The organism is Pseudonocardia autotrophica (genome assembly GCF_003945385.1).
Lineage (GTDB): Bacteria > Actinomycetota > Actinomycetes > Mycobacteriales > Pseudonocardiaceae > Pseudonocardia > Pseudonocardia autotrophica.
The window spans coordinates 400,763-513,382 of record NZ_AP018920.1 but is presented as its reverse complement, the minus strand read 5'-3'; the positions used below and the strand labels follow the sequence as shown (position 1 = coordinate 513,382).

Annotated in this window: 110 protein-coding genes, 2 tRNA genes, 1 other RNA gene and 2 riboswitches (2 of these 115 only partly in view); of the genes, 42 read left to right on the top strand and 71 right to left on the bottom strand. The window is 72.8% G+C overall.

The window, feature by feature from the left end:
• From purL to purS, 3 genes are all read right to left on the bottom strand, one after another.
• Positions 1-515, bottom strand: the start of a protein-coding gene (gene purL, locus Pdca_RS02515; RefSeq protein ID WP_232021384.1) for a phosphoribosylformylglycinamidine synthase subunit PurL. The gene continues 1,816 nt to the left of window position 1, outside the view; 515 of the gene's 2,331 nt are visible here — the first part of the coding sequence; its start codon is at positions 513-515; the stop codon falls past the left edge of the window.
• A gap of 126 nt (positions 516-641) precedes the next feature.
• Positions 642-1,319 (bottom strand): phosphoribosylformylglycinamidine synthase subunit PurQ, encoded by a 678-nt coding sequence (purQ, locus tag Pdca_RS02510; RefSeq protein ID WP_085913590.1) that lies wholly within the window; start codon positions 1,317-1,319, stop codon positions 642-644.
• Positions 1,316-1,549: a phosphoribosylformylglycinamidine synthase subunit PurS gene (purS, locus tag Pdca_RS02505; protein WP_029239885.1), complete on the bottom strand. Its 234-nt coding sequence runs from the start codon at positions 1,547-1,549 to the stop codon at positions 1,316-1,318. The genes purQ and purS overlap by 4 nt, the downstream gene beginning before the upstream one ends.
• A gap of 90 nt (positions 1,550-1,639) precedes the next feature.
• Here purS and Pdca_RS02500 point away from each other — a divergent pair, with 90 nt between their 5' ends.
• The gene (locus Pdca_RS02500; protein ID WP_085913591.1) at positions 1,640-2,656 is read left to right on the top strand and encodes an NAD-dependent epimerase/dehydratase family protein; all 1,017 of its coding nucleotides are present in this window, start codon (positions 1,640-1,642) and stop codon (positions 2,654-2,656) included.
• Positions 2,657-2,669: 13 nt separating this feature from the next.
• On the opposite strand, the gene Pdca_RS02495 is transcribed toward Pdca_RS02500, so the two are convergent.
• Entirely contained in the window at positions 2,670-3,533 is an 864-nt protein-coding gene (locus Pdca_RS02495; RefSeq protein ID WP_085913592.1) for an alpha/beta fold hydrolase, read from the bottom strand.
• 210 nt (positions 3,534-3,743) lie between these two features.
• Here Pdca_RS02495 and Pdca_RS02490 point away from each other — a divergent pair, with 210 nt between their 5' ends.
• Positions 3,744-4,103: a VOC family protein gene (locus Pdca_RS02490; RefSeq protein ID WP_085913686.1), complete on the top strand. Its 360-nt coding sequence runs from the start codon at positions 3,744-3,746 to the stop codon at positions 4,101-4,103.
• 82 nt (positions 4,104-4,185) lie between these two features.
• On the opposite strand, the gene Pdca_RS02485 is transcribed toward Pdca_RS02490, so the two are convergent.
• The 6 genes from Pdca_RS02485 to Pdca_RS02460 form a co-directional block, all read right to left on the bottom strand.
• Positions 4,186-4,947 carry a DUF2334 domain-containing protein gene (locus Pdca_RS02485; protein WP_158092196.1) on the bottom strand — a complete coding sequence of 254 codons (762 nt, stop codon included), beginning with the start codon at positions 4,945-4,947 and terminating at the stop codon, positions 4,186-4,188.
• 225 nt (positions 4,948-5,172) lie between these two features.
• Positions 5,173-5,892, bottom strand: coding sequence for a GolD/DthD family dehydrogenase (locus Pdca_RS02480; protein WP_085913594.1), 720 nt, complete (start codon positions 5,890-5,892; stop codon positions 5,173-5,175).
• Positions 5,892-6,353: a ribose-5-phosphate isomerase gene (locus tag Pdca_RS02475; protein ID WP_085913595.1), complete on the bottom strand. Its 462-nt coding sequence runs from the start codon at positions 6,351-6,353 to the stop codon at positions 5,892-5,894. The genes Pdca_RS02480 and Pdca_RS02475 overlap by 1 nt, the downstream gene beginning before the upstream one ends.
• Positions 6,350-8,062 carry a dihydroxyacetone kinase family protein gene (locus tag Pdca_RS02470; protein WP_085913596.1) on the bottom strand — a complete coding sequence of 571 codons (1,713 nt, stop codon included), beginning with the start codon at positions 8,060-8,062 and terminating at the stop codon, positions 6,350-6,352. Before Pdca_RS02470 ends, Pdca_RS02475 begins: the two co-directional genes overlap by 4 nt.
• Positions 8,059-9,381 (bottom strand): RbtT/DalT/CsbX family MFS transporter, encoded by a 1,323-nt coding sequence (locus tag Pdca_RS02465; RefSeq protein WP_085913597.1) that lies wholly within the window; start codon positions 9,379-9,381, stop codon positions 8,059-8,061. Before Pdca_RS02465 ends, Pdca_RS02470 begins: the two co-directional genes overlap by 4 nt.
• Positions 9,378-10,478, bottom strand: a complete 1,101-nt coding sequence (locus tag Pdca_RS02460) for an alcohol dehydrogenase catalytic domain-containing protein (RefSeq protein WP_269462832.1) — start codon at positions 10,476-10,478, stop codon at positions 9,378-9,380. Before Pdca_RS02460 ends, Pdca_RS02465 begins: the two co-directional genes overlap by 4 nt.
• A gap of 158 nt (positions 10,479-10,636) precedes the next feature.
• On the opposite strand from Pdca_RS02460, the gene Pdca_RS02455 reads away from it, so the two are divergent.
• A complete protein-coding gene (locus Pdca_RS02455) occupies positions 10,637-11,587 on the top strand; it encodes a sugar-binding transcriptional regulator (RefSeq protein ID WP_085913599.1) in 951 nt (316 codons plus the stop codon).
• Between the two features lie 142 nt (positions 11,588-11,729).
• Entirely contained in the window at positions 11,730-12,299 is a 570-nt protein-coding gene (locus tag Pdca_RS02450) for a flavoprotein (RefSeq protein WP_174824301.1), read from the top strand.
• A 37-nt stretch (positions 12,300-12,336) separates the two neighbouring features.
• Here Pdca_RS02450 and Pdca_RS02445 read toward each other — a convergent pair whose 3' ends face one another.
• From Pdca_RS02445 to Pdca_RS02435, 3 genes are all read right to left on the bottom strand, one after another.
• On the bottom strand, positions 12,337-13,197 hold the full coding sequence (locus Pdca_RS02445; RefSeq protein WP_085913601.1) for a phosphoribosylaminoimidazolesuccinocarboxamide synthase: 861 nt from the start codon (positions 13,195-13,197) through the stop codon (positions 12,337-12,339).
• Complete coding sequence (gene purB, locus Pdca_RS02440; protein WP_174824300.1) at positions 13,194-14,621, bottom strand: adenylosuccinate lyase; 1,428 nt, start codon at positions 14,619-14,621, stop codon at positions 13,194-13,196. Before purB ends, Pdca_RS02445 begins: the two co-directional genes overlap by 4 nt.
• A 62-nt stretch (positions 14,622-14,683) precedes the next feature.
• A complete protein-coding gene (locus Pdca_RS02435; protein ID WP_125911209.1) occupies positions 14,684-15,259 on the bottom strand; it encodes a TetR/AcrR family transcriptional regulator in 576 nt (191 codons plus the stop codon).
• A gap of 133 nt (positions 15,260-15,392) precedes the next feature.
• Between Pdca_RS02435 and Pdca_RS02430 the strand changes: the two genes are divergently transcribed.
• The 3 genes from Pdca_RS02430 to Pdca_RS02420 all read left to right on the top strand — a co-directional run bounded on the left by Pdca_RS02430 (position 15,393) and on the right by Pdca_RS02420 (position 19,778).
• Positions 15,393-16,577 (top strand): threonine aldolase family protein, encoded by a 1,185-nt coding sequence (locus tag Pdca_RS02430; protein ID WP_085913604.1) that lies wholly within the window; start codon positions 15,393-15,395, stop codon positions 16,575-16,577.
• Positions 16,578-16,842: 265 nt separating this feature from the next.
• The gene (locus tag Pdca_RS02425; RefSeq protein WP_174824299.1) at positions 16,843-17,631 is read left to right on the top strand and encodes an ATP-binding cassette domain-containing protein; all 789 of its coding nucleotides are present in this window, start codon (positions 16,843-16,845) and stop codon (positions 17,629-17,631) included.
• A complete protein-coding gene (locus tag Pdca_RS02420) occupies positions 17,628-19,778 on the top strand; it encodes a YhgE/Pip domain-containing protein (protein ID WP_085913605.1) in 2,151 nt (716 codons plus the stop codon). The genes Pdca_RS02425 and Pdca_RS02420 overlap by 4 nt, the downstream gene beginning before the upstream one ends.
• A 7-nt stretch (positions 19,779-19,785) precedes the next feature.
• Here the strand turns inward: Pdca_RS02420 and Pdca_RS02415 are convergent, their stop codons facing one another.
• The 7 genes from Pdca_RS02415 to acs all read right to left on the bottom strand — a co-directional run bounded on the left by Pdca_RS02415 (position 19,786) and on the right by acs (position 27,101).
• Positions 19,786-20,970, bottom strand: coding sequence for a pyridoxal phosphate-dependent aminotransferase (locus Pdca_RS02415; RefSeq protein ID WP_197719897.1), 1,185 nt, complete (start codon positions 20,968-20,970; stop codon positions 19,786-19,788).
• A 151-nt stretch (positions 20,971-21,121) separates the two neighbouring features.
• Positions 21,122-21,334, bottom strand: coding sequence for a hypothetical protein (locus Pdca_RS02410; protein ID WP_085913606.1), 213 nt, complete (start codon positions 21,332-21,334; stop codon positions 21,122-21,124).
• A 232-nt stretch (positions 21,335-21,566) separates the two neighbouring features.
• Complete coding sequence (gene purD / locus Pdca_RS02405; RefSeq protein WP_085913607.1) at positions 21,567-22,826, bottom strand: phosphoribosylamine--glycine ligase; 1,260 nt, start codon at positions 22,824-22,826, stop codon at positions 21,567-21,569.
• A 157-nt stretch (positions 22,827-22,983) separates the two neighbouring features.
• The gene (locus tag Pdca_RS02400; protein WP_085913608.1) at positions 22,984-23,940 is read right to left on the bottom strand and encodes an alpha/beta fold hydrolase; all 957 of its coding nucleotides are present in this window, start codon (positions 23,938-23,940) and stop codon (positions 22,984-22,986) included.
• A 7-nt stretch (positions 23,941-23,947) separates the two neighbouring features.
• The gene (locus Pdca_RS02395; protein ID WP_085913609.1) at positions 23,948-24,469 is read right to left on the bottom strand and encodes a phage holin family protein; all 522 of its coding nucleotides are present in this window, start codon (positions 24,467-24,469) and stop codon (positions 23,948-23,950) included.
• Positions 24,470-24,556: 87 nt separating this feature from the next.
• Complete coding sequence (arfB, locus tag Pdca_RS02390) at positions 24,557-24,985, bottom strand: alternative ribosome rescue aminoacyl-tRNA hydrolase ArfB (protein ID WP_249044932.1); 429 nt, start codon at positions 24,983-24,985, stop codon at positions 24,557-24,559.
• Between the two features lie 133 nt (positions 24,986-25,118).
• Entirely contained in the window at positions 25,119-27,101 is a 1,983-nt protein-coding gene (gene acs / locus Pdca_RS02385) for an acetate--CoA ligase (protein WP_085913611.1), read from the bottom strand.
• A 333-nt stretch (positions 27,102-27,434) separates the two neighbouring features.
• Between acs and Pdca_RS02380 the strand changes: the two genes are divergently transcribed.
• Together Pdca_RS02380 and Pdca_RS02375 are read left to right on the top strand one after the other, a co-directional pair.
• Entirely contained in the window at positions 27,435-28,187 is a 753-nt protein-coding gene (locus Pdca_RS02380; RefSeq protein ID WP_085913612.1) for an oxidoreductase, read from the top strand.
• A 433-nt stretch (positions 28,188-28,620) separates the two neighbouring features.
• Positions 28,621-29,088 (top strand): GyrI-like domain-containing protein, encoded by a 468-nt coding sequence (locus Pdca_RS02375; protein ID WP_085913613.1) that lies wholly within the window; start codon positions 28,621-28,623, stop codon positions 29,086-29,088.
• Here the strand turns inward: Pdca_RS02375 and Pdca_RS02370 are convergent.
• Positions 29,069-29,968 (bottom strand): HAD family hydrolase, encoded by a 900-nt coding sequence (locus tag Pdca_RS02370; protein ID WP_218031420.1) that lies wholly within the window; start codon positions 29,966-29,968, stop codon positions 29,069-29,071. The genes Pdca_RS02375 and Pdca_RS02370 overlap by 20 nt on opposite strands.
• 496 nt (positions 29,969-30,464) lie before the next feature.
• Here Pdca_RS02370 and ssd point away from each other — a divergent pair, with 496 nt between their 5' ends.
• From ssd to Pdca_RS02335, 7 genes are all read left to right on the top strand, one after another.
• Positions 30,465-31,550 carry a septum site-determining protein Ssd gene (gene ssd, locus Pdca_RS02365; RefSeq protein WP_085913615.1) on the top strand — a complete coding sequence of 362 codons (1,086 nt, stop codon included), beginning with the start codon at positions 30,465-30,467 and terminating at the stop codon, positions 31,548-31,550.
• The gene (locus Pdca_RS02360; protein ID WP_197720011.1) at positions 31,544-32,707 is read left to right on the top strand and encodes a TadA family conjugal transfer-associated ATPase; all 1,164 of its coding nucleotides are present in this window, start codon (positions 31,544-31,546) and stop codon (positions 32,705-32,707) included. The genes ssd and Pdca_RS02360 overlap by 7 nt, the downstream gene beginning before the upstream one ends.
• A complete protein-coding gene (locus Pdca_RS02355) occupies positions 32,683-33,525 on the top strand; it encodes a type II secretion system F family protein (RefSeq protein ID WP_085913617.1) in 843 nt (280 codons plus the stop codon). The genes Pdca_RS02360 and Pdca_RS02355 overlap by 25 nt, the downstream gene beginning before the upstream one ends.
• On the top strand, positions 33,522-34,232 hold the full coding sequence (locus tag Pdca_RS02350; protein WP_232021383.1) for a type II secretion system F family protein: 711 nt from the start codon (positions 33,522-33,524) through the stop codon (positions 34,230-34,232). The genes Pdca_RS02355 and Pdca_RS02350 overlap by 4 nt, the downstream gene beginning before the upstream one ends.
• A 56-nt stretch (positions 34,233-34,288) precedes the next feature.
• Positions 34,289-34,483 (top strand): DUF4244 domain-containing protein, encoded by a 195-nt coding sequence (locus tag Pdca_RS02345; protein WP_085913619.1) that lies wholly within the window; start codon positions 34,289-34,291, stop codon positions 34,481-34,483.
• A gap of 28 nt (positions 34,484-34,511) precedes the next feature.
• Positions 34,512-35,198, top strand: a complete 687-nt coding sequence (locus tag Pdca_RS35970) for a TadE family type IV pilus minor pilin (RefSeq protein WP_174824298.1) — start codon at positions 34,512-34,514, stop codon at positions 35,196-35,198.
• Positions 35,199-35,368: 170 nt separating this feature from the next.
• On the top strand, positions 35,369-35,770 hold the full coding sequence (locus tag Pdca_RS02335; RefSeq protein ID WP_158092197.1) for an Rv3654c family TadE-like protein: 402 nt from the start codon (positions 35,369-35,371) through the stop codon (positions 35,768-35,770).
• A gap of 367 nt (positions 35,771-36,137) precedes the next feature.
• Here Pdca_RS02335 and Pdca_RS02330 read toward each other — a convergent pair whose 3' ends face one another.
• Entirely contained in the window at positions 36,138-38,498 is a 2,361-nt protein-coding gene (locus Pdca_RS02330; RefSeq protein WP_232021611.1) for a DEAD/DEAH box helicase, read from the bottom strand.
• 467 nt (positions 38,499-38,965) lie between these two features.
• Here Pdca_RS02330 and Pdca_RS02325 point away from each other — a divergent pair, with 467 nt between their 5' ends.
• From Pdca_RS02325 to topA, 5 genes are all read left to right on the top strand, one after another.
• Positions 38,966-41,266: a sodium-translocating pyrophosphatase gene (locus Pdca_RS02325; protein ID WP_085913621.1), complete on the top strand. Its 2,301-nt coding sequence runs from the start codon at positions 38,966-38,968 to the stop codon at positions 41,264-41,266.
• A gap of 123 nt (positions 41,267-41,389) precedes the next feature.
• Positions 41,390-41,977 carry a hypothetical protein gene (locus Pdca_RS02320; RefSeq protein ID WP_085913622.1) on the top strand — a complete coding sequence of 196 codons (588 nt, stop codon included), beginning with the start codon at positions 41,390-41,392 and terminating at the stop codon, positions 41,975-41,977.
• 80 nt (positions 41,978-42,057) lie between these two features.
• On the top strand, positions 42,058-42,660 hold the full coding sequence (locus tag Pdca_RS02315) for a hypothetical protein (protein ID WP_085913623.1): 603 nt from the start codon (positions 42,058-42,060) through the stop codon (positions 42,658-42,660).
• A 55-nt stretch (positions 42,661-42,715) separates the two neighbouring features.
• Positions 42,716-43,315: a hypothetical protein gene (locus Pdca_RS02310; RefSeq protein ID WP_085913624.1), complete on the top strand. Its 600-nt coding sequence runs from the start codon at positions 42,716-42,718 to the stop codon at positions 43,313-43,315.
• A gap of 240 nt (positions 43,316-43,555) precedes the next feature.
• Positions 43,556-46,420 carry a type I DNA topoisomerase gene (gene topA, locus Pdca_RS02305; RefSeq protein WP_085913625.1) on the top strand — a complete coding sequence of 955 codons (2,865 nt, stop codon included), beginning with the start codon at positions 43,556-43,558 and terminating at the stop codon, positions 46,418-46,420.
• Positions 46,421-46,498: 78 nt separating this feature from the next.
• On the opposite strand, the gene Pdca_RS02300 is transcribed toward topA, so the two are convergent.
• Complete coding sequence (locus tag Pdca_RS02300; RefSeq protein ID WP_085913626.1) at positions 46,499-46,972, bottom strand: GatB/YqeY domain-containing protein; 474 nt, start codon at positions 46,970-46,972, stop codon at positions 46,499-46,501.
• 38 nt (positions 46,973-47,010) lie between these two features.
• Between Pdca_RS02300 and Pdca_RS02295 the strand changes: the two genes are divergently transcribed.
• Both Pdca_RS02295 and Pdca_RS02290 read left to right on the top strand, forming a co-directional pair.
• On the top strand, positions 47,011-47,961 hold the full coding sequence (locus Pdca_RS02295) for a metallophosphoesterase (RefSeq protein ID WP_085913627.1): 951 nt from the start codon (positions 47,011-47,013) through the stop codon (positions 47,959-47,961).
• A gap of 38 nt (positions 47,962-47,999) precedes the next feature.
• Positions 48,000-48,073 (top strand) — tRNA-Pro (locus Pdca_RS02290).
• A gap of 190 nt (positions 48,074-48,263) precedes the next feature.
• On the opposite strand, the gene Pdca_RS02285 is transcribed toward Pdca_RS02290, so the two are convergent.
• From Pdca_RS02285 to Pdca_RS02275, 3 genes are read right to left on the bottom strand one after another with little or no spacing between them, the layout of a single operon-like run.
• Entirely contained in the window at positions 48,264-49,205 is a 942-nt protein-coding gene (locus Pdca_RS02285; protein ID WP_085913628.1) for an SDR family oxidoreductase, read from the bottom strand.
• Between the two features lie 52 nt (positions 49,206-49,257).
• Positions 49,258-50,448 carry an oxygenase MpaB family protein gene (locus tag Pdca_RS02280; RefSeq protein WP_085913629.1) on the bottom strand — a complete coding sequence of 397 codons (1,191 nt, stop codon included), beginning with the start codon at positions 50,446-50,448 and terminating at the stop codon, positions 49,258-49,260.
• A complete protein-coding gene (locus Pdca_RS02275) occupies positions 50,445-51,065 on the bottom strand; it encodes a TetR/AcrR family transcriptional regulator (RefSeq protein ID WP_158092198.1) in 621 nt (206 codons plus the stop codon). Before Pdca_RS02275 ends, Pdca_RS02280 begins: the two co-directional genes overlap by 4 nt.
• A gap of 326 nt (positions 51,066-51,391) precedes the next feature.
• Between Pdca_RS02275 and Pdca_RS02270 the strand changes: the two genes are divergently transcribed.
• On the top strand, positions 51,392-52,453 hold the full coding sequence (locus Pdca_RS02270) for a DNA polymerase III subunit beta family protein (RefSeq protein ID WP_085913631.1): 1,062 nt from the start codon (positions 51,392-51,394) through the stop codon (positions 52,451-52,453).
• Between the two features lie 94 nt (positions 52,454-52,547).
• Positions 52,548-53,057 (top strand): hypothetical protein, encoded by a 510-nt coding sequence (locus tag Pdca_RS02265; RefSeq protein WP_085913632.1) that lies wholly within the window; start codon positions 52,548-52,550, stop codon positions 53,055-53,057.
• Positions 53,058-53,217: 160 nt separating this feature from the next.
• On the opposite strand, the gene Pdca_RS02260 is transcribed toward Pdca_RS02265, so the two are convergent.
• The gene (locus Pdca_RS02260; protein ID WP_197719896.1) at positions 53,218-53,769 is read right to left on the bottom strand and encodes a DapH/DapD/GlmU-related protein; all 552 of its coding nucleotides are present in this window, start codon (positions 53,767-53,769) and stop codon (positions 53,218-53,220) included.
• Positions 53,770-53,858: 89 nt separating this feature from the next.
• On the opposite strand from Pdca_RS02260, the gene Pdca_RS02255 reads away from it, so the two are divergent.
• Complete coding sequence (locus tag Pdca_RS02255; RefSeq protein ID WP_085913633.1) at positions 53,859-54,788, top strand: LysR family transcriptional regulator; 930 nt, start codon at positions 53,859-53,861, stop codon at positions 54,786-54,788.
• A gap of 122 nt (positions 54,789-54,910) precedes the next feature.
• Here Pdca_RS02255 and Pdca_RS02250 read toward each other — a convergent pair whose 3' ends face one another.
• A complete protein-coding gene (locus tag Pdca_RS02250; protein ID WP_174824296.1) occupies positions 54,911-55,543 on the bottom strand; it encodes a DUF6518 family protein in 633 nt (210 codons plus the stop codon).
• Positions 55,544-55,550: 7 nt separating this feature from the next.
• On the bottom strand, positions 55,551-56,912 hold the full coding sequence (locus Pdca_RS02245) for an MFS transporter (protein ID WP_085913634.1): 1,362 nt from the start codon (positions 56,910-56,912) through the stop codon (positions 55,551-55,553).
• 316 nt (positions 56,913-57,228) lie between these two features.
• Between Pdca_RS02245 and Pdca_RS02240 the strand changes: the two genes are divergently transcribed.
• Positions 57,229-58,080 (top strand): phosphotransferase, encoded by an 852-nt coding sequence (locus tag Pdca_RS02240; RefSeq protein WP_085913635.1) that lies wholly within the window; start codon positions 57,229-57,231, stop codon positions 58,078-58,080.
• Here the strand turns inward: Pdca_RS02240 and Pdca_RS02235 are convergent.
• From Pdca_RS02235 to Pdca_RS02220, 5 genes are all read right to left on the bottom strand, one after another.
• Positions 58,067-60,085: a hypothetical protein gene (locus Pdca_RS02235; protein WP_085913636.1), complete on the bottom strand. Its 2,019-nt coding sequence runs from the start codon at positions 60,083-60,085 to the stop codon at positions 58,067-58,069. The genes Pdca_RS02240 and Pdca_RS02235 overlap by 14 nt on opposite strands.
• 46 nt (positions 60,086-60,131) lie before the next feature.
• Positions 60,132-61,373, bottom strand: a complete 1,242-nt coding sequence (locus Pdca_RS02230; protein ID WP_085913637.1) for an ATP-grasp domain-containing protein — start codon at positions 61,371-61,373, stop codon at positions 60,132-60,134.
• Positions 61,374-61,480: 107 nt separating this feature from the next.
• Complete coding sequence (whiA, locus tag Pdca_RS02225) at positions 61,481-62,434, bottom strand: DNA-binding protein WhiA (protein ID WP_158092199.1); 954 nt, start codon at positions 62,432-62,434, stop codon at positions 61,481-61,483.
• 110 nt (positions 62,435-62,544) lie between these two features.
• A complete protein-coding gene (locus Pdca_RS35255) occupies positions 62,545-62,745 on the bottom strand; it encodes a hypothetical protein (protein ID WP_158092200.1) in 201 nt (66 codons plus the stop codon).
• Positions 62,746-62,880: 135 nt separating this feature from the next.
• Positions 62,881-63,585, bottom strand: a complete 705-nt coding sequence (locus tag Pdca_RS02220; RefSeq protein ID WP_125911208.1) for a TetR/AcrR family transcriptional regulator — start codon at positions 63,583-63,585, stop codon at positions 62,881-62,883.
• Between the two features lie 151 nt (positions 63,586-63,736).
• Between Pdca_RS02220 and Pdca_RS02215 the strand changes: the two genes are divergently transcribed.
• The 3 genes from Pdca_RS02215 to Pdca_RS02205 all read left to right on the top strand — a co-directional run bounded on the left by Pdca_RS02215 (position 63,737) and on the right by Pdca_RS02205 (position 65,819).
• Positions 63,737-64,672, top strand: coding sequence for an NADPH:quinone oxidoreductase family protein (locus tag Pdca_RS02215; RefSeq protein WP_166665890.1), 936 nt, complete (start codon positions 63,737-63,739; stop codon positions 64,670-64,672).
• Positions 64,673-64,723: 51 nt separating this feature from the next.
• A complete protein-coding gene (locus Pdca_RS02210; RefSeq protein WP_158092201.1) occupies positions 64,724-65,152 on the top strand; it encodes a DUF1707 SHOCT-like domain-containing protein in 429 nt (142 codons plus the stop codon).
• Positions 65,153-65,225: 73 nt separating this feature from the next.
• Positions 65,226-65,819, top strand: a complete 594-nt coding sequence (locus Pdca_RS02205; protein WP_085913642.1) for a TetR/AcrR family transcriptional regulator — start codon at positions 65,226-65,228, stop codon at positions 65,817-65,819.
• 82 nt (positions 65,820-65,901) lie between these two features.
• Here the strand turns inward: Pdca_RS02205 and Pdca_RS02200 are convergent, their stop codons facing one another.
• Entirely contained in the window at positions 65,902-66,297 is a 396-nt protein-coding gene (locus Pdca_RS02200) for a hypothetical protein (protein ID WP_085913643.1), read from the bottom strand.
• A gap of 75 nt (positions 66,298-66,372) precedes the next feature.
• On the opposite strand from Pdca_RS02200, the gene Pdca_RS02195 reads away from it, so the two are divergent.
• Positions 66,373-68,334: a prolyl oligopeptidase family serine peptidase gene (locus Pdca_RS02195; RefSeq protein WP_232021381.1), complete on the top strand. Its 1,962-nt coding sequence runs from the start codon at positions 66,373-66,375 to the stop codon at positions 68,332-68,334.
• A gap of 57 nt (positions 68,335-68,391) precedes the next feature.
• Here the strand turns inward: Pdca_RS02195 and arsC are convergent, their stop codons facing one another.
• Both arsC and Pdca_RS02185 read right to left on the bottom strand, forming a co-directional pair.
• Positions 68,392-68,742: an arsenate reductase (glutaredoxin) gene (arsC, locus tag Pdca_RS02190; RefSeq protein ID WP_085913645.1), complete on the bottom strand. Its 351-nt coding sequence runs from the start codon at positions 68,740-68,742 to the stop codon at positions 68,392-68,394.
• Between the two features lie 9 nt (positions 68,743-68,751).
• Positions 68,752-70,203, bottom strand: a complete 1,452-nt coding sequence (locus Pdca_RS02185) for a catalase (RefSeq protein ID WP_085913646.1) — start codon at positions 70,201-70,203, stop codon at positions 68,752-68,754.
• Between the two features lie 120 nt (positions 70,204-70,323).
• On the opposite strand from Pdca_RS02185, the gene Pdca_RS02180 reads away from it, so the two are divergent.
• Both Pdca_RS02180 and Pdca_RS02175 read left to right on the top strand, forming a co-directional pair.
• A complete protein-coding gene (locus tag Pdca_RS02180; protein ID WP_085913647.1) occupies positions 70,324-71,562 on the top strand; it encodes an MFS transporter in 1,239 nt (412 codons plus the stop codon).
• A gap of 77 nt (positions 71,563-71,639) precedes the next feature.
• Positions 71,640-72,671: an endonuclease/exonuclease/phosphatase family protein gene (locus Pdca_RS02175; RefSeq protein ID WP_085913648.1), complete on the top strand. Its 1,032-nt coding sequence runs from the start codon at positions 71,640-71,642 to the stop codon at positions 72,669-72,671.
• 608 nt (positions 72,672-73,279) lie between these two features.
• Here the strand turns inward: Pdca_RS02175 and Pdca_RS02170 are convergent.
• The 4 genes from Pdca_RS02170 to Pdca_RS02150 form a co-directional block, all read right to left on the bottom strand.
• Positions 73,280-74,353, bottom strand: coding sequence for an aspartate-semialdehyde dehydrogenase (locus tag Pdca_RS02170; protein WP_085913649.1), 1,074 nt, complete (start codon positions 74,351-74,353; stop codon positions 73,280-73,282).
• A 6-nt stretch (positions 74,354-74,359) separates the two neighbouring features.
• Entirely contained in the window at positions 74,360-75,625 is a 1,266-nt protein-coding gene (locus tag Pdca_RS02165) for an aspartate kinase (RefSeq protein WP_085913650.1), read from the bottom strand.
• Between the two features lie 239 nt (positions 75,626-75,864).
• The gene (locus Pdca_RS02160) at positions 75,865-76,392 is read right to left on the bottom strand and encodes a CGNR zinc finger domain-containing protein (RefSeq protein ID WP_166665889.1); all 528 of its coding nucleotides are present in this window, start codon (positions 76,390-76,392) and stop codon (positions 75,865-75,867) included.
• Between the two features lie 169 nt (positions 76,393-76,561).
• A complete protein-coding gene (locus tag Pdca_RS02150) occupies positions 76,562-76,867 on the bottom strand; it encodes a hypothetical protein (protein ID WP_232021380.1) in 306 nt (101 codons plus the stop codon).
• A gap of 304 nt (positions 76,868-77,171) precedes the next feature.
• Here Pdca_RS02150 and leuA point away from each other — a divergent pair, with 304 nt between their 5' ends.
• Complete coding sequence (gene leuA / locus Pdca_RS02145; protein ID WP_085913652.1) at positions 77,172-78,968, top strand: 2-isopropylmalate synthase; 1,797 nt, start codon at positions 77,172-77,174, stop codon at positions 78,966-78,968.
• 121 nt (positions 78,969-79,089) lie between these two features.
• Here the strand turns inward: leuA and Pdca_RS02140 are convergent, their stop codons facing one another.
• The 7 genes from Pdca_RS02140 to Pdca_RS02110 form a co-directional block, all read right to left on the bottom strand.
• A complete protein-coding gene (locus tag Pdca_RS02140) occupies positions 79,090-80,184 on the bottom strand; it encodes an ABC transporter ATP-binding protein (RefSeq protein WP_085913653.1) in 1,095 nt (364 codons plus the stop codon).
• Complete coding sequence (locus tag Pdca_RS02135) at positions 80,181-81,179, bottom strand: ABC transporter ATP-binding protein (RefSeq protein ID WP_085913654.1); 999 nt, start codon at positions 81,177-81,179, stop codon at positions 80,181-80,183. The genes Pdca_RS02140 and Pdca_RS02135 overlap by 4 nt, the downstream gene beginning before the upstream one ends.
• Positions 81,176-82,099 carry an ABC transporter permease gene (locus Pdca_RS02130; RefSeq protein ID WP_085913655.1) on the bottom strand — a complete coding sequence of 308 codons (924 nt, stop codon included), beginning with the start codon at positions 82,097-82,099 and terminating at the stop codon, positions 81,176-81,178. The genes Pdca_RS02135 and Pdca_RS02130 overlap by 4 nt, the downstream gene beginning before the upstream one ends.
• Complete coding sequence (locus Pdca_RS02125) at positions 82,096-83,100, bottom strand: ABC transporter permease (protein ID WP_085913656.1); 1,005 nt, start codon at positions 83,098-83,100, stop codon at positions 82,096-82,098. Before Pdca_RS02125 ends, Pdca_RS02130 begins: the two co-directional genes overlap by 4 nt.
• A 73-nt stretch (positions 83,101-83,173) precedes the next feature.
• Positions 83,174-84,829 carry an ABC transporter substrate-binding protein gene (locus tag Pdca_RS02120; RefSeq protein ID WP_085913657.1) on the bottom strand — a complete coding sequence of 552 codons (1,656 nt, stop codon included), beginning with the start codon at positions 84,827-84,829 and terminating at the stop codon, positions 83,174-83,176.
• A gap of 119 nt (positions 84,830-84,948) precedes the next feature.
• Complete coding sequence (locus Pdca_RS02115) at positions 84,949-85,866, bottom strand: ABC transporter substrate-binding protein (protein WP_197719895.1); 918 nt, start codon at positions 85,864-85,866, stop codon at positions 84,949-84,951.
• Positions 85,867-85,934: 68 nt separating this feature from the next.
• Complete coding sequence (locus Pdca_RS02110; RefSeq protein ID WP_158092202.1) at positions 85,935-86,828, bottom strand: helix-turn-helix domain-containing protein; 894 nt, start codon at positions 86,826-86,828, stop codon at positions 85,935-85,937.
• Positions 86,829-87,108: 280 nt separating this feature from the next.
• Between Pdca_RS02110 and Pdca_RS02105 the strand changes: the two genes are divergently transcribed.
• Positions 87,109-87,312 (top strand): hypothetical protein, encoded by a 204-nt coding sequence (locus Pdca_RS02105; RefSeq protein WP_085913659.1) that lies wholly within the window; start codon positions 87,109-87,111, stop codon positions 87,310-87,312.
• A gap of 100 nt (positions 87,313-87,412) precedes the next feature.
• Here Pdca_RS02105 and recR read toward each other — a convergent pair whose 3' ends face one another.
• Together recR and Pdca_RS02095 are read right to left on the bottom strand one after the other, a co-directional pair.
• Positions 87,413-88,030 carry a recombination mediator RecR gene (gene recR / locus Pdca_RS02100; protein ID WP_085913660.1) on the bottom strand — a complete coding sequence of 206 codons (618 nt, stop codon included), beginning with the start codon at positions 88,028-88,030 and terminating at the stop codon, positions 87,413-87,415.
• Position 88,031: 1 nt separating this feature from the next.
• Positions 88,032-88,346: a YbaB/EbfC family nucleoid-associated protein gene (locus tag Pdca_RS02095; RefSeq protein WP_085913661.1), complete on the bottom strand. Its 315-nt coding sequence runs from the start codon at positions 88,344-88,346 to the stop codon at positions 88,032-88,034.
• A gap of 128 nt (positions 88,347-88,474) precedes the next feature.
• Here Pdca_RS02095 and Pdca_RS02090 point away from each other — a divergent pair, with 128 nt between their 5' ends.
• Positions 88,475-89,245: an N-acetylmuramoyl-L-alanine amidase gene (locus Pdca_RS02090; protein ID WP_085913662.1), complete on the top strand. Its 771-nt coding sequence runs from the start codon at positions 88,475-88,477 to the stop codon at positions 89,243-89,245.
• Positions 89,246-89,254: 9 nt separating this feature from the next.
• Here Pdca_RS02090 and Pdca_RS38155 read toward each other — a convergent pair whose 3' ends face one another.
• Positions 89,255-91,912: a DNA polymerase III subunit gamma and tau gene (locus tag Pdca_RS38155; protein ID WP_197719894.1), complete on the bottom strand. Its 2,658-nt coding sequence runs from the start codon at positions 91,910-91,912 to the stop codon at positions 89,255-89,257.
• 61 nt (positions 91,913-91,973) lie between these two features.
• An RNA gene (gene ffs, locus Pdca_RS02075) (signal recognition particle sRNA small type) lies at positions 91,974-92,068 on the bottom strand.
• Between the two features lie 80 nt (positions 92,069-92,148).
• On the opposite strand from ffs, the gene Pdca_RS02070 reads away from it, so the two are divergent.
• Both Pdca_RS02070 and Pdca_RS02065 read left to right on the top strand, forming a co-directional pair.
• A tRNA-Ser gene (locus Pdca_RS02070) sits at positions 92,149-92,236 on the top strand.
• A gap of 264 nt (positions 92,237-92,500) precedes the next feature.
• Positions 92,501-92,968, top strand: coding sequence for a DUF5946 family protein (locus tag Pdca_RS02065; RefSeq protein ID WP_085913663.1), 468 nt, complete (start codon positions 92,501-92,503; stop codon positions 92,966-92,968).
• Between the two features lie 61 nt (positions 92,969-93,029).
• Here Pdca_RS02065 and Pdca_RS02060 read toward each other — a convergent pair whose 3' ends face one another.
• From Pdca_RS02060 to Pdca_RS02035, 6 genes are all read right to left on the bottom strand, one after another.
• Complete coding sequence (locus Pdca_RS02060; protein WP_085913664.1) at positions 93,030-93,641, bottom strand: LysE family translocator; 612 nt, start codon at positions 93,639-93,641, stop codon at positions 93,030-93,032.
• Between the two features lie 182 nt (positions 93,642-93,823).
• A complete protein-coding gene (locus Pdca_RS02055; protein ID WP_085913665.1) occupies positions 93,824-95,110 on the bottom strand; it encodes a DUF6297 family protein in 1,287 nt (428 codons plus the stop codon).
• Positions 95,111-95,202: 92 nt separating this feature from the next.
• Positions 95,203-95,820, bottom strand: coding sequence for an ABC transporter ATP-binding protein (locus Pdca_RS02050; protein WP_085913666.1), 618 nt, complete (start codon positions 95,818-95,820; stop codon positions 95,203-95,205).
• A gap of 146 nt (positions 95,821-95,966) precedes the next feature.
• Positions 95,967-96,173, bottom strand: coding sequence for a hypothetical protein (locus tag Pdca_RS35250; protein ID WP_166665826.1), 207 nt, complete (start codon positions 96,171-96,173; stop codon positions 95,967-95,969).
• A gap of 428 nt (positions 96,174-96,601) precedes the next feature.
• Positions 96,602-96,919 (bottom strand): winged helix-turn-helix domain-containing protein, encoded by a 318-nt coding sequence (locus Pdca_RS02040; RefSeq protein WP_197719893.1) that lies wholly within the window; start codon positions 96,917-96,919, stop codon positions 96,602-96,604.
• A 32-nt stretch (positions 96,920-96,951) separates the two neighbouring features.
• Complete coding sequence (locus Pdca_RS02035; protein ID WP_085913668.1) at positions 96,952-97,416, bottom strand: hypothetical protein; 465 nt, start codon at positions 97,414-97,416, stop codon at positions 96,952-96,954.
• Positions 97,417-97,518: 102 nt separating this feature from the next.
• A riboswitch (ZMP/ZTP riboswitch) is annotated at positions 97,519-97,600 on the top strand.
• Positions 97,601-97,611: 11 nt separating this feature from the next.
• On the opposite strand from Pdca_RS02035, the gene Pdca_RS02030 reads away from it, so the two are divergent.
• Positions 97,612-98,490, top strand: a complete 879-nt coding sequence (locus Pdca_RS02030) for a bifunctional 5,10-methylenetetrahydrofolate dehydrogenase/5,10-methenyltetrahydrofolate cyclohydrolase (protein WP_085913669.1) — start codon at positions 97,612-97,614, stop codon at positions 98,488-98,490.
• An 18-nt stretch (positions 98,491-98,508) separates the two neighbouring features.
• Here the strand turns inward: Pdca_RS02030 and Pdca_RS02025 are convergent, their stop codons facing one another.
• Both Pdca_RS02025 and Pdca_RS02020 read right to left on the bottom strand, forming a co-directional pair.
• Positions 98,509-98,919, bottom strand: a complete 411-nt coding sequence (locus Pdca_RS02025; protein ID WP_085913670.1) for a VOC family protein — start codon at positions 98,917-98,919, stop codon at positions 98,509-98,511.
• A gap of 10 nt (positions 98,920-98,929) precedes the next feature.
• On the bottom strand, positions 98,930-99,385 hold the full coding sequence (locus Pdca_RS02020; RefSeq protein ID WP_085913671.1) for a helix-turn-helix transcriptional regulator: 456 nt from the start codon (positions 99,383-99,385) through the stop codon (positions 98,930-98,932).
• 319 nt (positions 99,386-99,704) lie between these two features.
• Here Pdca_RS02020 and Pdca_RS02015 point away from each other — a divergent pair, with 319 nt between their 5' ends.
• Together Pdca_RS02015 and Pdca_RS02010 are read left to right on the top strand one after the other, a co-directional pair.
• On the top strand, positions 99,705-100,052 hold the full coding sequence (locus tag Pdca_RS02015) for a hypothetical protein (protein WP_085913672.1): 348 nt from the start codon (positions 99,705-99,707) through the stop codon (positions 100,050-100,052).
• Between the two features lie 214 nt (positions 100,053-100,266).
• Positions 100,267-100,623 (top strand): STAS domain-containing protein, encoded by a 357-nt coding sequence (locus Pdca_RS02010; RefSeq protein WP_125911205.1) that lies wholly within the window; start codon positions 100,267-100,269, stop codon positions 100,621-100,623.
• A 6-nt stretch (positions 100,624-100,629) separates the two neighbouring features.
• Here the strand turns inward: Pdca_RS02010 and Pdca_RS02005 are convergent, their stop codons facing one another.
• The 5 genes from Pdca_RS02005 to Pdca_RS01985 are packed head-to-tail and all read right to left on the bottom strand — an operon-like array spanning position 100,630 to position 105,116.
• Positions 100,630-101,493, bottom strand: a complete 864-nt coding sequence (locus tag Pdca_RS02005) for a metal ABC transporter permease (RefSeq protein WP_085913674.1) — start codon at positions 101,491-101,493, stop codon at positions 100,630-100,632.
• Positions 101,490-102,227, bottom strand: a complete 738-nt coding sequence (locus tag Pdca_RS02000; RefSeq protein WP_085913675.1) for a metal ABC transporter ATP-binding protein — start codon at positions 102,225-102,227, stop codon at positions 101,490-101,492. The genes Pdca_RS02005 and Pdca_RS02000 overlap by 4 nt, the downstream gene beginning before the upstream one ends.
• Positions 102,224-103,168 carry a metal ABC transporter substrate-binding protein gene (locus tag Pdca_RS01995; protein WP_085913693.1) on the bottom strand — a complete coding sequence of 315 codons (945 nt, stop codon included), beginning with the start codon at positions 103,166-103,168 and terminating at the stop codon, positions 102,224-102,226. The genes Pdca_RS02000 and Pdca_RS01995 overlap by 4 nt, the downstream gene beginning before the upstream one ends.
• 50 nt (positions 103,169-103,218) lie before the next feature.
• The gene (locus tag Pdca_RS01990; RefSeq protein ID WP_085913676.1) at positions 103,219-104,241 is read right to left on the bottom strand and encodes an iron-siderophore ABC transporter substrate-binding protein; all 1,023 of its coding nucleotides are present in this window, start codon (positions 104,239-104,241) and stop codon (positions 103,219-103,221) included.
• Positions 104,242-104,264: 23 nt separating this feature from the next.
• Entirely contained in the window at positions 104,265-105,116 is an 852-nt protein-coding gene (locus Pdca_RS01985; RefSeq protein ID WP_085913677.1) for a hypothetical protein, read from the bottom strand.
• Between the two features lie 93 nt (positions 105,117-105,209).
• A riboswitch (guanidine-III (ykkC-III) riboswitch) is annotated at positions 105,210-105,276 on the top strand.
• Between the two features lie 20 nt (positions 105,277-105,296).
• Here Pdca_RS01985 and Pdca_RS01980 point away from each other — a divergent pair.
• Positions 105,297-105,611, top strand: a complete 315-nt coding sequence (locus Pdca_RS01980; protein WP_085913678.1) for a DMT family transporter — start codon at positions 105,297-105,299, stop codon at positions 105,609-105,611.
• Between the two features lie 66 nt (positions 105,612-105,677).
• Here the strand turns inward: Pdca_RS01980 and Pdca_RS01975 are convergent, their stop codons facing one another.
• The 6 genes from Pdca_RS01975 to Pdca_RS01950 form a co-directional block, all read right to left on the bottom strand.
• Positions 105,678-106,004 carry a hypothetical protein gene (locus Pdca_RS01975; protein ID WP_085913679.1) on the bottom strand — a complete coding sequence of 109 codons (327 nt, stop codon included), beginning with the start codon at positions 106,002-106,004 and terminating at the stop codon, positions 105,678-105,680.
• Positions 106,005-106,090: 86 nt separating this feature from the next.
• Entirely contained in the window at positions 106,091-106,561 is a 471-nt protein-coding gene (locus tag Pdca_RS01970) for a (2Fe-2S)-binding protein (protein ID WP_125911204.1), read from the bottom strand.
• 16 nt (positions 106,562-106,577) lie between these two features.
• Positions 106,578-108,932, bottom strand: coding sequence for a molybdopterin cofactor-binding domain-containing protein (locus Pdca_RS01965; protein ID WP_085916921.1), 2,355 nt, complete (start codon positions 108,930-108,932; stop codon positions 106,578-106,580).
• A gap of 386 nt (positions 108,933-109,318) precedes the next feature.
• Positions 109,319-109,789, bottom strand: coding sequence for a (2Fe-2S)-binding protein (locus tag Pdca_RS01960; protein ID WP_125911203.1), 471 nt, complete (start codon positions 109,787-109,789; stop codon positions 109,319-109,321).
• Between the two features lie 31 nt (positions 109,790-109,820).
• Entirely contained in the window at positions 109,821-112,145 is a 2,325-nt protein-coding gene (locus tag Pdca_RS01955; RefSeq protein ID WP_085911807.1) for a molybdopterin cofactor-binding domain-containing protein, read from the bottom strand.
• Positions 112,146-112,469: 324 nt separating this feature from the next.
• Positions 112,470-112,620, bottom strand: the end of a protein-coding gene (locus Pdca_RS01950; protein ID WP_085911808.1) for a hypothetical protein. Its footprint extends 218 nt past the window's final position; only the last 151 of its 369 coding nucleotides appear in the window; its start codon lies beyond the right edge, outside the window; it ends in the stop codon at positions 112,470-112,472.

The window sequence follows — 112,620 nt, the reverse complement described above, 5'->3', positions numbered from 1 at the left end:
CCGGGCAGCACCCGGGCGGTGTCGTCGGCGTCGAGCGGGCCGAAGCGCAGCGGATCGCCGACGGCGATCGGGCGGGCGCCCATCGCCATGATGTCGCGGACGATGCCACCGACACCGGTCGCCGCACCCTGGTAGGGCTCGACGTAGGACGGGTGGTTGTGCGACTCGACCTTGAAGGTGACGGCCCAGTCGTCGCCGATGCTCACCACCCCGGCGTTCTCCCCGATGCCGGCGAGCATCGCGGAGCGCATCTCCTCGGTGGTCGTCTCACCGAAGTAGCTCAGGTGGACCTTCGACGACTTGTACGAGCAGTGCTCGCTCCACATCACCGAGTACATGGCCAGCTCGGCATCGGTGGGCCGGCGACCGAGGATCTCCCGGATACGGGCGTACTCGTCGTCCTTGAGGCCCAGCTCACGGTAGGGCTGCGGCGCCTCCGGCGTCGCCTCGGCGTGGGAGACGGAATCGACCTGCACCTGGGACTGCGTCACGAGGCCAGGGTAATGGCGACACATCGGTACCGGATCGTGGCGGTGCCCGGAAGCACAAGCGGGGGCGGATCGACCGCGCGTCGTCCGGCCCGACGGGACGCCGTGCCGGCGTTCCGCCAGGTCGTCGGCACGTCGTTCGAGGGGTCCCGGTCAGCCGAGGCCGGCCGTCGCCTTCAGCACCGAGGTGAACAGGCCCGCACCGTCCTCGGACGGGCCGGTCAGTGCGCTGGTGGCGTGCTCCGGGTGCGGCATCAGCCCGACCACGTTCCCGGCCGGGTTGGTGATCCCGGCGATGTCGCGGGCCGAGCCGTTCGGGGCGCCGTCGCGGTAGCGGAACACCACCCGGCCCTCGCCCTCCAGCTCGTCGAGGGTCGCGGCGTCGGCGACGTAGCGACCCTCCTGCGACTTCAGTGGGACGAGCAGCTGGTCGCCGGTCGCATAGTCGCTGCTCCACGCGGTCCGGGCGTTCTCCACGGTCAGGACCAGATCACGGCAGAGGAAGTGCATGCCGGCATTCGCGACCAGCGCGCCCGGCAGCAGGTGCGCCTCGCAGAGGATCTGGAAGCCGTTGCAGATGCCGAGCACCGGCAGGCCGCGCCCGGCCGCGTCCACGACCTCGCGCATGATCGGCGCCAGCGACGCGATCGCACCGGCCCGCAGGTAGTCACCGTAGGAGAAGCCCCCCGGGACGACGACGGCGTCCACCCCGCGCAGGTCGTGGTCGCCGTGCCACAGCGGGACGGCGTCGGCACCGGCACGCCGGACGGCGCGGGCGGCGTCGACGTCGTCGAGCGTGCCCGGGAAGGTGATCACGCCGACACGACTCACAGCCGGGTCACCGTCCAGTCCTCGATCACCGGGTTCGCCAGCAGTGAGCCGGCGAGCCGGTGCAGGGTCTCGTCGTCGATCGCGTCGTCGACCTCGAGCTCGAAGTGCTTGCCCTGCCGCACCCCGCTCACCCCGGAGACACCGATCCGGCCGAGCGCCCGGGTCACCGCCTGACCCTGGACGTCGAGGATCTCGGGCTTGGGCATCACGTCCACCACCACTCTCGCCACGACCTCAGCCTAGAGGTTCGTTCCGCGGGCTTCCCCCGTCCCACGGCGAAGGGTGGTGACAGCCCGGCGTGCCGGGCCCCACCATCGGGTATGCGGATTCTGATCCTGGGCGGAACGGTCTTCCTCTCCCGCGCGATCGCCGAGGCGGCGCTCGCCGCCGGACACGCCGTGACCTGCGTATCCCGCGGAGTCTCCGGTGCGCCACCGCCGGGCGCGGCGACGGTGAAGGCCGACCGGTCCGAGCCCGGCGCGCTGGCGGCGGCGCTGGCCGGGGAGCCGTCCGGCCGGGGGTACGACGCCGTGATCGACGTCGCGACGATGTCGGCGCCCTGGGTGCGGGACGCCCTGGACGCGCTCGCCGATCAGGCCGCGCACTGGACGTTCGTCTCGTCGATCAACGCCTACGCCGATCCGTCGGTGCGCGGCGGGACCGTCGACCAGGCCACCCTGGCCCCGATGCACACCCATCCCGACCAGGACTCGGACGACCCGGACGTCTACGGCGCCACGAAGGTCGCGAGCGAGCAGGCCGTGCTCGACCGGGTCGGGGACCGTGCGCTGATCGTGCGCGGCGGGCTGATCTGCGGGGCCGGGGACCTGTCGGACCGCTTCGGGTACTGGGCGAACCGGTTCGCCAGGGGCGGGCGCGCCGTCGTACCGGACGTTCCGGGGCATCCGATGCAGATCGTCGACGTGCGGGACCTCGCGGAGTGGATCGTGCGGTCCGCCGCGAACGGCGCCACCGGCACCTTCGACGGCACCGGGCCGCGCTCCACCCTGGCCCGGGTGCTGGAACAGATCGCCGACGCCGTCGGCGCCCCGGACCTGGACCTGGTCCGGGTACCCGCGGAGACGCTGGTCTCCGAGGACGTCGCGATCTGGGCCGGGCCACGGTCGCTCCCGCTGTGGCTGCCCGAGTCGCACTGGGGCATCGCCGACCGGGACGTCAGCGCGTCCCTCGCGGCCGGGCTCGACACCCGGCCGGTCGGCGAGACCGCACGTGCCGCGCTGGACCGGGAGCGGGAGCTGGGGGTCGCCCGGAACCGGCGTTCCGGGCTCACCGCCGACGAGGAGCGGTCGGTGCTGCGGGCGCACACCACCGGCTGATCCCGGTGCCCGGTCAGCCGCCGCCCCCGAGCACCGCGCACAGCCGGGCCGCGAACCCGGCCGGGTCGCCCTGGTGGCCGAACTCGCCACCGGCGAACCCGCCGTGGTGGCTGAGGAAGCGCACCGCCGGCCGGCCCAGCCGGGCCGCGAGCGCCCGGGCGGTACGCGCGGTGAGCGTGTCCCCGGACTCCTCCCCGACCGCGATCAGCACCCGGGTGGGTGCGGCGGCGAGCGCGGCGGCGTCCGGGACGTGGCTGAACACCGGGTCCGAACGACCGGAGAGCAGCGGGTCGTCGCGGGAGCCGTCGTCGGCGTCCGACAGGCCGAACTGCGCCGGGTCCGGTGATCCGGCGGCGAAGTACTCGTCGGTGAACTCGCCGGACCACGACGTCAGTGCGATGAAGGCGGCCATCCCGGCGCCGGATCCCCGCGCGTCGTAGGCCTCCCGCACCCCGTCCCAGGCCCGCCGGGCGGCGCCGGCGTCCGGGAGCTCACCGATCAGCGGTGGCTCGTGTGCGACCAGGACACGAACGTCGCCGGGGTGCGCGGCGACCAGGGCCAGCGCCGTCACCGCGCCCCCGCTGCTCGCCAGCAGATCGACCGGCCCGCCGATCGCGCCGATCAGCGCGTGCACGTCCGCGGCCTGCACGTGCGGGTCGTGGTCGGTACGGCCGTCCCGCCGGGTGCTGCGCCCGATCCCACGCGGGTCGTAGGCGACGACCCGGCGCTGCGGCAGCTGCGCGGCGAGCGCACGGAACCCGGTGGCGTCCATCGGCTGGCCGATCGCGAGCAGCGGACGGTCGCCCGGCGCCGGATCGGGGCCGTGCACGTCATAGGTGATGACGGCGTCGTCGAGATCGAGGGTGCACGTGTCCATACGGCATGGGACCCGGCCCGGACGTCGTTCTCATCGGTACCCGGCGGGGACCCCGCCCGGTGGCACGTGAGCAACGACCTACGTCACCCGCTCGGACGAGTGGGCCCGGACCGGGGATGCTGGTCGTATGCACCGCAGCGACGCACAGGATCCGGCGGGCCAGTCGTGCCCCGCACCGGCCGCCGGCCGGGAAACGGCGAGGTGCGTCCGATGGGCATGAGATGGGAGCAGGTGGTCCTCGACGCCCGCGACCCGGAACGGCTGGGGCGCTGGTGGGCCGAGGCGCTCGACTGGGAGGTCGTGACGGCCGCACGCCGGGAGTTCTCCATCCGCCCCACCCAGGGCGGCGCCCCGGGGATCACCTTCGTGCCGGTGCCCGAGGGCAAGCGGACCAAGAACCGGATGCACATCGACCTGCAGCCGGACGGCGTGCGCGACTCGGAGGTCGCCCGGCTGCTGATGCTGGGTGCGACGAGGATCAACGTGGGGCAGCACGGTGACCAGCCGTGGACCGTGCTGGCCGATCCCGAGGGCAACGAGTTCTGCGTGCTGGGCGAGTACCGCCGCTGATCCATCCACAGGTGACCCGAGTTGTCCACAGGGTACGCACACTGTGGACAACTTCTGGGGACAACCTCTGGGTACGCCGGTGCTACGCCGCCGCGGCGGACGCCGGCAGCGCCGCGCGGTACACCGATCCGACGGCACCCGCGCCGCGCGCGGCATCGATCGCGTCGAGCGCGGCCTCGACCCGGTGCGGTTTGCGCAGGTCCTTGGCACGCAGACCGATCCGCACCACACCGGTGCGCCTGCTCAGGCGCAGCGCCTGCTGCGCGAGCGTGCGGCGGCCACCCGTCGCACGCTCGGCCCGCAGCCACGGCTCGGAGCTGCGGAAGGTCAGCACCCTGGCCCGCAGGATCGGTCCGCCGGCCATCGTGGAGCGCACCGTCGCCTCGTCCGCACACAGGGTGAACCCGAGCTCGGGCAGCGCCTCGACGGTGCCCGCCGACGCGATCCAGCCGGGCGGCGCGAAACCGTCGGCCGACAGCCCGGTGGCGGTGAGGATCCGGCGGGCGGCGGTCAGCCGCAGCATCGCCTCGTGCCGGGGCAGCGCGCCGAACTCGGTGCGCCGTCCGATCCGCGGGACCGAACCGTTCTGCCAGGCCCCGACCGGGTCGGCGGTGTGGTCGTAGCCGTGCAGCAGCAGGTCGTCGCCGGCGCCGATCCGGCCGGCGATCCAGCGGACCAGGTCGTCGCCGCGGCGCAGCGGGTGCACCCCGGCCGCGCGGGGCTGCACCAGGTGGGTCAGCGGGACCCCGCGCCGGTCGAGCTCGGCGGCGAAGGCCACGGCGCGGGCCCGGTCGGCGTCGTCGCCGTCGGTGAGGCCGGACAGCGAGACCAGCAGCGTTCCCATGCCCGCCATGACACCGCACCGAGATGAACCCGGTGTGAGCCGCGCGGGTCGGCCCGGCGACGAACGACCGGCCGTCCCACCCGGGGTGGGTGTGCGGACGGGCCGCGCGCCGCCACCCACGAAGGCCCGGCCGACCGCACACCCGCTGGCCCCGCGACACACCTGTTGCAACGGGTGTGCGGCGGGGCCGAGGGGTGTGCGGCGGGGCCCGGGGGTGCGGCGGGGTCAGCGGGCGGTGAAGCCCCCGTCGACGCGCAGCTCGGCGCCGTTCACCATCGCCGCCTCGGTCGAGGCCAGGTACACCACGGCCGCGGCGATCTCGGACGGCTCGGCGAACCGCCGGGCGGGGATCTCCGCGCGGTGCGCGTCGCCCGCAGGGTTGTCCCAGACCTCGCGGCCCAGTGCGGTGAGGACCACGGTCGGCGAGACCGCGTTCACGGTCACCCCCTGCGGGCCCCACTCCACGGCGAGGGTGCGGGTGAGCCCGTTGATCCCGGCCTTCGAGGCGCAGTACGCGGCGTGCTTCTCCAAGCCGCTGCTCGCGGCCTGCGAGGCCAGGTTCACGATCCGGCCGTATCCCTGCTCCACCATCACCCGCCCGGCGGCCTGGGCCATCAGCCAGGATCCGGTCAGGTTGACGTCGAGGGTCCGGCGCCACTCGTCGACACCCAGCTCCAGGGCCGGGGCGAGCAGCGCGATCCCGGCCGAGTTGACCAGCACGTCGAGCCGGCCGTGCCGGTCGAGCACCTCGGCCACACCGGCCCGGGCGGAGTCCGGATCGGCGACGTCCACCCGATGCGCCGAGGCGCACCCACCGAGAGCGTCCGTGCGGAGATCGGCACCGGCGACGACGGCGCCCTGCGCGGCGAGCGCCCCGGCCACCTCGGCGCCGATCCCGGAGGCGGCACCGGTGACCAGGGCGACGCGTCCCGTCAGGTCGAACATCAGCCGCGCTCGTACTCGTCGAGCGCGGCGACCTTCTCGGCCGATGCGGACTGCGGGTCGAAGCGGTGCTCCAGCCACTCCGAGGCGAGCTTGCGGGCCAGCTCGATCCCGACGACGCGCTGCCCGAAGCAGAGCACCTGGGCGTCGTTGGACTTGATCGAGCGCTCCACCGAGAACGGGTCGTGCGCGGTCACCGCCCGGATACCGGGCACCTTGTTGGCCGAGATCGCGACGCCGAGCCCGGTGCCGCAGACCAGCAGCGCGCGATCGGCCTCGCCGTCGGCAACCTTGCGGGCCGCCGCCACCCCGATGTGCGGGTAGGCGGTGTGCCCGTCCTGCGCCACCCCGACGTCGATCACCTCGACGACCCGGTCGTCGGCCTGCAGATCGGCCTTGAGCCGCTCCTTGTACTCGTACCCGGCGTCGTCGGCGCCGACCACGATGCGCAGCTTCCCGCTCACGTGCCCTCCAGTACTCGTCCGACCGCGGTGACGATCAGCGCCATCGAGGTCGCCCCCGCGTCGGGCGTCCCCACGCTCTTCTCGGCCAGGGGCCGGGCCCGCCCGATCCGCGGCCGCAACTCGGCCGTGTCCCGCGCGCCCGTCGTCGCGCTCTGCCCGGCGGCGCTCCAGGCCGGGGCGAGCTCCTCGCCCGCCGCGACCCGTCGTTCCAGCTCGTCGGTGAAGGGCAGCAGCGCGTCCAGCAGCGTCTTGTCGCCCGGCTGCGCCCCGCCGAGCTGCTCGATGGTGCTCGCGAACTCGCGGACACCGGCCGCGACGACGCCGGCCGGGTACGACTCGGCGGTGTCCCCGAGGTGCCGCCCGAAGGCCTCCAGCGCGGCCCCCCACAGCACGCCGGAGGTGCCGCCGGCCCGCTCGGCCCAGGCCTGGCCGGCCTGCTGGAGCAGCCAGCCGCCGCCGACCTCGGGACCGAGATCGGCGATCCGCGCGGTCGCGGCGGTGATGCCCTTGAGCATGCCGCGGCCGTGGTCGCCGTCCCCGGCGACCGCGTCGATCCGGCCCAGCTCGTTCTCGTGCTCCCGGATCGTCGACTCGACGGCGGCGAGCGCGTCCCGGACGGTGCCGGCCAGCCGCCGGGCGGCCTCGCCGGCCTCCGGCGCGGTCACGACCGCCTCGGCTCCGGCGAGCTCGTCACCGCTCGGGGCACGCAGCGCGGCCAGCGGTGCGCTCGCCTTCCGGTAGGCGGGGGTGTAGGCGTCGGCCCGCCAGAGCGGGTCCAGCTCGTCGTCGAGCCACATCAGGGTCAACGAGCAACCGCCCATGTCCAGGCTGGTCACGAGCTCGCCGACCTCGGGATCGACGATCTCGTGCCCGGCGTCGCGCAGTCGCCGCGCGACATGCCCCCAGAGCAGGAACAGCTCCTCGTACTTGGTCGTCCCGAGTCCGTTGAGGATCGTGCCGATCCGGCCGGGCGCGCCCGCCGGGGCAGCCTTCAGGAGGTCGTCGACCAGCAGATCGGCGAGCTCGCGGGCCGGGAGCATCGGGACGTCGCGGATCCCGGGCTCGCCGTGGATGCCCAGGCCGAGCCCGAGGTGTCCGTCCGGGACGGTGAACAGCGGCTCGTCCTCGCCGGGCATGGTGCAGCCGGAGAAGGCGACGCCCAGGGTGCGGGTCGCGGCGTTCGCGGCCCGGCCGAGGCGTTCCACCTCGTCGATGTCGTGGCCCCGGGCGGCGGCCGCGCCCATCACCTTGAACACCGTGAAGTCGCCCGCGATGCCCCGGCGGCGCTCCTCCTCGGCCGCGGAGGCGATGTCGTCGGTGACGACCACGATCCGGGCGTCGATCCCGTCGGCCCGCAGCCGCTCCGCCGCGATCCCGAAGTTGATCACGTCACCGGCGTAGTTGCCGAAGCTGAAGATCACGCCCCGGCCCTGGTCGGCGGCCCGCCCGACGGAGTACGCCTGGGCCGCCGATGGCGAGGTGAAGATGTTGCCGACCACGGCGCCGTGGGCCATGCCGGGGCCGACCGTCCCGCAGAACGCCGGGTAGTGGCCCGACCCGCCGCCGATCACGACCGCGACCTGCGGCTCGTCGCCGCGGTGCGCGACCACACCGCCGTGCACCCCTCGGACACGGTCGGCGTAGAGATCGAGGAATCCGGCGAGCTGGTCGTCGGCGAACTCGGCCGGGTCGTCGTAGATCCTGGTCATGCCCGCTCCCCCACTCCGGCGGAGTCGGCCGAGGTCGGCAGATCCTCCGCGCGCTGGGGTACGTCGAGCCAGTACATCATCACGAAGGCGGCCGCGTAGAGGGCGACGAAGGCCCACACGACTCCGACGTTGCCGGTGCCGAGCGCCAGCATGATCGCGACGACGGCAGCACCCAGGAACGCGGCGCCACCGGCCGCGGTGGTGTACATGGCCATCGCGGCTCCCTTGTGGTCGGGTGCCAGCGCGGGCATGATCGCGCCCATCGGGACGAACCCGGCGAGCAGGCAGCCGAAGACGCAGCCGGCCGCGACGGAGACCCAGAAGCCCCAGGTGGAGCCGGCCGGGACGGCCTGCGGCACGTACCACCAGAGCAGCAGGCCCACCGCGGAGCCGAACACGCCGAACCACTGCACGGTGCGGCGCCAGCCCCACTTGTCGCCTACCCAGCCGAAGACCGCGTTGACCAGGATGTTCGTCGCGTAGACGAACACGGTCATGGTCAGCCAGCGGCTCTGGCCCCAGCCGAGATCGACGGCGATGACCGTCGGCAGGATGACGAACATGCCGTACTGCGGGGCGGTGTTGATCAGGCGGACCAGGAAACCCATCAGGATCTTCGGGTTGCTCGCGGTCAGCCGCAGCCCGGCGGTGAGCACCTGGGCGTTGCTCTCGCCGGCCGGGGCGAGCCGCTGGTGGGCGTGCCCCTCGCGGACGCCGAAGTGGCAGATCGCCCAGCCGACGACCACCAGCGCGGTCGCGCCGACCATCGCGGCGGTCTCACCGCCGGTCGATCCACCGAACGCCGGGATCATCCCGATCGCGAACAGCGAACCGAGGGTCGGCAGGCCACCGGTGAACATCACGTAGAACCAGCCGACCGCGGCACCGTTGCGGTGGTACGGGGTGACGGCGGCGATCCACACCAGGAAGGCGAACGCGAACAGCGGGTAGCCGAAGCCGCGCAGGAAGTAGGTGATGGTGACGCCCCAGAAGCTCTCCGCCTGCAGGCTCAGCAGGAAGAGCACCTCGAACACGACCCAGACGACGACGCCGAGGGTCATCACCCGGCGCGGTCCCCAGAGATCGGCGAGCGCGCCCGCCAGGTAGCTGGCGATCAGGACGGCGAGGCCGTACATCGAGATGATCGTCGCGACGGTGGCCTCGGGCGAGCCGAGCACCGCCTCGATGTGCGGGGAGATGAAGTTCGACTCGGTGCCGTTACCGGTCATGAAGACCAGCACGCCGACGAAGCCCCAGCGCAGTGCGTGCGGGATGCCGAGCCGGTCGAGGAAGGTCTCCTTCACGTCCGCGCCCCTCATGCGTTCGGGAGGATCGAGACCTTGACCGACGCACCGGAGGTGTCGCCGACCAGGTCGAGGGCCTTCTGGAACTCGGCGAGCGGCACCTGGTGGGTGCAGATGTCGGAGATCGGGAGCTTGCCGTCCTCCAGCATCTTGATCGCGGCCGGCCAGCAGTGCGGGCCGAGGTGGGCGCCGCGGACGTCGAGCTCCTTGTCGTCGGAGATGATCGACCAGTCCACCGTCACGTCGGACCCGAAGACCGAGTACTCGACGAAGGTGCCCAGCTTGCGCAGCAGGTTGAGGCCCTGCGCGACGGCCGGGACCGCGCCGGAACCCTCGAGGTAGACGTCGGCGCCGTAGCCGTCGGTCAGCTCCTTGACCCGGGCGACCGCGTCCTCGCGGGAGATGTTGATCGTGAGGTCGGCGCCGGTGCGGCGGCCGAGCTCCAGCTTGTCGTCGTCGAGATCCAGCGCGATCAGCAGTCGCGGGTTCTTGGCGCGGGCGCCGGCGATCAGGCCCAGCCCGATCGGGCCGCAGCCGGCGACGACCACGACGTCGTCGAAGGAGATGGTGGCCCGCTCGACCGCGTGCAGCGCGCAGGACAGCGGCTCGGCGAACGCAGCGTGCTGCGGCTCGAGGTCCGGGGAGACCCGGTGCACCCTGGCGCGGGTCGGGACCAGCATGTACTGGGCCATCGCGCCGTTGAAGTTGCGGAAGCCGAACATGTCGTGCGGCCCGCACATCCAGTACTGGCCGCGCAGGCAGTAGCGGCACTCCTCGCAGGGCACGATCTGCTCGCAGGCGACCCGATCGCCGAGCCGGACGCCGTGCCGGGCGAGTCCGGCGTCGTCGCCACCGACGATCCGGCCGACGAACTCGTGCCCCGGGGTCACCCCGGTCTGCGCCCAGGCAGGGCGGTTCTCGTCGCCCCAGAACTTGGCGGCGCCGTGGTAGCACTTGAGGTCGCTGGCGCAGACGCCGACGGCCTCGACCTGCATCAGCAGCTCTCCCGCGTCCGGCTTCGGGACGTCCACCTCCTCCAGCCGGTAGTCCTCCGGGCCGTGTACGACGACGGCCTGCATCCGGGCGGGGATCTCGTGGGTCCCTGTGCTCACGGCGAAACCTCCATTGGTGCCTGCCATGCGAACTGCTGCATGCGCTTGGCCTGAGCATGCGTTCCGGCGTGAACATCTGTCAACACATCGGTTCCAGGGTGAACAAACGTGCACTATGCTGATGCGGCACGATCCTCCGTGAGGAAGGGAGACCGGCGATGGCGCCACGCGGGTTCACCCGCCGTGATCTCGCCCTGATGCACAGGGCGGCACGGCTGTACTACCTGGACGACCTCAACCAGGCCGCGATCGCGGAGCGGCTGACGGTCTCCCGGCCGACGGTGTCCCGGCTGCTCGCCGAGGCGCGGCGGGTCGGCATCGTGCGGATCACCGTGCACGATCCGGACACCCTGCGGGTCGGCGGCGACGACGCGGCCCGGCTCGCCGCCGCACTCGGTGTCGAGAAGGTGTGGCTGGCGCCGTTCGCGGCGCGCCCGCTCGGTTCGATGCTCGCCGAGCCGGTCGGCGAGGCACTGCGCGAGGCCGCGCTCGGCCCCGGGGACGTGCTGCTGGTGTCGTCCGGGCGGACGGTGTGGGAGATCAGCCACGAGGCGCTGCCCGCGTTCCCCGGCTGCGAGATCGTGCCGACCGTCGGCGGGGTCGCCGAACCGGAGGCGTGGCACCAGACCAACGAGATCACCCGGGCGCTCGCCGAACGGATGCAGGCGCACCCGCACTTCCTGTTCACCCAGGCCATGCCGTCACCGGCGATGCGCGACACGCTCGCCGAGGACCCGGAGTTCCAGCGGGTCACCGGATTCTGGAGCCGGGCGCAGGCCGCGCTGGTCGGCGTCGGGGCGCCGCCCGCCGGCCGCGAGTCGATCTCCACCTCGGTGCCGCTGGACGACGAGGGACTGCGCGCCGGGGCCGGAGACGTGTGCCTGAACTTCTACCGCGCCGACGGCGGCGAGATCGCGTTCCCGGGCAGCGACCGGATGGTCCGGATCTCCCCCGATGAACTGCGGAAGGTACCGCGGACGATCGCCGTCGCCGTCGGCACGGAGAAGGTGCCGAGCATCGTCGCCGGGGCGCGGGCGGGGCTGTTCAACCGGCTCGTCACCGACGCACCGACGGCGCAGGCGCTGCTGGAGGCGCTCGGCGGGGTGTGAACGCCGCCGGCCGGGGCTCGGCTGCGCGGTAGCGTGAGCCGATGCATGCATCGGGCGACGCCCTGTACCGGAGGGCACCCGAGCCGGCCCGCACCCGAGGGGCGTTGTTGACCGGGCTCGCCCGGCGTTGCCGCGTCGTCCGATGAGCAGATCGGGGCCCGTGGTCGGGCTCGTCGGATGCGCGGCGGGCGGTGTCGAGACGGCCTGCGAGTCGTTCGTGCGGCCGGCCCGGGCCCGGGGCTGGGGTGTGGCCGTCACGCTCACGCCGACCGCCGGATCCTGGCTGGCGGGCTCGGACGAGCTGGCGACGCTGCAGGACGCGGCCGGGCTCCCGGTGCGCGTCCACCCCCGGGCCCCCGGCGAACGGAGCCCCCATCCTCCCCTCGACTGCTGTGTCGTGGCACCGGCCAGCGCGAACTCGGTCGCGAAGCTCGCGCTGGGCATCGGGGACAACCAGGCGCTCACCATGTTGTGCGAGTTGCTCGGCAACCCGGCGATCCCGCTCGTCGTGTTCCCGAGGGTCAACGCCGCACATACCCGCCATCCGGCCTGGCCCGGACACCTCGCCGTGCTGCGGGCCGCGGGGGTGCGACTGATCGAAGGGCCCGGCGTCTGGGACCTCCACGAGCCGGGGCAGGCACCGTCGAACCGCCCGCTCCCCTGGGACACGATCCTGGCCGCGACCGAGTACGCACTCGACGGCCGGCCGTAGCCGAACTCCACCAGCAGTGTCGGCCCCTGCCAACACCTCAGCTGCCGACCGGCGACTCCCAGACCGACCCCGTGATCCTCCGGTACACCTCGGCGTAGCGGTCCTGCACGACCTTCACCACGTCGTCGGGCACCTCCGGACCGGGCGCGGTGCGGTCCCAGTCCAGGTCGGCCGACCAGTCGCGCACGTACTGCTTGTCGAAGGAGAACTGCTGGCGGCCGGGCTCGTAGGAGTCGGCGGGCCAGAACCGCGACGAGTCGGGGGTGAGCACCTCGTCGCCGAGGACGATGCCGCCGTCGGTGTCGCGACCGAACTCCAGCTTGGTGTCGGCGACCAGGATCCCGCCCGCCGCGGCCGACTCGGCCCCGCGCCGGTAGACCTCCAGGGTCAGTGCGCGCAGCTGCTCGGCGGTGTCCGCGCCGACCAGTGCCACGACCTCGTCGAAGGTCATGAACTCGTCGTGCTCCCCGACCGCCGCCTTGGTGGTGGGAGTGAAGATCGGCTCGGGCAGCCGGGAGCCCTCGACCAGGCCGTCGGGCAGCCGTACGCCGGAGACGGTGCCGTTCTTCTGGTACTCCTTCAGACCGAGACCGGTGAGGTAGCCGCGGGCGATGCACTCCACCGGCAGCATCTCCAGCGGGCGGCAGCGGACCGCCCGCCCGGCGAACTCGGCCGGGACGTCGTGCGTGCCGATCACGTGGTTGGGCACGAGATCCGCGGTCCGGTCGAACCAGAACAGCGACAGCGCCGTGAGGATCGCGCCCTTGTCCGGGACCGGCGTCGGGAGCACCACGTCGTAGATCGAGAGCCGGTCGGAGGCGACCAGCAGCAGCTCCGCCGGATCCACGCTCTCGTCGAGGTAGAGCTCGCGGACCTTGCCCGAGTGCACCAGCTTCACAGGATCCCTCCCGGGGTGTAGGCGGCCGCCTCCGGATTCTTGGCGGTGATCGCCGCGATCCGCTCGTTGACCGCGGCGACCTGGGACGCCGCCGCCCCGGTGAACCGCAGCGGATCGTCGAGCAGCCCGTCGAGCGTCCCGGCGGGCAGCCCGAGCCGGTCGTCGGCGGCTAGCCGGGCGAGCAGGTCGTTGTCGGACTGACCCTGCTCGCGCATCGCCAGCGCGACGGCGACCGCGTGCTCCTTGATGACCTCGTGCGCGGTCTCCCGGCCGACCCCGGCCCGCACGGCGGCCATCAGCACCGCGGTCGTCGCGAGGAAGGGCAGGTAGCGGTCCAGCTCGCGGGCGATGACCGCCGGGTAGGCGCCGAACTCGTCGAGCACGGTCAGCGCGGTCTCGTAGAGACCGTCGAGGGCGAAGAAGGCGTCCGGCAGCGCGACCCGGCGGACCACCGAGCAGCTGACGTCGCCCTCGTTCCACTGCGAGCCCGCGAGGTCCGCGGTCATCATCGACAGTCCGCGCAGGATCACCATCAGGCCGTTGATGCGTTCCGCGGAACGCGCGTTCATCTTGTGCGGCATGGCGGACGACCCGACCTGGCCGGGGGCGAAGCCCTCGGTGGCGAGCTCGGCACCGGCCATCAGCCGGATCGTGGTTGCCAGCGACGACGGCGCCGCGGCCAGCTGCACCAGCGCGGTGACGACGTCGTGGTCGAGCGAGCGCGGATACACCTGGCCGACGCTGGTGAAGGCCTCGGCGAACCCGAGGTGGGTCGCGATCCGCTGCTCCAGCTCGTCGAGCTTCGCCGCGGCCGCGGCGTCGCCGCCCAGCAGGTCCAGCATGTCCTGGCTGGTGCCCATCGGGCCCTTGATCCCGCGCAGCGGGTAGCGCGAGCGCAGGTCGTCGAGCCGGGCGTGCGCGACCAGCAGCTCGTCGGCGGCCGAGGCGAAACGCTTGCCGAGGGTGGTGGTCTGCGCGGCGACGTTGTGGCTGCGGCCGGCCATCGTCAGCTCGGCGTACTCGGCGGCGCGCCGGCCGAGCCGGGCCAGGATCGCCACGGTGCGGTCGGCCACGAGCTCCAGCGACAGCCGGATCTGCAGCTGCTCGACGTTCTCGGTGAGATCGCGGCTGGTCATCCCCTTGTGCACGTGCTCGTGGCCGGCGAGGGCGTTGAACTCCTCGATCCGGGCCTTCACGTCGTGCCGGGTCACCCGCTCGCGGTCGGCGATCGAGGCGAGATCGACCTGATCGACGACGGCCTCGTAGTCGTCGATGACCGACGACGGCACCTCGATGCCCAGATCGCGCTGGGCCCGCAGCACCGCGATCCACAGCCGTCGTTCCAGCGCGATCTTGTACTCCGGGGACCAGAGCCGGACCAGCTCGGGACTCGCATAGCGCGCGGCCAGCACGTTGGGGATCACGTGGCGCGATGATAATCGCTGGTCGAGCGGGTGGGGCGGCCGGGAGCCCCGGCTCACACGGACTACTTCCCGATCGCCTCGCGCAACGCCTCGCGGGCCACCCCGCGCGGATCCTGCTCGGCCTCGATCAGGGCGGTCAGGACCATGCCGTCGACCAGCGCGGTCACCCGCCGCACCTCACCCGGCCGCGGCCGCCGGCCCGCGGTGCGGGTGAGCGCCTCGTCGAGCAGCCCGTCGAACTCGACCCGCTGGGCGCGCAGCAGCCCCGCCAGGAACGGCCGGTGCCCCGATCCGATCAGCCGCTCGAACCGGCGCAGCACCGCACCCAGCCCCTCGGTCCGTGAGCGCGGACCGAGCATCAGGTCGAGGACGATCTCGGCCGGATCGTCCCGCATGTCCAGGCAGCCGCGCACATAGGCCAGCTCCTCGTTGCCCAGCCGGTCCAGGCCGGCACAGACCAGATCCTCCAGCGAGGAGAAGTAGTACGTCGTCGCGGCCAGCGGCACCCCGGCCCGCTCGGCGACCGCACGGTGCCGGATCGCGTCGAAACCGCCTTCGGCGAGCAACTCGGCGGCTGCCGCCACGAGCAGCGCACGCCGCCGCTCACCCTTCTCGGTCTGTTTCCCGGGGGCCGCCATGAGAGTCATCCTGCCTGCCGGAGCGGCATTCTTTCGAGTGAGTTGTTTCGCGTCCCGATACCCAGGTGGCAGCCCTGTCCGTGACCATTTCGTGACCCTGCCGTGTCGGTCCGGACGCGGATGACCGACACTGATGGGCGTGCGCCCGTCACCTCGCAGCCGCCGAGCATCGCGAAGCGCCCTGCGTGGCGCCCCCGCCGTGGATCCGGCCGAGCCGATCGACCTCCGCTCGGACACCGTGACCGCCCCGACGCCCGCGATGCGCAAGGCGATGGCGGACGCGGAGGTCGCCGACGACGTGCTCGACCGCGACCCGACGATGCGCGAGCTGGAGGAGCGGGTGGCCGGCCTGCTCGGCGCCACCGACGCGCTCTGGACGCCGACCGGGTCGATGGCGAACCTGATCGCGCTGATGAGCAGGCTCGGCCGGGGCGAGTCGTTCCTCGCACCGCTGGGCGCGCACGTCCTGGACTTCGAGCTCGGCACGGCCGCCTGGCTGGCCGGCGGGATGCCGCGGCCACTGCCGCACGACGGCGGTCCCGGCAAGGTCACCCCGCACGCCGTCCGGCGGGCCGCGGTGGACACCGCCGACCACGGCTCCTACGCCGCGCTCCGCCCGGCGCTGCTGTGCCTGGAGAACACGCACAACTCCGCGGGCGGCACGGTGACCGCGCCGGAGGAGCACGCGTCCGTCGCGGCGGCCGCCCGCGCGGCCCGGCTGTCCGTGCATCTCGACGGCGCCCGGCTGTGGAACGCCGCCGTCGCGCTCGGGGTGCCGCCCGGGGCGCTCACGGTCGGCGCGGACACCGTCGCGGTCTGCCTGAGCAAGGGCCTCGGCGCCCCGGTCGGGTCGGTCGTCGCCGGCTCCGCGGAGTTCACCGAGCAGGCCAGACGGCTGCGCAAGATGCTCGGCGGCGGCGTCCGGCAGGGCGGCGTGATGGCCGCCGCCGGGCTGGTCGCGCTGGAGGACGTCGACCGGCTCGCCGAGGATCACGCGCTGGCCACGACGCTCGCCGCCGGGCTGCGCGAACGCGGCTGGCGGGTACGGGAGCCGCAGACCAACATCGTCCTGCTCGACGTCGCCGACCTGCGCGGCACGATCGCCGCGTTCCGCGAGGCCGGGGTGCGGGCCGGGGCGATCGCCGGGAAGCTGCGGCTGATGACCCACCGGGACGTCTCCGACCGGCACATCGCGGCCGCGCTGGAACGGATCGGTGAGGTCGGCCCGGCCAGCACCGGATCGCCGGGGGCGCCGCCCGCCCAGTTCGGCCGCTCCCGCGACGTTCCGGAGCAGGCACCCCGTACCGCGCTGGGCTGAGCACCTCCGTCGCCGGCCGGATCGTCGGCCGGATCACAGTGTCGTCCGCGGGTAAGTGACTGTCGTACGAGGTCAAGTCGACCCGCTCGATCGGGTCCAGACTGGTCGTCTGCAGGGCACCGGAGCAGATGCCCGCATAGGCTTCCGCCACCGTCGGGCCGAGTCCGACCCTGGCCCCGACCCGATCCTTCCTCGGCGCCGGTGACCTGCGCGAACCCGCTGCCGGCGGGCCGGCGGGTCGTGGTGCCACGACCGCAGGACCACCATGATCAGCGCACCATCGCCCGACTCCGCCGAGCCGGGCACGACGCTCGTCGCCGACGGCGTCACCGTCGACGGACCGCACGGCCCGCTGCTGGCCACGACCTCGCTGCGGGTCACCGCGGGCAGCATCCTGCTCGTGGCCGGTACGCCCGGATCCGGGCACACCGCGCTCGCGCTCTGCCTGGCCGGTCGGATGCGTCCGACCCGGGGCCGGGTGAGTTTCGGCGGTGACGGGGCCGACGATCCGGACCGGTTGCGGCGGGCGGTGGCCGTCGTCGACACCCCCGGGGTCAGCGAGCCGGACCCGGCGCTGCCGCTGCGCACCGTGATCGGTGAGGAACTGGCCATGGCGGGGCGCCGGGCCTGGCCACGGGCGGTCGGGGAATGGCTGGCCGGGCGGGGCGCCGAGCAGTGGGCGGGCACCCGGTTCGAGGACGTCCCGGCACCGACCCGGATCGCGCTGATGACCGAGCTGGCTGCGGCCCGTCCCGGCATCGAGGCCGTGGTGCTGACCGCGCCGGACCGGCACGGCGGCACCCCGGTGACCTGGTGGCAGATCGCGGCCGGGCACGCCGCCGCGGGTCTCGCGGTCGTCGTCACCTGCAGCGAGACGTCGGCGGCGCTGCTCGGTGTCCCCCCGGTGCTGCTCGGCGGCGGGCACCCGGACCCGGCCCTGGACCCCGGCGGCCGGCACACCCGGCCACCGGATCCGGACGCCGGCACCGGGCCGCTCACCGTGGTCACCACGGATCCGGGCACCGAGCCCGAGGGACCGGTGGCGGACCGATGAGCGCGATCCGGATGGCGATCAGCGAGCTGCGCCGGATCACGGCGGGCCGGCTGCCGGTCCTGGCGGTGCTCGCGCTGCTGCTGATCCCGATGCTGTACGCCGGGTTCTACCTCTACGCCAACGGCGACCCGTACTCCCGCCTGGACCGCGTCCCGGCCGCACTCGTGGTCGAGGACGCGGGCGGCACCGACGCCGACGGGAACCCGCAGAACGTCGGGGAGCAGGTCGCGACGGACCTGATGGAGTCCGGCTCGTTCGACTTCCACCGGGTCGGCGCCGCGGAGGCCGACCGTGGGGTGCGGGACAACGAGTACACCTTCGCCCTCACCGTCACCCGGGACTTCACCGCCGCCCTGCACTCGTCGGCCGATCTCACGCCGCGCCAGGGCGTTCTCGTGCTGACCACGAACGACGCCAACAACTACCTGGTCCGCACGATCGCCGACACCCTCACCGGCCGGGTGCGCGACTCGGTGGCCCAGCAGGTCGGCACCGAGGCCGCGGACAATTTCCTGACCGGGTTCTCCACGATCTACACGAAGACCCAGGAGGCCGCGAACGGTGCGGGCGAGCTCGCCGACGGAGCGGGCCGGGCGCACGACGGCGCCCGTGAGCTCGCCGCCGGTGCAGACCAGCTGGCGTCCGGGCAGCGACAGCTGCTCGGCGGGGCCCAGCAGCTCGCCGGAGGCGCCGGGGAGCTGTCGTCCGGGGCGGGCACCCTGGCCGGCGGCGCCGGCACCGCCGCCGCCGGAGCGGACCGGCTGAACAGCGGTGCCGGCGAGCTGGCCACCGGGCTGGGAACGCTGCGGGACGCGACCGCGCAGCTCCCCGCGCAGGCCCGGGAGCTGGCCGACGGCGCCCGCCAGGTGGCCGACGGCAACGCCCAGGTGGCCGAGGCGGGCGACCGGGTCGCGCAGGAGTCGGCCCGGCTGGCGGCCCAGCTCGACGCCGCCGACGGCACGATCGCCGACGGGCTGCGTGCACGCGGCTTCACCGAGGAGCAGGTCACGCAGGCACTGGCCGCGCTCGCCGAGGCGAAGCAGCCGCTGGAACAGGGCAACGCCCGCGTCCAGGAGGTGTCCGGCCGGCTCGATCAGCTCGGCTCCGGCGCGCGACAGGTCGCCGACGGCGCGGAACGGCTCGCCGTCGCCGCCCCTCAGCTCGGTTCCGGGATCGGCAGCGCCGCCGACGGCGCCGGTGCGCTGCGCGACGGCGCGGCCGAGCTCTCCGGCGGGGTCCGCGCGCTCTCCGACGGGGCCACCCGGCTCTCGACCGGGGCGGACGCACTGGCCACCGGCGCCGGCCGGCTCGTCGATGGCGAGCGCACCGCCGTCGAGGGCACCGACCGGCTCGCCGACGGCGCCCACCGGCTCGACACCGGCACCGGCGAGCTCGCCACCGGCGCCGGGACGCTGCGGGACGGCCTGTTCGACGGGCTCGGGCAGATCCCGAACCCGTCGCCGGACGTCCGGGCCGCCACCGCGCAGAACATCGGCGATCCGGTCGCCACCCGCGACGTCGCCCACTCCCGCGCGGACACCTACGGCGCCGGGCTCGCCCCGTTCTTCATGGCGCTGGCCACCTGGATCGGCGGCTACGTGCTGTTCCTGCTGTTGCAGCCGCTGTCCCGGCGGGCGATCGCGGCCGGGCAGAGCCCGCTGCGGGTCGCGCTGGGCGGCTGGATCCCGGCCGGGTTGCTGGGGGTCGTGCAGGTCACCGGCATGTATGTGGTCGTGTCGGCGGTGCTGGGGATCGTGCCGGCGCATCCGCTGGGGACACTCGCGTTCCTCTGGCTGGTGTCGATGACGTTCACCGCGATCGTGCACGCCCTGAACGCACTGCTGGGCGCGGTCGGCCAGTTCCTCGGGCTGGTGCTGATGGTGTTGCAGCTGGTGTCGGCCGGCGGCACGTTCCCCTGGCAGACCATCCCGGAACCGCTGTACCCGATGCACCTCCTGATGCCGATGGGCTACGCCGTCGACGCACTGCGCCACCTCATGTACGGCGGCGAGCTGACCGGCGTCGTCGGGACGGCGGTGCCGGTGCTGGCCGCCTGGTTCCTGATCTCGGTACTTCTCGCGACACTCGCCGCGCACCGGCAGCGGGTGTGGCGGCCCTCGACCGTCAAACCCGAGCTGGTGCTCTGAGCGGGCGTCAGACCCAGGCGCGCAGCCGGTCCAGCGCCGCGGTGATCCCCTCCGACGTGCCGGCGCAGGAGAACCGCACGAAGTCGCCGCCGTCGACCGGGTCGAAGTCCTGCCCGGGCGCGACGGCGATCCCGGTCTCGTCGAGGAGCCGGTAGGTCAGCGCCATCGAGTCCTCACCGGGCCGCAGCAGGTGCCCGATGTCGGCGTAGACGTAGAACGCGCCGTCGGCCGGGGCCAGCCGATCGATCCCGATACCGCGCAGCCCGGCCAGCAGCAGATCCCGGTTCTGCCCGTAGCGGACCACGTGCGCGTCCGCCTCGGCGTAGCTCGCCTCCTCGAACGCGGCGAGCGCGGCGTGCTGCGGCAGCGCCGGCGGGCAGACGGTGAAGTTTCCGGCGAGCCCCTCGACCGTGCGGCGCAGCCGCGGCGGGCAGACCAGCCAGCCCAGCCGCCAGCCGGTCATCGAGAAGTACTTGGAGAACGAGTTCACCAGCAGCGCCTCACGGGAGGTCTCCCACGCGCACGCCGTCGCGGGCGACCCGGGGAACGTGATGCCGTGGTAGATCTCGTCGCTGACCAGCTGGATCCCGCGCCCCTCGCAATATGTGGCCAGCGCGGCGAGTTCCTCGGGGTCGAGCACGGTGCCGGTGGGGTTCGCCGGGCTGGCCAGGATCAGGCCCTTCACCGGCTCGTCCAGCTCCTCCAGCATCGCGACGGTCGGCTGGAACCGGGTCTGCGGCCCGCAGGGCAGCTCCACGACCTCGCACCCCAGAGCGGTGAGGATGTTGCGGTAGCAGGGGTAGCCGGGGCGGGCCAGCGCGACCCGGTCGCCCGCGTCGAACGCGGCGAGGAAGGCGAGCAGGAACCCGCCGGACGAGCCGGTGGTCAGCACCACGTCGCCCGGGTCGACGCGCACGCCTGCGGTCCGCCGGTAGTGGCCCGCGACGGCCTCACGCAGCTCCGGGATGCCGGGCGCGACGGTGTAGCCGAGCACCTCGGAGTTCAGCGCCTCGGCGGCGGCCCGGCGGACCGGCTCGGGTGCCGGCGTCGATGGCTGCCCGGCGGAGAGGTTGATCAGGTCGCCGTGGCTGCGGGCCCGCTGCGCGGCGGCCGCCCAGACGTCCATCACGTGGAACGGGGCCACCGCGGCACGTGCGGCGACGGTGAGCTGGGAAGCGGTCGATCCGGTCACCGGTCGAGGGTAGGCCGGATCGCCGGGCGCCGTCCGGGCCCGTCAGGAACGCCGGGCCCGGCACCTCCACCGCCGTGGGAGGTGCCGGGCCCGGATCACACCGGTGCGCGGGCCGGGAGCCCGCCCCGTCCGGGGCAGCGCCCGCGCGATGTCACTCCGCCGCGGCGAGACCCAGGGCGTCGAGGGCAGCGCCGACCTGCGCGCTGGTGTCGGCGACCGCGGCGTCGAGGTACTCGGCGACCGGGGTCAGCTCGGCGGCCTGGGCCGAGCCGGTGAACGCCAGGGTGGCGAGCGGGGCGGCGATGACGGCGCCGACGAGGGTCAGCGCGCGACGACGACGGGCCGGCTGGGGAGCGTTGGCCATGATGGATCCTCCTGTGTCTCAGGGGCACCGGCTGTGCCCCTGTGACACGGAACGATTCCGGCCCGCACCGGCTGGATCAAACTCGGATGTCCGGTTTTACACCGTGTTCAAGATCTTTCTACACGGACCGTGACAACGACCGGTCCGTGTTCATGATCGGCCTGGTCACCGGGGTCGATACGCCGTATAGACCAAGATCACTCGGCCATATGGCGGTAATCCGGCGGACACATCAGCCCGGGACGGTGATCTCCCCGCGCTCCGCCTTCAGCCCGATGTCGGTCCGGTGATGCGATCCGGCGAGCCGCACCGGGGCCAGCCGGGCGTAGGCGTCCGCCCGTGCGGCGGCCAGATCCGTACCCGTCCCGACCACCGACAGCACCCGCCCGCCGGACGACACGACCGCGCCGTCGTCGCGCCGCCGGGTGCCGGCGTGCAGCACGCCCTCGCCGTCCGCACCGGTGATCACGTCACCGAGCCGCGGGGTGGCCGGGTAGCCCTCGGCCGCCACGACGACGGTCACCGCGGAGCCGTCCGACCACTCCGGGCCCGGCTGCTCGGAGAGCGTCCCGGTCGCCGTCGCGTGCAGCAGCCCGGCCAGCGGCGTGCGCAGCAGCGCCAGCACCGCCTGGGTCTCCGGGTCACCGAAGCGACAGTTGAACTCGATCACCGCCGGGCCCTGCGAGGTGAGCGCGAGACCCGCGTAGAGCAGGCCGGAGAACCGCGCACCGCGCTTCTCCAGCTCGACCGCCACCGGGCGGACGACCTTCTCCACCAACTCACCGGCCAGGTCATCGCCCGCCCAGGGCAGCGGGCAGTACGCGCCCATCCCGCCGGTGTTCGGGCCGGTGTCGTCGTCGCCGACCCGCTTGAAGTCCTGCGCCGGCAGCAGCGGCACCACGGTGGACCCGTCGACCAGGCAGAACAGCGACGCCTCCGGGCCGTCCAGGAACGACTCGAGCAGCGCCGGGTGGCCGGCGTCGAGCAGGGCGAGGGCGTGCGCCCTGGCGATCTCGATGTCGTCGGACACCACGACGCCCTTGCCCGCGGCCAGCCCGTCGTCCTTCACCACGTACGGCGGGGTGAACACGCTGAGCGCGGTGTCCAGGTGCGCGGGGTTGTCCACCACCACCGACGACGCCGTCGGCACGCCCGCCGAGCTCATCACCGACTTCGCGAACGCCTTGGACCCCTCGATCCGGGCCGCCTCACGTCCCGGGCCGAAGCACGGGATCCCGGCCTCGCGGACCGCGTCGGCGGCGCCGTTGACCAGCGGCACCTCGGGACCGATGACGACCAGGTCCGCCTGCCAGGTCCGGGCGAGCGACACGACGGCGTCGTTGTCGGCCACGTCCAGACCCAGCTGCTCGGAGACCGCAGCCGTTCCGGCATTGCCCGGGGCGCATGCCAGGGCCGTCACCCCCGGATCCTGCGCCAAGGACACCGCGATGGCGTGCTCACGCGCGCCGCTACCCACGACCAGGATTCGCACGGTCGTCGAGCGTATCTGCGCATGTCCGGGACCGCGCCACCGGCATCCGTCCCGGGCGGTGGCACCACTCGTCCGTGTCCGTACTCGTGCTCGGGGCCCTGCTCACGGCCGGGTCCGTGCTCGGGTCCGGGCCGGGTGCGCCGGGGCTCGGCGCGGCTCACCCGCCGTCGTGCGCCGGCGTCGGGCCCAGATGCTGCAGGATGAGCTCGGTGACCCGGTCCGGGCGCTCCTGTTGCGGGAAATGCCCGGTCGCCGGGAGCGCGTGGTGGGCGAACCCGGCGCCCGCGTAGCGGCGGGTGCGGCGCATCGTGGTGTCGAGCACGCAAGGATCGTCGGCCCCGTGCACCTGCAGCACCGGGACGCCGACCGGCGCGGACACGGCGCGGGCGAACCGCAGGCCCTCCGGCCGGAACAGCGACCGCACCGTCCAGCGGTAGTACTCCAGCGAGCAGTGCGCGACCGTGGAGATCCGGATCGCGTCCCGGTTGCGGGCGACGGCATCGGCGAAGTCCGCGGTCGACGTCCACTCCGGCCCCGCCCAGGCCCGCATGATCGTCTCGATCCTGGCGCCCCGCCCGGCCCGCAGCGAACGCTCGGGCAGCCGCGGGAGCTGGAAGCCCGCCATGTAGCGGCTGGCCCGGCCCTGGCCGAGCGGATCGCGCAGTACCGCGTCGCGCATCGTCACCGGGTGCGGGGCGCCGAGCGCGGTCAGCGAGCGGACCAGCCGCGGATGCAGGGCCGTGACGCTCCAGGCGATCGCCGCACCCCAGTCGTGCCCGACGACGTGCGCGCGCCGCTCCCCCAGCGCCCGGATCAGGCCGGCGCAGTCACCGGCGAGGGTCCAGAGGTCGTAGCCACGCGGGGGTTTGTCGGTGTCGCCGTAGCCGCGCAGATCGGGGGCGACGACGTGGTACCCGGCGTCGCCGAGCGCGAGCAGCTGATGCCGCCAGGTCCACCAGAACTCCGGGAAGCCGTGCAGGAGCACGACCAGCGGACCGTCGGCGGGGCCGTACTCCGCCACGTGGATCCGGATGCCGTTGGCCGACACCCCTCGATGGGTCCACGGACCGGCGATCCGCACCAGCGCGGGATCGACCGGCCCATCGTGGCCCACCTGCGGGTCAGCCCGCGGCGGCGTGCCGTCCGGACGGGCCGTCGGTCAGCTCGCGCACGTTGTCACCGCCGCGGCCGCGCTGGGACAGCACCTGGGCCGAGTCCTTCAGCGAGTCGATGGTCCGCTCCGGCTTGCGGATCTTGCGGACGCGCAGGTAGCCGAGCAGCCCGAACAGCCCCGCGATCAGCAGCATGACCAGGAACGTGATGCCGAACCCGGCCGCGCGGTTGAGCCACAGCGAGAGGAACTCGGCGAGGGTGAAGAACAGGTAGAACAGGCTGAACAGGGCGATCACCGCGGCGATCACGAAGAAGACGCTGCCCTGCACGCCCTTCTTCACCTCGGCGGTGACCTCGGCCTTGGCCAGCTCGACCTCGGAACGGACCAGCGTGGACAGGTGCGTGGTGACGTCCTTGGCGAGCGCGCCGAGGGACTGGTCCCGCGGACCCGGCTCCGGTGAGAGCGGGATCGAGGGCAGGACCGGCGGAACCTCCGCGTTGCCTGACTGGCTGTTGCTGGCCACCGTCATCCCTCCTGTCGCCCGTCGATCAGTGAGCCGTCATCGTGCCACGGCGACCCACCGCTCGCTCGGCCGCGCCACGCCGACCGCGACTCCTCACTCGTCCGGGCGGCCGCGCAGCTTCTTGATCTGTCCCCGCCGGTTCTTCGCATCCAGCCTGCGGCGCTTCGACCCGGCCGTCGGGCGGGTGGCCCGCCGGGTGCGCGGCTCGGGGGCCGTCGCCTCCCCCAGCACGGCGGCCAGTCGCGCGCGGGCCGCCTCCCGGTTGCGGAGCTGGCTGCGGTGCTCGGCGGCGACGATCGTCAGCACCCCGCCGGCCAGCCGGTTCCGCAGCCGTTCCAGCGCGCGTTCCCGCAGGTCGTCCGGGACGCTCGGGGAGCCGGCGAGATCGAAGGAGAGCTCGACCCGGGAGTCGGTCGTGTTGACCCCCTGCCCACCCGGCCCGGAGGCACGGGAGAACCGCCAGCCCAGCTCCCGCTCGGGTACGACGAAGCCGCGCCGCACCCGTATCCCGTCGGAGTCCACACCCGCATTGTGACCCCGCGGCGTCATGCCCCCCGCAGCACTGTGGCCCCGCGGCACAGGGTCTCCCGCAACACGGTGGCCCCGGACGTGACGGGTCACGTCCGGGGCCACCGGCCAGGTCACTGGACAGGGATCAGTCCTCCGAGGAGTCCTTCATCCCGGTGGTGATCAGGTCCATCACCGAGGAGTCCGCCAGCGTCGAGACGTCGCCGACCTCACGGTTCTCCGCCACGTCACGCAGCAGCCGGCGCATGATCTTGCCGGAGCGGGTCTTCGGCAGCTCCTCGACGACCATGATCTGACGCGGCTTTGCGATCGGGCCGATCTCCTTGGACACGTGGTCGCGCAGCGCCTTGATCGCCTCCTCGCCGCCGTCCTTCGCGGCGCTGCCGCGCAGGATGACGAACGCGACGATGCCCTGACCGGTGGTCTCGTCGGAGGCGCCCACGACCGCGGCCTCGGCGACGGTCGGGTGACTGACCAGCGCCGACTCCACCTCGGTGGTGGAGATGCGGTGCCCGGAGATGTTCATGACGTCGTCGACCCGGCCGAGCAGCCAGATGGCGCCGTCCTCGTCGTACTTGGCACCGTCACCGGCGAAGTAGTAGCCCTGCTCGGCGAAGCGGGACCAGTAGGTCTCCTTGTAGCGCTCGTTGTCGCCCCAGATGCCGCGCAGCATCGACGGCCACGGCTTGTCGAGGACGAGGTAGCCGCCCTCGCCGTTGCCGACCGGGGTGCCGGTGTCGTCGACCACGGCGGCCGAGATGCCCGGCAGCGCGCGCATCGCCGAGCCCGGCTTGGTCGCGGTGACGCCCGGCAGCGGGGCGATCATCTGCGAGCCGGTCTCGGTCTGCCACCAGGTGTCGACGATCGGGCAGCGCTCCTTGCCGATCTTCTCCCGGAACCACATCCAGGCCTCGGGGTTGATCGGCTCGCCCACCGTGCCGAGCACCTTCAGCGAGGACAGGTCGTACTTCGCGGGGATGTCCTCGCCCCACTTCATGAACGTGCGGATCAGCGTCGGGGCGGTGTAGTAGATCGAGACCTTGTACTTGTCGACGATCTCCCAGTGCCGGCCCTCGTGCGGGGTGTTCGGCGTGCCCTCGTAGATCACCTGGGTGGCGCCGTTGGCCAGCGGCCCGTAGACGATGTAGGTGTGCCCGGTGACCCAGCCGATGTCGGCGGTGCACCAGTAGACGCTCTCCCCCGGCTTGTGGTCGAAGACCACGTTGTGGGTGTACGCGGACTGCGTCAGGTAGCCACCCGAGGTGTGCAGGATGCCCTTCGGCTTCCCCGTCGTGCCCGAGGTGTAGAGGATGAACAGCGGGTGCTCGGAGTCGAACGACTCCGGGGTGTGCGTCTCGGACGCGGAGCCGACGGCGTCGTGCCACCAGACGTCGCGGCCCTCGGTCCACGGCACGTCGGTCTCGGTGCGCTTCACCACGAGCACGTGCTCGATGGTGGTGCCCGCGACGGCCTCGTCGGTGTTCTCCTTCATCGGCGCCGGCTTGCCGCGGCGGTACTGACCGTCGCTGGTGATCAGCACCTTCGCCTCGGCGTCCTCGATCCGGGCCTTCAGCGCGCCCGGCGAGAACCCGCCGAAGACGACGCTGTGCAGCGCGCCCAGCCGGGCGCAGGCCAGCATCGAGAACACGGCCTCGGGGATCATCGGCAGCTGGATGGCGACCCGGTCACCCTTGCCGACACCCAGCTCGGCCAGCGCGTTCGCGGTCTTCGAGACCTCACGCTGCAGGTCGGCGTAGGTGATGGTGCGGGAGTCGCCGGGCTCGCCCTCCCAGTAGATCGCGACGCGGTCGCCGTTGCCCGCCTCGACGTGCCGGTCGGCGCAGTTGTAGGCGACGTTCAGTTCACCGCCGACGAACCACTTCGCGAACGGGGCCTCCCACTCCAGGACGGTGTCCCACTTCTTCGTCCAGTGCAGTCGGTCCGCCTGCTCCGACCAGAACCCGTCACGATCGGACTCGGCGCGCTCGTACCACTCGGCGGTGGCGTTGGCCTGAGCAGCGAACTCCGCGGGCGGCGGGAACGAGCGGCTCTCGGTGGACAGTGCGCTCAGTGCTGAGCTGTTTCCTGAGCTCTTCTCGGACTCGGCCATGTCCTCGTGTCCTCCTTGACGCGGCGTGTTTCCGGCCTCTCGGCCTGCGCACCCGGAAGGGTCCGCACGTGTGCGTGACGACGCTAGTGAAACCGTTGGCGCCGTGCACTGTCCGACGGGACGGGTGGTTGCTGCCCGAACCGGCGCACAACTGCGTCGTCACAGGTCACAGCGCTGTCGACGGGCCGGCTACAGCACGACGCATCGCTGAGATCGCCGACCGGCGGCCGACGGACGGCCGACCGGCGGGCGATGAGCGGTCCCGGCCCGTACGGAGTCGCCGTGGGAGAGCCGGTACCCGAGAGTAGGTCACCGCTTGCGACGATGACACGCATGGCCCGTCCTGCGACCGACGACCCGCTGGCCCCGCTCGCCGCCCTGCCCGGCGTGCACGAGGCCGTCGCCAGGGCGCGGGACGCGACCACCGAGGTGCACACCCGGCCGGTGAACCGGCGCGGCTGGCCGGCGACCGCGGCCGAGGCCGCACTGCGCGCCGCCCGGTCCTCCGCCGCGCTGGACGGTGCCCCGCTGACCCCGGCGACCGCCGATCACGTATCCGATCCGGTACTGGCCGGTGCGGTCCGGATCGCCGACGAACGCGCCCGGCTGCTGGAGGTGTGGGGGCGAGCACCGCTGCAGGCGCTGGCCCGGCTGCACGTGCTCGCGGCGACCGACCTGGTCCCGGCCGATGAGCACGAGGCGCAGCTGGGGCGGCCGCGAACGGGGGTGTCGTCGCGGCTCTCCGCCCTGGCCGATCTGCTCGGCGGCGGCACCTCGGTGCCGGCCCCGGTGCTCGTCGCCGTGGTGCACGGCGAGCTGCTGACGCTGCGCCCGTTCGGCACCGCGGACGGCGTGGTCGCCCGCGCCGCCGCCCGGTTGACGGCGATGTCGTCCGGGCTGGACCCGCGCGGCCTGTCGGTGCCCGAGGTGGGTTTCCTCCGGCGGCCGGCCGAGTACCGGGCCGCGGCACAGGCCTTCGCTTCCGGGACCCCCGATGGCGTGGCCGGCTGGATCGTGCACCTCTGTGCGGAGTGGGAGGCCGGCGGCCGCGAGGGCCTCTCGATCGCGGCCGCGCAGTCGGTCTGAAGGTGAGCCGGACGGCGCCCCTGACGGGGCACCGCCCGACCCGACGCGTGGTCCGGGTTCCTGGCGTGCACTACGTGTCGTGTACGACGGCCTCGGCGCCCGGCGTCCCGATGCGCAGGCCCACGACGACATGCCTCCCGCGGCGTGCTCGGCGTGGAGTGCCCGGCTCACGCGTACGGAGCCCGGCCGGGGGAGACGGGCTCTTCTCCTCCGAACCGCCTCTGGCCTGACCGAGGTCCGTGCCACCGTTCCTAGACCTGTCGGTGCCGGTGGGCAACCCTCGCGCGCAGGTGCACCGGTTCAGCAGCGATCCGTGACCGGGCAGGTCACCCGCCCGCGCGGCGAGGGCACACCGGACGGCGGTCGCGGGCGATGAGTTTCGTCCGCTCGTGGAGTCGGCCGGTGCGACAGGACATCCACGAGAGGGGACGCGATGACCACCGCCGGAGAACCGCAGCTGATCACCACCGAGCCGGCCGTGACGGCCGTCGTGCGCGGGGTGGTGTCCGCGGACGAGCTGCCCACCTTCTACGACCGGGCGTTCGGGGTGCTCCCGGCGACCGTCGCGGCGCAGGGGATCACCGCCGCCGGACCCGCGTTCGGGCTCTACCACGGCCTGCCCGGTGCGACGTTCGATCTCGAGGTCGGGTTCCCGACCGATCGCGCTGTCGACACCGACGGCGAGGTGGTCGCGGGCGGTCTGCCCGGCGGTCGGACGGCACGGCTCGTGCACGCCGGATCGTTCGACGGGCTCGGGTCCGCCTGGCAGCGACTCGGTGCGTGGATCGCCGGGCAGGGCCTGACCCCGGGCGACACATTCTGGGAGGTCTACCTCACCGAGCCGACGCCGGAGATGGACCCGGCCGACCTGCGCACCGAGCTCAACTGGCCGGTGACGTGAGCGTCCCGGCCCACCGGCCCCTGGTCATCCCGGCCATCCCGGCCACCGCGAGCACCGCGATTCCCGCACCGGCCGCGGCCGCGAACCGGACACGGCGACCGGTCCGGCCGGTGAGCCGGTCCGAGATCCGGTCCCGCAGCCGGAACATCCGGTCCCCGCGCGATGCGGCCCGGACGAACCCGAGCACCGGCCAGCCGCGTTCCCGGGCGATCGCCCGCAGCTCGCGGTCCGGGTTCACCACCGCCGGTCGGCCGACCAACTCCAGCAGCGGGAGGTCGGTGATCGAGTCGGTGTAGGCCGCGCACCGGTCCAGGTCGAGCCCGAGCTCGACGGCGATCTCCCGGGCGGCCTGCGCCTTGCCCTCGCCGTAGCAGTAGAACTCGATGTCCCCGGCGTAGCGGCCGTGCTCGGTGCGCATGGTCGTCGCGCGGAACCGGCCGACGCCGACCAGGGCCGCGATCGGCTCGACGACCTCCAGTCCCGACGCCGACAGCAGCACGATCTCCGCGCCCTGCTCGCGGTGCCGCTCGATCAGGTGCACCGCCTCCGGGTACACCAGCGGCCCGATCACGTCCTGCAGGGTCGCCGCGACGATCTCCCGGACCCGCTCGACCTCCCAGCCCTGGCATACCAGCACCATCCGCCGGCGAAGCATGTCCATCGTGGATTCGTCGGCGCCGGAGAACAGGAGCAGCAGCTGCGCCCACGCACCCCGGGCCACGGTCGCCCGGTCGATCAGCCCGTGCCGGGCGAACGTCCTGGCGAACGCCAGCGCGCTCGATCCGGCGATGATCGTGTTGTCCAGGTCGAGGAAGACCGCCTCGGGCGCGTCGAGGGCCGGGTCGGGCGGCGTGGAGGTGGTGGTGAGTGCGTCGGACACGTCCACCAGCCTGCCGGTGCGCCGCCGGCCGCGCACCGGCGCCCGCCCGGCAGCCCGCGACCCGCCGCACCGGGTGACCGGTCGTGCGCGACCGGTCACCCGGACGCGATCGCCGGTTCCGGTGCGGCGCATCCCTGCGGGCCCCTCCGGCTGCGCCCGCCCGGAACCGGTCGGCGCAGGCCACAGGCAGGGTATGGGCGGAACAGCGCGATTCCGGCTACAGTTGTGTGAGCTCGGACGTGGTCCGGGCGGGTTCAGCTCGACCCCCCGGGGCTGAACCGACAGACGGCCCCCGCCAATCCCCCCTGGCGGGGGCCGTCCTCGTTCACGGGCCGGGCCGTAGCCGATCGGTGAGCCCCGAGCCACCCGCCATCCACAGGCCGGCCGGTTCTCCCCAAGTTGTCCACAGCCGGGCACATCGCCGGTCCGGGGGCGCCGCAGCACCGCACGCTCGTACCGGGGCCCGCACCGGCGGGCCGGTGGGAGGTGCGACGTGATGAACCGGCGCTGCCTGGTCGTGGCCGACGACCCGGATCTGCTCGACGCGTTGCTGCGCATCGCCGCGGCGGCCGACATGGAGGCGCAGCGCGCGGTCGATGCCGCCGACGCCCGGCGGGCGTGGGCGCTCGCCCCGGCCGTCCTGCTCGACCGGGCGGGCGCGATCCGCTGCCGGGACGCCGGGTTCACACGCCGGGGATCCGTCGTGATCGCGGTGCCCGGAGAGCCGGCGGCCGACGACTGGCGGATCGCGGTGGCACTCGGCGCGGACCGGGTGGTCCAGCTCCCCTCCGGCGAGGCGGCACTGGCCGGGCTGCTCGCCGACGTCCGCGACCGCGCCGACGGGTCACCCGGCCGGGTACTCGCCGTGGTCGGCGGCTGCGGCGGAGCGGGCGCCTCGGTGCTCGCCACCGCCGTCGCGGTCGGGGCCGCCCGCGACGGGAGCTCCGCACTGCTGGTCGACTGCGATCCGCTCGGCGGCGGGCTCGACCTGCTCACCGGCATCGAGGAGGAAGCCGGGCTGCGCTGGCCAGGGCTCACCGTCGGCGACGGCCGGGTGCAGGCCTCGTCGCTGCGCAGTGCGCTGCCCCGGGTGGTGTCCGGGCGGGCGGAGCTGTCCGTGCTGTCCTGCGCCCGCTCCCCGCACGGGCCGGAGGCCGCCGCGGTCACCGCGGTCCTCGACGCCGGCCGCCGGGCCGGCGGGACGGTCGTCTGCGACGTCCCGCGCTACCCGACCGACGCGGCGCTCGCCGCGGTCGGCGCCGCCGACCTGACGGTGCTGCTGGTCCCGGCCACGGTGCGGGCGGGCGCGGCCGCGGGCCGGGTGTCCGACGTGCTGGCCGAGCACGCCCGGGTGGTGGAGATCGTCGTCCGGGGCCCGTCGCCGGGTGGCATCACCCCCGACGAGCTGGCGTCCTGCCTGGGCCTGCCGTTGCTGCACGCGATGCGCGCCGAGCGTGATCTCGCCGGTGCGGTGGAGCGCGGCCGCGCCCCCGGCGCCGGCCGCGGGCCGTTGGCGGCCGCGGCACGCGCGGTACGGGGGCGGCTCGCCGCGCTCGACGTGACGCACCGGGCGGCATCGTGAACCCGCTGGTCGACAGGGTCCGGGCCCGGCTGGCCGACGCCGGTGGCGAGACCGGCCCGGCCGCGGTCGCGGCGGCGGTGCGGGCCGAGTCCGGCGGCGTCGCGTCCGACATGGATGTGCTCGCCGCGTTGCGGGCGCTGCGCCAGGAGTTCACCGGGGCGGGCCCGCTCGATCCGCTGCTGCGCGACCCGGCCACCACCGACGTGCTGGTCACCGCGCCGGACGCGGTCTGGGTCGACCGGGGCGACGGGCCACGGCGGGCGGCCGTCTCGTTCCCCGACGAGGCCGCCGTGCGCCGACTCGCGCAGCGGCTCGCGCTCGCCGCCGGGCGCAGGCTCGACGACGCCAGCCCGTACGTCGACGGCCGGCTCGCGGACAGCGGGGTCCGGCTGCACGCCGTCCTGCCGCCGGTCGCCGCGGCCGGCACCGCGATCTCGCTGCGGGTGCTGCGCCCGGCGAGCCACGACCTGGCCGCGCTGCGCCGTCGCGGCACGTTCGACGCCACCGGAGAGACGCTGCTGCGCGCGATCGTCGCCGGCCGGCTGGCGGTGCTGGTCGCCGGCGGTACCGGTAGCGGAAAGACCACCCTGCTCAATGCACTGCTCGGAGCGGTCGATCCGGGCGAACGGATGATCACGGTGGAAGACGCGGAGGAGCTCAGGCCCCGGCATCCGCACGTGGTGCGGCTCGTCGCGCGCCCGCCGAACATCGAGGGTTCCGGCGGGGTACCGCTGCGCGAGCTGGTGCGTCAGGCGCTCCGGATGCGGCCGGACCGGCTCGTGGTGGGCGAGGTCAGGGGCGCAGAGGTCGGGGACCTGCTGAGCGCCCTGAACACCGGCCACGACGGGGGCGCATGCACCGTGCACGCGAACTCGGTGCGCGAGATACCGGCGCGGATGCGGGCGCTGGCCGGGCTCGGCGGGATGTCGCCCGCTGCGCTCGACGGCCAGCTCACGGCGGCGGTCCAGGTGATCCTGCACATGCGCAGGCGGCCGGGTTCCGGGCGGGTGCTCGACGAGATCGGTGTGCTCCACGACGACGGCGGGCCGCAGGTCACCGCGGCGTGGACCAGGTCCGCCGGCGAGGGCCCGGGTGCCGACCGGCTGCGAGCCCTGCTGCACGAGCGTGGGGCGTGGGTGCCGTGCACGCCGTCCTGAGCGCGTTGCCGCCCGCCGGCCGGGCCGCACCGGTGCTGCTCCTGCTGGCCTGCGCCGTGACGGGGCTCCCGGGATCCGGGGCCGGGCAGCGGCTGCGCGGGCTGGGCCCCGCCACGGCGCGGCGGATCCGCGGCCCGCTGCCACCGGTGGCCTCCGGGTACCTGCTCGTGGCGCTCGCCGGAGGCTTCCTGCTCGGCCCGGCCGGATCGGCCTGCGCCCTCGGCGCGGTCTGGTTCACCCGGCGGCGGTGGGCCGCCCGGCGCCGTGCCGAACAGGCCGTCGCGGTGGCCGGAGAGCTGGCCGAGGCGCTCGCCCGGATCGCCGACGAGATCCGGACCGGTGCGCACCCGGCCGCGGCGCTCGCCGGGTGCGAGCACGACGGGCCGCTCGCCCGCACCGTGCTCCGGCCGGCCGCGGTGGCCGCCGAGATCGGGGAGCCCGTCCCGGGTGCGCTGCGCCGGGCGGCCACCGGGCCGGCGAGCCGCGACGTCGAACGGATCGCGGCGGCCTGGGAACTCGCCGACCGGCACGGGGCGCCACTCGCCGGGCTGCTCACCCAGCTCCTCACCGATCTTCGCTGGCGGATCGCGCACGGCGCCCGGGTACAGGCACAGCTGGCCGGGCCGCGGGCCACCGCGACGGTGCTGACCGCGCTGCCGCTCGCCGGTGCCGGTCTGGGGCAGCTGATGGGGATCGCCCCGCTGACGGTGCTCCGCACCGGATGGCACGGGCCGATCCTGCTGGTCCTGGGGGTGCTGCTCACGGCCGCCGGTGCCGCCTGGTCGGACCGGATCCTGCGCGCGGCGGTGCCGTCGTGAGCGCGGTCGCGCTCGGGCTGGCCGCGGCAGCGCTGGTGGCGGGCGGGGGTCGTCCGGCGGCCGGGCGGCTGCGCGCGGTGCGGGGCCCTGAGCCGGCCCGGCCGCAGACCACGCCCCGGCCGGCGGTGCTCGCCGTCCTGGTGCCCGCCGGTGCCGCGCTGGGCTGGGCACTCGGTGGAACCGGCGGGACGGTCATCGGGGCCGTCGCCGGCGCCGCCCTCGTCGTGGCCGCCCGGCGTGCGCCGTCCCGGCGGGCGGTCGCGGTGGACGCGGCCGGACTGGCCGCCGCCTGGGACCTGCTCGCCACCTGCCTGGCGGCCGGCCTGACCGTCCCGGACGCGGTCGACGCGGCAGCCCACCGACTCCCGGGGCGCCCCGGCTCGGCCCTGCGCCGGGTCGGCGGGCTCCTCGTGCTCGGCGCAAACGCGGACGACGCGTGGGCTGCCGCCGCCGGCTGCCCCGAACTCGCCGCGTTCGCCCGCACCGCAGCCCGATCGGCGCACACCGGCTCCGCGCTCGGCAGGGCGGCGTCCGCCGAGGCGGTCCGGCTGCGGATGGCGCTCACCGACCTGGCCGAGGAGCGCGCGCAACGCGCCGCGGTCCTGATCACCGCCCCGCTGGGGCTCTGCTTCCTGCCCGCCTTCCTGGTCCTCGGCATCGTGCCGGTCGTGATCGGGCTGGCCGGGGAGGTGATCGGCCGGTGGTGACCCACCGGGCGGCGACCGGGCCCGCACGTCGCGGGTCCCCGACGAGGGAGAGACCGATGACCCGTTCCGAACTGCGCGATCGGCTGACCGCGCTGGCCCACGACGACGACGGCATGAGCACCGTCGAGTACGCGATCGGCACCGTCGCGGCGGCCGCGTTCGCCGCGCTGCTCTACACCGTCGTCAGCGGCGGCGACGTCGTGACCGCACTGACCGGGATCGTGCAACGTGCGCTGTCGACGACATTCTGACCCGCACGGCGATGCCGGCGCGGTCACTGTGGAGGCGGCACTGGCGCTCGGGACGCTGCTGCTGGTGACGGCTGCTGCCGTCGCCGCGGTGGCGGCCGTCGGGGCGGGTGTCCGCTGCGCGGACGCTGCCCGGGAGTTCGTGCGCCAGGCCGCGCGGGGCGATGCCGAGCGGGGCCGGGCCGCCGTCGCTGCTCTCGCGCCGTCCGGGGCGGAAGCCGAGCTCCGGATCGACGGTGACACCGTGCTCGCGAGCGTGCGGGCCCGCCCGGTGCCGCTGCTGCCGGTCACCGTCGGCGCGTCCGCGACCGCGGTACTGGAACCGGGTGCGGGGGCACACCGCTCCCCCGCTCCGGTCGATGCCGCCACGCCCGATCCGGGTGCTCGCGCGGCCATCGGTGACGACCCACTCGATCCGACCGGGGTCGGCGCCCCTGGTGCCTCCGAGCCACCCGGTCCGGCCGGCCCCGGGCCCGAACTCGGGCTCGGTTCCGGCGACATCGGTTCCGGCGACATCGGTTCCGGCGACATCGGTGGCGGTGACCTCGGTGGCGGTGACCTCGGCCGGGCTGCCGGTGGCATCGGCGGCGGGGGCAGCGACGCGCCCGGCACGACCGGTGGCGGGCCGCCCGACGTGGCAGCCCCCACCGGGGGCGGGCCGCTCGATGCGGCAGGTCCGTCCGGCGCCCGGTTTGCCGAGCCGGAGCAGCCGCGGTGACGGGCCGTGCCGGGGCGCCCGTTCGAGCCGGGACCTCGGACCGGGCCGGGGTACCGGAGCCCCGCCGTCCCGGCTCGGCAGCGGCCGTTGCCAGGCGGCTCCGCTGGCTCCGGCACGCCGTGGGCCCGCGGCTCGGGCAACCGGGGCGGCTCGGGCGGCTCCGGCGCACCGTGCCCGCACGGCTTCGGCGGCTACGACGCGACGACCGCGGTGTCGCCTCCGTCTGGGCGGCGACGGCCGCCGCGGCGCTGCTGCTGACCGCGACGGTGTGCGTCGACGTCGGCGCTGCGATCCGGGCACGCCAGATGGCGACGACCGCAGCGGACCTGTCGGCGCTGGCCGCCGCCGGCCTTTCCGTCCACGGCGCGGAGGGTGCCTGCCGAGCGGCCGCGGATCTCGCCGTCCGTAACGGCGCGGAGCTCACCACCTGCCGCCTCGAAGGCTGGGACGCCCTGGTCGAGACCCAGGTGGGGTGGACCGGCCTGCTACCCACCCGGGGCCCGGCCACCGCCCGAGCCAGGGCAGGACCGGCACCGTTCGACGACGCCCCGGAGACCGGAGCGACACCATGACGACCCAGGCACGGGCGACCACAGCTTCGGTGAACGGTACGCGGCTCCGGATGAACGGACGGACAACAACCGAGCACGGCACCATCACGCCCGGTTACGACGAACGCGCGACTGCGCGGTCGTTTCGTCGTGGCCCTCTGACCGATCACCGACGTCGCGGGGCCCAGGACTGGTCACGGATCCCGCACTCCGGCCTACTGGGAGTTGTCGCGGGGCCGGGCAGGGTCCGGTCCGCCCCCGGCACAGCGGCCTCGCTCCCCAGACCGCGACGGAGTCGGAGCGCACCATGCGCCCCCGTCCGACACCGTCGCTGGTGGTCGCCACCGGCCCGCTCACGCCCCCGACGGGCGGGCCGGTGGCGCCCCGCTCAGCGCGGGCCGGGCGCCGCACCGTCGACAGCACCGCCGCCGTCCACAGCACCCCGGCCGTTCCCGGCCAGCGCCGCGAGCACCAGGTCCAGGACCTGCACCGCACCGGCCTTGTCGAGCGGGTTGTTGCCGTTGCCGCACTTCGGCGACTGGACGCAGGAGGGACATCCGGTGCGGCACTCGCAGTCGGCCACCGCCGAACGGGTCGCAGCCAGCCAGTGGTCCAGCACTTCGTGCCCGCGCTCGGCCAGCCCGGCACCGCCCGGGTGTCCGTCGTGCACGAACACCGTGGGCAGCCCGGTGTCCGGGTGCAGGGCGGTGGAGAGCCCCCCGATGTCCCAGCGGTCGCAGATCGCGAACAGCGGCAGCATCCCGATCGCGGCGTGCTCGGCGGCGTGCAGTGCGCCCGGCAGCCGGCCGTCGTCGATCCCGGCCGCCAGCAGCGCGTCCGGATCGACGGTGTACCAGACCGACCGCGTGTCCAGGCTCTGCGGCGGCAGGTCGAGCGGGGTCTGGTCGAGGACCGTGCCGTCCGCGGTGCGCCGCCGGTAGGCCACCACCTGACTGGTCACCGTCGTCTCGCCGAAGCAGACCTGGACCGGCCCGGACCGGCGGGTCGAGTGCGTCGCCAGCACCGTCACGTCCGAGACCGACTGCGGCTCGGTCCGCCAGTCCGGATCCTCCGGGTGCACGAGCGCGACACCACCGTCGAGATCCAGCTCGTCGACGACGAAGCTGTCGCCGCGGTGCAGGTACACCGCGCCCGGGTACACGGTGGCGGGCGCGGAGCTGCCATCCACCGTGCCGAGCATCCGTCCGGTCGCCGCCTCGACCACCGCGACCTGGCCGAGCCCGGATCCGCGGATGTCGACCTGGGCGGACGGCGCCGCACCGGTATCGGGCCAGAACCATCCGTGCGGCCGGCGGCGCAGCACGCCCTCCTCCACCAGGGCGTCCAGCACTTCGGCCGCGGGCGCGCCGCCGAAGATCTCGTCGACGTCGGCGGTCGTCAGCGGCATCTCGGCGGCGGCGCACGCCAGCTGCGGGGCCAGCACGTAGGGGTTCACCGGATTGAGCACACACCCCTCCACCGGCGCACCGAGGAGCGTCTGCGGATGGTGCACCAGGTAGGTGTCCAGCGGGTCGTCGCGGGCGACCAGCACGACCAGCGCCTCGTCGGCGGCCCGGCCCGCCCGCCCGGCCTGCTGCCAGAACGACGCGCGCGTCCCCGGGAAACCGGCGAGCACCACCGCATCCAGCCCGGAGATGTCGACGCCGAGCTCGAGGGCGTTGGTGGTGGCCACGCCGAGCAGCTCACCGGCCATCAGCGCCACCTCCAGCGCCCGCCGCTCCTCGGGCAGGTATCCGCCCCGGTAGGCGGCGATCCGTTCGACCAGCTCCGGGGCGACCTCGCCGACCTGGCGCCGGGCCCCCAGCGCGGTCAGCTCGGCCGACCGGCGGGACCGTACGAACGCCAGCGTCCGCGCCTCCTCCAGGACCAGATCGCCGAGCATCCGGGCGGCCTCGGCACCGGCCGAGCGACGGACCGGTGCCCCGTTGTCGCCGGTGATCTCGTCGAGCAGCGGCGGCTCCCAGAACGCGACGGTCCGGCCGGCGTGCGGGGAGCCGTCCTCGGTGACGGCGACGACCTCGCGGCCGGTCAGCCGGGAGCCGAATTCGGCGGGGCCGGCCACGGTCGCCGAGGCCAGCACGATCGTGGGCCGGGCTCCGTAGCGGGCGGCGAGCCGCAGCAGCCTCCGCAGCAGCAGCGCCACGTGTGAGCCGAACACGCCCCGGTAGGTGTGGCACTCGTCGACCACCACGAAACGCAGCCGGCGGAGGAAGTTCGACCAGCGGCCGTGCCGGGGCAGCAGTGAGCGATGCAGCATGTCCGGGTTCGAGAACATCCAGCGGCAGTGCCGCCGGACCCAGTCCCGCTCCTCCATCGGGGTGTCGCCGTCGAACGACGCGGGCCGCACGTCGTCCGGGGCGAGGCCGTCGAGCGACCGCAGCTGGTCGGCCGCCAGCGCCTTCGTCGGCGCCAGGTACAGCGCGGTCGCCCGCGGGTCCTCGGCGAGCCCGGCCAGTACCGGCAGCTGATAGAGCAGCGACTTGCCCGACGCGGTCCCGGTCGCGACGACGACGTCGGTCCCCGCCCGCACCAGCTCCGCGCCGGCGGCCTGGTGCGTCCACGGCCGGTCCACACCGCGCCCGGCCCAGGCCCGGCGCAGGCCCGGCGGGGTCCAGTCCGGCCAGTCCGCGGTGCTGCCCGGCCGGGCCGGCATCCGCACCACGTGCCGCAGCGGGTCGTCGTGGTCGGTCTCGCCCGGGCCGGGAGGCAGCTCCCGCCCGGGATCCACCGGCTCGGCTCGCCCCGGATCCACCCCGGAGCCCGTGAGCACCCGGCGCAGCAGCTCCACCCCGCGCCGGGACCCGTCCGCACGTTTCCCGGTCGCCTCCACCACCGGCCAGGTTGGCACATCCGTTCGAACGACGGCGGGTCGGCACCCCCGACCCGCCCGAAGCCCCGGGCGACACCCGGTCGCTTGTCTGGATCTCGTTGCGCTGCTTGTGATCAGCAGGTTCCCGGATTGCACGGCGACTCGTGTGGGATTGATCACTCGGGGCGGATCGTTATTCGTTGTGATCCCTATCCCACTGAGCGATCGGACACACTTCTACACTGCACCAGCCCGGTCTGCGGCGGACGCCGCCCGGGCCCAGTCGACGCCAGTGACGCCGTCGTCGACGGGACCGTCGCGGCCACCAGCGCGCGGGACCGTCGTCACGGTCGACCTGGTCGGATCTTGCTGAACCAGGAGGACGGATGTCCGAGTCCACCCTCGCCCAGGGCCTCGAGCTCGGTGCGGGAGACCTCACCGTCGTCGGTGTGGTCGCGGTGGTCGCCCTCGTCGCCCTGGCCGTCGGCGGTCTGCTGCTCAAGGAGGTACTCGCCAACGGCGAGGGCACCCCGAAGATGCAGGAGATCGGCCGAGCGGTCCAGGAAGGCGCCACGGCGTACCTCAACCGCCAGTTCCGCACCCTTGCGGTGTTCGCCGCCATCGTGTTCGTGCTGCTCTTCGCGCTCCCCGCCGAGGACCTCGGTGAACGCATCGGCCGATCGATCTTCTTCGTGGTCGGCGCGGTCTTCTCCGCGATCATCGGCTATCTGGGCATGTGGCTGTCCACCCGCGCGAACATGCGCGTCGCGGCCGCGGCACGCGAGGAGAACGGCCGCGAGAAGGCGACCCGCATCGCGTTCCGGACCGGCGGCGTCGTCGGCATGTTCACGGTCGGCCTCGGCCTGTTCGGTGCCGCGATCGTGGTGATGGTCTACGCGGGCCAGGCACCTCGGGTGCTGGAGGGCTTCGGCTTCGGCGCCGCGTTGCTGGCGATGTTCATGCGTGTCGGTGGTGGCATCTTCACCAAGGCCGCCGACGTCGGTGCCGACCTCGTCGGCAAGGTGGAGCAGGGCATCCCGGAGGACGACCCGCGCAACGCCGCGACGATCGCCGACAACGTCGGTGACAACGTCGGCGACTGCGCAGGCATGGCGGCCGACCTGTTCGAGTCCTACGCCGTGACGCTGGTCGCCGCCCTGATCCTGGGCACCGCCGCGTTCGGCCTGCAGGGGCTGCTGTTCCCGCTGATCGTCCCGGCCATCGGTGTCATCACCGCGATCCTGGGCGTCTACCTGACCAAGGCCCGCCAGGGCGAGAACACGCTGCGCGCGATCAACCGCGCCTTCTACCTCTCGGCCGTGTTCGCGGGCGTGCTGTCGGTCATCGCGGCGTACGTCTACCTGCCCTCGACCTTCGACGAGCTCACCAACCCGACCGACAGCGCCGTCGCAGGGCTGGCCGGTGACCCGCGTCTGATCGCCTCGGCCGCGGTGCTGATCGGCATCGTGCTGGCCGCGGTGATCCTCAAGCTGACCGGCTACTACACCGGCACCGAGGACCGTCCGGTCAAGGACGTGGGCGAGTCCTCGCTCACCGGTGCGGCGACGGTGATCCTTTCCGGGATCTCGATCGGATTCGAGTCCGCCGTCTACACCGCGCTCGTCATCGGTGCCGCGGTCTACGGCGCGTTCCTGCTCTCCGGCTCGATCGTCGTCTCACTGTTCGCGGTCGCGCTGGCCGGCACCGGCCTGCTGACCACGGTCGGCGTGATCGTCGCGATGGACACCTTCGGCCCGGTCTCGGACAACGCCCAGGGCATCGCCGAGATGTCCGGCGACGTCGAGGGCGAGGGTGTCGAGATCCTCACCGAGCTCGACGCGGTCGGCAACACCACCAAGGCGATCACCAAGGGCATCGCGATCGCCACGGCGGTGCTCGCCGCGACAGCGCTTTTCGGCTCCTACCGAGATGCGATCAACCAGGCGCTCGCACAGGCCGGCATCGCCCTGGAGGACGCCGGTACCGCGTTCGCCTACGAGGTGTTCAGCCCGAACACGCTGGTCGGCGTCATGATCGGTGCGGCAGTCGTGTTCATGTTCTCCGGCCTCGCGGTCAACGCCGTGACCCGCGCCGCGGGCGCCGTGGTGTACGAGGTGCGCCGCCAGTTCCGCACCAGGCCCGGGATCATGGACGGCACCGAGCGGCCCGAGTACGGCCGCGTGGTGGACATCTGCACCCGGGACTCGCTGCGCGAGCTGGCCACCCCCGGTCTGCTGGCCATCCTTGCGCCGATCGCGGTCGGCTTCGGCCTCGGCGTCGGCCCGCTGGCCGGCTACCTGGCCGGTGCGATCGCCTGCGGCGTGCTGATGGCGATCTTCCTGGCGAACTCGGGCGGCGCCTGGGACAACGCCAAGAAGCTGGTCGAGGACGGCAACCACGGCGGCAAGGGCTCCCCGGCGCACGAGGCCACGGTCATCGGCGACACGGTCGGCGACCCGTTCAAGGACACCGCCGGCCCGGCCATCAACCCGCTGATCAAGGTGATGAACCTGGTCGCGGTGCTGATCGCCCCGGCGGTGGTCGTGCTGTCGACGCCGGACGCCAACCCGGTGTTCCGGATCCTCATCGCGCTGGGCGCGGTGGCGATCATCGCGGGAGCGATCGTGGTGTCCAAGCGCCGCTCGTCGGCGATCACCGACACCCCGGCCGAGAGCTCGGTCGGATAGCGACAGCCTCCCGTAGGTCCACGGCGGCCGCTCGTCCCATCGGGGCGGGCGGCCGTCGTTCGTCGTCGCCGTACGCAGCTAGTCTTCGCTCGCCGGATCCGGACGGTCCGGGGTGGAGGAACCATGCGTGCAGGTGCGGTCCCGGGTGCCGTGCTGGCCGTCGCCCTGCTCGCCGGATGCGGTGCAGCCGGGCCCGGCCCCCAGGAGTGGACGGACCGGATGTGCTCGGCCGTGCTGCCGTTCATGCAGACCGCCGTCGAGGGGCCGGCTGCCGGGGACCCGCAGCAGGCCGTCGGCGACTACCTCGGCCGGACCACCGAGGCGCTCGACCGCACCCTGGGTGATCTGGACCGGCTCGGCCCCGCCCCGGTCGACGGCGGCGATGCGCTCGCCGCGAACCTGCAGGGCGGGCTCGGCGAGATGCGCTCGGCGTTCTCCGGCGCGAAGGCCCGGGTGGACGCCCTCGACCCGGCCGATCCGGCCGCCGTCGAACGGGACCTGCCCGGCGCGCTGGAGCCGCTGGCCCAGCTGGGCAGCACCGCGGGCCCCCTGGACCAGGTGACCGGCAACCCGGAGATCGCGGTGACGTTCCGTGCCTCCGCGGCCTGCGGTGAGCTCACCCGGTTGTCGGAGGCCGCCCGCACCGCTGCGCCGGACGGCCCAGCCGTCATTGACCCGAACGGGTCAAGCGAGGAGGGCGGCGGCGGCTGATCCGCTCCGGCGCCCTACCGTCGTCACCCGACCGTTATCTCCGGGCCCGTTCGCGCGGCCCTCGACCCTGGAGCCCGACGATGGCCACCCCCCGCCCGGCACGAGCCGCCCGGGTCCTGCTCCCCGCCCTGGTCGCCGCCGCCCTGCTCGGCGGATGCAGCACCACCGTCGCCGGCACTGCCGCGCCGGACCCCGCGCCACGCCCCACCGAGGGTGTGGGTGCCGATCCCACCGCCTGGGGCGACCAGGTGTGCGGGGCGTTGCTGTCCTACTACCAGCCGCTCAGCGCGCGTCCCGACTACGCGGGCGCCGACCTGCCCGGCATCAAGACCAGGCTGTCGGAGTACCTGGGCAACGTCCGGACCGGCATCGACACCGGCAAGCAGCAGCTGGCCGGCGCCGGCGCCTCCCCGGTCAGCGGCGGCGACCAGTTCCGCACCTCCATCGACGACCTGCTGAACCGGACCGGCACGACGATCGACGAGGCCCGGGCCGAGGTCGACCAGGCCGATCCGAACGACGTGCCCGGTTTCCAGGAGCGGCTGCAGTCGGCCGAGGAGAAGCTGCGCACGATCGGCGCGGCCGAGGGCCTCGACCAGCTGGGTGCCACACCGCGGCTGGACAAGGCGATCGCCGAGGCCCCGAAGTGCGCCGAGCTGGACACGCTGACCGCGCCGAGCTGAGCCGTTCGGCGCGCCGCACTTGGGGCGTCTCGAACATGCGTTCTATGCTGCCCGGGTGCCGCAGTTGTCGCTGTTCTCCGCGGAGGCCCGGCCGGCCGGGCTGGCCGACCTGGCCGGGCTGCTCTGCGGGCCGGGCCGGATCGAGCGGTTCGGCGCCGGAGACACGGCCCGGTTCGACGTGCCGCTGCCGTTCGACGGCCGGGAGCGCGCACTGGGCGCGCTGAGCGCGGCCCGGGGGGTCACGCTCGCACCCGGCGCGTCCGGACTGCGCAGCGCGTTCCGCCGGGACCTGGTCCCGCTGGCGCGCCACTGGTGCGCCGCGGACGGGCGCAAACAGATCCCGGCCGATTTCCAGCTCGACGGCGCCACCCTGCGGCTCTGGGTGCTCGCCGCCGGCACCGCCGACCTGCGCGGCGGCCACCTGCTGCTGCTCGACCCGCACGCACCGTGGACGCACGGCCCGCTGATCGCCGCCGCCACCCGTGCCGGGCTGCCACCGGCCCGGCTGGCTGCCGGGGAACACGGGGCGCCCGGCCCGGCGTTACGGCTGCACGGAGCCCGCCGGATGGCCCGGCTGGTCGAACTGGTGGGTCCGGCGCCGAATGTTCTGGGTGCGTCCGAGTGGCCGAGGCACCATGGTCGACCGGCCGCCTGACCTGCCGAACCCCGGCTGGAGATAGGCTGTCGGCTCGTCCGGCCCCGGTGGTGGAACCCACGGCACGGGATGGCGACGGTGTGAGATCGTGCGATCGTCGACCGCAGAACGATGCTCAGCGCGATCGCTCCGACACGCTCCGGACAGGACGGAGTGCACGGGGGGAGCACACTGCGGAGCCGGCACGGCACAGGCGTCGCAGACAGAGGTGACGCGGCCGAGGAGATGAGGTAGGACCACGTGGCAGCGGCTACAGGCACAGAGGGCAAGACCGGTTCGACGCGCGCGGCGGGCGGCAGCACGCGCAAGCCCACGTCGACGAAGTCCGAGCCCGGACGCCCGGTACGTCGCCTGGTGATCGTCGAGTCCCCGACCAAGGCGCGGAAGATCCAGCCGTACCTGGGGGACAACTACATCGTGGAGTCCTCGGTCGGCCACATCCGGGACCTGCCGCGCGGTGCGGCCGACGTCCCCGCCAAGTACAAGGGCGAGTCCTGGGCGCGACTCGGCGTCGACGTCGACAACCAGTTCAGCCCGCTCTACATCGTCACGCCGGAGAAGCGGAGCACCGTCTCCGAGCTGCGCGAGGCACTCAAATCGGTGGACGAGCTGCTGCTCGCGACGGACCCCGACCGCGAGGGCGAGGCGATCGCCTGGCACCTGCTGGAGACCCTCAAGCCGAAGGTCCCCGTCCGCCGGATGGTGTTCCACGAGATCACCGAGTCCGCGATCCGGGCCGCCGCGGAGAACACCCGCGAGCTCGACCAGGACCTCGTCGATGCCCAGGAGACCCGCCGCATCCTGGACCGGCTCTACGGCTACGAGGTCTCCCCCGTGCTGTGGAAGAAGGTCATGCCGAAGCTGTCGGCGGGCCGCGTGCAGTCGGTGGCGACCCGGCTGATCGTGCAGCGGGAGCGCGAGCGGATCGCGTTCCGCTCCGCCGACTACTGGGACATCGCCGCGACGATGAACGCGGGAGCCGAGGCGACCCCGCGCACCTTCGGTGCCCGGCTGGTCCAGGTCGGCGGCTCCCGGGTCGCGACCGGCCGCGACTTCGGGTCGGACGGCAAGCTCAAGTCGGGCTCCGACGTCGTCGTCCTCGACGAGGCGGGCGCCCGCCGGCTGGCGGAGTCCCTCGAGGGCCGCGATCTCGCCGTCGCCTCGGTGGAGTCGAAGCCCTACACCCGCAAGCCGTACGCGCCGTTCATGACCTCGACCCTGCAGCAGGAGGCCGGCCGCAAGCTCCGGTTCTCCTCGGAGCGCACGATGCGCAGCGCGCAGCGGCTCTACGAGAACGGCTACATCACCTACATGCGAACGGACTCGACCACGCTGTCGAGCTCCGCGATCGACGCGGCCCGGGCCCAGGCCCGTGAGCTGTACGGCGACGCCTACGTCGCCGACAAGCCGCGTCAGTACACCCGCAAGGTGAAGAACGCGCAGGAGGCCCACGAGGCGATCCGCCCGGCCGGCGAGTCGTTCCGCACTCCCGGTGCGATCGCCCGCGAGGTGGACGGCGACGACTTCCGGCTCTACGAGCTGATCTGGCAGCGGACCATCGCCTCCCAGATGACCGACGCCCGCGGCACCACGGTCAGCATCCGGATCGCCGGCACCGCCGGGACCGGCGAGGACGTCGTGTTCGCGTCGTCCGGCCGGACGATCACCTTCGCCGGTTTCCTCAAGGCCTACGTCGAGACGGTCGAGGAGGGGTCCGGCGCCGCCGCCGACGACGCCGAGTCCCGGCTGCCGGAGCTCACCGAGGGCCAGGCGCTGACCGCCGACGAGCTGACCCCGGACGGGCACTCCACCAACCCGCCGTCCCGGTACTCCGAGCCCTCGCTGGTGAAGGCGCTGGAGGAGCTGGGCATCGGCAGGCCGTCGACCTACGCGTCGATCATCAAGACGATCCTGGACCGCGGCTACGTCTGGAAGAAGGGCTCCGCGCTCGTCCCGTCGTGGGTGGCGTTCGCGGTCGTCGGGCTGATGGAGGCGCACTTCGGTCAGCTCGTCGACTACGACTTCACCGCCGCGATGGAAGACGATCTGGACTCCATCGCGTCCGGCTCGGACTCCCGGACCGACTGGCTGTCGAAGTTCTACTTCGGCGCGTCGGACGGCGGCGAGGGTTCGATCCAGCGGGCCGGTGGGCTGAAGAAGCTGGTCGGCTCGAACCTGGAGGAGATCGACGCCCGCACGGTGAACTCGATCAAGATGTTCGCCGACGCCGAGGGCCGCGAGGTCGTCGTCCGGGTGGGTCGTTACGGCCCCTACCTGGAGCGGATCGTCGACGGCGAGTCGCAGCGCGCCAACCTGCCCGACGACCTGCCGCCGGACGAGCTGTCCGAGGAGATCGCCGAGAAGCTGTTCTCGGTGCCGCAGGAGGGCCGCAAGCTGGGCCCCGACCCGGTGACCGGGCACGAGATCGTGGCGAAGGAGGGCCGCTTCGGCCCGTACGTCACCGAGCTCCTGCCCGAGCCGGAGGTCCCGGAGGGCGCCAAGAAGAAGCCGGCCAAGCCGAAGCCGCGCACCGGGTCGCTGTTCAAGTCGATGTCGGTGGACACCGTGACGCTGGAGGACGCGCTGAAGCTGCTGTCGCTGCCCCGCGTCGTCGGCAAGGACCCGGAGTCCGGTGACGAGATCACCGCGCAGAACGGCCGGTACGGGCCGTACCTGAAGAAGGGCACCGACTCCCGCTCGCTCGGCGACGAGGAGCAGCTGTTCACCGTCACCCTCGAGCAGGCGCTGGAGATCTACTCCCAGCCCAAGCAGCGGGGCCGGGCGGCCGCCGCGCCGCCGCTGCGCGAGCTGGGCGAGGACCCGTCGACGAGCAAGAAGATGGTGATCAAGGACGGCCGGTTCGGGCCGTACGTCACCGACGGCGAGACCAACGCCAGCCTGCGCAAGGGCGACTCGGTCGAGGAGATCACCGACGAGCGGGCCTCGGAGCTGCTCGCCGAGCGCCGGGCCAAGGCACCGGTGAAGAAGAAGGCGGCACCGCGGCGAACCGCGGCGGCCTCCAAGAGCGGTGGGACGACGGCCCGGAGCACGGCCGCGAAGAAGACCGGAACGACATCCCGGGCCCGGAAGAGCCCGACGACCTGACCCGCCGCGTCAGCACGGGCGGAGCCCGTCGTGGGATCGAGTGCCACGACGGGCCCGCCCGTGGCACGGCGGTGGGTCTCAGGCCGCGGAGAGGGCCTTTTTGACGGCCGCGGCGACCCGGCCGCCCTCGGCGCGCCCCGCCGCGGCGGCGTTGGCCTTCTTCATGACCTGGCCCATCTGCCGCATCCCCGGCTTCTCGCCGGTCTCGGCCTCGACCTCGGCGACGGCGGCGCGGGCCAGCTCGGCCACCTCGCCGTCGTCCAGCTGGGTCGGCAGGTAGCGGGCGAGCACGTCGCCCTCGGCGCGCTCCCGGGCCGCCTGCTCGTCGCGGCCCGCACCGGCGAACGCCTCAGCGGACTCGGCGCGACGCTTGGTCTCCTTGGTGATCACGGTGCGGATCTCGTCGTCGGTCAGCTCCCGCGCGGACTCCCCTGCCACCTCGGCGGTCCCGATCGCGGTCAGCGCCGACCGCAGGGTGGTCCGGACCAGCTCGTCCTTGGCCTTCATGGCGGCGGTCAGGTCGGCCCGCAGCTGCTCCTTGAGGGTGCTCACAGGACGCCACGATAGTCCTGCGACGTACGCTGGCCGGTGTGAGTACCGCCGGCACGATCGCCCGACTGGCCGCGGCCACCGCCACGGCCGGGGCCGCCGGTATCGGCTACGCGGCCGGTATCGAGCGGCGTCACTGGACACTGCGCCGGGCGGAGCTACCGGTGCTCGAACCGGGTGCCCGCCCGCTGCGGATCCTGCACCTGTCCGACCTGCACCTGACCCCCGGCCAGCGCAGCAAGATCCGCTGGGTGGCCGCGCTGGCCGCGCTCGAACCCGACCTGGTGATCAACACCGGGGACAACCTCGCGCACCCGGACGCCGTGCCCGGTGTGCTGACCGCGCTGGGCAGGCTGCTGGACCGTCCGGGTGCGTTCGTGTTCGGCAGCAACGACTACTACGGCCCCACCCCGAAGAACCCGGCGCGCTACCTGCGGCGCAGCGGCGGCCGCCGGATCCACGGCGCCCCGCTGCCGTGGACGGACCTGCGGGCCGCGTTCCGGGAGCACGGCTGGGTGGACGCGACCCACACCCGTCAGCTGCTGGAGGTGGACGGCCGGAGCGTCCGGATCGCCGGCGTCGACGACCCGCACCTCAACCGGGACCGCTACCCCCGCATCGCGGGCCACGACCCGGACGCCGACCTGCGGCTCGGCCTCACCCACTCCCCCGAGCCCCGGGTGCTCGACGGCTTCGCCGCCGACGGCTACGACCTCGTGCTGGCCGGCCACACGCACGGCGGGCAGCTACGGCTGCCCGGCTACGGCGCGATCGTCACGAACTGCGGGATCGACCGCAGCCGGGCTCGCGGGACGAGCCGGTGGGGCAGCCACACCCGGCTGCACGTCTCCGCCGGACTGGGCACCTCGCCGTACGCACCGGTGCGGTTCGCGTGCCCGCCCGAGGCGTCGCTGCTGACCCTCGTCGCGCGCCCGACCAGCACCGATACCCGGAGGGGAACCCCCGCGCAGGCCACCGGAGGCGTCGGGTAGAGTTCACAACGGCTCACGGGGAGACCGTGACAGCCGCTCGGGGTGTGGCGCAGCTTGGTAGCGCGCTTCGTTCGGGACGAAGAGGTCGCAGGTTCAAATCCTGTCACCCCGACAACACGAAACCCCTGGTCAGTTCCTTGTGATGAGAGAACAGACCAGGGGTTTCGTCGTGTTCGAGGCGTCCTGCGTGACCATCGGAGTGACGACGGCTCCGCACCCGGGAAGCAGGCACACGACGCTGTCCGACCGGGCGCACCCCCCGAAAGCGGTCCCGTCGTCGAACCAGCGGGTGACCACGGATCTCAGGCGGGGAAGCGCAATCCCGTCAGCTCCTCGGAGAGCCCCCACAGTCGTCGTGCGTCGTCCATGCTCTGCAACGGCTTCCACAGCTTCTGCTCGCCGGGCGGGCCCCCGACGCTGCCCGGCCCCTTCGGCCCGAAGAACTTGCCGCGCCGTGATTCGGGGCCGGTGGCGGCCAGCAGCGCCGGAAGCGCGGCGGATTCGACGGTGCCGACGACCCCCGCCCGCGACATCAGCCGGATCGCCCGGACCGAGAGTGTGTCACGCTCACGGCCCAGCCCGGGCTGCGCCGCGAGCAGGTTCGTCGGCGAGACACCGGGGTGGGACAGCGTGCTGGTGATCCCCCAGTTGCCGGCTCGGCTGCGAGCATCGAGCTCCCGGCCGAACAGCCCGTTGGCGATCTTGGACTGGGTGTAGGCCCGGTTGACCTCGTAGCTCGATTCCCAGTTCGGGTCGACCCAGTTGATCGTTCCTCTGCGGTTGCGGGCGGAGACGCTCGTCTGGCTGACCACCCGCGCGGCGCCTTCCCGCAGCACGGGCAGCAGCGCGTGGGTCAGTGCGAAGTGGCCCAGGTGATTGGTGCCGAACTGCATCTCGAAGCCGTCCTGGGTGGTCTGCCGGCTCGGCGGGTTCATCAGACCGGCGTTGTTCACCAGGATGTGCACCGGGCGGCCTGCGCCCACGATCTGTTTCCCGAAGACAGCGACGGAGGTGAGCGAGGCCAGGTCCAGGGCTCCGGTGGTGATCTTCGCTCCGGGCACGTGGTCGCGGATGCGGTCGGCGGCACGCTCCCCCTTCTCGGGGTTGCGCACCGGCATCACCAGCTCGGCGCCGGCGCCGGCGAGGCGGCGGGCGATGACGAAACCGATCCCGTCGCTGGCGCCGCTGACCACAGCGAGCTTCCCGGTGAGGTCTGGCAGGGCGATATCGATGGGCCGAGGCATGGCACCGGTCTCCGGTCTCTGGTGTGGGTGGGTCGGTGTGCGGGGACGGGGATCAGTCGTCGGATCCGGTCGCGCCCCGCTCGTAGGCGGTCTGTTCGCCGGGCTCCGATGCCCGCGCGCGTTCGGCCGCGATCGCCGTGTCGATGGCGGCCTCCCAGCGCTCGGGAGAGCGCCGGCGCGCCGCCCGGGTCTGCCGGAAACCCACCACGGCCGGGATCAGCAGGGCACCCGCGACCGGCGCGGCGGGAATCCGCAGGTCATGACTCATCGCGGTGCCGTGGATCCGGCGGGTGATGGCGTCGAGGGCAGGCCGGGACAGCCGCCCCGGGATCCGGAACAGGTCCTGCAGCAGGACCGAGATCGAGTCCAGGGTCGCGGTGGCGAGCCGGGCGGAGTCATCCGACACCGGCCCGGTCACGGCCTGCAGAACGTCGTCCACCCTGCGAGCGGCATCGTTGCCGGTGATCCCCTCGATGAGCCGCGCATCGATGCCGAGCAGGTGCCCGAGATACCACCAGTAGCGGTAGAGGCCGTCGAGCTCGCGCACGGTCAGATCGAAGCCGAACAGCTCCTCGGCGGTGAACGAGGTCAGGGTGAAGTCCATCCAGGTCCGGGCCAGGTCGACCTGATTGATCGGCACGCCGTCGGCCGCGCTGTCGTAACCGCGGTCGAGGGCCAGCTTGCGCATGTGAGCGTGCAGCATGCGGACGTTGAGGGTCGCAACGTATCCCGGCTGTCCGGGACGGAGACTGCCCGGCAGCATCGCCTGGGTCAGCCAGGTTCCGGTCTCGGTGAGTCGCTTGTCGGCCCGGTCGACGAGCCTGCCTGTCGTCGAGAGGACCTTCGCGATCGACGGTGACTCGTACACCCGAACCAGGGCGCCCGCGCTCAGCGAGAGGATGTGCACCGGGGTCGGGGAGCTGAACCACGGCCGTGGCAGCACGTCGAGCAGCTCGTCGTCGACGTAGTCGGGCGGTGTCTCGGTCCGGGTCAGCAGCGCGGCGAGTGCGGGCGGCGGGTCCTGGAGGGACTCCAGGCCGTCCTGGATCCCCTGGGTCAGCAGGGGACGTGCGACCGACATCCCGAGTTCGTGCATCTCGCTCACGACCGCGTCCGCGAGCGGATCGCCGGTGGTCAGGGCCCACTGCATCAGGTCGGCGCGGCCCTCGCCGAACTGTGCGAGTACACCGGAGCGGCTCGACCGGCCGGTCGGCCATGCCGGGGTGGTCGGGATAGTGGTCATCGTGGCTCCCGGTCGTCGTGGTGGGGTGCGTCGGCCCCCGGGGTGGTTCCCGGGTCGGTGACGGCAAAGGCGTCGAACAGGCGCGCGACGTCGGCGCGCATGGTCTCGGTGGGTGCTTCGGAGCCGCGCGCCAACTCGTGCAGGATCAGCCCGGCCAGCGACCGGGCCAAGGTGCGTGCGGCGTCCGGGGTGGCGACCAGCGGGACGAACAGGCCAGCCAGCTCTTCCACGAACTCCTCCGCGATCGGCCGCAGGCGCGGATTGTGGATCGCCGCCAGCGTCAGCTGGATCACCCCGTCCGGCGGCATGCGGTCGCCGTAGGGGGCGCGGGCGACGACGGCCATGGCCGCGTCGATGATCCCGAGCCGCCGCTCCACGGCCTCGCGGCCCGCGCGGCGCATGTCGGCGATCGTCCGGGTGCTCGTCAGCTCGAAGGCGGCGACGAGCAGATCCTCCGCGGTGCGGAAGTGGTAGGTCGCCGAGGCCAGCGAGGTACCGGCCCGCGCGGCGACCGCCCGCTGGGTCGCAGCGGCGACCCCCTGGGTGCAGATGATCTCGACCGCAGCATCGAGCAGCGCGCTACGCGTGCGTGCGCTGCGGGAATGGCGACCGTCCACTATCTGTACGCTAGTACGAAATCATCGACAGGCGCTATCCGGTCACCCGGCCGAGTGTTCGCGGAGGTGGAGCCGGCCGCCTCGACGAGCAGCTCGGGCGCCGGACCAGGAACGACTCCGGGTACGACGAGCCGGGCCACGGCCCGATCGTGGGTCACCGAGCGGGCGACCTGACCCCGGGCCGCCAGCCACGCTCGCCGCCAACCTGACCACCGTCCACAGCGACGAGGAGTGTGTAGCGGCGACGTCGACTTCGACTCCCCGAACACGCGGTCGCCGCATCAGCGGGTTGACCTTCGAGCCGGTCGAAGCCCGACGATGAACGGGTGACTGCCCCGGAGTTGATGTCGATCGGCGCGTTCGCGAAGCTCGCCGAACTGACCGCGAGTGCGTTGCGGTTCTACGGTGACGCCGGTCTGCTCCGGCCCGAGCAGGTCGATCCGTCGACGGGCTACCGGCTCTACACCGAGTCGCAGTTGGCGCGGGCCGCGCAGCTCCGCCGGCTGCGCGAGATCGGGATGCCGCTCCCGGTCATCGGCACGTTCTTCGCCGCCGGCCCGGACGAGGCTGTGCAGCTCATCGACGACCAGGTCGCCAAGGTGACCACCGAGGCGGCCGGGGTCCGGCAGGCCGCCGCGGTACTCAAAGCCTCGCTCGGCGAGGAGCCTCGCCGAGCGATCTGCGCGCTCCCGGGCCCGGTCCTCGCGGCAGCCGTCGACCAGGTCGTGGCGACCACGGTCCACCATCCCGACGTACCGGCGCTGAGCGGTGTCCGCCTGGAAGCCGATCCCGGCTCGGTGACGCTGACCGCGACCGACCGCTACCGACTCACCACACGGACGTTGGTGCCCATGCACCCGCCGGCCGGCACGTGGGCGGGCACCCTTGCCGGTGACGATCTACAGTCCCTGACCTCGCGGCTCCGGCGCAGCCGAACCGTGACGATCGAGGCGGGCGAGCGGGCGCTGGGTCTGCGGCTGGCCGATGGCACCGTCCTGCACTGCCGTCTGCTGACCGAGGCCTTCCCGGATCACCATCTCCTGGTCAACTCCCTCCCGGAGGTGACCCATCGGGTCACGATCGGGAAGCAACAGACCGTACGAGTGCTGGAGCAACAGGCACCGGAACGAGTCGGCTTGCGGGTCTCGGCCGGCCGATCGAGCCTGCTGCTTCCCGACGGTGACGGCGTCGCGCTCGACGGCGCGGCGACCGGCCCCGATCTGACGCTCTGGTTCGAACTGACCACGTTGTATCCGGCCTTGAGCCACGCGCTCGGAAGCGACGTGATGCTCGACCTCCGCGGCCCCGATCAACCCGCGACCGTCAGATCGGCCGACGACGGCGACCTCACCACCCTCGTCATGCCCTGCCGAAGCGCAGATCTGTGACGACCGATGACCGCGCCTCGCCCCGAGGCGCGGAGGCGCCGAGACACCCGATGACAGCCGGTGACACCCGATGACAAGAACGGATCCCACAGTCATGACGACAGCAGCCACCACGCCCGATCCCACGATGGAAGCGATCAGCGCAGCCGTACGCCTCGGGCGCGACGGCGACGTCGAGTCGGCTCGACAGCAGCTGCTGGCCACCTGGCAACAGATCGGGGTCGGGGGCGACCCGTTCCACCGCTGCACGCTCGCGCACCATCTGGCCGATTTCTGCCCGGACCCCGCCGAAGCTCTCGTGTGGGACGTCCGCGCCCTCGATGCCGCCGATGCCGTGACCGCCGAGCGCGCCCAGCAGTACCACGCCGGCCTCGATGTCGCCGGCTTCTACCCGAGCCTCTACCTCAACATCGCCGACAACTTCCGTCGTCTCGGCGCCTTCCGAGCCGCCACCGGCTACATCGACAGCACCGAGCAGCACACGTCCGCGCTCCCCGCTGGGCCCTACGCCGACACCATTCACACGGCCGTCCGCGAGGTGAGCGAGGCGATCGCCCGGCAGGACACCAGGGCCTTGGCCTCCGCGCCCGGCCCCGGACGGTGACACACACACCAGGATGAAGGCCCTGGTCACGGGCTCTCTGAAGATCTCGGACCAGGGGCCGTCGTCATACCCGGGACGTCCTGCGCGGCCGTCCGGATGGCTGCTCCGCCGCGCCGGGCCGCTGGAGCGGTGGATGACCCACCGGCGGCCGATCGCGGGCTCAGTCGATCGTCTTGATCACTCGGGCGGGCACTCCCGCGACCACGGTGCCGGCCGGAACATCACGGGTGACCACCGCACCGGCAGCCACCACCGCACCGGCCCCGATGGTCACCCCCTGCGTGATCACGGCAGCCGTCCCGATCCAGACGTCGTCCTCGATGAGAATCGGGGCCAACGACAGGTACTCGCGGCGCTGCGCCGGGCGCAGCGGATGGCCTCCGGTGATGAGGCTGACCTTCGGGGCGATCATGACGCCGTCACCGATCCGGATGCCGCCCCTGTCCATGAAGGTGCACCCCTGGTTGACGAAGACGTTCTCGCCGAACGTCGTATGAAGCCCGCACTCGGTGAAGAACGGCGGATAGATCGTCACCGACGCCGGCAGCGGACCACCGAACACAACGGACAGTAGTTCTGCGCGAGCGTCGTCGTCACCGAACGGAAGTGCGTTCAGCCGAGACGTCGCATCGGTCACCTCCATGACCCGTTCCAGGTGACGCACGAATTCCGGCGATCGGACGGGCATGACCTGCTCTGTGCGGGTGGACATGCACTGATCCCATCACCGCGCGGAGCACTCGATCAAACAACTCGAACGACGCGAGCCACAACCAATGGTTGTCGAATTAGAGTGCCGGCGTGGACATCGAGGCGCTGCGGACGTTCGTGGCGGTCGCCGGGACCGGTCAGTTCCAGGCTGCCGCCGACGAGCTGGGGATCAGCCAGCAGGCGGCTTCCAAACGGATCGCGGCCCTGGAGCGACACGTCGGCGCCACGCTCCTGGTACGAACATCCCGAGGCTCCCGGCTGAGCGTGGACGGGCAGATCTTCCTGCCGCACGCCAAGAAGGTCATGGCCACGATCGAACAGGCCGAGCACGCTGTCCGCCCCGGACACCGACCGCTACGCGTCGACGTGCTCAATCGGCGCATCTCACCGGCTCAGGCCGTCTACCGGTTCTACCGCTCGCATCCCGAGACGGATCTCGACGCCGTCACACTGGGCACCCGGAACGCCGCCCAGGCCGCGCAGGCCGTGCTGGAAGGGACCGTCGACGCGACCTTCCGTGCCCTGCCCGCAGATCAGATCCCGACCGGGATCAGCGCCGAACGACTTCTGGACGAGCCCCTGGAACTCCTGGTCGGGCCGGGTCACCCGCTCGCCGACATGCCCCGGGTCAGCCCTGCTGACCTGCACGGTCACCGCATCTGGATCCCCGGGATCAGGCCGGGCACCGAATGGGCGGCGTTCTACCGTTCGCTGTCCGAGGCCTTCGGCCTGAGCATCGACGCGCTCGGGCCCGACTTCGGTGACGAGGCCCTCATGGACACACTGGCCGACTCGGCCGAGCTGGCCACCCTCGTCGGCAGCGGGGACCGGTATCTGTGGCCCCGGACCCACGACCTGAGACGCATCCCGTTGCACGATCCGACCCCCGTCTACCCGCATGTGCTGCTGTTCCGCAGCGGAGACCGGCATCCCGTGCTGACCGCGCTCCGCGACCATCTGCGTGCCTCGGGCCCCCGAACCCCGCCCGACGTGTGGACACCGGCCTGGTCGGGCCGCTGACGAGACGGCCGGATCGAGCGACGCACTCCACGGCTCTGCCGACAGGAACTGGCCGTTCATCACGGTTGCGGCCGTCGTCCGAGATCGTTGATCCACATCGGACGCACAGCGGGTGTGGATCCTCAGAGCCCCCCGAGTCCCAGGTAGGCGACCCGGAACGCCAGCGCGACCGCGAGCGTCCCGACGACGGCCGCGGCGGCGAACCACCCGCGCAGCCGACGGAGCACCATCGTGACGAGCAGCGCCACCGCCGTGAGGCCGATCAGGATCCAGTACACCGGGCTGGTCGTCTCCGCGACGACCGTGAGGCCGTACACCGCCTCCCCCAGCCCGATCCCGGCGAGCAGCGCGGTCGCCGGCGCGACGCGCCCCGGCGCGGTGGAGCGGAGCCAGGCGGTGGCCAGACCCACGAACGGCCCGGCCACCACCCCGACGACGCCGAAGAGCAGCGGGTTGTAGTAGAGCCCCGTCAGGCCGGCCGCGGCCGCGTAACCGCAGGTCAGCAACACGAAACTGACACCGCCCAGCAGCGCCGACACACCCGGCCGCAGCCGGGCCAGGAGCAGCAGGACGACGGTGACGAGCGTCCAGCCGCTCGCCGAGTTGGCGAACGACACGACCGCGGCGGGCAGCAGCCCCTGGGCGAAGAACGTCGCGGCCCCGATCAGGGCGCTCGCGAGTGCGACGACGACGCCGCGGACGGCGACGCTGCGGGCGGTGGCGGGAACGCCGCGCCGGACACCGGTCTCGCTCATGGGCCGATCATCGCAGGCCCGGATCGTCCGATCCGGACGCCTCGGCACGCGGTACGCAGTCCGTCGCCGGCCCACGAATGCCGGGCGCACCGTCGGCGGGCGCACCATCAGCGCGTGCACGGTCCGCTGGCACACCATCCGCGGGCGAACGGTCAGCGCGCGCACGGTCGACAGGTGCTCTGTCGACGGGCGCACCATGGAGGGGCGCGCGGTCGCTCGTTCCAGACCGGGCCGCCACACCACCCGGGAGCAGGATCGGCAGCAACGCGACGGCGACCAGCGCCGCCGCCACCCACACCGGCCCGGTGCCCGATCCCGCCAGGGCCCAGCCACCGAACAGCGGCCCCACCGTCGCACCGACGTTGAGTGCCGCCGTCGTGGCCGCGCCACCGAGCGTCCCGGCCTCCGCGACGAGCACGAGCGAACGCGCGATCGCGGTCGCCCCGACCGCGAAGCCGAGGGCCGCCTGCAACCCGACGAGTGCGAGCACCGGCCATCCCGCCCCGAGCAGCACACCGAGCCCCACCCAGCCCACGCCCAGCACGCCGGCACCGGCTCCGAGCAGCAGCCGGGCCCGGGTGTCGGCGTACCGGCCGGCCAGCGCGACGCCCGCGAACGAGCCGATCCCGAACACCGCGAGACCCACCGGCACTATCGCCACCGGCAGCTTCCCCGGCCCGGTCAGCAGCGGGTCCAGATAGACGTACACGGCGAACGTCCCGCCGTTCACCAGGGCGGCCGCCAGCAACGTCCGGACGACGGCCGACCGGCCCAGCACCGACAGCTCCCGCCGGAACGGCACGCCGGACGACCGGTTCCCGGCCCCGTCGGTAGGCATGCCGAGCAGCAGCCCGAGCAGGCCCAGCACGCCGAGCGCCGCGACCACCCAGAACGTCGCCCGCCACCCGAATGCCTGGCCCAGCACGGCGCCGGCGGGAACGCCGGCCACCAGGGCGAGGGTCGTCCCGGCCAGCAGGGTCGTCGTCGCCCGTGCGGCCCGGCCGGCCGGTGCGATCCGCACCGCGACGGTGAGCGCGACCGCGAGGAATCCCGCGTTCGCGAAGGCCGCCAGCACCCGGGTCACGGCGAGGACCGCGAACACCGAGGTCAGCGCCCCCACGACGTGGACGGCGACGAACACCGTGAGGAACACGAGCAGCGAGCTGCGCGACGGCAGCCGGCGGACGGCCACCGCCATCACCGGTGCGCCGATCACCATCCCGGCGGCGAACGCCGAGGTCAGACCGCCGGCGGCCGGGATCGAGACGGCGAGATCGGCCGAGATCTGGGAGACCAGACCGGCCAGCATGAACTCCGACATCGCCTGGACGAACACGGCACAGGCAAGGACGTACAACAGGAGGGGCACCAGAACGCTCCGTACGGCGCGGGCCCGCCGCACCCGGCAGGCCCTGGGGAACAGGACCGGAACCGGTCACGCCCGCACCGCCGTCCGCGGCGATCGATCAGTGCCCGGAAACGGGCATGCCGCGGCTGCGCCACCGGGTGAACCGGTGGCTACCGCCTGCTCGCCTCGGGGCTGCTCACCCGGTGACCGTAGCAGCGCTCTCCGGCCCGGCGGAGCGGCAACCTGCAGAGCGGCCCAGCACAGGACGGGCCGGGGCACCGCGGGCCGGAACGTGCCGGCACCGAACCGGCACAGCTCGCGCGGATACCCTCCCCCGATGCCCACGCCACCCCGGCTCACCTCCCGGCAGCAGGCGCTGCTCGACACCTGGTTCCCGGGCGCCCGGCTCGTCCGCGACCACAGCTGGGGCCTGATCGGCACCACCGTGCTGCAGCTGCGGCACGCCGGGCGCGACATCGCGGTGAAGGCAGGCGACGACACCGACACGCACATCGCGCGGGAGCTGCGCGCCCATCACGAGTGGACCGGGCCGCTGCACGGGTCCGCCGCCGAGCTCCTGCACGCCGACGACGACGCGCGGCTGCTCGCCACCCGCTGGTTGCCCGGCGAGCTGGTCCAGGGGCACCCCGGCGAGTGGGAGCCCGACACGTACCGGCAGGCGGGGGCGCTGCTGGCCCGGCTGCACGGGCAGCCCGGGACCGTCGACGACGGCTACGAGGCCGGCATGCGGGAGCGCGCGCTCCGGCACCTGGATCTCCCGCACCGCATCGCCCCGGAGACCGAGGAACGGCTGCGCGCCGAGATCGCGACCTGGCCGGACGAGCCGGCCACTCTCGTCCCGACCCACGGCGACTGGCAGCCGCGCAACTGGCTGGTGCACGACGGCACGATCACCGTGATCGACTTCGGGCGGGCCGCGCTGCGCCCGGCGCACACCGACCTGTGCCGGCTCGCCGTGCAGCAGTTCCGCGTCCGGCCGGACCTGGAGCGGGCGTTCCTCGACGGCTACGGCGACGACCCGCGCAGCGCGCCCGCCTGGCGGCGGGAGCAGCTGCGCGAGGCCATCGGGACCGCGGCGTGGGCGTACCGGGTCGGCGACGAGCGGTTCGAGCGCCAGGGGCACCGGATGGTGGCCGAGGCGCTCGATCCGCCGGTCAGCCCTCGGTAGCCTGCAGCCCCCCGGCAGGCAGCCGGTCGGCGCCCCAGCTCCGCTCGATGTAGCCGGTGATCCGCTCGATGTCGGCGGCCGGGACCTTCTCCGGCTTCCCGCGCTCCAGCGGGTCGACGTGGAAGATGTAGAGCCGCGACGCGAACTGGTCGAACGGCAGCGACGCCTCGCCGAAGCGCTCGCCGTTGCCCGCCGTCCCGACGACGACGCCGTCGCCCCAGTCCTGCCCGCTGTCGTTGTTCGGGTTGTAGAAGTACACCCGCATCACGTCCTGCGGATCGGGGGCGGCCCGCAGGATGGTGATCGCGTGCCAGCCCACGTAGCGGGCGGCGCTGTCGGTGACGGCGATGCCGGCCGGCTGCGGGTGGATCAGCGGCTGCCCCCCGTTGTACGACGGGTGGTAGCTGGCGTGGAACACCCGCAGGAAGTCGTCGAGATCGACCAGGTTCCCCGTCTCGACGTCGACGTTGATGTGGAAGCCGCGCGCCGCCCACCAGCCGTGGAACTCGGGGTTCACCCAGCGGTGCGGGTCCCCCGGCCGGCCGATGCAGCGCCGCCCCATCTCGCCGTAGATCCGGTCCAGGTGCGGCACGACCAGCAGCGACACCGGATCGAGGTCGATCGGCATCGCCGTCGCGACCCCGCTGATGCTCTCCTGCGAGGAGATCGGCTGCCCCTCGAAGTGCATGATGATCTCGTCGTCGCGGGCCGCCCAGACGACCATCTGCAGCAGGTAGTCGGGATCGTTGTAGGCCCACATCGACAGCGCCCGCGCCGACTGGCAGGTCGGGTTGTCGCCCTGCCCGATCCCCAGCGGCTGCCCGAGCATGGACAGCACGCCGGCGAGCAGCCTGGCCTCCGGGGCGGGCTCGGTTCCGAACGCCTCGGTGAGCCGCTCGCGCGCGACCGGCGCCAGCTCCAGTGCGATCTGGCGCCACAGCGCGGGCACGACCGGCGGCTCGTAGAGGATCCCGCGGTCGAGCAGCAGCGCGAGCCCGTAGATGCACTGTGCCGTCTGCGGGGTGACCGCCACCTCGATCAGCCGGTGCACCAGATCCCGGAAGCGGAGCAGGCAGTTCTTGCCGGTGTCGGACAGCCCGAGCGCCTCGGCGATCAGGTAGTCGCTCTCGTGCCGCAGGAACTGCAGCAGCTCCGCGTGGTACGTCGATACCAGGCCGGTGTCGTGCATCGCCCTGGCGAACCCGGACGCCTCGTACTGCAGGCCGCCGGTGTCCATCGCCTCCAGCCGGGACCGGAAGACCTCCAGGCCCGGATCCTCCCGGCACGCCTCGGTCGTCCCGAACAGGCTGGTGACGAGCCGGTCGATGCCGTTGCCCGAGGACGTGCCGAGATCGACGTCCGGGTCGCCGCGGTAGATCGCGATCCGGGTGAGCAGCGACTTCACCTGGTCGACCTGGATCGGCCGCTGGCGCAGGATCCGCCAGATCTCGTCGACCAGCTTGTCGAGGACGCTGTCGTAGCCGATCTCCTCGGCGACGTGCCGGAACAGGTCGCGGATCAGCTGCGCCGTCCGGCCCTGCCTGGTCCGCTCCGCCTCGCTCGGCGGGGTGAACAGCAGCTCCAGGTTCATCGCGAGCACCTGGGACAGGAACTCGTGGGCGTCCTCGGCGGAGATCGTGGGGTGCGCGTAGCCGCCGCGGGCGACCGCGAGCATCCGCAGCTCGCTCGTCGCCTCCATGACCACGGTGTCGGCGTCACCGGAGTGCAGTCCGGGCCCGACGAACGACGGGACCAGGATCTCCGGCGAGGCCCAGTCGGTGCCGAGGAACAGCCCGGCGTCCTCCAGGGCCTGCGCCCTGGCCTGGACCCCGGCGGCACCGCCCGGCTGCAGCAGTACGCGCCGCAGCTGCTCGAGAACCCGCCGGAGCTTCGTCGGCTTCCCGAAGTCGGGGGTCTGGGCCATGGCCCGGGTGGCGTCGTCGAGCGAGGCCAGGCGCTTGTCCAGCACCGTGGCCTCACCCGGGACGTCGACGATCGGTTTCAAAGGCTTCCCTCGTTCGGGTTCCCACGTGCAGCGGCCGGGGGCGGCCTCAGACGTAGAAGTCGAGTTCTTCCTGCTTCTTCAACAGATCACGCATGCGGTACGGGTCCTCGCCGAAGAAGTACAGCAGACCCCAGTGCGTGCCGAAGGCGGTCCGCTTGGTGACGGTCTCCTCCAGCGGGGACGACAGGTCGTGCGACTCGTAGTAGTCGTCGTCCTCCGTCTCCTCCGGGATCTGCAGTTCGCTGACGACCCGCCGGCGCGGGTAGACGCCGAAGCAGCCGGCGACACCCGAGGCGTCCTCGACCTCCTTCGGGAAGAAGGCGTCGATCTCCTCCTCGGTGGTCTTCGGGTCGAAGGCCAGCACGAGGGCCTGGTACGCGTTGAACCCGTATGCCCGCTCGAGCAGCTCGAAAACCTTGAAGCCGGGCGGCCGGTACGCGACCTCGCCGAAGTACATCTCACCGTCGGAGGTGACGAAGTACTCCGGGTGCACGAACCCGAACTCGATGTCGAAGGTCTTGATCAGCTTCTCGATCTGGGCGGTGATCGCCGGCCGGTACCGCTCCAGCTCGGGGGTCGCGGGGACGAACACCGAGTAGCCGAGCGTCACGTACTCCGAGATGTTCAGGAACTTGATCTTGCCCTTGTGCACCCACGCCTCGACCGCGAACTCCCAGCCGTCGAGGTGCGACTCCATCAGGACCGGGAACTCCTCGTCCGGGATGGTGTCGACCTCGTCCGGGGTACGGATCACCCGGTGCCCGAGGCAGCCGGCCTTGTCGAACGCCTTGAGGTGGATGGGGTCGTTCGGGTCACCGTCGAGCTTGAGCAGCGTCTGGTTGACCCGCTTGAGGAAGCGGATCACGTCGTCCCGGTCGTGGGCCTCCTCGAAGATCCCCACCCGGATGCCGCCGAGCTGGGCCCGGCGCTTCATCAGCGCCTTGTCCCGGAGCAGCATCGCCTGACCGAACAGGCGCGGATTGTCGAGCAGCACCGAATTGATGGCGCCGGCCCATTCCACGGTCTCCTCGAACAATGGGATCGCGACGTCGACCTGCATTTCCTGCAAGGTCTCGGCGATCTCCATCGAGCGGTCGTTGAGCCGCTCGAAGTTCCAGGGCACGTACGGGATGTCGTGCTCCTGGCAGTACTCCTCGGCCCAGTCCGGGGCCACGACGACGTATCGCCGGTCGAACCGGGCCAGCGCCTCGACCGCGTTCAGACTCCAGCCGAGGAGCGCCACATAGCCCTTATCTGGATTCCTGCTGACCGGATCGGCCTGAGGCATACGGCAATTCCTCCCACTTCAGCGCATTCGCATTCGCAATTTTCGATCACCCCGACCATACCCCGGGGGAGATTTCCGGGTGGATCGTGGCGCCGGTCGGGCCCGGCTCAGGCCTGCTCGGCGTGGTCCGGCATCCGCTCCTCGGCGCACCGCACGAGCCGCCGCAACCGGCCGGCGACGGTGTCCTTGGACAGCGGCGGATCCGCGAGCGTCCCCAGCCGGGACAGCGACAGCGTGGAGTGCTGGATCCGGAGCAGCCCGGCGTCGCGCAGCAGCGGCGGCACGTCCGGCCCGAGCACGTCCAGGGCCCAGCGCACCCGGGCCGCGGTCCGGTCGGCCGCCTCGGCACTGCGGCGCGCGTTCACCGTCTCCAGCATCGGGTTCGGCGCGGCGGCCGGCGCCTCGTCCGGAATCCGGGCGTAGCGGAGCAGCAGGTCCGCGACGCCGGACGCGCCGGTCGCGCGCAACAGGGCGTCGGCACTGCCGGGATCGCGGATCAGCACCCGGTGCCCGCCCGCGGTCTCCTGGCCGGTGGCGAGCGCGCCGAGCGCGCGTGCGGCGCCGACCAGTGCGAGCGCGACGGCCGGCCCCGGGCAGACCACCAGGATCCGGACGCGGCCGGACGACCGGACGATCCGCCCACGGGCGAGCAGCGCACCGCGCCAGATCCCGGCCGCGACCGTCGCCCCGCCGGCGACGACCGCAGGCGGGAGCCCGAGCACCTGACGACCGAGCCGGTCCACCAGCCCGGTCGCCCTGGCCAGGTCGGAGCCCCTCGACGTCATCCTGACGAGATAGTGCGGGGGGCGCCCGACGGCGGTGACCACGTCGCTGCGGCCACCGGTGCGGCCGTAGAGCTCGGTCAGCTCCCGGCGCAGCCGGACGGCGAGATCGGGACTGTCGAACTCGGCACGGACGACGGTCCGGCCGTCCGCCGTCGACACCTCACCGACCAGCCGCAGCTGGGTGGCGACGCTCGCGTGCCGGACCGCGGGACGGTCGTCACGAACCGCACCGAGTTCCCGGTGCAGCTCCGCGGTGATGCGCTCGGCATCGAACACAGGTCCCTCCTGCAAGTGCGCACGAGAGCGGGGTGGGGTCACACGTCCCCCGAGGTGACCCCACCCCGCCGGCCGGACGGGGCGGTGGGACAGCCCCGTCGTGGTCGTGGTCAGGCCCCGTCGGGGGCGGCGTGCATCGGGCAGCGCGGATCGATGCACGGGTCCTCGACCGTGCCCGAGCGGTACGCCGCATTGGCCAGCACCGAACACAGACAGCCGCGGGCCTTCGCCCGCGGCCCGCCCGGCGCGAGATCGTCCGGACCGTCCGGTTTCGGACGCTCCGCCTCCCCGTCGCTCGTCGCCTCGATCATGGATCCCCCTCCGCACGCGATGCGTCCGGGACTCCTGGAAGGCCCGTTCGCATGTACACGCAGTAATCAACCGGCTTGCGATAGTTGCGCACCGTGCCGACCGGGCGGGAGATTACTCTATACGCGGAGTAACGACTATTTCGGACCACTGACCTTCGGGAGGGGTGCGTCCGGATCCAGCACCATGCCGTGCTGACGCGCGATGCCGTCGATCTGCGCCCAGATCAGGGCGGTGAGGTGCTCGGTCACGACGTCGCGCTGCATCGTCCGGTGCGCCAGCCACCACTCGGCGGTCGCCTGGACCGCGCCCACCAGCGACTGGCCCCACACCTGGACCAGCTCCGGCACGTCGAACCCCAGCGAGCCGAGATAGCCGGACAGCAGATCGGTCAGCGCGGCGGCGACGAACTCGCGCCCGGCGTCGACGACGTCGCCGCCCTGGCCGGGCAGCCGGCGCCGGAAGAGCAGATCGACGTTCGGCGACTCGTCGAGGAACCCGATGAACGCACCGACCGAGGCACGGATCCGCGGCCGGATCGCCCCCTCGTCGTAGAGGACCGGCATCAACCGCTCCATCAGCAGGTTCGTCGCCCGCTCGGCCATCGCGTCGAGCAGCGCCGCCCGGTCCCCGAAGTGCCGGTAGATCACCGGCTTGGTCACCCCGGCCTCGTGCGCGACCTGGTCCAGACCGAGATCCCGGCCCTCCCGCCCCAGCACCAGCAGCGCCGCGTCCACCACCTGTTCGCGCCTGCGGGCGCGATGGGCCTGCCAGCGGGTGCTCCGGCCGTCGACCGGCCGCTCCTGCGCACCGGGACCGTTCGCGCGGCGATCGGGGGACACGGTCGTGATGATCCTCCTTCGGAGCCGCTCCGCACGCCCCCCGGCCGGACCCGATCGGGCGCGATCACGGGAGTGGATCACGTCCGGGCCCGGGGTGCCCACCGGGCGCCGGATGGCAGGCTGACCGGCGACCACGATACGAGGAGGCGCTGTGCGACGGGTGCTCTGCCAGGAGTTCGCCGATCCGGAACGGCTGACCGTCGTGCAGGAGCCCGATCCGCGGCCCGGCCCGGGTCAGGTGCTCGTCGAGGTCGAGGCGGCGGCGGTCAGCTTCGTCGACGGCCTGATCGCCCGCGGCGGCTACCAGCTGCGGCCGCCGCTGCCCTTCACCCCGGGCAACGCGGTGGCCGGACGCGCCGGCGGCGAACGCGTCCTCGTACTGCTGCCCTCGTTCGGCGGGCTCACCTCGCACCTGGTCGCCGACACCGACCTGCTGGTGCCGGTCCCGGACGGCGTGCACCCGCGGATCGCCGCCTCGGCGGCGGAGAACTACGGCACGATGGCGTTCGCCCTGGAGCACCGGGTGGCCGTCCGGCCCGACGAGTGGGTCGTGGTGCTCGGGGCGTCCGGAGCGATCGGGCTCGCCGCGATCGACTGCGCCAGGGCCGCCGGGGCCCGGGTGCTCGCCGTCGCCTCCGCGCAGGGCAAGCGGGACGCCGCGCTCGCCGCCGGCGCGCAGGCCGCGATCGGGTACGACGACCTGAAGACCGCGATCCGGGAGCACACCGGGGGCGGCGCGGACGTCGTGGTCGACCCGGTCGGCGGCCCGGCGGCCGAGGCCGCGCTGCGCGCGCTGGGGCCCGGCGGGCGGTTCTGCGTGCTCGGCTTCACCTCCGGGGAGATCCCGCGGCTGCCGGCCAACGTGGTGCTGCTGCGCAACCGGACGGTCGTCGGTGTCGACTGGGGTGACTGGTCGCGCTCCGATCCGGCGGCCGCCCGGGACCTGGCCGCCGACGTGCTGCGCCGGATCGCCCGCGGCGAGCTGCACCCGCCGGAGCCCACACCGCTCCCGCTGGACGAGGTCACCACCGCGACCCGCGCGTATGCCGAGCGCACCGCCGTCGGGAAGTTCGTGCTGATCCCCTGAATCCCGGGCGCTCCTGGCAGGAACCCGGCACCGACGGGCATCATGGATGCGGTGAACGAGCCGGTGCATCCCGAGCAGGTCCGGATCTCCGACGCCGAGCGGCACGCCGTCGCCGAACGGCTGCGCACCGCGCACGACGACGGCTTCATCGACCTCTCCGAGTTCGACGAGCGGATCGCCGAGGTCTGGCGGATGCGGACCCGCGGCGAGCTGGGCCGGGTCACCCGCGATCTGCCCCCGCCGCAGCGGCGGCGCAACGACGGACTGGTCTTCGCCGACTCGGCCGGCGGCGTCGCGATGAAGGTGCTGGCCGTCATCTGGCTGTGCCTGACCGCGGTGGCGGTGTCGGGCTGGGGGATCGTCGCGCTCACCGCAGGCGTCGAGTACCCGTGGTTCCTCTGGGTCTCGGCGCCGCCCGGGGCGGTCCTGCTGACCCTGTGGCTGACCGGGATCGGCCGGCCGCGGCGCGGGAACCGGTAGCCGCTCCGCCGGTCCACCGTCGGATGAACGGCCGGTGTACGGACGTTCATCCGGACCCGATACGTTGCCGATCATGGGACACCGCGAGGAGCTGCTGGACGGGGCCGCGCAGTGCCTCTACGAGAAGGGCTTCGGACGCACGACCGCGCGTGACGTCGTCGCGGCCTCGGGCACGAACCTCGCCTCGATCGGCTACCACTTCGGGTCCAAGGACGCACTGCTCGTCGAGGCGCTGCTGCGCGCCACCGCCGCCTGGGGCGAGGAGCTGGACCGGGCGCTGGCCGAGCCGGGGACCGAGCCGAGCCATCCCGAGCAGCGGGTCGAGAACACCTGGAGCAGGGTCGTCGGGCTGTTCAGCACCCAGCGGCGGCTGTGGTCCACCCACGTCGAGGCGCTCGCCCAGGCGGAGCGGCTGCCGGAGTTGCGGGCGAAGCTGGCCGAGGCGCAGCGTGAGGTGCGCGAGGGCCTGGCGCTGACCTTCCACACGGTGTCCGAGGAGGACGCGGCCGCCGCCGACCGCCGGGTGCACGTGCTCGGCGCGGTGTATCAGGCGCTGCTCACCGGCGTGATGGTGCAGTGGCTGCTCGACCCGGACACCGCCCCGACCGGGGTGGACATCGCGGAGGGCCTGCGCGCGATCGCCGAACGCGCCGACGAGCTGGTCTGACCCGCGTCCGGCGCCGGGATCGGCGCCGGTCTCCGTACCGGAAATCAGTGCCGAAATCAGTGCCGGAAATCAGTGCCGGAAATCAGTGCCGGGGCTGCACCCGGCCGATGACGGTCCCGCCGTCGTCGGCGCCGGGCTCGGTGACCCGCACCGACAGCGTCCCCAGCGCGATGAACCGGACCGTGACGGTCCCGCCCGCGGTGACGTCGACCGCCCGGCCCTGCTCGGGGATCAGCACCCGGCGGGCGACGTCGCTGCCGACGGTGAGGACCAGGGTCGTGCCGCGCGGGACGATCACGGTCGGTACCGCCTCGACCGGTTCGCCCGAGCGGTGCTCGAACCGGACGGGCGTCATCCCGTCGGCGCCGGCGGTCGCGACGATGGTCGGCCCCGCCGGCCCGGCACCCGCCGCCGGGACTCCGCAGGCCGTGGCCGTCACCAGCATTCCGGCGAGCAACATACCGGCCGCCTTCCGCATGCCTCCATGCTGCCGCAAGAGGCGTTACCACCCCCGCCCGGCACACCCGATCGTGGCATTCGGCACGATCGCGTGGTGACCTCCCACCCCGTCGCTCCGGTCCCCGCGAAGCTCTTCGACGACGAGCGCGAGCAGCGCTGGCGTTCCCGGTTCACGGCCGTCCGGATGTCCCGGCCGTCATGGGCGGAGGACGCACCGGACCGCACCGTCTACGTGTCCAACGCGACCGGCACGTTCGAGATCCACGCCTGGGACCGCACCACCGGCGAGCACCGGCAGGTGACCGACCGGCGCAACGGCACCACCTCGGCCGTGCTGCCCCCGGACGGATCGCAGGTGTGGTGGTTCGCCGACACCGACGGCGACGAGTTCGGCCACTGGGTCGCGCAGCCGTGGGCGGCCGGGCCGGGAGCACCGACCGAGCCCGCCGTGCCGGGGGCCGGCGACGGCTACCCGGCCGGGCTGCAGATCGGCCGGCGCCGGACTGCGATCGGCGTCTCCACCGACGACGGCACCACGCTGCTCGTGCACGAGCGCGGCTCGGCCGACGAGGCCCGCGTCGTCTACCAGCACTCCGAGGACGCCGCGGTCGGTTCCCTGTCCGAGGACGAGACGCTACTGGCGATCTCGCACTCCGAGCACGGCGACTCCCGGCACCCGTCGCTGCGGGTGCTCGATCTCGACACCGGGGAGACCGTCGCCGAGCTGCACGACGGCCCGGGCCGCGGCCTGGACGCGCTGGAGTTCTCCCCGGTCGCCGGGGACCAGCGGCTGCTCGTCGGGCACGAGCGCCGCGGCCGCGACGAGCTGCTGATCTGGAACCCGGCGACCGGCGAGGTCACCGAGATCCTGCTCGACCTGCCGGGTGAGCTCGTCGGCGGCTTCTACCCGGACGCCTCGGCGCTGCTGGTCGCGCACACGCACGCGGCCCGCACCCGCCTGTTCCGCTACGACCTGGCCGGTGGCGAGCTGACCGAGCTGCCCACCGCGCCGGGCTGCGTCGGTTCCGCCGACATCCGGCAGGACGGCACCGTCGAGTACTCCTCGTCGTCGGCGGCGGTCCCGTCGCAGATCCGGGCACTGCACCCGGACGGCACCGACGACGTGCTCCTCGCCCCGCCGGGCGAGCGTCCGCCGGGCTCGCTGCCGGTTCGCGACGTGTGGGCCGACGGGCCGGGCGGGCCGGTGCACGCGCTGGTCACGGTCGCCACGGGCGCTGCGTCAGCCACGGGCGATGCGTCAGCCACGGACACAGCGTCAGCCACGGACACGACGGCGACCACCGCGGCTACAGCGACTGCGGCAACTGCCGCGACTGCGGGCGGTACCGCAGCTGCGCCGGCGCCCGCGGTGTTCGTGCTGCACGGCGGCCCGCACGCCGCCGACGAGGACCGGTTCGACGCGAGCCGGGCGACCTGGGTGGAGGCCGGCTTCACCGTCGTCGAGGTCAACTACCGCGGCTCCACCGGCTACGGATCCGCCTGGCGGGACGCGATCGAGGGCAGGCCGGGCCTGACCGAGCTCGCCGACGTCGCCGCGGTGCAGGACACGCTGGTCGCCGACGGCACCGTCGATCCGGCCCGGTGCGCCGTCGACGGCTGGTCCTGGGGCGGATACCTGGCGCTGCTGGCCGCGGGCACCCAGCCGCAGCGGTGGGCGGCGGCCGTCGCCGGGGTGCCGGTGGCGGACTACGTCGCCGCCTACGCCGACGAGATGGAACAGCTGCGCGCGTTCGACCGGGCGCTGTTCGGCGGCTCCCCGGACGAGCTGCCCGATCTCTACCGGGAGACGTCCCCGCTGACCTACGTCGACGCGGTACGGGTGCCGGTGCTGGTGCTCGCCGGGGAGAACGACCCGCGCTGCCCGATCCGGCAGATCGACAACTACCTCGACGCGCTGGCCGCCCGGGCCGACCACGGGGAGCCGGTCCGGTACGAGGTCAGCCGGTTCGACGCCGGGCACGGCTCGCTGGTCGTCTCCGACCAGCTCGACCTGATCGCGACCGAGGTCGACTTCGTCCGGCGCGCGCTGGGGTGATCCCCGTCCTGGGAGTGCCGGTACCCGGATCGGGCACGAGCACTCCCAGGACACGGATCATTGCCGGGCGTCGAGCAGGGCCAGCACGTTCTCCGGTGGCCGGCCGAGCACGGCCCGGTCACCGGAGCGCACCAGCGGACGCTCGATCAGCTTCGGCTGCGCCGCCAGCGCGTCGAGCAGGGTCTCCCGGTCGGCGCCCTTGAGGCCCTGCTCGCGGAACGCGGGCTCACCGGTGCGGGTGAGCGCCAGCGGGTCCTCGGTGCCCAGCTCGACCAGCGCCCGCTCCAGTTCGGCCCGGGTCGGCGGGTCGTCCAGGTAGCGGCGCACGGTCGGCTCGACGCCGTGCTCCTGGAGCAGGGCGAGGGTGGCGCGGCTCTTCGAGCAGCGCGGGTTGTGCCAGATCTCCACGGCCCGAGCCTAGGAGGCCCGAACCGCCTGCTCGATCCGGTCGCCGATGTCCTTGTCGACGTTGCGCCAGTACTCGAACGCGCGCTGCAGGATCGGCTCGGAGACGCCATCGGACAGGTGCCCCGCCACGTTGTTCACGAACCGCTCGCGGGCGGCGTCGTCGAACACCTCGCGGACCATGGTCCCGGCCTGGCCCCAGTCGTCGTCCTGCTCGTGCAGGACGTTCGCGGTCCGGATCATGTCGCCGTCGGCGTGCCAGAGCGCCTCCGCGACCCGCTTCGGGTCGGCCTCCGGCCCGCCGTAGGAGTTCGGTGCGTAGATCGGGTCACGGGAGTTCGTGATCCGCATCGCGCCGTCCTTGGCGTAGTTGTTGACCTCGGAGCGCGGCGCGTTGACCGGGATCTGCTTGTAGTTCACCCCGAGCCGGGCACGGTGCGCGTCGGCGTAGGAGAAGCCACGGGCCAGCAGCATCCGGTCCGGGGACAGGCCGGTCCCCGGCACCAGGTTGTTCGGCTCGAACGCGGCCTGCTCCATCTCCGCGTGGTAGTCCTCGACGTTCCGGTCCAGGGTCAGCGTCCCGACCTTGATCAGCGGGTAGTCCTCGTGCGGCCACACCTTGGTCAGGTCGAACGGGTTGAACCGGTAGGTCTTCGCGTCGGCGAACGGCATGACCTGCACGTGCAGCGTCCAGGACGGGTGGTTCCCGGCCTCGATCTGGTCGTAGAGGTCGCGCTGGTGGTAGTCCGCGTCGGCGCCGGCCAGGTGATCGGCCTCGTCCTGCGTGAGGCACTCGACGCCCTGGTCGGTCTTGAAGTGGTACTTGACCCAGAACAGCTCTCCCGCGGCGTTGATCCAGCTGTAGGTGTGGCTGGAGTAGCCGTTCATGTGCCGCCAGGACCTCGGGATCCCCCGGTCGCCCATCAGCCAGGTGACCTGGTGCGCCGACTCCGGGGAGAGCGTCCAGAAGTCCCACTGCATGTCGTGGTCGCGCAGGTTGTTCGCGACCCGGCGCTTCTGGCTGCGGATGAAGTGCTGGAACTTCATCGGGTCGCGGACGAAGAACACCGGCGTGTTGTTGCCGACCATGTCCCAGACGCCATCGTCGGTCCACAGCTTCAGCGAGAACCCGCGCGGATCACGCCAGGTGTCGGGGCTGCCCCGCTCGCCTGCCACGGTCGAGAAACGGATGACCCCGCGGGTCTCGGCCCCGGGCTGCAGGAAGCCCGCCCGGGTGTAGGCGCTGACGTCCTCGGTGGTCTCGAACCTCAGGAACGCGCCACCACCCTTGGCGTGCGGCTGGCGCTCCGGGATCCGCTCCCGGTTGAAGTTCGCCATCTGCTCGATCAGGTAGTGGTCGTTGAGCAGAAGCGGTCCGTCCGGGCCGACGGTCAGCGAGTGCTCGTCACTGGCGACCGGGCTCCCGGAGTCGGTGGTGGTCGGCTTGGGCTGCGAGCTGGTCACTGCCGTGCCTCCTCGTGGTGGGGTGGTGCGTCTCCGCCGGGTTTCCCGCGCCCCACCGGCCCAAACCAGTACCGCGGTGCCGCCCGGAAACCGCTGGACGGCACGCCGCAGGATGGACGGGTGCCCGACGCCCTCCACCCCACCGCTGCACCCCGCGCCGGGATCGGCGCCTTCGCCGACGTCCTGCGCCGCCCGGGGGTCGGCGCGGTCACCGCGATCGGCATGGCCGCGCGGATCCCGGCGACCGCCGTCGGCGTCACGCTGACCCTGCACACGGTGATGACCCTCGGCCACGGCTTCGCCGCCGCCGGGCTGGTGGCGGCGGCGGTGCCGACCGGGATGGCGATCGGCGGCCCGCTGCTCGGCTCGGTGATCGACCGCTACGGGCTGCGCCCGGTGCTGCTGCTGACGATGACGGCCGGAGTGGCGTTCTGGTCGGTCGCCCCGCTGCTCGGCTACGCCGGGCTGCTGCTCACCGCGTTCGTCGCCGGGGTGCTGACGCTGCCGGTGTTCTCGCTGGTGCGCCAGGTGATCGCGGCGATCGTCCCGGCCGGGCACCGCCGGCCGGCGTTCGCGCTGGACTCGATGTCGGTCGAGATCTCCTACATGACGGGCCCGGCGATCGGGTCCCTGCTGACGCTCTGGCTGGGCAGCGCGGTCACGATGCGGGTGATCGGCGCCGGGTTCGTGCTCGCCGGGCTGGCGCTGTGGTGGCGCGACCCTCCGGTCCGGTCGGACGGCCGCTCCCCCGGCGCAGAACGACGGCCACCGGTGCGGAGCTGGCTGACCCGGCCGCTGCTCGGCGCGCTGCTCACCGTGACCGCGGCCGTGCTCGCCATCATGGGAACCGAGTTCGCCTTCATCGCGGCGCTGACCGAGGCGGACCAGGTGTGGGCGATCGCGATCGTCAACGCCGTGTGGTGCCTGGCGTCGCTGGTCGGCGGTTTCGTCTACGGCGCCGCCCGGCGCACGCTGCCGCTGCCGCTGCTGCTGGCCGTGCTGGGGGTGGCGACGCTGCCGGCGGCGCTGGCCTGGTCGTGGTGGAGCCTGCTGTTCCTGCTCATCCCCGCCGGACTGGTGACCGCGCCGACCCTGGCCGCGGGAAGCGACGCGATCGGCGGGCTCGCCCCGGACCGGGTCCGCGGTCTGGTCACCGGCCTGCAGGGCTCGGCGACGACGATCGGGATCGCCATCGCGGGCCCGCTCGCGGGTTTCCTGGTCGACGTGGCCTCCCCCGCGGTCGCGATCGTCGTGTGCGGGTCGGTCGCGACCGTGCTCGCCGGCATCGCGGCGGTGCTGATGCGCGAGGGACGAGCGGCTCCCGACGGACGGCCGGGGGTCGCGCAAGCCGGTGCCTGAGAGGTTCCACAGGCGATCGGCGCATCACGTCCCCGATCCCGGCGGCGGCACCGCAGGCTCGGGCAGACTTGACTCTCGTGAGCGCGCCGCCCCGTCCCGACGCCGAGACCCAGCCGATCCGCCGTGAGCGACCCCGCCGCCGGGCCGGCGCATTCAGCTGGGCGTTCGCGCTGCTGCTCGCCTCCGGGGCGGCCCTCGCGGTGCTGCCCGACCTGGTCGGCCTGGACACCCGGTCGCCGTTCGCACAGGTCATCGCGTTCCGGCCGCTGATGGTGGCCGCGCTGGTGGTGCTCGTGGCGGTGGGCGCGGTGATCTCCGTGTTCGCGCGCCGGTTCTGGCCGGTGCCGGTGGCGCTCGCGGTGGTCGCGGCGGTCGGGGTAGCGCTCGTGGTGCCGCGCACCGTCCCGGCCACGACGGCTCCGTCCGCGGGCGGGCCGACGCTGAAGGTGCTCGCGGCCAACGTGTACGAGGGCCGTGCCGATGCCGACTCGCTCGCCGCACTGATCGACGCCGAGGATCCCGACGTCGTCTCGATCCCCGAGTCGGGCGCGAACTACGAGTCCGAGCTCGCACCGCTGCTGGAACCGATGGGTTACCGGACCGCCGCCAGCGTCGGCCCGTGGGAGCGCGACGTCACCGGCAACACCGTCGTCTGGGCCGAACGCCTCGGTGACGTGCGGACCCGGATCGGCGAGGACACCCGGTTCCCGTACGTCGAGATCACCGGCGGCGGGCTCGGCGAGCTGCGCTTCGTGGCGTTCCACTCGGTGGCGCCGGTCCCGCGCTCGGTCTCGACCTGGCGCTCCGACCTCTCCGAGGTGCAGAAATGGTGCTCCAGCGGAGCGCCCGCGATCATCGCAGGCGACTTCAACGCCACCCTCGACCACTCGGTCTTCCGGGACACGATCGCCGGATGCGGTGACGCGGCGGCGCAGACCGGCAACGGGCTCGCCGGAACCTGGCCGACCTGGGCCCCGCAGTGGCTGGGCCCGCAGATCGACCATGTCCTCGCGACCGCACCGATCACCGCGGAGTCCTTCGAGACGCGTCTCGTGCCGGGCTCCGACCACCGCGCGATCGTCGCGACGCTGCGGCTGCCGGCGTCCTGAGCGGGGGCCGCCCGCCCCTCGGCGCCCAGCCCTCGGCGCTCGGCTTTCAGCGCCCGGCCTCAGCGCCCGCCCTCAGCGCCCGGCCCACCCGGGTACCGGGGGATCCGTCTGTCGGCGGAAATCGCTCACCTGGTGAGCGAACCCGTGGGCCACACACCCTGCCTGCCGCTCCGACCCGACGGCGCCCGGCCGACCCGCCCCCTCACGGGACCCCTCCTCAGCCGAAATCCGCTCACCCGGTGAGCGAAAACTCCGGGCCACACACCCCTCCCCGCCGCTCCGACCCGACGACGGCCGATCCGCGGCCCGAGCCCTCACGGGGCCCTCTCCGGGCGGAAATCGCTCACCCGGTGAGCGATTTCTGAACAAGGGGCACCTCGGCCGGGGACTGCAGCCTCCCGGAGACGGAGACGGAAACGGCCGCCGCCCCGGGAGGCGGGACGGCGGCCGTTGTCGTCGTGATCCGGTGCTGCGCCGCGCGGTGGGACAGGCGCGACGCGGCACCGTGCGGCGCGGCCTGACGCTGCGCGGCACGGCGTCACGCGGCGTGACGCTGCGCGGCACCATGCGGCGCGGCGCGGCGCGGCGGGGCGGGACGGGGGCGGGGGTCAGCCCGCGGCGGCGACCGTCTCCGCGACCTCGTAGGTGTTCAGCGCGGCGCCCTTGCGCAGGTTGTCACCGCAGACGAACAGCTCCAGGGTGTTCGGGAAGTCCAGCGACTGCCGGATCCGCCCGACCACGGTCGGGTCCCCGCCCACGGCGTCGGCCGGGGTCGGCCACTCGCCGGCGGCGGGATCGTCCTTCACGACGATCGTCGGCTGCGCGGACAGCACCTTGCGGGCCGCCTCGACCGAGACCTCGCCGGAGAAGGTCGCGTGGATCGCCAGCGCGTGCGTGGTGACGACCGGGACGCGGACGCAGGTCGCGGAGACCTTCAGCTCCGGGATGCCGAGGATCTTGCGGGACTCGTTGCGGACCTTCAGCTCCTCGGACGACCAGCCGTCGTCCTTCAGCGAGCCGGCCCACGGCACGACGTTCAGCGCCAGCGGAGCCGGGAACGGGGAGTCCGCACCGACCGGGACACCGGCCTCCTTCAGCACCCCGGCGACGTCACCGGAGACGCTCCCGACCTGCTTTCCGGCCAGTGCCTCGATCTCGGCGTAGAGCTGGTCCACGCCGGGCTGGCCCGCGCCGGACGCGGCCTGGTACGAGGAGACGACGAGCGCCTCCAGGCCGAACTCGCGGTGCAGCGCACCCATCGCCGCCATCATCGACAGCGTCGTGCAGTTCGGGTTGGCGATGATGCCCTTCGGGCGGTCGGTCACCTTGTCGGCGTTGACCTCGGGCACGACCAGCGGGACGTCCGGGTCCATCCGGAACGCACCGGAGTTGTCGACCGCGACCGCGCCGCGGGCCGCCGCGACCGGCGCCCACTCGGCACTGACCTCGTCCGGGACGTCGAACATCGCGATGTCGACACCGTCGAACACCTCGGGCTTGAGCTCGAGGACGGTGACGTCCTCACCGCGGACCTTCAGCACCTTGCCCGCCGAGCGCGCCGAGGCGATCAGCCGGATCTCGCCCCACGGAACGGACTCGCGGGAGTCCATGATGTTGATCATCGTGGTGCCGACGGCGCCGGTGGCGCCGACCAGCGCCAGTACGGGCTTGTCCATGGCCATCTCAGTTCACCGGCCCGTTCCCGCGGCGACCACCGCGTCGTCCTCGGCACCCAGCCCGAAGGCCTCGTGCAGCGCCTGCACCGCGTCGTCCAGCTGGTCCGACCGGCAGATCACCGAGATCCGGATCTCCGAGGTGTTCATCGTCTCGATGTTGATCCCGGCGTTCGACAGCGCCTCGCAGAACGTCGCGGTGACGCCCGGGTGATTGCGCATGCCTGCACCGACCAGCGACACCTTGCCGATGTCGTTGTCGTAGATCAGCTCGGCGAAGCCGATCTCGCTCTTCGCGCGCTCCAGCGCCGCGACGGCGGTGTCACCGTCGGTGCGGGGCAGCGAGAACGTGATGTCGGTCTTCTTGTCCGCCACGTTGGAGATGTTCTGGAGGACCATGTCGATGTTGATCTCCGCGTCGGCGACCGTGCGGAAGATCTTCGCCGCCATGCCGGGGGTGTCCGGCACACCGGTGACGGTGATCTTGCCTTCGGACCGGTCGTGCGCGACGCCGGTGATGATCGGATTCTCCAACGGGATCTCCTCGATCGAGCCGGAGACCAGCGTGCCCGGCTTGTCGTTGTAGGAACTGCGCACCCGCAACGGCACGCCGTAGCGGCGGGCGTACTCGACGGCGCGCAGGTGCAGCACCTTCGCGCCGGAGGCGGCGAGCTCGAGCATCTCCTCGTAGGTGACGGTCTCGAGCAGGCTGGCCCGGGGGACGATCCGCGGATCGGCCGAGTAGACGCCGTCGACGTCGGAGTAGATCTCACAGACGTCGGCGTTCAGCGCCGCGGCCAGCGCGACGGCGGTCGTGTCCGACCCGCCGCGGCCCAGCGTGGTGATGTCCTTGGAGTCGGCGCTCATCCCCTGGAAACCGGCGACGAGCACGATGTAGCCCTCGTCGAGGGCCTCCCGGAGCCGGTACGGGTTCACGTCGGTGATCCGCGCGTCACCGTGCCGCGAGGTGGTCAGCATCCCCGCCTGGGAGCCGGTGAACGACCGTGCCTCGGCCCCGAGTGAGTGGATGGCCATCGCCACCAGCGCGTTCGAGATCCGCTCGCCCGCGGTGAGGAGCATGTCCATCTCACGGGCGGGGGGCTTCGGGGAGATCTGCTCGGCGAGGTCGGTCAGTTCGTCGGTGGTGTCCCCCATGGCGGACACGACGACGACGACGTCGTGTCCCTCCTTGCGGGTACGGACGATCCGCTCGGCGACCTTCTTGATGCGCTCCGCGCTCTCGACCGACGATCCGCCGTACTTCTGCACGACGAGGGCCACGCCGACCTCCTGTCCTGGCTCCGCTTCTCGAAGCCGTCGGGTGCTCTCTTCGGCCGCGGGCGAGCGTGGGTGGAACGCCCGCGGCGCTGGTCGGAACGGCACACTACCGGCGAAAGGCATCCGATTTCAGGCTCAGACCGGGCCGCGATGACTCAGGACACACGGGCGTGTCACCGCGCCGCCCGTCCGGTATCCCGCAGCGCGCGCGGACACGGAGGATGAGGTCGCGCGGTGAGCCCTCAGGCGGCCCGCCCGGCCTGCCGGAGCCGGTGCCGCCGGACCGCGTCGGTGTTGCCGCAACGGGCGCTGCAGTAGCGCTGCCTGCCGTTGCGCGAGACATCGGCGAAGACCCGCTCGCAGCCGTGTGCGGCGCACCGGGCCAGCCGGTCCATCCCCCGGGTCGCGAGGTGCGTCGCGGTGCCGATCGCGATCAGGACGTGCAGTACCGCGGCCAGGCCCAGGCCGTCATCGCGGTGGTGCAGGTGCCAGTGCCCGTCGTGGTCGGTCAGCCGGGGCGGGCCCGTCCCCTCGGCGAGCAGTGCGTTCAGCAGCCTCGCCCGCTCCCCGGCCCGCTGCGCGTCGACCACCTCGACCCAGCGCGCCAGGAACGACCGGACGGTGTCGAGATCGGCCGGTACCGGCGTCCAGTCGCGGGCGACGCCCGCGGCGACGCACCGGTCGGCCAGCTCGGCGGCCGTCGACGGCGGGGCGTTCACCAGGTCCGCGGCGAGCAGCACCGGATCACGGCCGTAAGGGTTGATGTGCACTAGTCCATTACAGCAGGGTCGAGCGGGTGAGCACACCTCTGGAACACGAGTGGGAGACGGTGTCCCGGCACCGCACGTCGGAGGGGACCGTGCGCTACCGACGCTGCCGGTGCGGGGTATGGCGGATCGAGCCGGGCGGCGACCTGCCGCCGGCTGTCGTCGTGCCGGATCAGACCCGGCGCAGCAGCCGCACGACCACGGTCGTCAGCACCAGCCACAACACGGCCGCGACGCCGTAGTTCAGCGTCACCGCCAGCTTCGGCTGGTCGGGCGTGAACAGATCACCCAGGCCGAGGTTGAACTGCCCGGCCCAGCCCGCGACGAACTCCGTGAGGAAGTTCGCAGGATTCGCGTCGAGCAGCGTCAGGACGATGTGGGCGACCAGGATCCCGACGATCACCAGCCCGACCACGCGCACGATCGTCGCGATGATGCCGAGCCCCTGTCGCAGGGTGGTTCCCACGGTTGCCGCCATCGCACACCTCTCCCGTCGTGACGGACGCCATGGTCCCATCCGGGCGCCCTCGCCACTCGTCCAACGAGGCGGGCGGCGCTCGGTTGTGATCTCTTCGTTGCGACCGCGTATCGATCCACCCGATCACCGGGTTGCCGCGCAACGGGGGTGCCGGGCTACGGTGTTGCCATGGCGCACCTGCTCCTTCGTCGCCGCGGCGGGGTCTGACCGACCGGCCCCTCGTCGCGGGGTCTCGCGTGTCCGCCGGTCGCCACGACCGTCCAGCGAACACAGCGACACCGCGACAACTCAGGAGCTCCTTCCCGTGACCACGTCTGCCGACGCCTTCGAGTCCCGCGCCCGCACCAACGTCCGCACCCCCGAGGGCGCGCCGCACGCCGGCCAGCCCGCCTGGAACCGCCAGCGCGGCTCGCAGCTGCCGTTCCACCGCTATCAGCCCTTCCATCAGCTGGTCGAGCCGGTCTCGCTGCCCGACCGCACCTGGCCCGACAAGGTGATCGACACCGCGCCGCTGTGGTGCGCGGTCGACCTGCGCGACGGCAACCAGGCGCTGATCGACCCGATGAGCCCGCTGCGCAAGCGGCGCATGTTCGACCTGCTGGTACGCATGGGCTACAAGCAGATCGAGGTCGGCTTCCCGGCGGCGAGCCAGACCGACTTCGACTTCGTCCGCGAGATCATCGAGCAGGGCGCGATCCCGGACGACGTCCAGATCCAGGTCCTCACGCAGGCCCGGCCGGAGCTGATCGAGCGCACCTTCGCCGCCTGCGAGGGAGCGCACTCGGCGATCGTCCACCTCTACAACTCGACGTCGATCCTGCAGCGCCGGGTCGTCTTCCGTGCCGACCGCGCGGGCATCACCAAGATCGCCACCGACGGCGCGGAGCACGTCCGGCGGATCTCCGAGAAGTACCCGAGCACCGACTGGACGTTCCAGTACTCCCCCGAGTCCTACACCGGCACCGAGCTGGAGTACGCCGTCGAGATCTGCGACGCGGTCAGCGCGGTCTGGGAGCCGACGCCCGAGCACCCGATGATCGTCAACCTGCCCGCGACGGTGGAGATGGCGACCCCGAACGTCTACGCCGACTCGATCGAGTGGATGCACCGGCGGCTGGCCCGTCGCGACGCGCTGGTGCTCTCGCTGCACCCGCACAACGACCGCGGCTCCGGCATCGCCGCCGCCGAGCTGGGCTACCAGGCCGGCGCCGACCGGATCGAGGGCTGCCTGTTCGGCAACGGCGAGCGCACCGGCAACGTCGACCTGGTCGCGCTGGGGATGAACCTGTTCACCCAGGGCGTCGACCCGCAGATCGACCTCTCCGACATCGACGAGATCCGGCGCACCGTCGAGTACTGCAACCAGCTGCCGGTGCCCGAGCGCCACCCGTGGGGCGGCGACCTGGTCTACACCGCGTTCTCCGGCTCGCACCAGGACGCGATCAACAAGGGCTTCGCCGCCATGCAGGCCGCCGCCGCCGAGGCGGGCCACCCGGTCGAGGACCACCCCTGGGAGGTCCCCTACCTGCCGGTCGATCCGCGCGACATCGGCCGCACGTACGAGGCCGTGATCCGGGTGAACTCGCAGTCCGGCAAGGGCGGGATCGCCTACATCATGAAGACCGAGCACCAGATGGACCTGCCGCGCCGGCTGCAGATCGAGTTCAGCCACGTCATCCAGACCTACACCGACACCGAGGGCGGTGAGGTCGAGCCGAAGGCCATGCGCGACGCGTTCGACGTCGAGTACCTGGGCCGGGAGACCCCGCTCAAGCTGGTCCGGCACCGGGTCACCAGCGACGGGGAGGGCCGGGACGAGATCGTCGCGACCGTCCGGGTCGAGTCGGACCTGCACGAGATCACCGGCTCGGGCAACGGCCCGATCGCCGCGTTCGTCGACGCGCTGGCCGGCATCGGGTTCGACGTGCGGGTGCTCGACTACCACGAGCACGCGATGGGCGGCGGGGACGACGCCCGCGCCGCCGCCTACGTCGAGTGCGCCGTCGAGGAGAAGGTCTTCTGGGGCGTGGGGATCGACAGCTCGATCACCAGCGCGAGCCTGAAGGCCGTGGTGAGCGCGATCAACCGCGCCCTGCGCTGATCCCACACCCGCCGCGGCCGCCGCGCCCCGCGCCCCACGCTTCGGCCGGGGCGCGGCGGGGCGGGCGGTCCGCGCCGGGCCGGGCTGGGCTGGGCTGAGCTGGGCTGGGCCGGCCCGGGCCTCAGCGGCCGATCGCGTCGGTGATCGAGAGGGTCGGGCCGGGGACCTCCGGGCCGGCGTCCGGGCCGGTCGCCGGCTCGGCCTCCTGCGGGGTCACGTCGTGCGGCACGATCCGGCCGTCCCGGATCGCCTCGGCGTGGTGGCAGGCCACCCGGTGCCCGTCCCCGATCTCGCGCAGCACCGGTCGTTCGGTGTCGCACCGGTCGGCCTGTCGCCACGGGCAGCGGGTGTGGAACCGGCAGCCCGGCGGTGGCGCCGCCGGCGACGGCAGGTCACCGGTGAGCAGGATCCGCTCCCGGCCGTCCTCCGCTGTCGGGTCCGGCTGCGGCACCGCGGAGAGCAACGCCCGGGTGTAGGGGTGCAGCGGGCGGTCGTAGAGGTCGCGTGCCGGGCCCTCCTCGACGATCGAGCCCAGGTACATCACGCCGACCCGGTCAGAGACGTGCCGCACCACGGCCAGGTCGTGCGCGATCACCAGGTAGGTCAGGCCGAGCTCGCGTTGCAGCGACCGCAGCAGGTTCAGCACCTGGGCCTGCACCGACACGTCCAGCGCTGACACCGGCTCGTCGGCGACGATCAGGTCCGGCTCGACGCAGAGTGCCCTGGCGATCCCGATCCGCTGCCGCTGCCCGCCGGAGAACTCGTGCGGGTAGCGGCTCAGCGCGGCCTCCGGCAGCCCGACCGCGCTCATCAGGCCGCGCAGCCGCTCCCGCGAGATCGGCAGCCCGTGCGCCGCCATGCCCTCCCGCAGCATCGACCCGACCGACTGCCGCGGGTCCAGGCTGGACAGCGGGTCCTGGAACACCATCTGGAACCTGCGTCGCATCCGGCGCAGCGGCTCCCCGGACAGCGACGCGACGTCGGTGCCGTCGAACCGGACCGAGCCGGCCGTCGGTGCGGTCAGCTTCAGCACCGCGCGGCCCAGCGTGGACTTGCCGCAGCCGGACTCCCCCACCAGCCCGTAGGTCTCGCCGCGCGGGATCCGCAGGGACACCCCGTCGACCGCCCGGACGTGCCCGACGGTGCGCGCCACCAGCACGCCCTGGGTGATCGGGAAGTGCACCTCGAGGTCGTCGACCTCCAGCAGCGCGCTCATGCGTCGGCTCCGATCGGCTCCGGGTTGTGGCAGCGCAACAACCGGCCGGACTCCGCCGCGACGTCGGCCGCCGGGGTGAGCTCCGTGCAGGTCTCCAGCGCACGCGGGCAGCGCGGGGCGAAGGCGCAGGCGTGCTCCCACGCCAGGTTGTCGGACACCGAGCCGGTGATCGCCGGCAGCTCGTGCGCCGGATCGGAGTCCAGCCGCGGGATCGAGCGGATCAGCCCGGCGGTGTACGGGTGCCGCGGACCGGCGAACAGAGCGTGCCGTTCGGCCCGCTCGACGACCCGGCCGGCGTAGAGCACGTTGACCCGGTCGCACAGCCCGGCGACCACGCCGAGATCGTGCGTGATCATGATCAGCGCCGTCCCGGTCTCGGCGACGAGCTCGCGCAGCAGCTCCAGGATCTGGGCCTGGATCGTCACGTCGAGCGCCGTCGTCGGCTCGTCGGCGATCAGCAGCCGTGGCCGGCAGGCCAGCGCGATCGCGATCAGCGCGCGCTGCCGCATGCCGCCCGACATCTGGTGCGGATAGGACCGCAGCCGGCGCACCGGATCGGGGATGCCGACCCGTTCCAGCAGGGTGAGCGCCTCGTCGCGGGCCGCCTTCCGGTCCATCCCGCGGTGCCGGGTGAGCGCCTCGGTGATCTGCACGCCGACCGGCACCACCGGGTTCAGCGACGACAGCGGGTCCTGGAACACCATTCCGATGTCGCGGCCGCGCCGCTGCCGCAGCCCGGCGTCGGACAGGGTGAGCAGGTCGACCGGCGGATCGCCGTCGAGCAGCACCGAGCCGGACACCCGCGGCGTGCGTCCCGGCAGCAGCCCCATGATCGCCAGCGAGGTCACCGACTTGCCGCAGCCGGACTCGCCGACCAGCCCGACGACCTCGCCCTGCCGGACGTCGAACGACACCCCGTCCACGGCGACGACCTCGAGCTCACCCCGGCGGACGAACCGGACCGACAGGTCCTGCACCGACAGCAGCGGGTTCATCGGCGCCCCTTCGGGTCGAGTGCCTCGCGCAGCGACTCGCCGAGCAGCGTGAACCCGAGCGCGACGATGATGATCGCGACCGCCGGGTAGATCGCCAGCGCGGGCCGGATGTCCAGGTACGGCTGCGCGGAGGCGAGCATGAGGCCCCACTCCGCGCGGGCCGGGTCGGCGTCGCCGAGGCCCAGGAAGGACAGCGCCGCGGCGTCCAGGATCGAGGTCGCCAGGGTGAGCGTGGCCTGCACGATCACCGGGCCGATCGCGTTGGGCAGCATGTGCCGCAGCACGACGGCGCGCCGGCGCACCCCGAGCGCGGTGGCCGCCAGCACGTGATCGGACTCCCGCTGGGCGAGCATCGATCCGCGCAGCAGCCGGGCGAAGATCGGTACGTTCACCAGCGCCACCGCGATGATCACCGTCGTCTGGCTGGGCCGCGCGGCCAGCGCCGCCACCGAGATCGCGAGCAGCAGCGACGGGATCGACAGCAGCACGTCGGTCACCCGCATGAGCACCGTGTCGGCCCAGCCACCGAGCGCGCCCGCGATCCCGCCGATCAGCGCCCCCACGGCGAGCCCGAACAACGTCGCGAGCACCCCGACGAGCAGCGTCTGCCGGGACGCCAGCAGCATCCGGGAGAACTCGTCGCGCCCGTTCTGATCGCTGCCGAGCGGGAACCCGTCCTGCGGGCCGGGGATCGCCCCGGGCCGCAGGTCCTCGAGCAGCTGCGGGAACGCCTGTGCCGGGTCGTGCGGCGCGAGCACCGGTGCGAGCAGCGAGACCAGTACGAACAGCGCGATGATCACCGCGCCGACGATCGCGGTGGGGCTGCGCCGCAGCCGGCGCAGCGCATCCGCGCCGAGGCTGCGCCCGGCCGTGTCGTCGATCCGATCCCGGCGCCGCCGGGCCCACGTCGTGCTGCTCATCGCAGCCTCACCCGCGGGTCGATGACGGCGTAGGAGAGATCGACGAGCAGGTTCACCAGCACGTAGATCAGCGCGCCGAGCAGCACCACGGCCTGCAGCCGTGGATAGTCGCGGCGCTCGATGCCCTCGGCGACCAGCGTCCCGATGCCGGGCCGGTTGAACACCTTCTCGGTGAGCACCGCGCCGGCGAGCAGCAGGCCGGTCTGCAGTCCGATCGTCGTCGACACCGGGAGGAGCGCGTTGCGCAGCACGTGCCGGCCGCGGACGGTTCCCGGGGCGAGCCCCTTGGCGTTGGCGGTGCGGACGAAGTCGGACTCCAGCACGTCGAGCACCGAGGCCCGGGTGATCCGCACGATCACCGCGAGCGGGATCGTCGCGAGGGTGACCGCGGGCAGCACCAGGTGGGTGATCGCGTCCCAGCTGGCGTCGAGCTCGCGGGTGAGCAGGCCGTCCAGCGTCGGGAAACCGGTGACGGTGGTGGCGTCGATCCCGGTGGCCTGCAGCCCGGACGGCGGGAACCACCCGAGCTCGACGGCGAAGATCTGCTTGAGCACGTAGCCGAGGAAGAACACCGGGACGGCGACCCCGACCAGGGTCCCGACGATCGTCACGTTGTCCCACGGGCGGCCCCGGTACCGGGCCGCCAGGTAGCCGAGCGGGATGCCGGCGAGCACCGCCAGCAGCAGGGCCGAGGTCGCCAGCTCGACGGTCGCGGGCAGCGAGCGGCCGAGCTCGTCGAGCACCGGATCGCCGCTGACCAGCGACGCGCCGAAGTCACCGGTGACGGCCCGGCCGAGGTAGCGCAGGTACTGGATCGGGATCGGCTGATCCAGGCCGAGCGTGCGGTTGAGCGCCTCGATCGACTCCGGGGTGGCCTTGTCGCCGAGCAGCGCCCCTGCCGGGCCGCCGGGCAGCGAGCGCAGCCAGGCGAACAGCAGCAGGGACAGGATCAGCAACGTCGGGATCACCTGGAGCAGGCGGCGCACGACGAAACGCAGCATGCGGGGAGGTCCTCAGTGGTGGGAGGGCCGAACCCGGGTGCCGCGAGATCGTCGCGGCACCCGGGCGCTGGCGTCAGTTCTTGGTGACGGTCAGGAAGCGCTCGTCGGTCAGCGGCGACGGGACGAGCCCCTGCACGTCGTCCTTCACGACGATCGCCGGGCCGGTGGTCAGGATCGGCACGGCGGGCAGGAACTTCGCCATGATGTCCCGGTTCGCCTGCTCGTAGGCGGCGGCGTGGCCGGCCGGATCCGGGATCGCGTCGGCCTTGGCCAGCACGTCGAACATCGCCGGGTCCTGCGGGCCGAACTCGGCCTTCTCCCGGCCGAAGAACGTGCCGACGAAGTTGCCGGCGTCGTTGTAGTCGCCGGTCCAGCCGAGCATGTGCAGGTCGTGCTTGCCCGCCTTCTGGACGTCGTCCTTGTAGCCGCCGTTCCACGGCCGGGCGACCGGGTTCACGGTGATCCCGACGGCCTGCAGGTTCGCCGACATCGCGGAGAACAGGTCGGCCGGGTTCGGCATGTAGGGCCGGGTCACCTCGGTCGGGTAGTAGAAGTTCAGGGTCAGGTTCTGCGCACCGGCCTCGGCGAGCAGCTGCTTCGCGCGTTCCGGGTCGTAGGGGTACTCGGTGACGTCGTCGGCGTATCCGGCGACGGTCGGCGGCACGAACTCCTTCGCGACCGCGGAACCCTCCGGCATCTTGGTGCGGACCAGCGACTCCCGGTCGATCGCGTGCGCGATCGCCCGGCGCACCCGCACGTCGGCCAGGGCGGGATTGTTCTTGGTGTTGATGCCGAGGTAGAGGATCGAGAACGGATCCCGGATCAGGACCTGGTTGCCCTGCTCCTTCAACGTCCCGTAGTCGGCGGGCGACGGGAAGTCGTAGCCGTCGATGGTGCCGGCGGCGAGCTCCTGCTTGCGCGCGTTCTCGTCCGGAATGATCTTGAAGATCAGTCGGTCGAGCGTCGCCTTCTCGCCCCAGTAGTCGTCGTTGCGGACCAGCGTGATCGTGCCGTTCGCCTTGTCGAAGCCCTCGAACCGGAACGGCCCGGTGCCGGTCGGGTGCTCGGTGGCGTACGCCGGGTAGGTGAAGGAGTCCCCGCTCTGGGTGACCGTGTCGGCGTCGTACTGCTCCAGCGCGGCCGGACTGGAGATCGACAGCGAGGTCAGGCCGAACGCCGCCGGGAATGCGCCCTTGAAGGCGTTCAGCGACAGCACCGCGGTGGTCGGGTTCTCCGCGGCGCAGGACCGGTAGATCGGATCACCCGCCGCGTCGCCCTCGTTCTGCTCGAAGCCGCCGAAGACGTCGCCGTAATAGATCATCTGGCTCTGGGCGGCGGCGCCCTTCATCCGGAACCAGCGGTCGAAGTTGGCGCAGACGGCGGCCGCGTCGAAGGCGGTGCCGTCGTGGAACGTCACGCCCTCGCGCAGGGTGAACGTCCAGGTCTTGCCGTCCGGTGAGGACTCCCACGCGGTCGCGAGCCCGGGCTCCAGCTCGGTGCTCCCCTGCTTGTAGGTGATCAGGGTGTCGAACATCTGGCGGGCGGGCCGGAAGCTCTCGCCGTCGTCGTTGAAGATCGGATCGAAGTTCTTCGGCGCACCGGCGGCGCCGAAGACGAACGTCCCGCCCGCCGCACCGTCGGCATCCCCGCGTTCCGACGTCGCACAGGCCGCCATCGTCAGCGCCAGCAGACCCGCGGTGACCGCGGTACCCCACCGTCTGGCTCGCATCCATCCCCCCGTCATCGACTGACAGGGGAACTTATAGCGTTGCGTTACCCAACGGTATATCGTTGCGTCACGATCGTGCTACGAAACGGTACGGGTGTACCAGGTCGTGCCGGAGCCGCTCAGCCCAGCGTCCGCTCCAGGTCGTCGAGAATCAGCCCGGCCCCGGTGGGGCCGATCGCGAGCATCCAGGCCTCGTCGTCGACGGTGAAGGCGCGCCCCTCGCGCACCGCGGGCAGCGTTTCCCACAGTGGCGCGACCTGCGCGAACGGCTGATCACCCTCGAGGCCGTAGGAGGTCACGTAGACGACGTCGGCGTCCGCCGAGCCGATCTCCTCCGGTCCGATCCGCACGGCGATGCCCTGCTCGTCGCGGACGATCTCCGGCTGCGGGAAACCGGCGTCGGCGAGCACCGAGCCGACGAACGAGCGCGGGCCGTAGAGCCGGATCTCCTCGGGCAGGAAGCGCACCACGCCGACGGTCCGCCCGGCCGCGCCGAGCCTGCCCCCCACCTCGGTGGCGCGGGCGGTGTAGGCGTCGAGAAGCTCACGCCCCTGCTGCTCACGGTTCAGCGCGGTGGCGTAGAGCGCCACGTTCTCCTTCCACGCGTCGCCGGTGCGCTCGGCGAACACGGTCGGCGCGATCGCCGACAGCTGCGGGTACAGCGCCTCGTGCCGCAGCTTCGAGGACAGGATCAGGTCCGGCGCCAGCGCGGCGATCGCCTCGAGATCCGGGGTGGCCATCGGACCGACCACGGTGATCCCCTCCGGAACGTCCAGGTAGGACGGCAGCGCCCCGTCCGCCGCGGCGCTCGCCACCCCCACCGGCTCGACGCCCAGCGACAGCGCCACATCGAGCTCCTGGCTGTCGAGCACGACGACCCGCTCGGGCATCTCCGGGACGACGGTCGCGCCCATCGCATGCGTGACCTCACGCCCGCCCGGATCGATCCCGGGCTCCTCCTGGGGGGCCGCGGAGCAGCCGGCGAGCAGGGCCGCGGTAAGCGCGAGCAGGACGAGACGAAGCGGACGTACGGTCACCGGCGGAGTGAATCAAGACGCAACGGGTTCGGCAAGGCTCGCCTACCCGGGCCCGGTGGTGAACCGGATCACCCGGCAGCCGCGACGGCGACACGGTGCCGCTCCCGATGGTGCGCGATCAGCACCCGGGAGGCCTCCGGCTCCAGCGCGTCCGCACGGGCGTCGGCGAGCACCCGGCGGTAGGTCTCCAGGTCCCGCGAGGAGTCGAGGAAGAACTCGCCGGCGTGCCCCTCGGTGTGCACGAGATCCGAGCCCAGCTCGTCCGGGATCGCGAGCACCGAGAACCGCCCGGCGTGCGCCCGCTGCACGCCCGCGGAGAACGGCAGGACCAGCAGGATCACGTTGGGCAGCCGGGAGATCTCCAGCAGCCGGTCGAGCTGGTCGGCCATCACCGACGGCCCACCGGTCGCCCGAGCGAGCACCGACTCGTCGATCACCGCGCGCAGTCGCAGCGGCGGGTTCGAGGTGAGGGCCTCGTGCCGGCGACGGCGCAGGTGCACCAGCTGGTCGATCTCCCACCCGTCGTGCCCGGGCAGCCGGGCGGCGAGCACCGCACGCGCGTAGTCCGGGGTCTGCAGCAACCCGTGCAGCACCGAGAGGTCGAAGGCGTCGACACCGGTCGCGTCGGTCTCGACAGCGGTGTACCGGCCCGGCGCGGGCAGCACGTAGCGCTCGGTGCGCAGCCCCTCGGTGAAGGGCTCCCACCAGCCACGGGTGCGGCTCTGCGCAACGAGCCGGCGGAGCATCTCGGCCTCCAGCTCGGCCACGCCGCCGTAGAGGGCCAGCAGGACGTCGACGTCGGCGGGGCGGGGCACACCCTTCCCGTTCTCCAGCCGGCTGATCTTCGACGCGGAGCAGTCCAGACCGCGGGCCGCGTCGTCGAGCTTCAGTCCGGCGTTGACGCGCAGGCGGCGCAGCTCCGCACCGAGCCGGCGCCGCGCGCCGGTGGGCTCCTGCTCCACCACGTCCTCCTGCCTCCGGGGTCACCGAAGTCCAGTGCACTGCACTCCCCCGCCCCGTGCAATCCGCCGCGCCGTGCAACTTTCATCAGAAATGCAATTGCACAGGCGCGGAGATTCGGGCACCCTGAACGTGCGGACGTGACGCACAGCACAGTCCGGACCGCACGACAGCCGGGAGGAACCACCAGCAACACACAGAAGGGGGACGTCCGATGATCAGCACGACACGGATGGCGTACAGGGGAGAGCAGACAGGGGCCGGCACCGGGCGGTGGTCGCCATGACCGCGCTGGTGGTGCTCGTCGTCGTCGGAATCGTGGTGCTCTGCATCACCGCAGTCGTGATCGGCGTGATCGACTCCAGGCGGACCGGGGCCCGCCGGCGGATCGCCGCCGAGCGGCGGCAGGCGTGGGAGCGGCGGCAGCGGCAGCTCCACGGCGGTCCGTACGAGATCGACGCGTGGGGCGACGAGGACACCGACTGACGGATCGGGCAAGGGGTGCGGCGGTGGGGACCGGCGCGCCGGGGCCGGTCACGTCCGGGACGCACCCGGCGGGACCGGCCGTCGTCGTTCCCGGGCTGCGTCAGAGAGCGCGGCGGCCGGCGAGCGCCCGGCCGAGCGTCATCTCGTCGGCGAACTCCAGGTCGCCACCCATCGGGAGGCCGGAGGCGAGCCGGGTCACGGTGAGCCCCGGGAAGTCGCGCAGCAACCGGACCAGGTACGTGGCCGTCGCCTCGCCCTCGGTGTTGGGGTCGGTGGCGATGATGACCTCGGAGATCTCGGTCTCGTCGGACGCGGGGCCGGTGCCGCCGAGCCGGGCCAGCAGCTCCCGGATCCGCAGGGTGTCCGGTCCGATCCCGGCCAACGGGTCCAGCGCGCCGCCGAGCACGTGGTAGCGCCCCTTGAACTCCCTGGTCCGCTCGACGGCCAGGACGTCCTTGGGCTCCTCGACCACGCACACCAGCGTCGGGTCGCGACGCGCGTCGGCGCAGTACCGGCAGCGGGTGTCCGCCGAGACGTTGCCGCAGACCTCGCAGAACGCGACGCCCTGCTTGACCGTCTGCAGGACCTCCTGGAGCCGGGCGATGTCCGCCGGATCGGCCGCCAGCAGGTGGAACGCGATCCGCTGGGCGCTCTTCGGGCCGACGCCTGGCAACCGGCCCAGCTCGTCGATCAGGTCCTGGACCGGCCCCTCGAACACCTCAGGCGCCCGGGAGGCCCAGGCCGCCCATGTCCAGGCCGCCCGCGAGCGGGCCCATCTTCTGCTGCTGCAGCTCCTGGGCGCGGCGGACGGCGTCGGCGAGTGCCCCGGCGACCAGGTCCTGCAGCGTCTCGACGTCCTCCGGGTCGACCACCTTCGGGTCGATCTTCACCGACCGGGGCTCCAGGCCCGCGGTCACGGTGACCTCGACGAGACCGTTGCCCGCCTGGCCCGTCACCTCGGCGGCGGCGAGCTCGGCCTGTGCCTCCTGCAGCTGCTGCTGCATCTTCTGGGCCTGCTGCAGGATCATCTGCATGTCGGGCTGACCGGGTTGCACGCGTACCCCTCGCTGTTGCTCCCGGCTCGCGGTCACGGGGGAATCCCCCGACACGGCCGGCGTGGACGTCTCCGCACACCAGGGTAGCCGTGTCAGGCTCTCCGACCGTGCACGCCCCGATCCGTCCCGTCGCCGTCGTCCTGGCCGCGGTCGCGCTCTGCGCGGCGTGCGCCGGAGCCGCCCCGGCCTCCCCGACCGCCCCGCCCGGCAGCACCGAACCCGTTCCGCCCGCTCCCCCGCCGGTCGTGCTGCTCGATCCCGGGCACAACGGCGGCAACGGCGCGGACCCGGCCGCGATCAACCGTCCGGTCCCGGACGGGCGCGGTGGGACGAAGGCCTGCAACACCACCGGGACCGCCACCGACGACGGCTATCCCGAGCACGCGTTCAACTGGGACCTCGCCCAGCGGGTCCGGCAGCGGTTGGAGGCCGCGGGCGTCCGGGTGGTGCTGACCCGTCAGGACGACGACGGTGTCGGTCCCTGTGTCGACGAGCGCGGTGCGGCGGGCGGCCGGGCCGGGGCCGCGGCCGTGGTGTCGCTGCACGCCGACGGGGCGGCGCCGGCGGCGGCCGGGTTCCACGTCGCGTACGCCGAACCCGCGGTGCACGGCACCGGCCCGGAGGCGCTGCGGCTCGCCACCGCCCTGCGGGACGCGCTGCGGACCGGTGGCTTCACCCCGGCCGGCTACATCGGGCAGGACGGGCTCGACGGGCGTCCCGATCTCGCCGGGCTCAACCACTCGACGGTACCGGCGGCACTCGTCGAGGCCGGGAACATGCGCAACGCCGAGGAGGCGCGGCTGCTGTCGAGCCCGGAGGGACGGGACCGCTACGCCGAGGCGGTCAGCGCCGGAGTGCTCGGGTACCTCGGGCGCTGACCGGCGCGGTCACTTCGGGTCGATCGTGCGGGCACCCAGGTGGGTGGTGAGGATCTCCAGCGCCGCGGCCTCCGGATCCCGCCGGGCGCCGGGGGTCGCCGCCTCGGCCGCGGCCTCGGCCAGCATCGACTCCTCCACCTCGGCCTCGCTGACCGGCGCCGGCCGGGCCGGGCGAGCAGCGCCGCCGGTCTCGGTCGGGTCGGGCGGGGCGTCGTCCGGCGGGGGCTCGGGGGGCAGCGGGATGTCGGAGTCGCCACCGGCCGGGCGCCGGGCCGGACGGCCGGTGTCGCCCTGCTGCCCGCCGGAAGCACCCTGTCGCTGGGACGGGCGCTGCGGGACCGGGCGCTGCGCACGCTCCGCGGTGGGCCGGGACCGGGCCGCCGCGGCCTCACCCTGATCACAGCGGACCTGCCACTGCACACCGAGCACGGCCCGCAGCGCATCGCTGATCACGTCGGTGTTGCGCTGCTCGGACAGCCGCCTGGCCAGTGGCGGCGCGCCGATCGCGAGCACCAGGGTGTCCCCGTCGACGGCCCGGACGGTGGCGTTGACCAGCAGTGCCTCGGTGCTGCGGCTGCGCTTGCGGACCGCGGCGAGGATCTCCGGCCAGACCCGCCGGACCGCCGTGGCGTCCAGCGAGGCGGCCATCGGGGCGGGCTGCGCGGACGCCGGCGGTGCGGCATCCGGTGGCGCCCCGTCCCGTGGCGGGGCAGGGGCGGCGGCCGATTCGGCGGGGCCGTGTCCGGCCGGTTCCGCGGGGCCGTGTCCAGCCGGTTCCGCTGCGGCGCGTTCCGCGGAACGCGCAGCGCCCGCTCCGGCCGAGGCACCCGCCGCGGCTCCGCCTTCCGGTCCGGCTCCGGATTCCGGTCCGGCTCCGGCTTCCGGTCCGGCTCCGGCTTCCGGTTCGGCGGAACGGGCGGCACTCGGGTCGGCAGCGCTTCCGGCCGCCGGTTCCGCGGAACGCGCAGTGCCCGCTCCGGCGGACGCATCCGCCGCCGCTTCGGCTGCCGGTTCCGCGGAACGCTCGGCGCCCGCGTCGGCGGCACCTGCCGGAGCGCGTTCCGCGGAACGCTCAGCACCCGGTTCCGCGGCGCCTCCGGCCGCCGGTTCCGCGGAATGCGCGGCGCTCGGGTCGGTGGTCGGTCCCGCGCCCGGCCCGGCGGATCCGCCGGCAGCCGGTTCCGCGGAACGCCCCGCGCCTGTCTCCGCGGCGCCGCTCGCAGCGCGTTCCGCGGAACGCTCGGCACCCGCTGCGGCGGCCCCGCCGGCAGCCGATCCCGGGGCGTCGGAGCGGCCCGCCGGCCCACCGGCCACACCCCGCTCGGGCCGGGCCGCTGCCGGGCCGTCGCGGTGGGAGTCGCCGCGGGTCTCGGCCGCCGGCTGCGGTGCCGCCGCAGCGGGCTGCTCGGCGGGTCGCTCGGCGGGTCGCTCGCTGGGCCGCACGAACTGCCGGGACCGGGCTCCGCCGTCGTCGGCGCCGGGGCCGGGGCCGGCGGCGTCGGAGACGATCGCGTTCCGCCGCTCGATCCGCTCCAGTCGTTCGAGCATGCCGCCGTCGGAGGTGGTCGCCGCCGGCAGCAGCATCCGCGCACACAGCAGTTCCAGCAGCAGCCGCGGGGCCGTCGCACCGCGCATCTCGATCAGGCCCTGGTGCAGGATCTCGCCGTAGCGGGTCAGCGTCGCCGGACCGACCCGGGCCGCCTGGTCCGCCATCCGCGAGAGCTCGTCGGCCGCGCCGTCGACCAGGCCCTGCTCGGCCGCGTCCGGCACAGCCTGGACCAGCATCAGGTCGCGGAAGCGCTGCAGCAGGTCCGAGGCGAAGCGGCGCGGATCGTGACCGGCCTCGACCAGCCGGTCCACCGCGCCGTAGACGGCTGCGCCGTCGGCCGCGGCCAGCGCGTCGACCGTGTCGTCGATCAGCGCCGCGTCGGTGACACCGAGCAGCGCGACCGCCCGCTCGTAGGTGACACCCTGCGGGCCGGCCCCCGCCAGGAGCTGGTCGAGTACCGACAGCGTGTCCCGGGCCGAGCCGCCGCCGGCCCGGATGACCAGCGGGAACACCGGCGGCGCGACGGTGACCTCCTCGTCGCCGCAGATCCGCTCCAGCAGCGAGCGCATGGTCCCCGGCGGGATCAGCCGGAACGGGTAGTGGTGCGTCCGCGAGCGGATGGTCGGCAGGACCTTCTCCGGCTCGGTGGTCGCGAACACGAACACCAGGTGCTCCGGCGGCTCCTCGACGATCTTGAGGAGCGCGTTGAAGCCCTGGTTCGTGACCATGTGCGCCTCGTCGACCACGAACACCCGGTAGCGGGACTCGGCCGGCGCGTAGAACGCGCGGTCACGCAGCTCCCGGGCGTCCTCGACGCCACCGTGCGACGCCGCGTCGAGCTCGACGACGTCGATGCTGCCCGATCCCTCCGGGGCCAGCGCCACGCACGAGGAGCACTCACCGCAGGGGTCCGGCGTCGGCCCCTGCACACAGTTCAGCGAGCGCGCCAGGATCCGCGCCGACGACGTCTTCCCGCAGCCACGCGGGCCCGAGAACAGGTACGCATGGTTGATGCGGCCCGCGGTCAGCGCCGTGGACAAGGGCTCGGTGACGTGCTCCTGCCCCACGACGTCGGCCAGCTTGGCCGGGCGGTACTTGCGGTACAGAGCCAGAGCCACGACCGCGAGGCTACCGAGGGGGTCCGACACCCGGCGAAGCGCAGGCACACCGGCCCGAGACAGAAGGGGACCCCGCGCACCCGCCAGAGCCTGTTGACCCTTGCTGCCTTCCGGCCCTGGGGGAGTTCACAGGATGGACGCCGCACGGGGTCCACGGACAGTGTGCCACGACGCGACCACTTCGGGCGCGAGGGGGCGGTGCCCGATCGCGGGGGACGGCGGGTAACCTTGTCCGCGGAGGATTCGCCTAGTGGCCTAGGGCGCACGCTTGGAAAGCGTGTTGGGAGCAATCCCTCACGGGTTCAAATCCCGTATCCTCCGCCAGCAGGAAGGCGGAGCGCCGGGCACACCCCACGCGGGTGGCCCGGCGTTCGTCGTTCGGCCCCTCGTCCGGTCTCGGCGGCCATCCGACCGGCCTCGGGCCGAACCGCTCACGAGCTGAGCGATGTAGCCCGGGGTCTCGCCCGAGCTGCGCGACCGTGTCGCGCGCACGGTCCTGTTCGTCGCGCTGCAGCTTCAGGAGCGCGACCGCCCCGCGAATCGTCTCCGGCCCTCGTCGCTTCGAGTCGCTTCGATACCCTCACGCCCGTGCCCGACCGGTGCTCCGAATGCGGCGCCCCCACGACCGAATGGTCGTGCGATGAGCTCTTCCAGCGGGTGCTCGCCCTGGATCATCAGCGAGCCCAGCCATGGGGAGCCCACCACGGAGTCACCGTCTCCTGCTACGTGCTGCAGCACCCCTCGACCGTCCGGCCACATCAGCGCGGCGCCCAGCTCGACATCGTGCTCGCGTTCTGCGACAGCGGGCTCACCGGAGTGGAACGACTGACGACGGCCGCCCGTGGACACAACACGCACCGTGCTCGAACCCCGATGACCAGCTCCCCCGGCGGGCCGGACGACAGCGCCGCACGCAGCGTCCCCGACCATCCGACGTTCGGCACGACCATCCACGACGTCGCGGTGGACGGGACCTTCCCGGCCGACGGCTTCACCGAGCGACTCGAACGGTGGGCGCACTCGGTCCGTGAGGCCTGGCTGCCGGCCAGCTCCTGATCGACACCTCTCGGTCTCCGCCCACCTCGACACCGCGCGGAGGACGATCGGGCAGCAGCTGTCAGCGTGTCTCGACCGCGAGCCGCCCGGCGAGCACGACATAGGTCGCGGCGAACGTGCGACGCAGCCACGCCATGACCGTCGGCCGGGAGATGACCTGGTTGCGCATCGCTGTCACGAAGAACCCGTAGCCCGCGAACACCACGAAGGTCACGGCCATGAACACCAGGCTCAGCAAGGCCATGTGCCAGGTGCCGTTGACCTCTCCGGCCGGGACGAACTGGGGCAGGAAGGCGAAGAAGAAGATGGTCAGCTTCGGGTTCAGCAGGTTGATCAGCACCGCCGTACGGATGATCCGCCACGACGCGACCGGCGCGGCATCCTCCTGCACCTGAACCGTGGACTTGTCGCGCAGCGTCTGCCAGGCCAGGAAGAGCAGGTAGACCACACCCACCCACTTGATGGTCTGGAACGCGACCGCGGAGGCGTTGAGGATGGCGGCCAGGCCGGTGATCGCGGCGACCATGTGCGGGACGACGCCGAGCGTGCAGCCGAATGCAGCGACGACGCTGGCACGCGCCCCACGGGCGAGCCCGGTGGCGATCGAATAGACGGCGCCGGTGCCGGGGGTGGCGACCACGACGAGAGTGGTCACGAGGAACGCGATGCTCATCCGCCTGCCTCCGCGGGTAGTCGCTGGGTGAACAGTACGACGCTGTCCCCGTGCGGTCACGCCCGTTGATCGGGCTACGACCCGGGTGGTGACGGTCGGCTCCCTCGGCCGGGCGCAGCAGGCGCAACGCTCGCGAGCGCGGCCACCCGGCACCGTCCGTACCGGAAGACCCGGCCCCGGGGCTAACCGACGATGGTGAGGACGACGGCGGCGATCGCGAAGGTGCCGGTGCCGCCCCGGAGGCGATCACGAATCTGTTCGGCGGGCACGGTTCCGAATGGCGTGTCCAGCAGTGTGGCCGTGAGTGCCGGCTCCGGGCGAGTCACCTCGCGCAGCACGATCGTCAGGGCCGCGACCGGCAGCAGCAGCCACGAGAGGACTGTGCCGCCGACCGGCGCGACGAGCGCAGCGACGATCACGGAGATCGCTGCGGGCGGTACGGCGTGCAGGAGCACGAGGGCTCTGTCCGAGCCTCCGAGCGCACGTCGGAGGGCCGGCGAGCGGGCGATGACGGTGAGGGCACCCGCGGACGCGAACGCGGCGAGTGTCGTCCCGGCGAGTTGCACGACCGGGGCCAGCAGCGGCGGCACGATCACCGTGGCGATGTGCGGGACCAGCACCCCGACGGCGATCCATCCGAGCGCCGGGCGGTTGCGGACGACTGCCAGGAACGATGTCGTGACGAATGCTCGCCGTCGTGTGCCCGGAAGACGCATCGACCGCACAGGGGCGCGCCGTCGCAGCCGTCGGTCCCGGGCGACGTCGGAAACCAGCCCCTGTTCCAGATGGGCGGACCACACCGCGGCCAGGAGCGGTGCGCCCGCGGTGAGCTCCGGAATCCCGGCACGTCGTGGAGCACTCCTGGCCGGGACCGCGAGAAGGAGACACAGCACGCCGAGCACGACGATCGTGCCGGCGAGGACGACCGGATCCGGCGGCGCGGGAGCTCCGTCCACGACAGCTGCCGGCCCCAGCACCACCGCGGCGGCCGCGACGAGCGAGACGGCGATGAGACCGCGGGCGGTCGCGGAGAACCTCATCGCCGTCCGCGGCCGTGCCTGCACGAGCAGCGCCGACTGGCCGACCAGCAACCCCACGAGGGAACCGGCGAGGAGGATCACCGGGTGGAGCCCCCAGCCGGCTGACGCGGACACCACGAGCGCTCCCACCGCTCCGCCGGCGGCGCATGCCACGAGGGCGGTACGGACTGCACGTGCGAGCAGCCCGATCCGATCCACCGGGGCCGGCAGCAACCACCCCGCCCGGGCGGGATCCGCGACCAGCGGGCCGACGGCTCTCGCCATGAGGAACAGTGCGGCGGCGAGGGCCACCCCGGTCACCGAGGCCAGCGGTGCAGACACCGTCGGCGACGGGACGGTGAGCTGGTCGAACGCGTCGTCGATCAGTGCGTATGCGACGCCACCGAGGATCGCGCAGGTGAGCACGACCTCGTAGATCGCTCCCGCCACGGCGGTCGCCGATCCTGCGCGGTGCCCGCGCCGGGCCGCACGCAGACGCCGTCGGACAGGCGGCCACGGGACTTCGGCACTCGCGACCCGGGTCACCGGCCGATCCGCAGCACGTCGTCCGCGACCTGGTCGACCAGCGCGCGGTCGTGGGTGGCGAACAGAACGGCGGTGCCGTTCCTGCGCTCGGTCAGCAGGGCATCGGCGAGCCAAGCCCGTCCGTCGGTGTCGAGCCGCTGCTCGGGTTCGTCGAGCACCAGGACCCGTCGGGGCCGGACCAGCCACGCCCCGAACGCCAACCGACGACGTTGACCACTCGACAGCGTCGCCGGCATCCGGTCGGCGGCCGATTGCAGCTGCAGCTCGCGCAGGACATTCTCGGTCACTGCAGCGGCCTCGGGCACGGCGTGTGCATGGGCCATCAGCTCCAGGTGCTCCCGGACCGACAGGTCGGGAAACGACGGCAGTTCCTCGACGTCAGCCGCGACCGCGGCCCGGACGGCAGGATCACGCTCGTCGAATTCGGCTCCGTCGAGCACGACACTGCCGGTGTCGAAGGCCTCGATACCGAGCACCCCGCGCAGGAAGGTCGACTTTCCGCAGCCGTTCGCCCCCACCACGGCGACCGCTGAACCGGCCGGAACGGCGAGCCGGACGTTCTCGAACAGCGGTTCGCCACCATAGGACTTGCAGACGTCGATCACTTCCAGCATCGGAACCCCCTCACCGCGCGCCGGGACAGCAGCCTGTGCGGCACCGAACAGGGCCGATGCATTGTGCCGGTTCTCGGATTCCGGAACGGATCGCGGTGCAGGTGTCCCGGACGAGCTCGGCCTCGACGGCGCGGTGTCGAGGCGGTTCACATGCGGCGCGACCACCACGGAAGCGACGGGTCGATGGTGGGGTCGTTCACCGTCTTGTCCCGGAACAGGGCGTCGTACCGGACGATCCGGCGACGGAGCGACGCGCGATGACGCCGCGGTAGGGCATGCATCGCCTGTTCGAGGGCGTCACGGGCGAACGGGCCGATGAATTCGGCCCAGTCGTTGTACTGCCGCCCGAGCACCGAGCGCGGTTGACGGGCGGCTCTGCGCCACGCGAGAAGCTCGGCACGGACACTGCCCGACGAGAGCCGGGGCCGGTCGAGCCGGTCGAGGGCTCGGCTGGTGGAGAGCGGAACACCGTGGATCGCCGTCGGGCGGGGCTGACGCTGATTGCGAGCCCGCACCTGGGCCGGGCGCCTACGCGGCACGGACCTTTCGGATCGACATCATGCTTCCAGGGTGCCAGACCGCAGTCCGCGGCGAGCTTCTCCCGGCCCCACAGGACCAGCGCCTGACCACCGGCCTGGAAGAACACCGTCTCCTCGATCTCCTGCCCCTGCCAGCCGAGTGCCTCGTAGAAGGTGCGCGCCCTCGACAGGTCCGCGACCCCGAGCGTCACGAGGCTGATCCGCTGCTCCATGCGGCGCACGCTATCGCCGCCCCGGCCCGCTCATGGTCCGTCCGGTGGCGGCGGTGCGGCGTCGATCGCGCTCCGCAGCCCGTCCAGCCACCCGAGGTGGGCCCGCAGGGCTGCGCGACCGGGCGGGGTGAGCCGCAGCCAGGTCCGCGGCCGGCGGCCGACCGAGCCCTTGCGGACCTCGAGGTGCCCGGCCTCCTCCAGGGTCCGGCTGTGCTTGGAGACCGCCGAGTCGCTGACTCCGATGAGGTCGCGGACGGTGCCGAACTCGACCCAGTCCGCGCTCTGGAGCAGTGCGCACAGAGCGAGCCGGGGGCCGGTCTCGAAGATCGCGTGCCGTTCGCCCGCCACGGTGTCACCCGCACCTGTGCCCGGCGCACCGCTCACGGCGTGACCCGGCCGGCGGCGATGTCGTCCCGCATCCGGGCACGGATCCGGACCTGCCCGAGGAAGACGACCACGGCCACGACCGCCAGCAGGACCAGTGCTGCCGGCCGGAGCCCGTTCCCGACCAGCAGGTAGATGCCGGCGATCCCGGCGGCGCTGACGGCGAGGACGGCGACCCACAGCCGGCGCGCACCGGGGTAGGCGCTGATCCGGCGCGGGAGGTACACGCCGGACCGCCGACGACTGATCACCGCGTAGGCCGCCGCGGCCAGGGTCACCGCGAGCAGGGCCCACTGGATGTCCGGAAGCCCGCCGGGCAGGTACGACGCCCAGATCGGGATCCCGGCCATCAGCACCAGCGCGATCCCGTAGAGGACCCAGTAGGTGCGCGGCAGTTCGGCATGGACGGAGAGTTTGCGGCGCGCCTCGGCGACCTGGTCGAGCTCGGGCGTGTCGTTCATGACGTTCTCCCATCTGCATCAACTTTCGATATGGAAAGCGTATGCGAGTTGGACAGGATCGGTCAACCCGGCACTCGACGGACCGCGGCCGGTCCGGCATGCTGGAGTCAGCGCGACTGGCGGGACGAGGATGGGTCACCATCGGGAAGCCGGATCGCGGGTGCCGACCGCCTGGGTGCCCGCCGAGGTCCGCCGATGTCGCTGTCACCTTCCCCCGCACGCATGCTGCCCGGCGCTCCGGTCGCCGAGGCGGTGCTGGCCTCCGTGCAGTCCCGCGCACAGACCCTGCAGGAACGCGGCGTCACCCCGTCGCTCGCGACGATCCTCGTCGGCGACGACGACGCCAGTGCCGGGTACATCCGGATCAAGCAGCGGCAGGCCGCCGCGCTCGGCTTCCTGTCCCCACACGTGCACCTGCCCGCCGACACCACGCAGCAGCAGCTGCACGATGCGATCCGCGCCTTCAACGACGACCCGGATGTACACGGCGTCCTCGTCCAGTACCCGATCCCGGCACACCTGGACTACGGCGCCGCGCTCGCCGTCGTGGATCCGGACAAGGACGTCGACGGCATGCACCCGATGAACCTGGGTCGCCTGGCAGCCGGGATGCCCGCGCCGAAGCCGTGCACGCCGGCCGGGATCGAGGCGCTGCTCGACCACTACGACATCCCGGTCCGCGGACGGCACGTCGTCGTACTCGGCCGGGGAGCGACACTGGGGCGGCCGCTGTCGATCCTGCTGTCGCAGAAGCGCGAGACCGCCGATGCCGCCGTCACGGTGGTCCACACCGGGGTGCCGGACTGGAGCACCCACACCAGGGCCGCCGACATCCTGGTGGCCGCGGCCGGCGTCCCGGGGATCATCCGGCCCGAGCACATCCGCCCCGGTGGCGTCGTCATCGGCGGTGGCGTCCGCTACGAGGGGCGGCGACTGCTGCCCGACGTCGACGAGTCCTGCAACGAGACGGCCGGTGCGATCACACCGCGGGTCGGCGGGGTCGGCCCGACGACGGTCGCGATGCTGTTCCGCAACACCGTCGACGCCGCGGAGCTGATGGCCGCCCGGGCCTGAACCGGCGAGCCCGTCTGCTCAGCCGGCCTGGTTGACCCGGATGAGGTTCCCGGCCGGATCGCGGAAGGCGCAGTCGCGGACGCCGTAGTCCTGGTCGATGGGCTCCTGGACGACATCGGCACCCGCGGCCTGCAGCCGCGCGAAGAGCCCGTCGAGATCGTCGGAGGCCAGGGTGACCGCGGTGTAGGCGCCCTTCGCGATCAGCTCCAGGATCGTGCTGCGCTCGGCGTCGGTGATTCCCGGGTCGACCGCCGGCGGGTGCAGCACGATCGAGGTGCCGGCTCCGCCGGGCGGGCCGACGGTGATCCAGCGCATGTCCTGGTAGCCGACGTCCTTGCGGACCTCGAAGCCGAGCAGGTCCCGGTAGAAGCCGATGGCCGCCTCGGCGTCGGTGTGCGGGAGGAAGGCGTGATGGATGGTGAGGCTCATGGCGACGACCCTAGGGACGGGCCGGCGGCCCGGGCTTCTCGATTCCTGACCGGTTCCGGACCGGCCTGGTCACCTGTTTCGCCAGGCAGGGCGGGATACCCTCGGCGGCCTGCGAATGGTCACGCCGGTAGACGCTCGGCGACACCCCGACGAGCTCGGTGAACCGGGTGCTGAAAGTGCCCAGTGACGAGGATCCCACCGCGAAGCAGACCTCGGTGATGGTGAGATCGCCGCGGCGCAGCAGCGTCATCGCCCGCTCGATCCGCCGGGTCATCAGGTACGAGTACACGGATTCGCCGTAGACGCGGCGGAACTCCCGGCTCAGATGCCCCGCCGACATGTGGGCCCCGCGGGCCAGCGCCTCGACGTTCAGCGGCCGGGCGTACTCGCGGTCGATCCGGTCGCGGACCCGCCGGATGGCGACGATGTCGTGCAATCGCCGATCCTCCGCGCGGCCGTCGCCCATGCCCTCATCGTGCCATGCCCGGGGCACACCCTCGGTGACTACGATCTTCATCCGTTCGACACCTCCCGATCGAGTGATGTCGTCGCCCCGGGCCGCTCGGATCTCCCGTTCCGGTGACATTTCGAGCGGTACGTTTTCACCCTATTCAGCGGGTATCGGAACCGTCGGTAATACATTAGCTCAATAGTGTTGCGCGCATTGCTTTGCAGGCCGGCCGATCGCGATGATTCTTCCAGTCGGCACGGGCTCCCACCTGTTCGTTGTGCCGGCACGGAGGGGCGCGCTCTCGGGCACGACCACTACACAACAGGAGCAAACTGTGCTGAAGAAGGCTGGAATCGTCGTTGCGGCATCGGCGGCTGCGCTGCTCGCCATCAGCCCGATGGCGTTCGCCTCGGACGGCGGCAGCGAGATCGACAAGGACGCCAAGGGCCTCATCGCCGGCCTGAACGGCAACAACGTCAACGTGCCCGTCCAGGTCTGCAACAACAACGTCCCGGTGAACGTGCTGGGCGTGCAGGTCCCGATCGAGGACGCAGCTGCGGGCAACGGCCTGACCGGCGCCCTCGGCGTGCTGGGCAACGCCTCGGCCAAGAGCGGCGACTCGGTCACCGACCAGTCCGACACCTGCGCGCAGTCCTCCGGGGCCGGCGACAGCATCGGCTGATAGCTGATCCAGGTCCGCATCCACGCGGACACGTGAACGGGCCCCGGGGCATCATGCCTCGGGGCCCGTTCTCGTGGGGTTGCCTCGGTGTGGGTGATATCTCGTCGGTGTGACGAATCAGCGGTTGTGGTGTCCCAGGATTCGGTGGCGGGGCCGCACCGCCATGAGGTCCCGCCACCGCCCCGCCCGCCTCGACCCGGTGACGGTGACGACCATGGCCCTACCCGAGACCACCGGGACCAGCCGACCACACATGTACCGGCTGGCCACCGACGCGCTGTACGCCACGGCTTTCCGCCTGCCGAGCGGCCGGCTCGTGGTGTCCTGCCTGGGCGCGGTCGACAGCGCGTCCGCCGCGGCGCTCGACACGTTCCTGCGCGAGCTGATCGGGCCCACCCGGTACGTCGTGCTCGATCTGTCCGGGGTCGAGCACCTCGGCACGGCTGCGATCGAGACCCTCGTCGCGGTCGGCCGGGGCGGGACCCGGGTCCGGGTCCGCCGCGGCCGCACCCGGGAGGTGCACCGCGCACTGGCCGGCAGCGGCGCGCTGACCGTCCTGGAGGACGGCTGACCCTCCTCAGCGGCTCGCCGCAGGCACCGGTCGGCGGGCGTTCCGATACCGGGCGATCACGCCGTGCCGGGGCCCGAACAGGTAGGCCAGCACGAACGCGGCGGCGAGACTGAGGACGACCGACCCGCCGGTGGAGACGTTCACGTAGTAGCTGGCGTAGCTGCCCACCACTCCGGACAGCACCGCGACCGCGACGGCCACCGCGAGCATCGGCTCCATCCGGTCGGTCAGCAGGTATGCGGTCGCCCCGGGGATGATCAGGACGGCGACGACCAGGACGATCCCGACCGCCTGCAGCGCCACCACGACGGCCAGTGCGAGCAGCCCCAGCAGCAGCGCCTCGACCCGGCGCGGCTCGATCCCGATCGCGTGCGCGTGCACCCGGTCGAAGGCGACCAGGGTGAAGTCGCGATGCCGCAACAGGACCACCACCACGGTGATCAGCCCCAGCACGACGATCTGCGTCACGTCACCGGTGGACAGCCCCAGCAGGTTGCCGAACAGGATGTGCGACAGGTCGGTGTCGCTGGGCGTGCGCGAGATCAGGACCAGCCCGAGCGCGAACAGACCGGTGAAGACCACACCGATCGCGGCGTCCTCCTTGACCCGCGACGTGCGGCGGACCAGCCCGATCAGCCCGACGGCTCCGGCGCCGAACACGAAGGCGCCGACACCGAACGGGATGCCGATGATGTAGGACAGCACCACCCCGGGCAGCACCGCGTGCGACACCGCGTCGCCCATCAGCGACCAGCCGACCAGGGTCAACCAGCAGGACAGCAACGCTCCGACCGTGCCCGCCACCACGGCGACCAGCAGCGCCCGCTGCATGAACCCGAACTGCAGTGGCTCCAGCAACCAGGCGATCATCGGGTCTCTCCCTCCCTGACCGGCGGCATGCCGAACACCTGTCCGAGCACCTCCGGTGTGACGACCTCGGACGGCGGCCCGTCGGCCAGCAGCCGGCCGGCGAGCAGCACCGCCCGGTCGCACAACGTGTCGACGCCCGCGATGTCGTGGGTGGACACCAGCACCGTCCGGCCGTCGTCGCGCAGCTCGTGCAGCACGGTCGTCATCGCCTCCTGGGTGCCGCGGTCGACCCCGGCGAACGGCTCGTCGAGCAGCAGCAGCGGGGCGTCCTGGGCGATCGCCCTGGCCAGGAACACGCGCTTGCGCTGCCCGCCGGACAGCCGCCCGATCTGCCGGTCGGCGAGATCGGTCAGCCCGACCCGGGCGAGCGCCTCGTCGACGGCCGTGCGGTCCGCCGCCCGGGCCCGTCTGGCGATGCTCATCCGGCCGTAGCGGCCGGTCAGGACGACCTCGCGGGCGGTGATCGGGAAGTCCGGGTCGATCGCCTCGGCCTGCGGCATGTAGGCGATAGCGGCGGCGCGGCGGGCGGACCGGACGTCGCCGCCGCGGATCCGGACGGTGCCCGCGTACGGGCGCAGCAGTCCCATCGTCGCCTTGAACAGGGTCGACTTGCCGGAGCCGTTGGCGCCCAGCAGGCCGCACACGGTGCCGGCGCCCAGTTGCAGGTCGACCTCGTCGAGCGCGGTCACCTCGCCGTAGCGCACCGACACACCCCGTACGTCGAGCACGATCATCGGACACCCCCGGTGAGTCCCTCGGCGATCACGCGTGCGTCGTGCCGGAGCAGTTCGAGATAGCTGGGCACCGGGCCGTCCTGTTCGGACAGCGAGTCGACGTAGAGCGGGCCGGCGAGGCGGGCCCCGGTCTCGGCGGCGACCTGGCGCTGCGCGGAGTCGTTGACCGTGCTCTCGCAGAACACCGCGGGGACCGCGTTGTCGCGGACGAACCCGATCGTGCTCGCGATCTGGTCCGGCGTGCCCTCGGCGTCGCTGTTCACCGGCCAGAGGTAGGCCTCCTGCAGACCGACATCGCGGGCCAGGTAGGAGAAGGCGCCCTCGCAGGTCACCAGTGCGCGCTGCGATTCGGGCAGGGCACCGAGCTCGGCGCGCAGGTCCTCGCCGACCCGGTGGATCTCGCCGGCGTAGCGGTCCGCGTTCGCGGTGTAGACCTCGCGGCCGTCGGGATCGAGCTCGATCAGCGCGTCCCGGATGTTCTGCACGTAGCGCACCCCGCCCACCGGTGACATCCACGCGTGCGGGTTCGGCCGGTCCCGGTACTCCCCCGCCACGATCGGCAGCACCTCGACACCGTCGCTGACCGTCACCGACCGGGCCTCCGAGCGGTCGACGAACTGCTCGAACCAGCGCTCCAGGCCCATGCCGTTGTCCAGCACCAGATCGGCCCCGGCGCCGCGGACCAGATCGCCGGGCACCGGCTCGTAGTCGTGGATCTCCGCGCCCGGACGGGTGATCGACTCGACTCGGACCCGGTCGCCGCCGACCTCGCGGGCCATGTCGGCGATCACCGTGAAGGTCGCCAGCACCACCGGGCGCGGGTCGTCGTCCGCCGCGGCCGTGTCCGATCCCGTGCCGCAGGCCCCCGCCAGCAGCGCGACCGCGAGCAGCACCGCCGCGAGCACCGGAGTTCGCCTCGACAACGGGCGCGAGTTAGGCATGACGAACACTATGTGGCACGCGCCGTCACTCGGCAAGAACCTGAGGTTGATCAGACGGGAAGATCGCCGAGCACGCGGTCCAGCTCGTCGAGGCAGGCGAGCCCGGCCGAGACCGAGTATCCGTCCCACCAGGCGAGCGGATCGACCTGCGCGACCCGGCCGGCCCGCACCGCGGGCAACTGCTCCCACAGACCGCCGGTGGTGTAGCGCTCGAACGTCTCGTCGGCCTGGTCGACCAGGCCGCCACCGCCCAGGAAGTAGAGCAGCACGTCGGCGTCGGCGAGCGCGCCGACCGACTCGTCGCCGATCGGTACGTGCGTCTCCTGCGGCGACGGCAGCTCGGTGGACGGCGGCCGGGTCGCCCCGGCGTCGGCCAGGATGGCCGAGCCGAACACCTGGCCGCGAACGATCCGCAGCTCGTCGGTGGTGAACCGGAGCAGCGTGACGGTGTACCGGTCGAGCAGCCCGGCGTGCGCCGACCGCACCTGGTCGAGCCGCTCGGTGTAGCCGGCCAGCCGCCGCTCGATCTCCTCCTCGGCCCCGAGTACGTCACCGATCGTGCGCACCGCCTCCTGCCAGACGGCGCCGCTCCCGGAGTTCGCGTAGGCGACCGTCGGCGCGATCGCGGCGAGCCGGTCGTAGTGCTCCTCGACCCGCGAGGTGTTGCCGATGATCAGATCGGGGCCCATCGCGACCAGCTGCTCCAGGTTGAGCTGGTTGAACCCGAGCGGCGTGAAGTCCGCCGGCGGCGCCGGCAGGTAGGGCGGCACCGGGGCCGCACCCTGCAGCGTCTCCGAGGCGATCAGCGGCACCCCGAGCTCGAGGGCGACCTGCAGGCCGCCGTTGCTGTCCAGCGACACGATCCGCTGCGGCGCCGCCGGGACGACGGCCGTCCCCAGCGGGTGTTCGACGGTCCGGCCGTCGGCCGGGGCGTCACCGGCCGGCCCCGCGGGCGAGCACCCGGTCACGGCGGTCAGCCCGGCGAGCGCACCGGCGGCGAGGAAGCCGCGCCGGTCCAGTGCGGAGCGCGGGTGGGCGGGAACGATGCGGGGGCGGTCCGGCGCGAGCAGCACCCTGCGGACCGTAGAGGTAAGCCTTACTTTCGTCCAGCGAGGTCGGATGCGGCCCACTTGCGGGCGCGCTCCTCGGCGTCGAGCACCGGGCAGGTCAGGCACATCCCGTGGACGCCGTCGGTGAAGTCCAGGCAGCAGGCCCCACGCACACCCCACACCTGGTCGTCGGTCGCGCCGTAGCGCACCAGCGCCGGCACCGAGCGACGCGGCAGCCCGGCCTCGAACAGGTGCCCGGCCAGCTCCTCCGCCCGGCGCCACGCCTGCGCACGGTCCCGGCCGAGCTGGCGGGCGACGTTCATCATCCCGAAGTGCAGCATGTCGACGACGTAGCTCCACAGCGTCCGTGACCCCACCCTGGTCCGCTCCCCCACCAGCTCGACGAGCGGGGCGAGGGTGCCGACGAACGCCGGGGCCAGCTCCCGGTCACCGACCGGATCCCGGTCGACGACCAGGAGCCGCTCGTCGATCCCGCCCGGCCCGATCCGGTAGAGGTAGCGCTGTGCCGACGGCTGCGGCGCCGCCCCGGACAGGTACACCGAGCCCGCCGTCGCGAACAGCAGCTCGCGCAGCAGCTCGCGCAACGTGTGCACCGCGCGCGGGCCGGGCGGCTCGTCGCCGCGGGCGTCGAGCAGCCGGTCCAGGGCCGGATCGCCGGGATCGGCGATCCGGGCGAGCGGGATCCAGCCGGGAGCGGTGGGCGGGGCGGTCGCGAACCCGGGGAGCGGGGCGAACGACAGCGGGGCGCAGCGCTCGCGGAGCTCGGCCATCGGCCCGCCGGGTCCCGGGCCGAGTGATCCCAGCCGGTCGGGCCGGGCCGGCCGGTCGGGCCGGTCGGGCTGGGCTGGCCCGTCGGGCCGGTCGGGCTGGGCGGTCACGGCACCAGGGTCGCACGAACCTCCCGGCCGGGCCGGGAAGGTCCGATCGGTCACCATCGGGTGCCCCCGGCCGGCCGCTGCGGCATGCTCGGAACCGGGCCGCCGGAGGGTGGCACCCCGGACGAGACGCGCCGTACCCGGACCGCCAAGACGACGCAGCCTTCGAGGAGGGCGTGCGTCATGGCATGGGTGTATCTGGTCGTCTCGGGCCTGCTGGAGACGGTGTGGGCGGCGGCGCTGTCGCAGAGCCGGGGGTTCTCCCGGCTGGGACCGTCGGTCCTGTTCGGCGTCGCGTTGTTCCTGAGCATGGGCGGGCTGGCGCTGGCGCTGCGGGAGCTGCCGGTCGGCACCGCATACGCGATCTGGGTCGGCATCGGCGCGGTCGGCACCGCGATCTACGGCATGGTCGCGCTCGGCGAGCCCGCGACCACGGCACGGCTGCTGTGCCTGCTGGCGATCGTCGCCGGCGTCGTCGGGCTGAAGTTCCTGCACTGACAGCCTCGGACACGGCGGCGGGGCCGCACCCCGACCGGGATGCGGCCCCGCCGACCGGGAGCCCCTTTACTCGAAGGGACCGTTCTTCAGCAGCCCGCCGACCGGGCCCTCGACGTAGCCGGGGGTCAGCGCCGGGAACTCGGTCTCGGTCCCGTTGACGCCGTCGGGGCGGTTGCTCGGCAGGTAGCTGTCCGCGGCGTCGACGAAGCCGTACTGCGCGGTGTCGGCCAGCGAACCGACGGCGTCGATCGCCTGGGTCGGGCTCTGGGTGCTCGGGTAGCCCTGCGTGGGGTTCTCCGAGCCCTCGTCGGCCGCGGCCATCCCGGCCAGCGGGAACGCCACGGCGCCCAGGGCGCCGACGGCGATCAGCGAGCGTCGCATCCGGTTCTTCATCGAATCCGTCCTTCGTCTGGGGAGCGAGCAGGCCGTCACTCTAACGGCCTAGTGACGTGCGGCGTTCGGACCACGCCGCACGACGATCACATGTTGTCCGCGCCGGCCTTGATGGCCTCGCGGATCCGGTTGTACGTGCCGCACCGACAGATGTTGCGAATCTCGTCCAGAGCCGCATCATCGATCTTGCGGCCCTCCGCCTTCGACCGCTTCACCAACGCAACCGCAGCCATGATCTGACCCGGCTGGCAGTACCCGCACTGCGCGACATCGTTGTCGATCCAGGCCTGCTGCATCGGGTGCAACTTCTCCCCGTCGGCCAAGCCCTCGATCGTCGTGACCTCATCCGAGTCCGACAACGCGCCGACCGGCGTCGCACACGGATTGAACTCCTTGCCGTTGATGTGCGACGTACAGGCCTTGCAGACATTGATCCCGCAGCCGTACTTCGGACCGGTCACCCCGAGCAGATCCCGCAGGACCCAGAGCAGACGAACGTCGTCCTCGACCTCGACCGAGACCTGCTCACCGTTGAGCGTGAAGGTGTGTGTGGGCATGACGAAGCTCCTGCTCTCAGCGGGCCAGCTCGAGGCCGTTGGTGGGGGCGGGCGGCACCGGCGGGACCGTCGGGTACGGCTCGAACGGCAGCGGGTCCTTGTGCATGATCGGGAAGTACTCCGGCACGGTCCCGGTGGCCCGCGCGTAGGCACAGGCGACGGCACCGCAGGTGGCGGCCACGCCGAACTCGCCGGCACCGCCGGGCTCGGGCGCCTCGGAGTCATCGATGATCACGATGTTCATCTCGGGCGGGGTGTTCCACTGCCGGGTGTAGAAGTAGTTGTCCCAGCTCGCCTCGACGAAGTGGCCGTCCTCCAGGTGCATCCCGGAGGTCAGCGTCATCGCGATGCCGTCGTTGATGCCGCCCATCATCTGCGCCTCGAGCCCGCGCGGGTTGATCACCAGGCCGATGTCGACGACGTAGGTCACCTTGGTGACGCGCGGGCCGGTGCGGGCGGAGCGGATCTCCCGGTTCACCGTCTCCGGGCGGCAGTCGAGCTCGACGACCGCGCAGGCGATGCCCTTGTACTCCTGGTGGATCGCGATGCCCTGGGCGGTGCCCGCCGGCATCGACTTGCCCCAGTTCGCCTCTTCGGCGGCCCGGTCGACGACCTTCTTGAAGCGTTCGAGCTTCACGAAGCCGGACCGGAACTCGTACGGGTCCTTGCCCATCCTCGCGGCGACCTGGTCGATCATCAGCTCGCGCGCGGTGGCCGTGTCCGGCGAGTAGATGTTGCGCATCGAGCAGGTGTTGAAGCGCATGTCGACCTCGTTGAGCAGCGAGGTCGCGACGCCGACGTTGTACGGGTTGGTCTGGGTCGTCAGGTAGATGGCCTGGGACACCGAGTAGTTCCCGAGCGGCAGCTTGGCGACCGCGGCGGTGATCCCCTCGGAGAAGCCGGGGTTCACCTCGGTCGACACGCTGGTGTGCCGGATCTCGAAGCTGGAGACCGACTCGCCGCTGACCTGCGCCCGCACCCGGGTGGTGGCCAGCGGGTGCACCCGGCCCTGACGGGAGTCGTCGGCCCGGGTCCACATGAGCTTGACCGGCTTGCCCATCACCTTGGAGACCTCGGCGGCCTCCTGCAGCGCGTCGAAGAACAGCCGCCGTCCGAACGAGCCGCCGCCCTCGGTGACGTGGATGGTGACCGCGTTCTGCGGCAGCCCGAGCTCCTGGGCGATCTCGGCCTGCGCCGCGATCGGGCTCTTGGACGGCCCCCATAGCTCCGCCGATCCGCTGCGGACGTCGGCGATCGCGCAGTTCGTCTCCAGCGCGGAGTTGCTGCGGAAGTAGAAGACGAACTCGCCCTCGACCGTCTCGCCGGGCACCTGCGGCACGGCCAGCGGCAGCTCGCCGCGGCGCACCGTGGCCAGGATCGACTCGTCGTCCTCACCGGCGACGGTGCCGCCGTCCCAGCTCACGTCGAGTGCGTTCACCGCGTCGACGGCCTGTCCGAAGGTGACCGCGCGGACCGCGACACCGGTGCGGACCTGCGCGACGTCGGTGACGCCCGGCATGTTCCGGACCTCGTCGATGTTGTTCACCCCGGTCGGGGCCGAGTTCAGGTTCGGGCCGCGGCAGATCACGGTCGGCAGCGCGTCCGGGACCTGCAGGTCGGTGAGGAACTTCTTCTTCCCGGTGACCATCGCCCGCGCGTCGGACTTGGTGCGCGGGGTGCCGATGACGGTGAACTCCTCGCGCGGCTTGAGCACCACGTCGACGATGTCGTCCACCGGGCTGGCCGCGGCCTCGGTGAGCTCACCGAAGGGCAGCTCCTCGCCGTTCTGGCCGAGGATCAGGCCGGTCCGGCTGGTGAGGACGCTCTTCTCCTGGCCGAGCTGGGCGGCGGCGGCGTCGAGCAGCCGGCCCTGGGCCAGCGCCGCGGCCACCCGGATCGGGGTGTAGGTGGAGAACGTCGTCGTCGAACCGCCGGTGAGCTGGTTGAACACCAGCTCCGGACGGGCGTCGGCGAGGGTGACGACGACCTGGTCCGGGTCCAGGTTCATCTCCTCGGCGATGATCATCTGGGTGGACGTGATGATGCCCTGGCCGTTGTCCGAGCGGGGCAGCGCGAACGAGACCGTGCCGTCCCGGTTGACCGCGATCCGGATCAGGTTGGCGGTCGGCCGGGCCGCGTCGCGGACGGCGTCGAGCAGGTCGTAGACCTCGGCAGGCAGCGGCGGCGACGGGATCGCCGCGGCGTTGGCCTGCGGCACGCTCCCGCCGAACACGGTCTGCCTGCCCAGCTCGGCGGCGACCACGAGGGTCGGTGCCGCGACCAGGAAGCCGAGGAAGCGGCGCCTGCTGACGTTCGATCGGGCGCCGTCGGACGCCGGACGCTCGGGGGCGGGGGCGCGATGAGCGGGCATCGTTGTCCTCTCCAGGGTGCTGCGGTGGCCAGCGCGGCGCCCGCGTGCGGGGAGCGGGGCGCCATGGGCTCTCAGCGCAGGCAACGAGACCGAACGTTCGACGGTTACGCGCCGGTAGACCGTTCCGGTGTCGACCGGATCCGCGCGCCCGCTCACCGGTGATCACCCTCTTCGCAGGTCAACAAGCTGACGATCAGGTGAGCCTTACCCGCATCTGCGGAGAAACCACCCCTTTTACCCCCGCACCGGCAGCGCTTCACCCTGTGAGGTGAACCACCCGTCCGGGTGAGCGTCGCGGATTGACACCGAACCGCTGAGGGGGTGTCGTCCGAAGGGGGGGCGCGGCCGCCGCCGGGAGCCCTGGCGGCGGACGCGACCCCGGCGCGTCACATCTTGTCCGCGCCGGCCTTGATCGCCTCGCGGATCCGGTTGTACGTGCCGCACCGACAGATGTTGCGAATCTCGTCCAGAGCCGCATCATCGATCTTGCGGCCCTCCGCCTTCGACCGCTTCACCAACGCAACCGCAGCCATGATCTGACCCGGCTGGCAGTACCCGCACTGCGCGACATCGTTGTCGATCCAGGCCTGCTGCATCGGGTGCAACTTCTCCCCGTCGGCCAAGCCCTCGATCGTCGTGACCTCATCCGAGTCCGACAACGCGCCGACCGGCGTCGCACACGGATTGAACTCCTTGCCGTTGATGTGCGACGTACAGGCCTTGCAGACATTGATCCCGCAGCCGTACTTCGGACCGGTCACCCCGAGCAGATCCCGCAGGACCCAGAGCAGACGAACGTCGTCCTCGACCTCGACCGAGACCGACTCGCCGTTGAGCTTGAACGTATGTGTGGACATGTGGTGGGCGCTCCTCAGTGCGAACGACGCGTCAGCGGGCCAGCTCGAGACCGTTGGTCGGCGAGGGCGGCACCGGCGGGACCGTCGGGTACGGCTCGAACGGCAGCGGGTCCTTGTGCATGATCGGGAAGTACTCCGGCACCTTGCCGGTCGCCCTGGCGTAGGCGTTCGCGATCGCGCCACAGGTCGGCGCGACGGAGAGCTCGCCGACCCCACCCGGCTCGGGCCGCCCGTTGTCGACGATGAAGATGTCCATCTCCAGCGGGGTGTTCCACTGCCGGGTGTAGAAGTAGTTGTCCCAGCTCGCCTCGACGAAGTGCCCGTCCTCCAGGTGCAGTCCGGAGGTCAGCGTCATCGCGATCGCATCGTTGATACCGCCCATGATCTGGGCCTTGTAGCCGAGCGGGTTGATCACCAGGCCACCGTCGCTGGCGAACACCACCTTGGTGATCCGCGGCCCGGTGCGGGCGTCGCGGACCTTGCGGTCCGCCGTCTCCGGCCGGCAGTCGATCTCGACCAGGCAGGCGGCGAAGCTCTTGTACTCGACGTGGAACCCGAGGCCCTGGGCGGTGCCGTCCTTCATGGACCGGCCCCAGTTCCCCTCCTCGGCGACCTTGTCGAGCACCGCGCGCATCGCGTCGTTGCGCAGGAACTCGCGACGGAACTCGTACGGGTCCTTGCCCATCTTCGCGGCGATCTGGTCGACGATCAGATCGCGTGCGGTACCGACGTCCGGCGAGTACACGTTGCGCATCGACCCGGTGTTGAACCGCATGTCGACCTCGGACAGCGTGCGGGTCTGCACACCGAAGTCGTACGGGGTGTTCTGGGTGAGCTCCCAGATCGCCTCGGCGACGCCGACCTGGCCGAGCGGCGCCTTGGCCGCGGCGGCGGTGATCGCGTCACCGAAACCGTGCCCGAAGTCGCAGGCGACGCTGGTGTGCCGCTGCTCGAAGCTGACCACCGACTCGCCGGCGACGACCGCGCGGATCCGCGAGGTGGCCAGCGGGTGCACCCGGCCCTGGCGGGAGTCGTCGGCCCGGCTCCAGATCAGCTTGACCGGCTTGCCGAGCTTCTGCGAGATCTCGGCGGCCTCCTTGGCGGCGTCACCGAACAGCCTGCGGCCGAACGAGCCGCCGCCCTGGATGATCCGGATCGTCACCGCGTTGACCGGCAGCCCGAGCTGCTCGGCGATGTCGTACTGCACGGTGATCGGGATCTTCAGCGATGTCCAGATGTCGGCCTTGCCGTCGCGGACGTCGGCGATCGCGGTGTTCGTCTCCAGCGCGGAGCTGCTGCGGAAGTAGAAGGCGAACTCGCCCTCGACGGTCTCGCCCGGCACCGACGGGACGGCGAGCGGGAGCTCCGCGGCGCGGACCTTCTGCAGGATCGACTCGTCGTTCTCGCCCTCGATCGTTCCGCCGTCCCACTGCACGTCCAGCGCGTTGACCGCGTCGAGGGCCTGGCCGTAGGTGTGCGCACGGACTGCGACACCGGTGCTGACCTGCACGACATCGGTGACGCCCGGCATGTTCCGGACCTCGTCGATGTTGTTCACGCCGGTCGGGGCCGAGTTGAGGTTCGGGCCGCGGCAGATCACGGTCGGCAGTGCGTCCGGGATCTTCAGGTCGGCGATGAACTCCTTCTTGCCGGTGACGATCGCCCGGGCGTCGGACTTGGTCCGCGGGGTGCCGATCACCGTGAAGTCCTCGCGCGGCTTGAGCGCGACCTGGACCTCGCGGGTGACGTCGCTGGCCGCCGCCTCGGTGAGCTCACCGAACGGGATCGCACTGCCGCCGGCACCGGTGATCAGGCCGGCGCGGCTGGTGAGCGTGTCGACGTCCTGCCCGAGCAGGTGCGCGGCCGCGTCGAGCAGCCTGCCCTTCGCGAGCGCCGCGGCGACCCGGATCGGGGTGTAGGTGGAGAACGTCGTGCTCGAACCGCCGGTGAGCTGGTTGAACACCAGTTCGGGCCGGGAGTCGGCGAGGGTGACGATCACCTGCTCGGGCTCGAGGTCCATCTCCTCCGCGATGATCATCGCGGTCGAGGTGACGATGCCCTGGCCGTTGTCGGAACGGGGCAGCTGGAACGACACCGTGCCGTCCCGGTTGACCTCCACCCGGATCAGGTTCGCGGTCGGCCGCGAGGAGTCCCGGACCGCGTCGAGCAGGTCGTAGACATCGGCGACCTGGGGCGGCGAGGGGATCGCCGCGGCCGATGCCCCGGGCGGGGCGAACAGCTGCTGGCGGCCCAGCTCGGCCGCGACGACCAGCGTGGGCGCGGCGACCAGGTAGCCGAGAAAGCGCCGTCGGCTGACGTCGCTGCGTGGTGTGCGTGCACGTGTCGGGGCAGACATCGTCGTCCTCTCCATCACCTCCGGCGGCTGTGATGCAGGGGAGCCGCTCACCGGAGTCCGTCGAGGGCGAAACGATGGGCTCTTCGCCGGGATGCGCTCCGCGGTTCGACCCCGTTCCGGGGTACTTCTCCGCAGCGCGTTCGGTCATCCGCGGCGTATCAGCAGCTCAGCGCGATGGGGTCGAAATCCACGAATCCGCAGATGCGGATGGCAACGGTCACGTTAATCCGCATTAACACGTTGCCTGGCGGGTTTCGCGATGACCCGTTCGTGTGAGCGTGGACACCTTCTTCGGTGGGTATGCGCATCGGCGATGCCCGGTGCTCAGCGACGCCCGGCCCTCAGCAGCCGGACGAAGGTCCACGGCAGCACGACGAGGACCGCGACCGCGGCGAGCACGAGCCCGACCCCGATCGTCCAGGCCGGTGCACCGGCGGGCCCGATCAGCACGCCGAACACCGGCGCCGACGCCGGC

What these genes read in the sequence shown, in the direction of transcription:
- Pdca_RS02500 (WP_085913591.1), top strand. Translation starts at nt 1,640, where the DNA reads ATGCGGATTCTGATCCTGGGCGGAACGGTCTTCCTCTCCCGCGCGATC.
- Pdca_RS02495 (WP_085913592.1), bottom strand. Translation starts at nt 3,533, where the DNA reads ATGGACACGTGCACCCTCGATCTCGACGACGCCGTCATCACCTATGAC.
- Pdca_RS02490 (WP_085913686.1), top strand. Translation starts at nt 3,744, where the DNA reads ATGGGCATGAGATGGGAGCAGGTGGTCCTCGACGCCCGCGACCCGGAA.
- Pdca_RS02485 (WP_158092196.1), bottom strand. Translation starts at nt 4,947, where the DNA reads ATGGGAACGCTGCTGGTCTCGCTGTCCGGCCTCACCGACGGCGACGAC.
- Pdca_RS02480 (WP_085913594.1), bottom strand. Translation starts at nt 5,892, where the DNA reads ATGTTCGACCTGACGGGACGCGTCGCCCTGGTCACCGGTGCCGCCTCC.
- Pdca_RS02470 (WP_085913596.1), bottom strand. Translation starts at nt 8,062, where the DNA reads ATGACCAGGATCTACGACGACCCGGCCGAGTTCGCCGACGACCAGCTC.
- Pdca_RS02465 (WP_085913597.1), bottom strand. Translation starts at nt 9,381, where the DNA reads ATGAGGGGCGCGGACGTGAAGGAGACCTTCCTCGACCGGCTCGGCATC.
- Pdca_RS02455 (WP_085913599.1), top strand. Translation starts at nt 10,637, where the DNA reads ATGGCGCCACGCGGGTTCACCCGCCGTGATCTCGCCCTGATGCACAGG.
- Pdca_RS02450 (WP_174824301.1), top strand. Translation starts at nt 11,730, where the DNA reads ATGAGCAGATCGGGGCCCGTGGTCGGGCTCGTCGGATGCGCGGCGGGC.
- Pdca_RS02435 (WP_125911209.1), bottom strand. Translation starts at nt 15,259, where the DNA reads ATGGCGGCCCCCGGGAAACAGACCGAGAAGGGTGAGCGGCGGCGTGCG.
- Pdca_RS02430 (WP_085913604.1), top strand. Translation starts at nt 15,393, where the DNA reads ATGGGCGTGCGCCCGTCACCTCGCAGCCGCCGAGCATCGCGAAGCGCC.
- Pdca_RS02425 (WP_174824299.1), top strand. Translation starts at nt 16,843, where the DNA reads ATGATCAGCGCACCATCGCCCGACTCCGCCGAGCCGGGCACGACGCTC.
- Pdca_RS02420 (WP_085913605.1), top strand. Translation starts at nt 17,628, where the DNA reads ATGAGCGCGATCCGGATGGCGATCAGCGAGCTGCGCCGGATCACGGCG.
- Pdca_RS02410 (WP_085913606.1), bottom strand. Translation starts at nt 21,334, where the DNA reads ATGGCCAACGCTCCCCAGCCGGCCCGTCGTCGTCGCGCGCTGACCCTC.
- Pdca_RS02395 (WP_085913609.1), bottom strand. Translation starts at nt 24,469, where the DNA reads ATGACGGTGGCCAGCAACAGCCAGTCAGGCAACGCGGAGGTTCCGCCG.
- acs (WP_085913611.1), bottom strand. Translation starts at nt 27,101, where the DNA reads ATGGCCGAGTCCGAGAAGAGCTCAGGAAACAGCTCAGCACTGAGCGCA.
- Pdca_RS02380 (WP_085913612.1), top strand. Translation starts at nt 27,435, where the DNA reads ATGGCCCGTCCTGCGACCGACGACCCGCTGGCCCCGCTCGCCGCCCTG.
- Pdca_RS02375 (WP_085913613.1), top strand. Translation starts at nt 28,621, where the DNA reads ATGACCACCGCCGGAGAACCGCAGCTGATCACCACCGAGCCGGCCGTG.
- ssd (WP_085913615.1), top strand. Translation starts at nt 30,465, where the DNA reads ATGAACCGGCGCTGCCTGGTCGTGGCCGACGACCCGGATCTGCTCGAC.
- Pdca_RS02345 (WP_085913619.1), top strand. Translation starts at nt 34,289, where the DNA reads ATGACCCGTTCCGAACTGCGCGATCGGCTGACCGCGCTGGCCCACGAC.
- Pdca_RS02325 (WP_085913621.1), top strand. Translation starts at nt 38,966, where the DNA reads ATGTCCGAGTCCACCCTCGCCCAGGGCCTCGAGCTCGGTGCGGGAGAC.
- Pdca_RS02320 (WP_085913622.1), top strand. Translation starts at nt 41,390, where the DNA reads ATGCGTGCAGGTGCGGTCCCGGGTGCCGTGCTGGCCGTCGCCCTGCTC.
- Pdca_RS02315 (WP_085913623.1), top strand. Translation starts at nt 42,058, where the DNA reads ATGGCCACCCCCCGCCCGGCACGAGCCGCCCGGGTCCTGCTCCCCGCC.
- Pdca_RS02285 (WP_085913628.1), bottom strand. Translation starts at nt 49,205, where the DNA reads ATGCCTCGGCCCATCGATATCGCCCTGCCAGACCTCACCGGGAAGCTC.
- Pdca_RS02280 (WP_085913629.1), bottom strand. Translation starts at nt 50,448, where the DNA reads ATGACCACTATCCCGACCACCCCGGCATGGCCGACCGGCCGGTCGAGC.
- Pdca_RS02265 (WP_085913632.1), top strand. Translation starts at nt 52,548, where the DNA reads ATGACGACAGCAGCCACCACGCCCGATCCCACGATGGAAGCGATCAGC.
- Pdca_RS02260 (WP_197719896.1), bottom strand. Translation starts at nt 53,769, where the DNA reads ATGTCCACCCGCACAGAGCAGGTCATGCCCGTCCGATCGCCGGAATTC.
- Pdca_RS02250 (WP_174824296.1), bottom strand. Translation starts at nt 55,543, where the DNA reads ATGAGCGAGACCGGTGTCCGGCGCGGCGTTCCCGCCACCGCCCGCAGC.
- Pdca_RS02240 (WP_085913635.1), top strand. Translation starts at nt 57,229, where the DNA reads ATGCCCACGCCACCCCGGCTCACCTCCCGGCAGCAGGCGCTGCTCGAC.
- Pdca_RS02230 (WP_085913637.1), bottom strand. Translation starts at nt 61,373, where the DNA reads ATGCCTCAGGCCGATCCGGTCAGCAGGAATCCAGATAAGGGCTATGTG.
- Pdca_RS35255 (WP_158092200.1), bottom strand. Translation starts at nt 62,745, where the DNA reads ATGATCGAGGCGACGAGCGACGGGGAGGCGGAGCGTCCGAAACCGGAC.
- Pdca_RS02205 (WP_085913642.1), top strand. Translation starts at nt 65,226, where the DNA reads ATGGGACACCGCGAGGAGCTGCTGGACGGGGCCGCGCAGTGCCTCTAC.
- Pdca_RS02200 (WP_085913643.1), bottom strand. Translation starts at nt 66,297, where the DNA reads ATGCGGAAGGCGGCCGGTATGTTGCTCGCCGGAATGCTGGTGACGGCC.
- Pdca_RS02170 (WP_085913649.1), bottom strand. Translation starts at nt 74,353, where the DNA reads ATGGCCATGGACAAGCCCGTACTGGCGCTGGTCGGCGCCACCGGCGCC.
- Pdca_RS02150 (WP_232021380.1), bottom strand. Translation starts at nt 76,867, where the DNA reads ATGGCGGCAACCGTGGGAACCACCCTGCGACAGGGGCTCGGCATCATC.
- Pdca_RS02140 (WP_085913653.1), bottom strand. Translation starts at nt 80,184, where the DNA reads ATGAGCGCGCTGCTGGAGGTCGACGACCTCGAGGTGCACTTCCCGATC.
- Pdca_RS02135 (WP_085913654.1), bottom strand. Translation starts at nt 81,179, where the DNA reads ATGAACCCGCTGCTGTCGGTGCAGGACCTGTCGGTCCGGTTCGTCCGC.
- Pdca_RS02130 (WP_085913655.1), bottom strand. Translation starts at nt 82,099, where the DNA reads ATGAGCAGCACGACGTGGGCCCGGCGGCGCCGGGATCGGATCGACGAC.
- Pdca_RS02125 (WP_085913656.1), bottom strand. Translation starts at nt 83,100, where the DNA reads ATGCTGCGTTTCGTCGTGCGCCGCCTGCTCCAGGTGATCCCGACGTTG.
- Pdca_RS02120 (WP_085913657.1), bottom strand. Translation starts at nt 84,829, where the DNA reads ATGCGAGCCAGACGGTGGGGTACCGCGGTCACCGCGGGTCTGCTGGCG.
- Pdca_RS02105 (WP_085913659.1), top strand. Translation starts at nt 87,109, where the DNA reads ATGACCGCGCTGGTGGTGCTCGTCGTCGTCGGAATCGTGGTGCTCTGC.
- Pdca_RS02095 (WP_085913661.1), bottom strand. Translation starts at nt 88,346, where the DNA reads ATGCAGATGATCCTGCAGCAGGCCCAGAAGATGCAGCAGCAGCTGCAG.
- Pdca_RS02060 (WP_085913664.1), bottom strand. Translation starts at nt 93,641, where the DNA reads ATGAGCATCGCGTTCCTCGTGACCACTCTCGTCGTGGTCGCCACCCCC.
- Pdca_RS02050 (WP_085913666.1), bottom strand. Translation starts at nt 95,820, where the DNA reads ATGCTGGAAGTGATCGACGTCTGCAAGTCCTATGGTGGCGAACCGCTG.
- Pdca_RS02035 (WP_085913668.1), bottom strand. Translation starts at nt 97,416, where the DNA reads ATGAACGACACGCCCGAGCTCGACCAGGTCGCCGAGGCGCGCCGCAAA.
- Pdca_RS02030 (WP_085913669.1), top strand. Translation starts at nt 97,612, where the DNA reads ATGTCGCTGTCACCTTCCCCCGCACGCATGCTGCCCGGCGCTCCGGTC.
- Pdca_RS02025 (WP_085913670.1), bottom strand. Translation starts at nt 98,919, where the DNA reads ATGAGCCTCACCATCCATCACGCCTTCCTCCCGCACACCGACGCCGAG.
- Pdca_RS02020 (WP_085913671.1), bottom strand. Translation starts at nt 99,385, where the DNA reads ATGGGCGACGGCCGCGCGGAGGATCGGCGATTGCACGACATCGTCGCC.
- Pdca_RS02010 (WP_125911205.1), top strand. Translation starts at nt 100,267, where the DNA reads ATGGCCCTACCCGAGACCACCGGGACCAGCCGACCACACATGTACCGG.
- Pdca_RS02005 (WP_085913674.1), bottom strand. Translation starts at nt 101,493, where the DNA reads ATGATCGCCTGGTTGCTGGAGCCACTGCAGTTCGGGTTCATGCAGCGG.
- Pdca_RS02000 (WP_085913675.1), bottom strand. Translation starts at nt 102,227, where the DNA reads ATGATCGTGCTCGACGTACGGGGTGTGTCGGTGCGCTACGGCGAGGTG.
- Pdca_RS01995 (WP_085913693.1), bottom strand. Translation starts at nt 103,168, where the DNA reads ATGCCTAACTCGCGCCCGTTGTCGAGGCGAACTCCGGTGCTCGCGGCG.
- Pdca_RS01980 (WP_085913678.1), top strand. Translation starts at nt 105,297, where the DNA reads ATGGCATGGGTGTATCTGGTCGTCTCGGGCCTGCTGGAGACGGTGTGG.
- Pdca_RS01975 (WP_085913679.1), bottom strand. Translation starts at nt 106,004, where the DNA reads ATGAAGAACCGGATGCGACGCTCGCTGATCGCCGTCGGCGCCCTGGGC.
- Pdca_RS01970 (WP_125911204.1), bottom strand. Translation starts at nt 106,561, where the DNA reads ATGCCCACACACACCTTCACGCTCAACGGTGAGCAGGTCTCGGTCGAG.
- Pdca_RS01965 (WP_085916921.1), bottom strand. Translation starts at nt 108,932, where the DNA reads ATGCCCGCTCATCGCGCCCCCGCCCCCGAGCGTCCGGCGTCCGACGGC.
- Pdca_RS01960 (WP_125911203.1), bottom strand. Translation starts at nt 109,789, where the DNA reads ATGTCCACACATACGTTCAAGCTCAACGGCGAGTCGGTCTCGGTCGAG.
- Pdca_RS01955 (WP_085911807.1), bottom strand. Translation starts at nt 112,145, where the DNA reads ATGTCTGCCCCGACACGTGCACGCACACCACGCAGCGACGTCAGCCGA.